The organism is Pseudomonas sp. FW305-3-2-15-E-TSA4, assembly GCF_058787295.1.
Window position 1 is genome coordinate 1 of the sequence record NZ_JBYSZP010000009.1, and the last position, 107,996, is coordinate 107,996.

The 107,996-nt window shown below is 62.2% G+C and carries 59 protein-coding genes and 2 pseudogenes; 30 read left to right on the forward strand and 31 right to left on the reverse strand.

Going from position 1 to position 107,996, the window contains the following annotated elements; all coding sequences use genetic code 11:
- Positions 1 to 92: 92 nt before the first annotated feature.
- Together ctpM and AC3WMV_RS13970 are read right to left on the reverse strand one after the other, a co-directional pair.
- On the reverse strand, positions 93 to 1,775 hold the full coding sequence (ctpM, locus tag AC3WMV_RS13965) for a methyl-accepting chemotaxis protein CtpM (protein ID WP_103369825.1): 1,683 nt from the start codon (positions 1,773 to 1,775) through the stop codon (positions 93 to 95).
- A 195-nt stretch (positions 1,776 to 1,970) separates the two neighbouring features.
- Positions 1,971 to 3,290, reverse strand: a complete 1,320-nt coding sequence (locus AC3WMV_RS13970; protein WP_103369826.1) for a Na+/H+ antiporter family protein — start codon at positions 3,288 to 3,290, stop codon at positions 1,971 to 1,973.
- 774 nt (positions 3,291 to 4,064) lie between these two features.
- On the opposite strand from AC3WMV_RS13970, the pseudogene AC3WMV_RS13975 reads away from it, so the two are divergent.
- Together AC3WMV_RS13975 and AC3WMV_RS13980 are read left to right on the forward strand one after the other, a co-directional pair.
- Positions 4,065 to 5,033: pseudogene (locus AC3WMV_RS13975) on the forward strand (cache domain-containing protein); the annotation flags it as partial.
- Between the two features lie 264 nt (positions 5,034 to 5,297).
- Positions 5,298 to 5,891, forward strand: a pseudogene (locus AC3WMV_RS13980) (methyl-accepting chemotaxis protein); the annotation flags it as partial.
- A 132-nt stretch (positions 5,892 to 6,023) separates the two neighbouring features.
- Here AC3WMV_RS13980 and AC3WMV_RS13985 read toward each other — a convergent pair.
- Genes AC3WMV_RS13985 through AC3WMV_RS14000 form a run of 4 tightly spaced genes read right to left on the reverse strand, consistent with a single transcriptional unit; the run spans position 6,024 to position 8,625 of the window.
- Positions 6,024 to 7,337 carry a sensor histidine kinase gene (locus AC3WMV_RS13985; RefSeq protein WP_103370579.1) on the reverse strand — a complete coding sequence of 438 codons (1,314 nt, stop codon included), beginning with the start codon at positions 7,335 to 7,337 and terminating at the stop codon, positions 6,024 to 6,026.
- Positions 7,334 to 8,002 carry a response regulator transcription factor gene (locus tag AC3WMV_RS13990; RefSeq protein ID WP_003223514.1) on the reverse strand — a complete coding sequence of 223 codons (669 nt, stop codon included), beginning with the start codon at positions 8,000 to 8,002 and terminating at the stop codon, positions 7,334 to 7,336. The genes AC3WMV_RS13985 and AC3WMV_RS13990 overlap by 4 nt, the downstream gene beginning before the upstream one ends.
- A 3-nt stretch (positions 8,003 to 8,005) precedes the next feature.
- Positions 8,006 to 8,317 (reverse strand): PepSY domain-containing protein, encoded by a 312-nt coding sequence (locus AC3WMV_RS13995; RefSeq protein WP_027613999.1) that lies wholly within the window; start codon positions 8,315 to 8,317, stop codon positions 8,006 to 8,008.
- Entirely contained in the window at positions 8,317 to 8,625 is a 309-nt protein-coding gene (locus AC3WMV_RS14000) for a PepSY domain-containing protein (RefSeq protein ID WP_027614000.1), read from the reverse strand. Before AC3WMV_RS14000 ends, AC3WMV_RS13995 begins: the two co-directional genes overlap by 1 nt.
- Positions 8,626 to 8,886: 261 nt before the next feature.
- Here AC3WMV_RS14000 and AC3WMV_RS14005 point away from each other — a divergent pair, with 261 nt between their 5' ends.
- From AC3WMV_RS14005 to codA, 5 genes are all read left to right on the forward strand, one after another.
- Entirely contained in the window at positions 8,887 to 9,966 is a 1,080-nt protein-coding gene (locus AC3WMV_RS14005; protein ID WP_103369073.1) for a patatin-like phospholipase family protein, read from the forward strand.
- A 95-nt stretch (positions 9,967 to 10,061) separates the two neighbouring features.
- Positions 10,062 to 10,418: a 6-carboxytetrahydropterin synthase QueD gene (gene queD, locus AC3WMV_RS14010; protein ID WP_007915588.1), complete on the forward strand. Its 357-nt coding sequence runs from the start codon at positions 10,062 to 10,064 to the stop codon at positions 10,416 to 10,418.
- A 199-nt stretch (positions 10,419 to 10,617) separates the two neighbouring features.
- On the forward strand, positions 10,618 to 11,430 hold the full coding sequence (locus AC3WMV_RS14015) for an alpha/beta fold hydrolase (RefSeq protein ID WP_103369072.1): 813 nt from the start codon (positions 10,618 to 10,620) through the stop codon (positions 11,428 to 11,430).
- Between the two features lie 243 nt (positions 11,431 to 11,673).
- The gene (codB, locus tag AC3WMV_RS14020) at positions 11,674 to 12,945 is read left to right on the forward strand and encodes a cytosine permease (protein ID WP_103369070.1); all 1,272 of its coding nucleotides are present in this window, start codon (positions 11,674 to 11,676) and stop codon (positions 12,943 to 12,945) included.
- Between the two features lie 14 nt (positions 12,946 to 12,959).
- Positions 12,960 to 14,207 carry a cytosine deaminase gene (gene codA / locus AC3WMV_RS14025; RefSeq protein ID WP_103369069.1) on the forward strand — a complete coding sequence of 416 codons (1,248 nt, stop codon included), beginning with the start codon at positions 12,960 to 12,962 and terminating at the stop codon, positions 14,205 to 14,207.
- A gap of 128 nt (positions 14,208 to 14,335) precedes the next feature.
- Here the strand turns inward: codA and AC3WMV_RS14030 are convergent, their stop codons facing one another.
- Complete coding sequence (locus AC3WMV_RS14030) at positions 14,336 to 15,316, reverse strand: diaminopimelate epimerase (RefSeq protein ID WP_103369068.1); 981 nt, start codon at positions 15,314 to 15,316, stop codon at positions 14,336 to 14,338.
- A gap of 372 nt (positions 15,317 to 15,688) precedes the next feature.
- Between AC3WMV_RS14030 and AC3WMV_RS14035 the strand changes: the two genes are divergently transcribed.
- Positions 15,689 to 16,840, forward strand: coding sequence for an MFS transporter (locus AC3WMV_RS14035; protein WP_103369067.1), 1,152 nt, complete (start codon positions 15,689 to 15,691; stop codon positions 16,838 to 16,840).
- A 93-nt stretch (positions 16,841 to 16,933) separates the two neighbouring features.
- Positions 16,934 to 18,442 (forward strand): trypsin-like serine peptidase, encoded by a 1,509-nt coding sequence (locus AC3WMV_RS14040; RefSeq protein WP_103369066.1) that lies wholly within the window; start codon positions 16,934 to 16,936, stop codon positions 18,440 to 18,442.
- A gap of 54 nt (positions 18,443 to 18,496) precedes the next feature.
- On the opposite strand, the gene AC3WMV_RS14045 is transcribed toward AC3WMV_RS14040, so the two are convergent.
- The 3 genes from AC3WMV_RS14045 to AC3WMV_RS14055 all read right to left on the reverse strand — a co-directional run bounded on the left by AC3WMV_RS14045 (position 18,497) and on the right by AC3WMV_RS14055 (position 22,543).
- Positions 18,497 to 20,920, reverse strand: a complete 2,424-nt coding sequence (locus AC3WMV_RS14045; protein WP_103369065.1) for a TonB-dependent siderophore receptor — start codon at positions 20,918 to 20,920, stop codon at positions 18,497 to 18,499.
- Positions 20,921 to 21,018: 98 nt separating this feature from the next.
- A complete protein-coding gene (locus AC3WMV_RS14050) occupies positions 21,019 to 22,002 on the reverse strand; it encodes a FecR family protein (RefSeq protein ID WP_103369064.1) in 984 nt (327 codons plus the stop codon).
- A 40-nt stretch (positions 22,003 to 22,042) separates the two neighbouring features.
- Positions 22,043 to 22,543: a sigma-70 family RNA polymerase sigma factor gene (locus AC3WMV_RS14055; protein ID WP_103369063.1), complete on the reverse strand. Its 501-nt coding sequence runs from the start codon at positions 22,541 to 22,543 to the stop codon at positions 22,043 to 22,045.
- 215 nt (positions 22,544 to 22,758) lie between these two features.
- Here AC3WMV_RS14055 and nhaA point away from each other — a divergent pair, with 215 nt between their 5' ends.
- Positions 22,759 to 23,967: a Na+/H+ antiporter NhaA gene (gene nhaA / locus AC3WMV_RS14060; RefSeq protein ID WP_103369062.1), complete on the forward strand. Its 1,209-nt coding sequence runs from the start codon at positions 22,759 to 22,761 to the stop codon at positions 23,965 to 23,967.
- Positions 23,968 to 24,141: 174 nt separating this feature from the next.
- Here the strand turns inward: nhaA and AC3WMV_RS14065 are convergent, their stop codons facing one another.
- The 3 genes from AC3WMV_RS14065 to AC3WMV_RS14075 all read right to left on the reverse strand — a co-directional run bounded on the left by AC3WMV_RS14065 (position 24,142) and on the right by AC3WMV_RS14075 (position 31,168).
- Positions 24,142 to 24,522 (reverse strand): hypothetical protein, encoded by a 381-nt coding sequence (locus AC3WMV_RS14065; RefSeq protein ID WP_103369061.1) that lies wholly within the window; start codon positions 24,520 to 24,522, stop codon positions 24,142 to 24,144.
- 335 nt (positions 24,523 to 24,857) lie between these two features.
- A complete protein-coding gene (locus AC3WMV_RS14070) occupies positions 24,858 to 29,327 on the reverse strand; it encodes a hemagglutinin repeat-containing protein (RefSeq protein WP_103369060.1) in 4,470 nt (1,489 codons plus the stop codon).
- Positions 29,328 to 29,440: 113 nt separating this feature from the next.
- The gene (locus AC3WMV_RS14075) at positions 29,441 to 31,168 is read right to left on the reverse strand and encodes a ShlB/FhaC/HecB family hemolysin secretion/activation protein (protein WP_103369059.1); all 1,728 of its coding nucleotides are present in this window, start codon (positions 31,166 to 31,168) and stop codon (positions 29,441 to 29,443) included.
- A 343-nt stretch (positions 31,169 to 31,511) separates the two neighbouring features.
- Here AC3WMV_RS14075 and AC3WMV_RS14080 point away from each other — a divergent pair, with 343 nt between their 5' ends.
- The gene (locus AC3WMV_RS14080) at positions 31,512 to 32,633 is read left to right on the forward strand and encodes an HlyD family secretion protein (protein WP_103369058.1); all 1,122 of its coding nucleotides are present in this window, start codon (positions 31,512 to 31,514) and stop codon (positions 32,631 to 32,633) included.
- Positions 32,630 to 34,222 carry a DHA2 family efflux MFS transporter permease subunit gene (locus AC3WMV_RS14085; RefSeq protein ID WP_103369057.1) on the forward strand — a complete coding sequence of 531 codons (1,593 nt, stop codon included), beginning with the start codon at positions 32,630 to 32,632 and terminating at the stop codon, positions 34,220 to 34,222. The genes AC3WMV_RS14080 and AC3WMV_RS14085 overlap by 4 nt, the downstream gene beginning before the upstream one ends.
- Positions 34,223 to 34,354: 132 nt before the next feature.
- On the opposite strand, the gene AC3WMV_RS14090 is transcribed toward AC3WMV_RS14085, so the two are convergent.
- The 3 genes from AC3WMV_RS14090 to AC3WMV_RS14100 all read right to left on the reverse strand — a co-directional run bounded on the left by AC3WMV_RS14090 (position 34,355) and on the right by AC3WMV_RS14100 (position 37,410).
- Entirely contained in the window at positions 34,355 to 34,795 is a 441-nt protein-coding gene (locus tag AC3WMV_RS14090) for a carboxymuconolactone decarboxylase family protein (protein ID WP_102355764.1), read from the reverse strand.
- Between the two features lie 97 nt (positions 34,796 to 34,892).
- Positions 34,893 to 36,335: a mechanosensitive ion channel domain-containing protein gene (locus AC3WMV_RS14095; RefSeq protein ID WP_103369056.1), complete on the reverse strand. Its 1,443-nt coding sequence runs from the start codon at positions 36,333 to 36,335 to the stop codon at positions 34,893 to 34,895.
- A 208-nt stretch (positions 36,336 to 36,543) separates the two neighbouring features.
- On the reverse strand, positions 36,544 to 37,410 hold the full coding sequence (locus AC3WMV_RS14100) for a pirin family protein (protein ID WP_103369055.1): 867 nt from the start codon (positions 37,408 to 37,410) through the stop codon (positions 36,544 to 36,546).
- Between the two features lie 291 nt (positions 37,411 to 37,701).
- Between AC3WMV_RS14100 and dkgB the strand changes: the two genes are divergently transcribed.
- The gene (gene dkgB, locus AC3WMV_RS14105; RefSeq protein WP_103369054.1) at positions 37,702 to 38,505 is read left to right on the forward strand and encodes a 2,5-didehydrogluconate reductase DkgB; all 804 of its coding nucleotides are present in this window, start codon (positions 37,702 to 37,704) and stop codon (positions 38,503 to 38,505) included.
- Between the two features lie 4 nt (positions 38,506 to 38,509).
- Here dkgB and AC3WMV_RS14110 read toward each other — a convergent pair whose 3' ends face one another.
- From AC3WMV_RS14110 to AC3WMV_RS14140, 7 genes are all read right to left on the reverse strand, one after another.
- Positions 38,510 to 41,728 carry a transporter substrate-binding domain-containing protein gene (locus AC3WMV_RS14110; RefSeq protein WP_178085264.1) on the reverse strand — a complete coding sequence of 1,073 codons (3,219 nt, stop codon included), beginning with the start codon at positions 41,726 to 41,728 and terminating at the stop codon, positions 38,510 to 38,512.
- Positions 41,729 to 41,736: 8 nt separating this feature from the next.
- Entirely contained in the window at positions 41,737 to 42,369 is a 633-nt protein-coding gene (locus AC3WMV_RS14115) for a response regulator transcription factor (RefSeq protein WP_103369053.1), read from the reverse strand.
- A 144-nt stretch (positions 42,370 to 42,513) separates the two neighbouring features.
- The gene (locus tag AC3WMV_RS14120) at positions 42,514 to 42,948 is read right to left on the reverse strand and encodes a chemotaxis protein CheY (RefSeq protein ID WP_103369052.1); all 435 of its coding nucleotides are present in this window, start codon (positions 42,946 to 42,948) and stop codon (positions 42,514 to 42,516) included.
- Positions 42,949 to 43,083: 135 nt separating this feature from the next.
- Positions 43,084 to 43,800: an MgtC/SapB family protein gene (locus AC3WMV_RS14125; protein ID WP_007968289.1), complete on the reverse strand. Its 717-nt coding sequence runs from the start codon at positions 43,798 to 43,800 to the stop codon at positions 43,084 to 43,086.
- 142 nt (positions 43,801 to 43,942) lie between these two features.
- Entirely contained in the window at positions 43,943 to 46,642 is a 2,700-nt protein-coding gene (gene mgtA / locus AC3WMV_RS14130; RefSeq protein WP_103369051.1) for a magnesium-translocating P-type ATPase, read from the reverse strand.
- Between the two features lie 587 nt (positions 46,643 to 47,229).
- Complete coding sequence (locus AC3WMV_RS14135) at positions 47,230 to 48,564, reverse strand: lysine N(6)-hydroxylase/L-ornithine N(5)-oxygenase family protein (RefSeq protein WP_103369050.1); 1,335 nt, start codon at positions 48,562 to 48,564, stop codon at positions 47,230 to 47,232.
- Positions 48,565 to 48,698: 134 nt separating this feature from the next.
- Positions 48,699 to 49,181, reverse strand: a complete 483-nt coding sequence (locus tag AC3WMV_RS14140; RefSeq protein ID WP_027614027.1) for a sigma-70 family RNA polymerase sigma factor — start codon at positions 49,179 to 49,181, stop codon at positions 48,699 to 48,701.
- Between the two features lie 320 nt (positions 49,182 to 49,501).
- On the opposite strand from AC3WMV_RS14140, the gene AC3WMV_RS14145 reads away from it, so the two are divergent.
- From AC3WMV_RS14145 to AC3WMV_RS14155, 3 genes are read left to right on the forward strand one after another with little or no spacing between them, the layout of a single operon-like run.
- Positions 49,502 to 50,674 carry an efflux RND transporter periplasmic adaptor subunit gene (locus AC3WMV_RS14145; RefSeq protein WP_103369049.1) on the forward strand — a complete coding sequence of 391 codons (1,173 nt, stop codon included), beginning with the start codon at positions 49,502 to 49,504 and terminating at the stop codon, positions 50,672 to 50,674.
- Positions 50,675 to 52,648 carry a MacB family efflux pump subunit gene (locus AC3WMV_RS14150; protein ID WP_103369048.1) on the forward strand — a complete coding sequence of 658 codons (1,974 nt, stop codon included), beginning with the start codon at positions 50,675 to 50,677 and terminating at the stop codon, positions 52,646 to 52,648.
- A gap of 7 nt (positions 52,649 to 52,655) precedes the next feature.
- Positions 52,656 to 54,047: an efflux transporter outer membrane subunit gene (locus tag AC3WMV_RS14155; RefSeq protein WP_103369047.1), complete on the forward strand. Its 1,392-nt coding sequence runs from the start codon at positions 52,656 to 52,658 to the stop codon at positions 54,045 to 54,047.
- A gap of 163 nt (positions 54,048 to 54,210) precedes the next feature.
- Here the strand turns inward: AC3WMV_RS14155 and pvdP are convergent, their stop codons facing one another.
- A complete protein-coding gene (gene pvdP / locus AC3WMV_RS14160) occupies positions 54,211 to 55,830 on the reverse strand; it encodes a pyoverdine maturation tyrosinase PvdP (protein WP_103369046.1) in 1,620 nt (539 codons plus the stop codon).
- Positions 55,831 to 56,150: 320 nt separating this feature from the next.
- Between pvdP and pvdM the strand changes: the two genes are divergently transcribed.
- The 5 genes from pvdM (at position 56,151) to AC3WMV_RS14185 (ending at position 64,130) form a co-directional block, all read left to right on the forward strand.
- Positions 56,151 to 57,521, forward strand: a complete 1,371-nt coding sequence (pvdM, locus tag AC3WMV_RS14165) for a pyoverdine-tailoring dipeptidase-like protein PvdM (protein WP_103369045.1) — start codon at positions 56,151 to 56,153, stop codon at positions 57,519 to 57,521.
- On the forward strand, positions 57,518 to 58,798 hold the full coding sequence (gene pvdN, locus AC3WMV_RS14170; RefSeq protein WP_103369044.1) for a pyoverdine-tailoring periplasmic protein PvdN: 1,281 nt from the start codon (positions 57,518 to 57,520) through the stop codon (positions 58,796 to 58,798). Before pvdM ends, pvdN begins: the two co-directional genes overlap by 4 nt.
- Positions 58,799 to 58,836: 38 nt before the next feature.
- Complete coding sequence (pvdO, locus tag AC3WMV_RS14175) at positions 58,837 to 59,754, forward strand: dihydropyoverdine dehydrogenase (RefSeq protein WP_103369043.1); 918 nt, start codon at positions 58,837 to 58,839, stop codon at positions 59,752 to 59,754.
- Positions 59,755 to 59,901: 147 nt separating this feature from the next.
- Positions 59,902 to 61,551 carry a cyclic peptide export ABC transporter gene (locus AC3WMV_RS14180; RefSeq protein WP_007968743.1) on the forward strand — a complete coding sequence of 550 codons (1,650 nt, stop codon included), beginning with the start codon at positions 59,902 to 59,904 and terminating at the stop codon, positions 61,549 to 61,551.
- A gap of 116 nt (positions 61,552 to 61,667) precedes the next feature.
- Entirely contained in the window at positions 61,668 to 64,130 is a 2,463-nt protein-coding gene (locus AC3WMV_RS14185) for a TonB-dependent siderophore receptor (protein ID WP_103369042.1), read from the forward strand.
- 1,126 nt (positions 64,131 to 65,256) lie between these two features.
- On the opposite strand, the gene AC3WMV_RS14190 is transcribed toward AC3WMV_RS14185, so the two are convergent.
- The 4 genes from AC3WMV_RS14190 to AC3WMV_RS14205 all read right to left on the reverse strand — a co-directional run bounded on the left by AC3WMV_RS14190 (position 65,257) and on the right by AC3WMV_RS14205 (position 94,564).
- The gene (locus AC3WMV_RS14190) at positions 65,257 to 66,216 is read right to left on the reverse strand and encodes an alpha/beta hydrolase (RefSeq protein WP_492561391.1); all 960 of its coding nucleotides are present in this window, start codon (positions 66,214 to 66,216) and stop codon (positions 65,257 to 65,259) included.
- A gap of 67 nt (positions 66,217 to 66,283) precedes the next feature.
- Positions 66,284 to 81,280: a non-ribosomal peptide synthetase gene (locus AC3WMV_RS14195; protein WP_103368411.1), complete on the reverse strand. Its 14,997-nt coding sequence runs from the start codon at positions 81,278 to 81,280 to the stop codon at positions 66,284 to 66,286.
- A complete protein-coding gene (locus AC3WMV_RS14200) occupies positions 81,280 to 93,600 on the reverse strand; it encodes a non-ribosomal peptide synthetase (protein ID WP_103368410.1) in 12,321 nt (4,106 codons plus the stop codon). The genes AC3WMV_RS14195 and AC3WMV_RS14200 overlap by 1 nt, the downstream gene beginning before the upstream one ends.
- Positions 93,601 to 93,829: 229 nt before the next feature.
- Positions 93,830 to 94,564 carry a thioesterase II family protein gene (locus tag AC3WMV_RS14205; RefSeq protein ID WP_096797563.1) on the reverse strand — a complete coding sequence of 245 codons (735 nt, stop codon included), beginning with the start codon at positions 94,562 to 94,564 and terminating at the stop codon, positions 93,830 to 93,832.
- A gap of 133 nt (positions 94,565 to 94,697) precedes the next feature.
- Between AC3WMV_RS14205 and AC3WMV_RS14210 the strand changes: the two genes are divergently transcribed.
- The gene (locus AC3WMV_RS14210) at positions 94,698 to 95,831 is read left to right on the forward strand and encodes a cupin-like domain-containing protein (protein ID WP_103368409.1); all 1,134 of its coding nucleotides are present in this window, start codon (positions 94,698 to 94,700) and stop codon (positions 95,829 to 95,831) included.
- A 182-nt stretch (positions 95,832 to 96,013) separates the two neighbouring features.
- Here AC3WMV_RS14210 and AC3WMV_RS14215 read toward each other — a convergent pair whose 3' ends face one another.
- Positions 96,014 to 97,195, reverse strand: coding sequence for an MFS transporter (locus tag AC3WMV_RS14215; protein WP_103368408.1), 1,182 nt, complete (start codon positions 97,193 to 97,195; stop codon positions 96,014 to 96,016).
- A 252-nt stretch (positions 97,196 to 97,447) separates the two neighbouring features.
- On the opposite strand from AC3WMV_RS14215, the gene AC3WMV_RS14220 reads away from it, so the two are divergent.
- From AC3WMV_RS14220 to AC3WMV_RS14235, 4 genes are all read left to right on the forward strand, one after another.
- Complete coding sequence (locus AC3WMV_RS14220; RefSeq protein WP_103368407.1) at positions 97,448 to 98,248, forward strand: glucose 1-dehydrogenase; 801 nt, start codon at positions 97,448 to 97,450, stop codon at positions 98,246 to 98,248.
- Positions 98,241 to 100,067 carry a glycoside hydrolase family 15 protein gene (locus AC3WMV_RS14225; protein WP_103368406.1) on the forward strand — a complete coding sequence of 609 codons (1,827 nt, stop codon included), beginning with the start codon at positions 98,241 to 98,243 and terminating at the stop codon, positions 100,065 to 100,067. Before AC3WMV_RS14220 ends, AC3WMV_RS14225 begins: the two co-directional genes overlap by 8 nt.
- A gap of 391 nt (positions 100,068 to 100,458) precedes the next feature.
- A complete protein-coding gene (locus AC3WMV_RS14230) occupies positions 100,459 to 100,848 on the forward strand; it encodes a hypothetical protein (protein ID WP_027614207.1) in 390 nt (129 codons plus the stop codon).
- A 176-nt stretch (positions 100,849 to 101,024) separates the two neighbouring features.
- Entirely contained in the window at positions 101,025 to 101,918 is an 894-nt protein-coding gene (locus AC3WMV_RS14235; protein ID WP_103368405.1) for an alpha/beta fold hydrolase, read from the forward strand.
- On the opposite strand, the gene AC3WMV_RS14240 is transcribed toward AC3WMV_RS14235, so the two are convergent.
- Positions 101,887 to 102,870: a GlxA family transcriptional regulator gene (locus AC3WMV_RS14240; RefSeq protein ID WP_103368404.1), complete on the reverse strand. Its 984-nt coding sequence runs from the start codon at positions 102,868 to 102,870 to the stop codon at positions 101,887 to 101,889. The genes AC3WMV_RS14235 and AC3WMV_RS14240 overlap by 32 nt on opposite strands.
- A gap of 89 nt (positions 102,871 to 102,959) precedes the next feature.
- Between AC3WMV_RS14240 and inhA the strand changes: the two genes are divergently transcribed.
- The 3 genes from inhA to AC3WMV_RS14255 all read left to right on the forward strand — a co-directional run bounded on the left by inhA (position 102,960) and on the right by AC3WMV_RS14255 (position 106,340).
- Positions 102,960 to 103,646, forward strand: coding sequence for an isonitrile hydratase (gene inhA / locus AC3WMV_RS14245; protein ID WP_103368403.1), 687 nt, complete (start codon positions 102,960 to 102,962; stop codon positions 103,644 to 103,646).
- Positions 103,647 to 103,880: 234 nt separating this feature from the next.
- Positions 103,881 to 104,672, forward strand: a complete 792-nt coding sequence (locus tag AC3WMV_RS14250) for a CPBP family intramembrane glutamic endopeptidase (protein WP_103368402.1) — start codon at positions 103,881 to 103,883, stop codon at positions 104,670 to 104,672.
- 102 nt (positions 104,673 to 104,774) lie between these two features.
- Positions 104,775 to 106,340, forward strand: coding sequence for a methyl-accepting chemotaxis protein (locus AC3WMV_RS14255; RefSeq protein ID WP_003223402.1), 1,566 nt, complete (start codon positions 104,775 to 104,777; stop codon positions 106,338 to 106,340).
- A 243-nt stretch (positions 106,341 to 106,583) separates the two neighbouring features.
- Here the strand turns inward: AC3WMV_RS14255 and AC3WMV_RS14260 are convergent, their stop codons facing one another.
- Positions 106,584 to 106,853 carry a DUF6124 family protein gene (locus AC3WMV_RS14260; RefSeq protein ID WP_492561392.1) on the reverse strand — a complete coding sequence of 90 codons (270 nt, stop codon included), beginning with the start codon at positions 106,851 to 106,853 and terminating at the stop codon, positions 106,584 to 106,586.
- Between the two features lie 256 nt (positions 106,854 to 107,109).
- On the opposite strand from AC3WMV_RS14260, the gene AC3WMV_RS14265 reads away from it, so the two are divergent.
- Complete coding sequence (locus tag AC3WMV_RS14265) at positions 107,110 to 107,577, forward strand: hypothetical protein (RefSeq protein WP_098967989.1); 468 nt, start codon at positions 107,110 to 107,112, stop codon at positions 107,575 to 107,577.
- Positions 107,578 to 107,996: the final 419 nt, after the last annotated feature.

Here is a 107,996-nt window from a genome sequence, read left to right on the forward strand (position 1 = left end):
CTCGCGAAGGCGGTGTGTCAGATACAAAAATACTGACTGACATGACGCCTTCGCGAGCAAGCCCGCTCCCACAATGAGGTTTTACAGACTTTTTAAATGCGGAACTGGCCCACCAGTTTGCCCAATCGCTGGCCAAGTTCCGCCAGACTGCGCGAAGTCTGCGCGCCCAACTGGGTCTCATCCGCCACGCTGTCCACCGCCACCGCGATCTGATGCACGCTGCGGTTGATCTCTTCGGCCACTGCCGTTTGTTCCTCGGCAGCACTGGCGATCTGCGCGTTCATCGAGTTGATCGTCGCAATCAGGTCAGCCATGGCATCCAGCGACGCCCCGGCCTGATTGGCCTGCGCCGAAGTGCCATCGCCCGCTTCACTGGAACGGCGCATCGCCTCGACCGCCGACTGCGTACCCGCTTGCAGGCGATCGATCATGCCCTGAATTTCCTGGGTGCTGATCTGCGTGCGGCTGGCCAGTGCCCGCACTTCGTCCGCCACCACCGCAAAACCGCGCCCGGCCTCCCCGGCACGCGCCGCTTCAATCGCCGCGTTGAGCGCCAGCAGGTTGGTCTGCTCGGCAATCGAACGGATCACCCCGAGCACGCCGACAATCGACGACACGTCCTGCTGCAGGCTGTCGAGCGACACGCCGCTGCTGCGAATGTCATCCACCAGCGCATGAATCTGTTTGATGCTGCCGGCCACCACGCGTTTGGCGCTCTGGCCTTCTTCATCGGTCTGCTGCGCGGCGACCGCAGCGTTCTGCGCGCTCTTGGCAACTTCCTGAGCAGCGGCGGACATCTGGTTGATCGCCGTGGCGACCTGATCGGTCTCGTGGCGCTGACGCTCCATGGCCTGATCGGAACGCTGGGCCTGATCCGACACCTGGGTCACCAGGCCGGTGAGTTGCGTGGTCATCTCGGTGATCTGCCGCACCAGACCGTGGATCTTGTCGACGAAGCGGTTGAACGAGCCGGCCAGTTCGCCGAGTTCGTCCTGGCTGGTGATGTTCAACCGGCGCGTGAGATCGCCCTCGCCCGCCGCGATGTCGTCGAGGTTGGCTTTCATCAGGTTCAACGGCCGCAGAATGGTGTTGGCCAGCAGCATCCCCGCGATAGCGATCACCAGCAGCACCAGCACCGCCACGCCGACGATACTGAGGATCACGCCTTGCATGCGCTCCTGAACTTGCGCCTCGACCATTGCCACTTGCGCTTCAATGCCGTCTAGGTTGACCGAGGTACCGACCGCCATGTCCCACTTCGCCAGGTACTCGGTGTAGCCGAGTTTCGGCACCAGCACGCTGGCATTGCCAGGCAGCGGTGAGCTGTATTGCAGATAGTGGGTGCCGTCCTTCGCCACTTTCACCAGGCCGAGGTTGACGTAGACGCCGTTCGGGTCGCGGTTGTCCTTGAAGCTTTTGCCCACGCCTTCGGGGTCGTTGGCCTTGAACAGGCGCACGGTCTCGGAGTCGTAGCCGAAGAAGTAGCCGTCCTTGCCGTAGCGGATACCTGACAGCAGCTTGATCGCCTGCGCCCGCGCCGCGTTGTCACCGGGGGCGGCTGCGTCGTAAAGCGGCTTGATCGTGGTCATGGCCACGGCGACGTAACTTTGCAGCGTGGCCTTGGCGTCGGCGAGCAAGCGCTCGCGGGTCTGCTCGACCTCGGTGTGCGCCTGTTGCTGGAGAATGAACAGCGTGGTCAGGCTGATGACCAGCGCAAAGAGCAGCACCGGCAGGACGGCAAGGGACAGGACTTTGGCCTTGAGACTCAAGCGCATTGGGGGGCTCACTCTTTTGGTTTTATTGGCGTGGTTAAAGGCGTTAACGGCACGCAAAAGCAAAAGTTGAGTCTGCAGACACTGTATCTCCCTGTGGGAGCGAGCCTGCTCGCGAAGGCGTCGTGTCAGCCAGCCTGTTTTTAGCTGACACACCGCTTTCGCGAGCAGGCTCGCTCCCACAGGTGATTGGCGGGTTTAGAGAACCATCGCCGCCACCCAGCCGAACGCCAGCAACGGCAGGTTGTAGTGCAGGAAGGTCGGGACCACAGTGTCCCAGATGTGGTGATGCTGGCCATCGACGTTCAGACCCGAGGTCGGGCCCAGCGTCGAGTCCGAGGCCGGCGAGCCGGTATCGCCCAATGCACCGGCAGTGCCGACGATGCACACGATCGCCATCGGGCTGAAGCCCAGTTGCACGCACAGCGGCACGAAAATCGCTGCCAGAATCGGCACCGTGGAGAACGACGAGCCGATACCGATGGTCACCATCAGGCCCACCAGCAGCATCAACAGCGCGCCGATCGCCTGACTGTGATCGATCCACGCTGCCGCGCTTTCGACCAGCGAGCGCACTTCGCCGGTAGCCTTGAGCACTTCGGCGAAACCCGAGGCGGAGATCATGATGAAGCCGATCATCGCCATCATCTTCATGCCTTCGGTGAACAGGTCGTCGGTCTCACGCCACTTGACGATGCCCGAAGCCGAGAAGATCAGGAACCCGGCCAGTGCGCCGATAATCATCGAGTCCAGCAGCAACTGAATGATGAACGCGGCGGCAATCGCCAGACCGGCAATGCCAATGGTCTTCGGGTTGTAGGCGACGCTGACTTGCTCGACTTGTTCGATCTTCCGCAGATCGTAAACGCGTTTCTTGCGATAGCTGAAAAACACCGCCAGCAACAGGCCGAAGACCATACCCAGGGCCGGAATCGCCATGGCGTGCATGACGTTGATCTGGCTGATATCGACCCCGGCCTTGCTGACGTTGGCCAGCAGGATCTGGTTGAGGAAGATGTTGCCGAAACCCACCGGGAACACCATGTACGGGGTGATCAGGCCGAAGGTCATGACGCAGGCAATCAACCGGCGATCCAGCTGCAACTTGGTCAGTACATAAAGCAGCGGCGGCACCAGCAGCGGGATGAACGCAATGTGGATCGGCAAGATGTTCTGCGAGGCAATAGCCACCACCCACAGCAGGCCGATCAGCAGCCACTTGACGCTGCCGCCGCCGGTCGAATGCTGACGATCGACCATCGCCAGGGCCTTGTCGGCCAGCGCATGGGCCAGGCCGGACTTGGCAATCGCCACGGCGAAAGCGCCGAGCAATGCGTAGGACAACGCCACCGTCGCCCCGCCACCCAGGCCGCTGTTGAACGCTTTGAGCGTGGCGTCGATGCCCAGACCACCGGTCAGGCCACCGACCAGCGCACCGACGATCAGGGCAATCACCACGTGCACGCGGGACAGGCTGAGGATCAGCATGATGCCGACCGCAGCAATCACTGCATTCATTTCACTACCTCAAAAACACAGCGATGAAATATCACCGCCAGACAGGATGAGTCCGCCAACGGTTAACCGGCGGATTTGCAAAGAGGGTCTTATTAGAAGGGCGCGCACTGTGCCGCAGAGTGGCGGCGGTGTCAAAGCGAGCGGCTGAACTGAAATGTAACTGGCAATGCAGAACCCTGCGGTAAGGAGATCAATGTAACGGGCAATGGAGAACCCTGTGGCGAGGGGATTTATCCCCGATCGGCTGCGCAGCAGTCGCCAAACCTGACTATGCAATTTCTCTGAACGATTGTGAGGGCGGCTTCGCCCCCCATCGGGGATAAATCCCCTCACCACAGGTATCTGATCGCCAGCATGCGGCAATTGGTCATATTGTGTTTGAACGATAAAGAAAGCTGAAACGCGGCCGTTACAGTGCAAAGTCTCAGATATTTATCGAATAAGGACGTCTCCATGTCGCTCAGACAACTTTCCATTCAATGGAAAATCACCCTGCTCGCCGGCCTGTGCCTGGCGGGCATCGTGACCCTGCTGGTGGGTCTTTCGCTGTATCGCATGGAGCACAGCTCCGAGCTGGTGAAGGCTTCGAGCATGGAGATGCTGACCGAGTCGGCCCAGGCGCGCATTGAGTCGCAGGGTGAGGTGCAGGCTGCCGGGATTCGCCAGCAGTTCATGGACGCCTATCAATATGGCCACGGCTTCTCGCGGCAGGTGCTGTTCCTGCGCGAACAGGCCGAGAAGCGCTTCCTCGATGCCTTCGACCTGCGCGAAGACATGACCCGTCAGGTCAAGTCCGCGCTGCAAGCCAACCCGGATCTGCTCGGTCTGTCGCTGGTGTTCGAAGCCAACGCCTTGGATGGCAAGGATGAACTGTTCGCCGGTCAGGCCGAACTGGGCAGCAACGACAAGGGCCGCTTCGCCCTGTACTGGTCGCAGCCGACTCCCGGCAAAGTCACCTCGATGGCCCTGCCGGAAAGCGACATGGCCGACACCAGCACCGGCCCCAGCGGTCAGGCGGCCAACGCCTGGTTCACCTGCCCGCGCACCACGCTCAAACCGTGCGTGATCGAACCGTACTTCTATGTGATCGACGGCCAGAACGTGCTGATGACCAGCATCGTCTTCCCGCTGATGGTCAACGGTAAAGTCATCGCCTCGCTGTCGGTGGACATCAACCTCAACAGCCTGCAAGCGATCAGCCAGGGCGCGAGCAAAAAACTCTACGACGGCCAGACCGCCGTGAGCATCATCAGCCCCACCGGCCTGCTCGCCGGTTACAGCCCGGATGCGAGCAAACTGAGCAAGCGCCTGGATGCCGTGGACACCGTCAGCGGCGCCGAACTGCTGCGTCAGCTCGCGGCCAGCAGCAGCGTCAGCAGCCTGCACAGCAACGGCCAGTTGAAAGTGCTGTCGCCGTTCCAGCCGATCCCCGGCGGCCCTTCGTGGGCCGTGTTGCTCGACGTGCCGGAAAAGGTCCTGGTCAGCCGCGCCGAAGCGCTCAAGCAGCAACTGGATGCGAGCAACAACTCCGGCACCCTGATCGAGCTGAGCCTCGGCGTGCTGGCGGCACTGGTCGGCCTGCTGCTGGTGTGGCTGATGGCGCGCAGCGTGACCAAACCGATCCTCGGCGTGGCCCACATGCTCGAAGACATTGCCAGCGGCGAAGGTGATCTGACCCGCCGTCTGGCGTATGACAAGAAAGATGAACTCGGTCAACTGGCCGGCTGGTTCAACAAGTTCCTCGACAAGTTGCAGCCGATCATCGCCGAAGTGAAACGCTCGGTGCAGGACGCGCGCAACACCGCCGACCAGTCTTCGGCGATCGCCACCCAGACCAGCGCCGGCATGGAGCAGCAATACCGTCAGGTCGATCAGGTCGCCACCGCCTCCCACGAAATGAGCGCCACCGCGCAGGACGTCGCACGCAGCGCCGCGCAAGCCGCCGAAGCGGCCAAGGACGCCGACCGCGCCACCCGCCAGGGCCTGACCGTGATCGACCGCACTACCGCGAGTATCGACACCCTCGCCGCCGACATGAGCGCGGCGATGGTTCAGGTCGAAGGCTTGGCTGCCAACAGCGAGAAGATCGGCACCGTGCTGGAAACCATCCGCGCCATCGCCGAACAGACCAACCTGTTGGCGCTCAACGCGGCGATCGAAGCAGCGCGTGCCGGTGAAGCCGGGCGTGGTTTTGCCGTGGTCGCCGACGAAGTGCGCAACCTTGCCCGCCGCACGCAGGAGTCGGTGGAAGAAACCCGTCAGGTCATCGAGCAATTGCAGACCGGTACCCAGGATGTGGTGGGGTCGATGGGCAACAGCCATCGTCAGGCGCAGGGCAGTGTCGAACAGGTCGGGCAAGCGGTGACCGCACTGCGCCAGATCGGCGATGCAGTGACGGTGATCAGCGACATGAACCTGCAGATCGCCAGCGCGGCGGAAGAACAGAGCGCAGTGGCCGAGGAGATCAACAACAACGTCGCGACCATTCGTGACGTGACCGAATCGCTGTCCGGACAGGCCAATGAGTCGGCGCGGGTGAGCCAGTCGCTGAACAGCCTGGCGAATCAACAGCAGAGTCTGATGGATCAGTTCCGGGTCTGACAGCCCATTGCCAAACCCAATGTGGGAGCGAGCCTGCTCGCGAAAGCGGTATGTCAGTCAGCGATGATGTGTCTGATCCAGCGCATTCGCGAGCAGGCTCGCTCCCACAGGGGATTGGTGGTGTTGGGGAGATCAGCGTTTAGGCAACTCGATCACCACCTTCAGCCCGCCCCACTCACTCTCGCCCAATACCAGCAACCCGCCCCACGTCTCGACAATATCGCGCACAATCCCCAGCCCCAGACCATGCCCGTCGGTCTGCTCATCGAGCCGCGTGCCACGGCTGAACACCTGAGTGCGTTGCTCTTCAGGAATTCCCGGCCCGTCATCTTCAATGCTCAGGGCGTAGCCGTCAGTACGTTCGATCACACTCAGACGCACCTCGGCGTCCGCCCATTTGCAGGCGTTGTCCAGCAGGTTGCCGAGCAGCTCCAGCAAGTCCTCGCGATCCCACGGTAATTGCAGCCCCGGCGGCGCGACATAGCTCAGCGCCAGATGCTCGCCGTGGATCATGTTCAGCGTTGCCAGCAATCCCGGCAGTTCCGCATCACAATCAAACAGCGCACCGGGCAGAGCATCACCTGACAACCGCGCGCGATTAAGCTCGCGATTGAGCCGCTGTTGCACCTGCTCCAACTGTTCCTTGAGGATCTTGCGCAGCTCCGGGTGGGCATCGAGTTTTTCGCTCGACGCCAGACTCAAAAGCACCGCCAACGGCGTTTTCAGCGCATGCCCCAGATTGCCCAGCGCATTGCGTGAACGCTTGAGGCTGTCCTCTGTGTGCGCGAGCAAATGGTTGATCTGCGCCACCAGCGGCTCCAGCTCCACCGGCACCTGATCGTCCAGTTGCGAGCGCTGGCCCTGTTGCAACTGGGCGATCTGCTCGCGAGCGCGTTCCAGCGGCTTCAACGCGCGGCGCACCGTCAGCCGTTGCAGCAGCAGAATCAGCAGCAAACCGGCCAGGCCCAGCCCGAGGCCGATCTGGCGCATGCGCTGGAAACTCTCGCGCACCGGGGTGTAATCCTGGGCGACGCTGATCGAGATCGACTGCCCCAGACGTCGATAGTCCGAGCGCAATACCAGCAACTGCTGACCGTCCGGCCCCAGTTGCAGGTTGCTGTGCAAACCCGGGTGCTCCAGCAGCGGCAGATCCTGATCCCACAGCGAACGCGAGCGCCAGTGGCTGTCGGCAAAATCGATGCGGAAGTAATGCCCGGAAAACGGTCGCTGATAGGCCGGCGACAGATGCCGCTCATCCAGTTGCAAACCTTGCGGGCCACGCACCAGCGCGACCAGCAGGCTTTCGCTGTCGTTGCGCAGACCGGCCTCGAGATAACGCTGCAACCCGACTTCGAACAACCACAGACTGGTTTGCGCCAACACCAGGCCGACGATCACCATCACGCTGATCAACCCCAGGCTCAAGCGGCGCTGGATCGACCTCACGAAGCTTGCCCGCCGAACAGGTAACCCTGGCCGCGACGGGTTTCGATCACCGCTTTACCCAGCTTGCGCCGCAGGTGGTTGACGTGAACTTCGAGGACGTTGGAATCGCGCTCGGTTTCGCCGTCGTAGAGGTGCTCGGCGAGGTGGGTTTTCGACAGGATCTGTTCCGGGTGCAGCATGAAATAACGCAGCAGACGGAATTCGGCGGCAGTCAGCTGAATCTCGCTGCCGTCGCGGATCACGCACTGGCGACCTTCATCCAGATGCAGGCCGGCCGCTTTCAGCGTCGGCTGATTGGCCTGGCCCTTGGAGCGACGCAGCAACGACTGCACCCGCAAATGCAGCTCTTCGGGATGAAACGGTTTGGTCAGGTAATCATCAGCGCCGGCCTTCAGGCCTTCGATGCGCTCGGCCCAGGAATCGCGGGCGGTGAGGATCAGCACCGGGGTCGACAGGCCACCGGCACGCCATTGCGCCAGCACCTCCAGCCCGGGAACGCCGGGCAGACCGAGGTCGAGAATGATCAGGTCATAGGGCTCGCTGCTGCCCTGATAGACCGCATCGCGTCCGTCCGCCAGCCAGTCCACCGCGTAGCCTTGGCGCTGCAGGCCGGCGATCAGTTCGTCGGCGAGCGGCACGTGGTCTTCCACCAGAAGCAAACGCATCGGTCAATCTTCCTTGTCTTTGAGTAATTGGCCGGTATCGGCTTTCAGATGCAGCTCGCGCGCCACGCCCTCGACCGTCAGCAGCTCGACTTCATAAACATAGACGTCGTGCTTTTCCTCCAGCTCGACCTCCAGCAGTTTGGCCCCCGGATAGCGATCCAGCGCCTGTTGCAGCACCTGCTCCAGCGGCAGGATCACGCCCTGCTGACGCAGCTTCAGCGCTTCGTCCTGATCGAGGTCGCGGGCCATCGCCGCCGAGCAAACAATCACAAGCGCCAACGCCGTGCGGCTGGTGGCGCGAACATTAACCTTCATTACGTATCCTGATGATCCTTGAGAACCTGCCCAGTGACCGCGTCTAATTCCAGATCCCACTCCAGCCCTTGCGGATCACGCATTTCGACCTGGTAGACGTACTTGCCGTACTCCTCTTCCAGCTCGGTTTCGGTGATGGTCGAGCCCGGGTGTCTGGCCAGCGCCGTGGCGTTGAGCTTCTCGAAGGAGACGATAGTACCAGCGTCGCGCAGGCGCAGGGCTTCATCGGGGCCAAGATCGCGGGCGTGGGCGAGGCTGGCGGTCAGGCCGATGATCGAGGCAATGGACAGGGCAGTCAGGGTTTTCATGGGTGTCTCCGTGTTTTTATGTGCAGCTACGGTCGGCACCATAGCGGTGCGAACTTAACTGAAACTGAATTGCCATCATTGCCCCTGACACCAACCACATTTGCAGATTCATGCAAAACCCTGTGGGAGCGGGCTTGCTCGCGAAGGCGGCAGGTCAGCAATAATGATGGCGACTGACACACCGCTTTCGCGAGCAAGCCCGCTCCCACAGGGTCAAGTAGTGCGCCTATAATCCAAAGCTTGCTAACGATCGAGACCGGTATGACTGCCATCCACATCAAGTTCCCTGCCCTTACCCTCAAGGCCGGCCCACGGGCCATGGCGCGCATTCGTGCCCAAGGCCTGAACGCCGCTGACGTCGGCACCCTGCCCGGTGCGGCTGGTGGGCCGAAGGCATTGGGGATTCAAGGGCTGGACCTGGCGTTGTTCGGTGAGTGGCTGCCGAGCGCGCCGCGTGAGCGCTCGCTTATCGGTGCTTCAGTCGGCTCCTGGCGCTTCGCCAGCGCCTGCCTGCCGGACGCCGCTGAAGGCATCCGCCGCCTCGGTCAGTTGTACGCCGAGCAGAATTTCAACAAAGGCGTGACCATGGCCGAGATCAGCCAGAGCTCGCAGCGCATGCTCAATGACCTGCTCGACGGCCGCGACGCCAGCATCCTCAACAACGCCGACTACCGCCTGAACATCATGGTGGTGAAAAGCCACGGACGCCTGGCCGACGATCATCGTGGCCGCCTCGGTCTGGCGCTGGGTTCGGTGATCGCCGATAACCTGCGCGGTCGCGCGCGGCTGTCGCGGCACTTCGAACGCCTGATCATTCACGACCCGCGCCTCGCCCCGCCGTTGAATGCGCTGAATGACTTTCCGTCGCGCTTCGTCGCCCTCGACGCCGGCAATCTGCGCCAGGCGCTGCTGGCCTCGGGATCGATCCCGATGGTCATGGAAGGCGTGCGCGACCTGCCGGGCGCCGGTGCCGGCACGTTCCGCGACGGCGGCCTGCTCGACTATCACCTCGACCTGCCCTACAGCGGCGACGGCATCGTGCTCTATCCGCACTTCACCGACCGGGTGATTCCGGGCTGGTTCGACAAGACCCTGCCGTGGCGCCGCGCCTCGGTGGAGCGCTTGCAGGACGTGTTGTTGCTGGCACCGTCGAAGGAATATCTGGCGCGCCTGCCCTACGGCAAACTGCCGGATCGTAACGACTTCAAGCGCTTCATGGGCGATGCGCCGAGCCGCCAAAAGTATTGGCACGCGGCGATGGACGAAAGCCGCCGTCTCGGCGACGAGTTTCTTGAACTGACCGCCAACGGTCGCCTCGCCGAACGCTTGCTGACCCTTTAGTCAGTGTTTTCCCGCATCGCCAAACACAAGCTGGTAAACTCGCCGCCTGCCCGAATCGCTGCGGCGAACGCCACCTGAACAGAGCCGAAAATACTGTGGAAATCTTCAAGGAATTTACTTTCGAATCCGCCCACCGCCTGCCGCACGTCCCGGACGGCCACAAGTGCGGACGCCTGCACGGTCACTCGTTCAAGGTGGCGCTGCACCTGAGCGGCGACCTCGATCCGCACACCGGCTGGATCCGTGATTTCTCCGAGATCAAGGCGATTTTCAAGCCGCTGTACGAGCGTCTGGATCACAACTACCTGAATGACATTCCTGGCCTGGAAAACCCGACCAGCGAAGTCCTGGCCAAATTCATCTGGAATGAAATGAAGCCGCTGCTGCCGGAACTCAGCGCGATCCGCATTCACGAGACCTGCACCAGCGGTTGCATCTATCGCGGTGAATGATCCAACACAAATCCCCCTGTAGGAGCTGCCGCAGGCTGCGATCTTTTGATCTTGTTTTTAAAGATCAAGGTCAAAAGATCGCAGCCTTCGGCAGCTCCTACACAGGGATCGGTGTTTGTCAGGAAAATAGAGAACAGCCTTCACGGCTGTTTTTTTATGCCTATGCTTTTTGGCTCAACCCCGCCAAGAGGACAGGCCGATGACAGACTGGCTGCTGGATCAGGTCTTCGATTTCAATGGGCATCCGGTGCGCCACGCCGTGCGCGGTGACGGCCCGCCGCTGGTGTTCGTGCATGGCACACCGTTTTCATCGTATGTGTGGCACCGCATCGCGCCGCATTTCTTTGCCAGTCACCGGGTGCATTATTTCGACCTGCTGGGCTACGGACGCTCCGCACAACCGGATGCCGATGTTTCCCTCGGGGTGCAGAATCAACTGCTTGCGCAGTTGCTCGATCACTGGAACATCCAGCGCCCGGACGTGGTCGCCCATGACTTCGGCGGCGCCACCGCGTTGCGCACGCATTTGCTCAATGGCAAGGACTACCGCAGCCTGACGCTGATCGATCCGGTGGCGCTGACGCCATGGGGTTCGCCATTCGTGCAGCATGTGCGCCAGCATGAAGCGGCGTTCAGCGGCCTGCCCGATTACATCCAGCGCGCGATCGTCCCGACTTACATTCGCGGGGCGATTCACCGCGACATCCCCGATGCAGAACTGGCGCCCTACGTGCAACCGTGGCTCGGCGATCCCGGGCAAGCGGCGTTCTATCGGCAGATCGCGCAGATGGACGAACGCTACACCCGCGAGGCCGAACCGCTGTACCCGAGCATCCGCTGCCCGGTACAGATTCTCTGGGGTGAAGAGGATCAATGGATTCCCATCGAACGTGGTCAAGCGTTACACAAGATGATCCCCGGTTCGCAATTTCACCCAATCGCCAACGCCGGCCACCTGGTCCAGGAGGACGCCCCGGAAGCGATCGTCGCCGCCCTGCTCAGATTCCTCTGACTCAACACCCATCCCTTGTGGGAGCGAGCCTGCTCGCGAAAGCGGAATATCAGCCATTGCAAATGTCGCCTGACACGCCGCCTTCGCGAGCAGGCTCGCTCCCACATTGGGCTCGGGTGCATTCAGTTGCACCGCTTTCGCGCCAATCCATGCGTCTCGTCTATACATAACCCGCGCCAACCGGATTTGGCACGACCACTGCAATCTGCTTCGCGTCCCCCCCTCTTCAGCAAGGAACGCCCCATGACGCAGAACGATCCCGGCAACGATTACCCCCTCAGCGAAGTCCCGATGCACGCGCGAAAAGGTCTGGCCTCGACCGCCATGGTGTTACTGGGATTCACATTTTTCACCGCAACCATGTTCGCCGGCGGCAAGCTCGGCGTGGCGTTCAGTTTTGGCGAGATGATGGCGGTGATCATCGTCGGTAACCTGCTGCTCGGTCTGTATGCGGCAGGCCTCGGTTATATCGCCTTCAAGAGCGGGCTTAATTCGGTACTGATGGGGCGCTTCTGTTTTGGTGAAGTCGGCAGCAAGCTCAGCGACCTGATCCTCGGTTTCACCCAGATCGGCTGGTACGCCTGGGGCACTGCGACCGCCGCCGTGGTGCTCGGCAAATACTTCGATCTGGAGCAAGGCGCGGTGCTCGGTTTGATGGTGCTGTTCGGCCTGGTGTTCTGCGCCACGGCGTATGTCGGGTATCGCGGTCTGGAGATTCTGTCGTACATCGCGGTGCCGGCGATGATGTTGCTGCTGATGCTGTCGATGTGGGTCGCGACAGTGAAAGTCGGCGGCCTCGAAGGTTTGCTCAGCGTGGTGCCGACGGGTTCGCTGGACTGGTCGACCGCCATCACCTTGGTGTTCGGCACCTTCGTCAGCGGTGCGACCCAGGCGACCAACTGGACCCGCTTCTCACGCTCGGCACGGGTTGCCGTGTTGGCCAGCCTGATCGGATTTTTCATCGGCAATGGCCTGATGGTGCTGATCGGCGCCTACGGTGCGATCGTCTATCAGCAGCCCGACGTGGTTGAAGTGTTGCTGCTGCAAGGTTTCGCCATGGCTGCGATGGCGATGCTGTTGCTGAATATCTGGAGCACCCAGGACAACACCATCTACAACTTTGCCGTCGCCGGCTGCAACCTGCTGCGCACTGGCCGACGCAAAACCGTGACCCTGGCCGGCGCGGTGATCGGCACCCTGCTCGCCCTGCTGGGCATGTACGACATGCTGGTGCCGTACCTGATTCTGCTGGGCACGGTGATTCCGCCGATTGGCGGGGTGATCATGGCCGACTTTTTCTTCCGCTGGCGCGGGCGCTATCCGCGTCTGGCCGACGCACGGCTACCGGCGTTCAACTGGCCGGGGCTGGGGGCTTACGCGGTCGGCACGCTCGCCGCGTTCCAATCGCCCTGGGTCGCGCCGCTGGTAGGGATTGCCGCCGCCGCGCTAACGTATGTCATCGTCACCGGCCTGCTCGGCGCCCGTCGCGCCAGTGCGCCACTACCAGACCTATAAGAAGGATTCGCCTGATGCACATCATCAACGCCCGACTGCGCAACCAGGACGGTTTGCACGAATTGCACCTGGAAGACGGCCTGATCCGCAGCATCGGCCGCCAGACCGAAGCCCCGACCCTCAACCCCGGCGACCTCGACGCCGGCGGCAATCTGGTGGTGCCGCCCTTCGTCGAGCCGCACATCCACCTCGACGCCACGCTGACCGCTGGCGAGCCGCGCTGGAACATGAGTGGCACGCTGTTCGAGGGCATCGAGTGCTGGGGCGAGCGCAAGGTCACCATCACCGAAGAAGACACCAAAACCCGCGCCAAGAAAACCATCCAGGCGCTGGCCGCCCACGGCATCCAGCACGTGCGCACCCACGTCGACGTCACCGATCCGCAACTCACCGCGCTCAAGGCGATGCTCGAAGTGCGCGAAGAAACCCGGCAGCTGATCGACCTGCAAATCGTTGCGTTCCCGCAAGAGGGCATCGAGTCGTTCCGCAACGGTCGCGAGCTGATGGAGGAAGCGATTCGCATGGGCGCCGATGTGGTCGGCGGCATTCCGCATTTCGAGTACACCCGTGATCAGGGCGTCAGTTCGGTGAAGTTTCTGATGGATCTGGCCGAGCGCACCGGCTGCCTGGTCGATGTGCATTGCGACGAGACCGACGACCCGCACTCGCGCTTTCTTGAGGTGCTCGCCGAAGAGGCGCGCAGCCGCGACATGGGTGCGCGGGTCACCGCCAGCCACACCACGGCAATGGGCTCTTACGACAACGCCTACTGCGCCAAACTGTTCCGCCTGCTCGGGCATTCCGGGATCAGTTTCGTCTCGTGCCCGACCGAAAGCATTCACCTGCAGGGGCGCTTCGACAACTTCCCGAAACGCCGTGGCGTGACGCGCGTGAATGAATTGCTTGAGGCCGGGATGAACGTGTGTTTTGGCCAGGATTCGATCGTCGATCCTTGGTATCCGCTAGGCAACGGCAACATCCTGCGGGTGCTGGAAGCCGGGTTGCACATCTGCCACATGCTCGGTTACCGCAACCTGCAGAACGCGCTGGACCTGGTCACCGACAACAGCGCCAAGGCCATGCACTTGGGCGAGCGTTATGGCCTGGAACAGGGGCGTCCGGCGAACTTGCTGATTCTGTCGGCGGACAGCGACTACGAAGTGATCCGCAGCCAGGGCCTGCCGCTGTATTCGATTCGTGGCGGCAAGGTGCTGATGCAGCGGCAGATGCCGGTGGTGGCGTTCAGCGGCGGACAAATCTGAAACTTTTGTCAGGCTGATGGCCTCATCGCTGGCAAGCCAGCTCCCACAGTATCCAGCAGTGAACGCGTGATTTGTGTTCACCACATAACTCTGTGGGAGCTGGCTTGCCAGCGAAGGCGATTGCCGCTTCAGTCGATCAATCGAGCCGTACCAAACAGCCTGACCCGCACCAATTCGCCCTGCTCTTCTTCGAGCAACACCGGCGCCGTACCGCCCGGCATGACGACGTGCACTTCGCCGCTCGCCACCCAACCCACCGCCCATGCGGCACACGCCACCGCACTGGCACTGGTGCCGGAAGACGCCGTCGGCCCTTCGCCACGCTCGAATACTCGGGCGACGATGCGCTGCGCGGACTCAAGCGCGGCCCATTGCAGATTGATGCCCGCCGGGCATGGCTGGCCGGCGCCGGTCGGCATCGCGTAGGCGATTCGGGTCAGGCCTTCAGCCCAGGGCGATTCGCGCATTTGTGAGTTGCTCGGCAACACGGCAACGTCGGTGAGCAAGGTCACGCAATGCGGATTGCCGATGCGCACGAACTGGCTGTGCTGCCACGCGGGATCGAGCTGCGCCAATGGTTTTACATGGCTCACTTCATGACCATTGAATTCGCGGTTTTCAACATTCCGGGCGGTCACCGCTGAAGGCCCGAAGCCCGGTTGACCGAGGTTCAGCCAGAAGCCGTTCATGCCTTCAACTGTGGCCGTTTTCACCGAAGTTTCCACGGCGTCGCCCTTGTCGTGATGCACTCGCAGCGACGCCCCTTCCGCCGGCATCAACCCCTGTTCCAGCAACGACTGGGAAAAGATCGTCAGACCATTGCCGCTGCGCTCGGCCAAGGTGCCGTCGGTATTGACGATCAGCACGTCGAACGGCGGCACTGCCTGGAACGGGCCAATCAGCAGACCGTCGCTGCGGTGCGATTTACTCCCCGCCGGACGCTGGCCCTCGGGCCAATCGCAGCACAGCGCTATGGCTGCCTGACTCCACGCCTGTCTCGACGCAGCACACTGCGCGGCTCCACTCGGCAGATCGATCCCCGCCTCGCGAAGCCTCTGCGGCGAAACCACCCCGTAAATATTGCCCCGCGCATCGTAGAACTGCGTCATCACCGGCCTCACTCACCTTGTCGAAGCCATCACTGTAAACCGCGATCCCTTGTAGGAGTGAGCCTGCTCGCGATAGCAGTGCATCAGCCGCCATATTGATTAGCTGATACACAGTATTCGCGAGCAGGCTCGCTCCCACATTGGATGACTGGCGCTCACAAATGTCCGTTCTGTGCAAAACCCTGTGGGAGCGAGCCTGCTCGCGAAAGCGGCGTATCAGCCACCAATCTCATCGCCTGAACCACCGCATTCGCGAGCAAGCTCGCTTCCACAGGTTAGGATGTCGGCTGCACCGCCCCCGAGACTTGCGATCGAACCTCGACGCGCTATCACTGTCATTCGGGGACGCGACGTTTTTTGCCAAGGATCGATATGACCAGCCTCAACCCCCAAGAAACCTTCGTCCCCGGACGCCTGCAACAGATGTCGACGCGCATCGCTTTTTTCATCGCTGGCCTCGGCATTGCCGCATGGGCGCCGCTGGTGCCGTACGCCAAGGCCCGCGCCGGACTCGACGAAGGCACGTTGGGCCTGTTGCTGCTGTGCCTGGGAGTCGGCTCGATTCTGGCGATGCCCTTGGCGGGGATTCTCGCCACGCGCTTCGGCTGCCGCAAAGTCGCCACCGGCGGCACCCTGCTGATTTGCGCGGCGCTGCCGTTGCTGGCGACGGTGTCGTCGATACCGGCGCTGATCGCCACGCTGTTCATGTTCGGCGCCGGGTTGGGCACGGTGGATTCGACCGTCAACCTGCAAGCGGTGATCGTCGAACGGGCCAGCGGCAAGCACATGATGTCGGGGTTTCATGGCCTGTTCAGCCTCGGCGGGATTGTCGGCGCGGCCGGTGTCAGCGCCCTGCTCGGTCTCGGGTTGACGCCGCTGGCGGCGATGCTGGTGGTGGTGGCGGTGTTGATCGGTGCGCTGGTCAAAGCGGTGCCGCACATGCTGCCGTACGGCAGTGAAAGCTCGGGCCCGGCATTCGCCATTCCCCACGGCATCGTGCTGTTCATCGGCGGGATGTGTTTCATCGTGTTCCTCACCGAAGGCGCGGCGCTCGACTGGAGCGCGGTGTTCCTCGCACAGGAACGCGGGATCGACACGGCGTATGCGGGCTTGGGTTACGCCGCATTTGCCCTGACCATGACGGCGGGACGCCTGCTGGGTGACAGGATCGTGCGCAGTGTCGGGGCTACGCGGATCATTCTGTTTGGCGGGCTGCTGGCAGCGGCAGGCCTGTTTCTGGCGACCTTCGCCCCGAGCTGGGAAGCCGCGCTGCTGGGGTATGCGCTGGTCGGCGCCGGCTGTTCGAACATCGTGCCGGTGCTGTATACGGCGGTGGGCAAGCAGACGGTGATGCCGGAAAGCATTGCGGTGCCGGCAATCACCACGCTGGGTTACGCAGGGATTCTGGCGGGGCCGGCGGTGATCGGTTTTGTCGCGCATGCCAGCAGTTTGAGTTTTGCGTTTGGCTTGATGGCGGTGTTGTTGGTGGCGGTGGCCATCGGCGGCAAGACCTTGAAAGTCTGAACATTGGCGCGGTACCTGTCAGGTTTGACAGTAGACAAGCCCTGCCCCCAATCATAGGGTTGATTTCCAGCTCAGGAGAAAAGGAAATCCGGCATGAACATTGGAACAGGATCAGTTATCGCGCTAATCACTATTCTCCAGGGATGTGCCTCCGTCAATCGATACGACTGGGGTGAAGGCACTGCCAATTTTGCGCCCGCTGAGCGCCTGGCCAATGCCGGCGGGAACTATGCGCATTGGCAAGCCATTGGCCGTGTTGAAGTTGAAGACGGCATGACCTGCTCCGGCACGCTGATTGACACTCGAGAACCCGGAGCAGTATCGCAACCCGCCTACGTGCTGACCTCCGGACACTGCACACATCCGGAGATAGGCAATAACGAGATCATCGTCAATCAACCTGCAAAGGGTCGGGTGACGTTCAATTATTTTTTCGACACGCAACCGCAAAGCCGTTCCTACACGGTCAGTCGCATTGGCTGGAGCACGCTACGCGGTCAAGACCTCTCTATCATTGAGCTTGAACAGCCTCTGGAACAGTTGATCAGAGGCGGTATCCAGCCGTTGAAACTGGCGCGGACCCCATTGGTCAGCGAAGACGATATTCTGATCACCGGCGCGCCCATGAACGGTTTCATTCAGCGCATGGCCTGCAAACAAGAACACTCGGCGGCGATTATTGAAGGCCCATGGCGTTGGGTCGGACAACTGAGCAACCGTTGTCTCGATGTTGTCAGCGGGCTGTCAGGCTCGCCACTGCTTGCGCGTTACAGCAATGAAATTGTGGGTGTGCTCGGCACCACCACTCGCGGGAGTGACCGCAATCGCTGCGACAAGGGCGCGCCCTGCGAAGTCGTGGGGGGACAGGTCGACAAACGTAGCAACACCAACTACGCCTCCACAACCGATGGGCTGGACGCCTGTTTCGCCAACGGACATTTCAATCCACGTCTGGGCGGTTGCCCGCTGGGGGAGAACTGGTCGTTTCCTGGTTCGTCGCAAAACAGCGATTACATCAAGCTCGAGCGCGACGAACATGGACAAGTCGTGCCCTGGCGATGGCTGCAAACGTTCACCACAACCGCGCCTTACCACCGCTATCGCTTTACGCGCACTCTGGACGAATGTCAGAACCTTGATGGCTATAGCCAAGTGCAAACGGCTGCACCGGACGCCGATATTCAATTGAGTCATGAACTTAAAGACGGCTCAGGCCTGTACTTTCTCTGCCTGATTGGCCAACAGCGGCCTACGGACGTGCCCAAGCAATGGGCCGGAAGAACACCCAGCGTCTACTGGCGCTGGATGATGGACGCGTCCGCACCGCTGAAGCCTGCCTATAAGGTCGAAGCGGTAGGTGGCGACGAATACGACATCAGAGTATTTCCGGTTTCACCGGATCTGGATCCCGCCCGATTTCAATACAAGTACGGCCAGCCAGGGAGCATCAATTGCAATGACGGGCAGGGATTTCAACGCGTATCACCCTCCACAGGCGTGTTCCATGTTTCCATTGCCAATGGCCGAAAGAACGTCTGCCTCAAAGGCGCAGACCTGGCCGGGAATCCCGGGCCGACCATCGAGTTTCTGATCCCTCAATAGCTTCAGGCTTTTTGTGGCTGAACCGTGTGAAACCGATTCAGCCACAACAGCGCCTTAGAAACCTACACTGGCCTGCACGAAGAACGTACGCGGCGCACCGACATACATCCCCGAATTGTTGTCGCTGGAGCGGGTGAAGTACTGCTTGTCGAAGACGTTTTTCACCCCGGCACCCAGTTTCAGATTCGACACTTGCGGCCCGAAGTCATACCCGCCGCGCACGTTCCAGGTCACGTAACCCGGGATGTCGCCGTACTGCCCGTCGGCCGTGCCTTCGGTGATGTAGTTGCCGTTGAAGCTGCCATCGGCGTTGACCCCGGTGCCCGGCGAGCGCTGTTTCGACTGGGCGAAACCGTCGATGTTGTAGGTCCAGCGATTGACGTCGTAACGCAAGCCCACGGTCGCCACCTGCCGCGAATAGAACGGCAGATCACGGCCCTTGAAGCCCGGAATCTCACCTTCGTAAGTCGCACGGGTGTAGGTGAAACCGGCGTTGGCGGTCAGACCGTCGAGACGCGGATCGAGCGCTGCCATGTCGTAGTGCACCGACGCTTCGATGCCCTGGTGCTTGGTCGCGCCGAGGTTGGTCCAGCCGACATCGTTGCTGATGTATTGCAGTTCGTCATCGAAGTCGATGTAGAACAGCGTCACTTCCCCGCCCCACACGTCATCGTTGTAGCGCGTACCGATCTCGTAGGTCTTGGCTTTTTCCGGTTCCAGGCCGTTGGCGGTCTGGTCACCCGAACCGCCCTGGCCAAGCTGGAAATACTGCAGGCTGCCGAACGAGGTTTCGTAGTTGGCGAACAGTTTCCACGCGTCCGACAGGTGATACATCACGCTCAGCGCCGGCAGCGGTTCGTTGCTTTCGATGCTGCGGTTTTTCTCCGGCACGCGTTTGCCTGCAGTGTCGAGCACGGCGCGGTCATGCCAGTCGGTGCTGATGTGTTCGAAGCGAATGCCCGGAGTGATGGTCCAGTTGCCGACGTCGATCTTGTTGTCGACGTACACCGAGTTGGCCTCGGTGCCGCCGGTGCGGTCCTGGAACACATGGCCGTCGGACGTCGGCGTGACCACCGGCTGATTGTTGACCAGCGCCAGACGGCTCGACTGTTCGTGCATCGCCTCTTTCAGGTAGCGATAACCGACGCTGACTTCCTGCGTGGTCGGGCCGACGTCAAACACCCGCGACACACGCGGTTCGACACCGAGGGTGTAGTAGGAACGCGGGTACGAGCTGAGGGTTTTCTGGTCGCGGGCGGCGATGGTGCTGCCGCGAAAGCTGTCGGTGTAATAGGTCAGGATTTCTGCCTGAGTACGCTCGTCGATCTGCCGAATCCACTTGAACGACACGTCTTTGCGCCGACCGCTGAAGTTGTCGTAATCGCGTACCGAATCATACGGTTTGTCGTCGTACTGCTTCTGCGTCAGGCCGCCGGGCATGTCGGCGCTGGCGTCGTAGTAATGAAAGTTGAGGCTGAAATCGTCCTGATCGGTCGGCGCCCAATGGGTCTTGAGCAGCACGTCGTCGATGTCGTTGTCGTTGTTGCGCTCGCGGTAACCGTTGCCGTTGACCCCGGAATACAACAGCGCCACGCCCATGCCGTTGTCGGCAGTGCCGCCGAGGAACGCCGTGTCGATGTGCTTCCAGCCGCCGTAACGGGTGGTCTCCAGGGTGGTGCCGATTTCCCCGGTGGCTTTTTCCGGAATGGCGCGGGTGACGAAGTTGATCACCCCGCCGACGTTTTGCGGGCCGTAACGCACGGAACCGGCACCGCGTACCACGTCGATACTGTCGAGGTTGCCCGAGGAGATCGGCGCCATCGACAGCTGCGGCTGGCCGTACGGCGCGAACGCGGCCGGCACGCCGTCGATCAGCACCGTGGAGCGTGGCGAGAGGCGCGAAGTCAGGCCCCGCACGCCGACGTTCAGCGCGATGTCGCTGCCGCCGGTGCCGTTGGAGTCCTGCACCTGTACGCCCGGCACACGCTTGAGCACATCACTGACGTTCATCGCGCCCTGCTCGACCATGGCTTCGCGGCGGATCACCGTGCGTGCGCCCGGGTGGTTCTGCACCACGGCGGCGTCAGCGTCACCGAGCCAGTCGCCGACCACTTTGATGTCGGTCACGCCCAGTTCCAGCGGGCCATTGCTGGCGGCAGTGGCGGCCGGGGCCAGGGTCACCGAGCCTTCGTTGATCTGATAGTCCAGGCCGCTGCCCTGCAACAATTGGCGCAACGCCTGCTCGGGAGATATGTTGCCATCGACCGCGGGTGCCTGTTTGCCGGCCACCAGTTCCGGGCTGAAAAACACTTGCAGCGAAGTTTGCTGGCCCAGTTCACTCAGGGCCTGGCCCAACGGCTGGGCGCGGATGTGAATGGCTTCAGCGGCGAAGGCCAGCGGCACGGCGGCGTTGACCGCCAACGCCAGGGCCAGCGGTAACCAGGGGGATTTTTTGTTGTTGGTTGAGGTGTTTTTCACGTCGAACGTAGTCCTGTGGAGCGCAAGAGTGTGCGTCTGTTAATGCAAACCAGTTGCAGTTAAACAGGAAGACGATGAACTCGAAAAAAACCTGAATGTTATTTTGAAATTATTTCCTGACTGCCATCGGCCAGGGTTCGGACGGCCACCGGCAGGATGTTTGGCAGGGCCTTGAGCAAGGCGTCGGTGTTGTCGGATTTGAACACGCTGGTCAGGCGCAGACTGGCCACGGCCGGGTTGCTGACCGTCAGTGGCTTGTCGCGATAACGCGAAACTTCCGCTGCCACTTCGCCGAGGCTGGCGTTGTTGAACACCAGTTTACCGCTGCGCCACGCCGTCAGTTCGGCGGGGTTGACCGCATATGCGGCGGCGACGCGACCCTCGGCATCGACGTGGGTACCGAGACCTGCCGTCAAGTTGATGAACTCGTTGTCCGGCGCATTGCGCCCCTGCACCTTTACCGTGCCCTGCTCCACCGCGACCCGGGTTTGCATGACGTCGCGGCGCACATCGAACCGCGTACCGGTCACGGTGACCTTGCCACTACCGGCCTCGACCACGAACGGGCGCGCGCTGTCGTGCTGAACGCTGAACAGCGCCTCGCCTTCACTCAATTCAATGAGCCGCCGATCCTTCTCAAAACGCACCTGCAGACGGCTGCGGCTGTTCAGGTCGATCACCGATCCGTCCGGCAGCGCCACGTGCTTGCGCTCACCCAGCGCCGTCGCGAACTCGGCGCTGTAGCCGTCGGGGAGATTCAGACCGCTGAACAGACCGAGTCCGAGCGCCACCGCCAGCACACTGGCGGCCACGGCATAGCGCAGCAGCGGGCGACGTTCGCGACGGGCCGGCGGGGTTTCGACGAGGGACTTGAGACGTGGCGCCGGCAGCAGATCGGCCGCCGTCCACAGGCCTTGCAGCAACTGGAATTCGTCACGGTGTTGCGGATGCTGGTTCAGCCAGGCATCGAAGCGCTGCTGTTCGTCGGCGCTGATCAGCGGTTCCTGCAAACGCACAAACCAGCGTGCCGCCTCATCGCGCACCGTTGTTTGCCCGCACGCGCAATCACGGGTATCCATCATGGAATGTCCTGTCGGGCTGGGGATGAAAAGCGGCGGCCGCTCATGACTGCATGCCGTCGAGGCGATCGCGCAAGTGGCGCAGGGTGCGGATCATATACTTTTCGACCATGTTCCTCGACAGCCCCAGACGTTCGGCGATTTCCGCCTGGGTCAGGCCTTCGATCTTTTGCCAGACGAAAATCTTCCGGCAGTTGAGCGGCAGTTCCTGCAGCGCCCGTTCGATGGAGTCGGCCAGCTGGATCGCCTGCATGTAATGCTCCGGGTCGCCGGTGGACGACACACTGTGATCGATCGCCTGCGACTCCATGGCTTCCCGTCGGTCCTCACGCCGATAACCGTCGACCGCAATGTTGCGTGCGGTCTGGTGCAGATACGCCCGTGGCTGCTGCACCGCCGCCGAATCGGATTCGAGCACCCGCACAAAGGTGTCGTGCGCCAGATCCTCGGCCTGCGCACGATCGCGCAGGCGCCGGGTCCAGGTGCCGATCAACTCTTCGTAATGCTCGAAAAAGCCGGGTCTGCGGGGCAGCATGGGGTTCATGACAGCGTGCTGGGGGAAAGAGACGTGAATAGTAATGCTTCCTATTAAGCCCGGCAATTCATTCCTTGGAAACGCTCGATTCAAGGGTAATCGTCAGTAAAACCGCGCCTTCCCCCACCTATTGTGTAAAATGCCGCCCGGGTGCCACCGCAACAACGCGGCAGGGCAGGTTTAATTCAGCGCAGGTCGGGCCGCCGCGCGGAGTTGCTGTGCCTATGAGCCACGATCCGTCACGCCTGCAGACTGCCCCTGCCCGCCAGGAGTCGCCTTCTGCCCTGGCCTTTCTCTCGCGTTTTTTCGCTGCCGAATCCGCCGGTGGCCTGATTCTGATGGCCGCTGCCCTGGCCGCGCTGCTGGTCGCCAACTCGCCTTGGGCGGCCACGTATTTCTCGACCTTGCACATCAAGATCGCCGGTCTGTCGATCGAGCATTGGGTGAATGATGGCCTGATGGCGATCTTCTTCATGCTGGTGGGCCTGGAGATCAAGCGCGAATTGCTCGCCGGTCAGTTGTCGACCTGGGGTCAGCGCGCGCTGCCGGGCTTCGCCGCGCTGGGCGGGATGCTGGTCCCGGCCCTGATCTACGTCGCGATCAACTGGGGCAATCCGCAGACCCTGAGCGGTTGGGCGATCCCCGCCGCCACCGACATTGCTTTCGCCCTGGGCGTGCTGTCGCTGCTGGGCAAACGGGTGCCCGTGTCGCTGAAAATCTTCCTCTCGGCGCTGGCCATCCTCGATGACCTGGGCGCAGTGGTGATCATCGCGATTTTCTACACCAGCGGCCTGTCGGTGAGCATGCTGCTGGCCTCGTTGGCAGTGATTGCACTGCTGGTGATCCTCAACCGCTGCGGTGTCAGAAAACTTTGGCCATACCTGATCGCCGGCGCCTTCCTGTGGTTCTTCATGCTGCAATCGGGGATCCACGCGACCCTCGCCGGGGTGATTCTGGCCCTGTGCATTCCGCTGGGAAATCCCGAAGACGAGCACAACTCGCCGCTGCTGTACCTCGAAGAAAAAATGCATCCGTGGGTGGCGTTCGCCGTGGTGCCGATTTTCGGCTTCGCCAACGCGGGTGTGTCGCTGACCGGCATTTCTCCGAGCAACCTGCTTGAGCCGGTACCACTGGGCGTGGCGCTGGGGCTGTTGTTCGGCAAGCAGATCGGTATCCTCGGCCTCGGCGCCCTGGCGATTCGCAGTGGTCTGGCACAACTGCCGCAAGGCGCGAGCTGGCTGCAGCTGTACGGCGTCGCCCTGCTCTGCGGGATCGGCTTCACCATGAGCCTGTTCATCGGCGCGCTGGCGTTCCCGGGCGCGCCGCATCTGGTCGACTCGGTGAAAGTTGGGGTGTTGCTGGGTTCGATCCTGTCCGCGCTGCTGGCGGTGGTCGTGCTGATGAGTGGGGGTAAGGCGAAGGCTTCGAGCTGACCCTCTGCGGCAAGCAGTCCCGGTCAACTCGCGTTGACTGGGACTGAGGCGATTGCAACCGAGCTACGCGATCCGGAACTGTTGCGCCCCGACGGTTCTGGATCCTTCAGTGACCTCAAGACGTTGCGCCCGCAACAGATCCCGCTTCACTGTGCAAATCAGCCTTTTTGCACCTCAAACTTCGTCGCATGACTGCCCTGCAGCATTTAACAATCTTACCTGGACCAGTGCATCCCCCACCTCGCCACCATTGATTGCATAGGTAGCACGGGCCGATCCATCTTTAATAGGCTTGATATGCTTTGACCAATCACCGACTGTTATTACAACACCCTCGGAGATGTCCTCCGAAGTGATAGCGTGCTTGAGCGAAGTCTCGGTATCGAAAATGGGTTGCTCGCCCGCTTGATCGGTATATCCCTGCCAGTTCAGTTTCAATACGGCCCCGATCTGCGTGTCTGGCAACAGCCTCACTTTAACCCTTACACCGCCCATTGGATTCGAACGGCAATTGATGACGCCGTTTTCTGCATCCGGAAATGTGATATCGCTCATTTTTGCAGCTCCTTGAAATGACCTGATAAAGGCCGGGATAAAACCAATCTGGTTTGAAGTACCGGAACCTGATCTTCAGTTTTCAAGGAAACTCTCACAACTGTTATAAATGACAGTTTTTTAAAACTCTTCGCTATGCCGAATATTCATTTTTGATATATATATTCGACTTGCGTATTTGCATGCGATGGTTGCGCAGCGACTATCTTCGCGGTAATGCGACAGATCAAAACGAGCGAGCTTGCTCGCGAAGGCGCTGGTAGTCAACAGCCTCGCTGACTGAACTGACGCCTTCGCGAGCAAGCCCGCTCCCACAGTTTTTACAGCGGTGCTGCTCAGCCTTTTTCGTCGATCCCGGCCTGTAGGGTCTGGCTGTCCAGATTCCCGCTCAGGGTCACCGGACCGACTTTCAGATTGCCGTTATCGAACGACACCTTCGGTGCGTTCTCCTCGGTTTTCTGCGGCAGGTCCAGTCCGGCTTTCACCCCGTAGTCACGGTTGACCAGATCGCTGCCAACGACCTTCAAAGCGCCCAGATCGACCTTGCCGTCCGTCGATGAAATCCGTGCGCCGGTCAGCTGCGTACCACCACCAACGTTCAACTTCACACCCTGATTGCCACTGATGCCGGACGCCTGCGCGACGCTGTCCTTGTGCGCGTATTCGCCCTGCGCTTTCAACGTTGGTTTGTAGTCAGTGCCGGCGAGCTTTTCCTTGTCGCTCGGTGGATTTTTCTTCGCCGTCAGGCCCAGATCAACATCGACCTTGGCCTGCGTCTTCGAGTCCTGGCGGCTTTCGACGGTCAGATCACCAGCGACCTTGCCACTGACATTTTTCGCGTCGATCCGCGCACCTGACATCTGTGCATCGCCAGCGCTGTTAAGCACCACGCTGTCAGCCTTGATCTGGCTGTTCTGCTGGGTGGTGCCTTGCAGGTAATCGACGCCGACCTTGGCCCCGGCGTTGAAGCCGTGGTCACTGCTGGCCTTTTCATCGGCTGCGGTCGGGGTCTTGCTGCTCAGGTTGCCGCCGGCATTCAGCGCGACGTTCCAGTTGTTGCGGCTCTCGGTGGACTGCGCCGATTCCTGAACCAAACCACCCTTCTGCGCATTGATGCTGACGTTCGGCGCGCTGACTTGCGTGCCTTGCAGGTGCACCGCGTCACCGCTCAAGGCGACGTTGCTCTGGCTGTTGAGCTGGCCACCGGTCAGGGTTTGCGAGTTTTCGTTGACCCGACCAATGTTGAAGTTACCGCTCAGATTACCGCCCTGATCGCGACTCTTCTCGCTGCTGGATTTGCTGCCGCCGCCCTTCAAACCGCCGCCGAGATTGCTGCCAGTCGCGGTGTGGGTATCAACGGCCGCTTGCAGATCGAGTTTGCCGTCAGCGTGCAGCTCAATGCCGCCGGCGCTGTCGATCTGCGTGCCTTGCTGGACCTGATTGCCACCGCTGCTCAGTTGTACCGGGCCGTTGCCGCTGATGCTCGCCACGTGAGCCTGAGTGTCAGAGGTCTGCTTGCCGGTGTGGTCAAGCTGGAAGCCAGCGCCGAGGTCGACGTTGGTGCCGTCGGTGCCCGGCAAGGTGCCGACGGTCAGCGAGCCGTTGCCGCGCAGGCTGGAGTCGCTGCTGCTCTGACGGTCGTTTGCCTGATTCAGCGCCAGATCGCCGTCAGTCTTGATGCTCACACCGCCCTGCCCGCCGTCGAAACGGCTGCCGGCGAACTGCGCATCACCGCCCACCTTGATGTTCACGCCTTGGCTGCCGGCAAAACCGCCGACCACTGCGGTGCTGCTGTCCTTGCTGCTGTAGCTGTTGCCACCCGCGCCGCTGCCGGCGACGTTCACGTCCTCGCCGGTCTTGGTGTAGACCCGCACGTCGACCTTGGCGTCCACCGAGTTATCGGTGCTGCTGTGAGTGTTGCTCGCGGCATCGGCAACCAGTTTGTCAGCGCTGATGTTGACCTTGCCGTTGCTCGCGCTGTACTGGGTGCCCTGGTCGTGCAGGGTGCCGGCGGTTTTTACCTCGACACTGCCACCGTCGAAACGGCTGACCACGGCGTTGCTGTTGTGCTCGGTCTTGTCGGCGCTGCCGTGACCGATCGCCACGTCGATACCGACGTTCGGCTGGCCAAGATTGCTCAGGGCTTCCTTGTCCGGCACCTTGCCGTTGAGCACATCCTTGACTGCACCGGCAATCGGGCGGGCGATGTCCTTGTACTCGACGTTGGCGCCGATGTCCGCCGACCAGTTGCTCTGATTATGGCTGCTGCTTTCGGTGTTGCTGGCGGCGCGGTTGTCGATCTGGTTGGCCGCGACGTTCACGCCGTTGCCAGCCTTGATCTGCGCGCCTTCGGTCAGCAGTTTGTCGGCATTGATGTTCAGGCTGCCGCTGCTTTGCACGTGGGTGGTTTGCGCGGTAGTTTTGCTGCTGCTGTCTTGCGTGGTGCTGTGGGCAAAGTCGACGCCACTGCCAGTGCGGTCGAGGCCGCCGGTGTAGTAGAAACCGCCGCCAGTACTGGAGGTGTCGGATGAGGTTTTGTGGCTGTCCTGTTCGGCCAGCAACGACACATTCTTGCCACTCAGCGTGGTATCGCCAGCAGTGGATTTGACTTCACCGCCCTTGATCGTCAGATCGCCGCCGGCCTTCACCTGCACGCTACCGCCGCTGAGGCTCGAACCTTGCTGATTGACGTCGTTACGGGTGACGGTCTGCTGCTTGTCTTCGTAGTGCACCCCGGCGCGGTATTGCTCCGGCGTTTGCTCTTTGGCGTAGGCATCGAAGCCACGGGTCTCGGTGGTCGAGCTGCTGTCGTGGCTGTTCTGCGTGGAATGCACGTTCACATCACCCGCTGCGTCCGCCGTCAGCACGCCACCAGCCTTGACCGTAGAGCCGGCCACTTCGATGTCCTTGGCGCTCTTGAGTTTGAGGTTGCTGTCGGAAACCAGCTCGCTGCGCACCGTGGTGCTGTCCCTGGAATTCTGCCGCGACTCGTCCTTGGTGATGCCGAAGAATTTGCTGTCCTTGTCGTGGTTGTTGCTGTGCGAAGTGTCCTGCACACCGTCGATCACCAGCGAACCCTGATCGCTGATCACGCTGGCCTCGGTGCCGCCACGGACCTGGCTGCCGCTGATGCGCACGTCGTCAGCCTTGACGATCAGTTTGCCGGCCGCATTGATTTTGCTGCCCTGATGCCGGGTCTGGCCCTTGTCGGCATCACCGGTCTTGCCGAAGAATCCGCCGCCAACCAGGTCGCCGGAGTAACTGTTGTTATTGCTGCGACTGGTGCGCGTGGCCGTGGTGACGTCCACTTGCTTGCCCGCCAGTTTCACATCGCCGGCGCTGTTCAGTTCGGCACCTTCGGCGCGCAACAACGCGGCGGTTTGCAGCGCGATATTGCCGCCCTTCAACTGGCTGCCGATGCTGCGCTGCTCTTCGCTGCTGTTGTTCCAGTCGGCCTTCCACAGATGCTTGCGATGGTTGCCCTGATCGGTCCGGGTGTGGCTTTCGGTGGCAGCTGTCAGGCGCAGATCACCGCCACTCTGCACATCGAGGTTTTTTGCCGCTTCAACTTTGGCCGCTTTGAGTTCGGTGTCTTTGCCGGAGGTCAGCCTGGCGTCGCGGCTGGCGACGATCTGGCTGCCGTGCTGGCGAGTTTCACTGTCGGTCTGGGTGCGATCGTAGGTTTCCCAGGTGATGCCGATGGTGCTGTTGCTCCAGTTTTCGCGCTGCTGCTGGAGCTTGCGGCTTTCGACGCTGCTCAGGGTCAGGTTGCGCTTGGCATTGACGCTGACGTCGCGACCACTGACGTCGGTGGCGGCCAGCGTCAGGTCGTTGCCGCTGTGCAGGCCGACATCACCCTGACTGCTGCGAATGCTGGCACGCGTCACTTCGAGGCTGTTGGGGATGGCTTCACCGCTGACGCTGAGATCGCCAGCGGAACGGATCTGCACGCCGTCACGCCCGGCCACTTGCACCGCACCCACACGCACGCCCGCGCCTTCGGCGGTGCTGACGATATTGATGCGCCCGGCCTGCATCGCGCCGAACAGGCTGGCGTCGATGCGTTGATCTTTGGTGTTGCCTGCCGGGTCCACGGCTTTGACCTGACCGCTGGCGTAATCGATCTGATTGCGTCCGACCGTGAGGTTCAACTGATCGCGGGCATCGATGCGGCCCTGGCTGTCGATACGCGGGGCGATCAGGTTGACCGAACCCTCGGCGTTACGCAGGCCGCCACTCTGAATCTGCAACTGACCGCTGGCGTCGCGGGTGTTCAAGGCTTGCAGTTTGCCGTCGTTCAACTCCGGACGACCGACCAGCAGACTGGCGTTCGGCGTGTTGATGAAGCTGCCGCCGTTCACCGAGATGCCGTTGGGGTTGGCCAGCACATAATCGGCCGCGCGGCCGAAGATTTCCTGGGCGCCGTTGATGGCCGAAGGGTTGCGGCTGATCACCTCGTTGAGGATCACGCTCGCCGCCTGGCCCTGCAGTTGCGGGTTGGCCGCCAGTTGCCCGGCTAGCTGCGATTGCCCGGCCTGCAAGGCGTTGTTCAGCACCAGGCCCTGACGGTCGACGTTGTAGTCGAGGAACTGGTTGTGCGACAGGCCCGAGCCGTTGGGCGCGACGATATTGACGATGGGCACGCCGCCCTGGGTCTGCAATTGCGCGGTGCCGCCGGGGCCGGGAGCCACCACCACACCGCCGGCGATGGCGCTGGGCAGGTGCACGGCGAAGAACAGGCTGGCGATCGCCCAGCGCAATTTACCCCGAGGAGAAAGATGGAATGCAAAGGTGTGTGCTGGCATAAAAACGTCTCCATGTAAGTACGGCATCACGGCGCGCGATTTAGTCTTGGCCGTGGCTGTCGCGCTCAGATCCGACGGCTGTTTGTTCACTGCATGATGAGTTTCGGTGGCGCTCATATCTGCAACCCCACGCGCATCAGCCAGGTCTCTGGCTCGTGCTGCAAACCTTTGGGGGTGTTGAGGGCGCGTTGGTAATCGACGTCCACTTGCAGATTCTTCCAGCCCAGATTCAGCCCGACGCTGGCACCGCTTAGGCGTTGGCCCTGGGCGCCGTGGTCAGCCTTGAGCCAGCCGTTGTCCAGGCCCACGCGCGGGGTGATCTGCACCGGCCAATCGCTGCGCAGCGGCAGACGCAAGGTGTTTCGCCAGATCGCGCCGCTGGCCCCGGATGCGCTGCTGACCCGATAGCCGCGCACCGCAGAATCGTCGGTGCCGAGCAACTGTTCGATGGCCGGTAACGGGTCAGGGCTGTATTGCAGATTGAGCTGGCTCTGCCACTGCCACGCTTGCGCGCCGAACTGGCCGTTGCGCCATTGGCTGAGGCCGGCGCGGTACTTGCGAAACTGCGCTTTGGGCAAATTGTTGACCGCATGATTGGCGTCGTCATCGGCGCCCAGCCAGCGCAAGCCTTGTGAGTAGCTGAAGTCGAGATTCCACACCGCACGGTCGAGCCAGAACAGATTGAGTCCGGCTTCGGCCACGGTCAGGGTCGGGCTTTGAATGCCCAGGCGAACGTTCTCCAGATAGCTGTCGACGTCCTTGTGTGCCAGTTGCAGGTTGGCGCTGAGCTGACGGCTCTGGTCGCGCCACAAAACGCGGTCGGCGCGCAGACTCAGTTGATCGGTGATGCCGGTGCTGTACAAGGTCGTGCCGGGCAGTTTGAACGGCGCGCGATATTCGGCATGGCTGGCGAACACGCTGTAGGTCCAGTAGCCGTAGGGAATCGCGTAATACAGGCTGGCGTTGCGACTGTAGCGGTCGCCCTGATTCAACGTGTCGCTGGCACTGAGGCTCAACAGATCGTTGAGCTGCAGCGGGCTGTCGAAGCTCAGGCTGACGGTATTGCGATCACGCCCGGTGCTGGCGCTGCCGAGGTTGTCCATGCCCAGGCCCAACGCCCAGCGCGACTGCCCGGAGGTGCGCGAGCGCAGGATGATTCGCGACGCGCCGGGCTGGCTGCCGGGGGCGATGTCGGCGGTCAGGTCGATCGAGCGCAAGCGGTTCAATTGATCCAGGCCCTGCTCCAGATCGCGCAGGTTCAGCGGCTGGCCGAGCATGTGCGGGAACGCGCCGCCCAGCGAAACGGGCAGGCTCTGATCGGCCAGTTCGATGGACTCGATGTAGCCCTCGTCGATCATGATGTCCAGCGACTGCCCCGCCGCCGGCGCGCTCAGCAAGTACGGGCGACTGGCGATGTAGCCTTGCTCGACGTAGATCGCGGTGATGGTCGCCAGCAAATGGTTGATCTGGCCGACGCCCATGCACGGCGCCAGCAGCGGTTTGATCCGGGCGTTGAGCTTGTTGCTGTCGATCAGCGTGACGCCACCAATGCGCGTGCCGCTTAGCGGCCAGCAGCGTTCATCGGGGGTGACGGTTTGCGGGATGGCCGGCGTGGCCGGTGCCGGACCGAACGCACCGCGCTCCAGTTGGCGCTTGCGTTGTTCCATTTGCAGTTGTTGCAGATCGCGTTGTTGCTGTTGCTGCTGGCGCAGCACTTCCTGGCCCGGCGCAACAGGATCAGCCGCTTGAATCGAGGAGGCACACACACTCAACACAAAGGCCGACAACAGCGGGCAAAGCGTGGAACGACGACGGAAAACAGCACGAAGCGAATACGGCACGCAACATCCTTGCAATCATAAAGTAGCGTAATGCCACCTCATCAATGCGAGTGATAGTCAGAGCCTTCCTACACAAATGCAAGACGCTTCCTACAACGCTTACATTTCTTAAACATTTGATTTTGCTGTGTTCAACGCTACGCCATCAGGGGTTCCCCGAGGGCTTTCATTGAGTTCTTGAAGATTTGGCCCGTATTACTGGCGCTGTCATTTAATCGAAACCGCTCCAAACCCCGAGGCCGGGTAAGCAACTGACGATTGGCACAAAAACATAATTGCCACAAAATATTACTTGCGTCATATTACAGCCGTAATAACAGCCCGTTTCCGCAGGTATTACGCCATGACCAGCATGCCCACCCTTGAGCCAGACCTGTCTGCCCCGGTCACCCCCGCCAAACCGCCACTGCGCAAACGCCTGCTGCTGACCGGCGCCGGCCTGATCGCGCTGGTGGTGGTCGGCATGTATGCCGCGCACTGGTGGGGCACCGGGCGATTTCTTGAAGAGACCGACGATGCCTACATCGGTGGCGACGTCACGGTGATCGGGCCGAAGGTCGCCGGTTACATCGAAGAAGTGCTGGTCAGCGACAACCAATCGGTCAAGGCCGGCGACGTGCTGATCCGCCTCGACGCGCGCGACTATCGTGCCAATCTCGCCAAAGCCGAAGGCGCGGTTGCCGCCGAAGAGGCGCTGCTGGCCAACCTCGACGCCACCGAGCAACTGCAGCAAGCGGTGATCGGCCAGGCCCGGGCCGGCATCGATGCCGCCGGTGCCGAAACCGCCCGCTCGCGGGATGACAATGCGCGTTACAAACGTCTGGTCAGCACCAATGCCGTGTCGGTGGAAAGCGCCCAACGCGCCGACGCGACGTTCAAGACCGCGCAAGCCCTGAGCGCTCGCGCCCAGGCTGAATTGCTCGCCGCCCAGCGCCAACTGGCGGTGATCGACACCCAGAAACAACAGGCCCGCGCCGCCCTGCAACAAGCCCGCGCCGAGCGTGATCTGGCGCAATTGAATCTCGGCTACACCGAACTGCGCGCGCCGGTCGATGGCGTGATCGGCAACCGTCGCGCACGGGTCGGCGCCTATGCCCAGGCCGGGTCGCAACAGTTGTCGGTGGTACCGGCCAGCGGTCTGTGGGTAGATGCCAATTTCAAAGAAGACCAACTGGCGCGGATGAAACCCGGGCAACGGGTGAGCATCCGCGCCGACGTACTCTCCGGCCAGGAATTCCATGGCCGCCTCGACAGCCTCGCCCCCGCCACCGGCTCGCAATTCAGCGTGCTGCCGCCGGAGAACGCCACCGGTAACTTCACCAAAATCGTCCAGCGAGTGCCGGTGCGAATCCTGCTCGATCCGGCCGACGGCGTGCTCGGGCATCTGCGGCCGGGGCTGTCGGTGACCGCTGAAGTCGACACCCGCGCACAAGCCGAAACCAGCGCCGTGGCCGTCGCGCCATGAGCACCGCCCTCACCGCCCCGGCGCAACCGTTCAATGCCGCCGACATGGCCACCGCGACCAAGGTCTTCGCCTTCGCCACCATGTGCATCGGCATGTTCATTGCGCTGCTGGACATCCAGATTGTCTCGGCGTCGTTGCGCGATATCGGCGGTGGGCTCTCGGCCGGCACCGATGAAACCGCGTGGGTGCAGACCAGTTATCTGATCGCCGAAATCATCGTGATCCCGCTGTCGGGCTGGCTGTCGCGGGTGTTCTCCACACGCTGGCTGTTCTGCGCCTCGGCCGTCGGTTTCACCCTGGCCAGCCTGCTCTGCGGCGTGGCCTGGAACATCCAGAGCATGATCGCCTTTCGTGCGCTGCAAGGCTTTCTCGGCGGTTCGATGATTCCGCTGGTGTTCACCACCGCGTTCTTTTTCTTCACCGGCAAACAACGGGTGATCGCCGCCGCAACCATCGGTGCGGTGGCGTCGCTGGCGCCGACCTTGGGGCCGGTGATCGGCGGCTGGATCACCGACATTTCCTCATGGCACTGGCTGTTCTACATCAACCTGGTGCCGGGAATTTTCGTTGCGGTGGCCGTGCCGATGCTGGTGAAAATCGACCAGCCGGAGCTGGCGCTGCTCAAGGGCGCGGACTACCTGAGCATGGTGTTTCTCGCGCTGTTTCTCGGCTGCCTGGAATACACCCTCGAAGAAGGCCCGCGCTGGAACTGGTTCAGCGATCAAACGATTCTGACCACGGCATGGATCAGCGGTCTGGCGGGTCTGGCCTTCATCGGGCGCACCTTGCACGTGGCCAATCCGATCGTCGATCTGCGCGCACTCAAGGATCGCAACTTTGCCTTAGGCTGTTTCTTTTCCTTTGTCACCGGGATCGGCCTGTTCGCGACGATTTACCTGACCCCGCTGTTTCTCGGACGGGTGCGTGGCTACAGCGCGCTGGACATTGGTCTGGCGGTTTTTTCCACCGGGGTGTTCCAAATCATGGCGATTCCGCTGTACGCCTTTCTCGCCAATCGCATGGATCTGCGCTGGATCATGATGATCGGCCTGGGCTTGTTTGCCGTGTCGATGTGGGAGTTCAGTCCGATCACCCACGACTGGGGTTCCGCTGAGTTGATGCTGCCGCAAGCGCTACGCGGAATTGCCCAGCAACTGGCAGTGCCGCCGGCAGTGACGCTGACTTTGGGAGGTTTGGCACCGGCGCGCTTGAAGCACGCTTCGGGGCTGTTCAACCTGATGCGTAATCTGGGCGGCGCCATCGGCATTGCCGCGTGCGCGACCATTCTCAATGACCGCACCAACCTGCACTTCACCCGCCTGGCTGAGCATCTGAACAGCAGCAACGAGGCGATGAATCAGTGGCTGGCGCAGGTCGGTGGCAACCTGGCGACACTGGGTCAGAGCGGTGACGTCGGCGTCACCGCCAGCCTGCGTCAACTGTGGCTGCTGACTTACCGCGAGGCGCAGACCCAGACCTATGGCGACACCTTTTTGATGATCATGCTGTGCTTCATCATCGCCACGGCGATGGTGCCCTTGATGCGCAAGGTACAACCACCGGCCGCGCCGAGTGCGGATGGGCATTGATCCATATCTGCAATGCATGCCCACTGTAGGAGTGAGCCTGCTCGCGATGGCGCCAGTTCATTCAACATTAATGTTGAACGGTTAATCGCTATCGCGAGCAGGCTCACTCCTACAAAAGATTGTGTCTGGGGCTTAGAGCTGCGGGGTTTTGCGGAAGCCCACGGCCAGACGGTTCCAGCTGTTGATGGTGTTGATTGCCACGCTCAGGTCGACCATTTCCTTGGGCGTGAATTGCGCCGCGACGATGTCGTAGTCTTCGTCCGGGGCGTGGGTCAGGCTCAGTTGGGTCAGCGATTCGGTCCACAGCAGCGCAGCACGTTCGCGCTCGGTAAAGAACGGCGCTTCACGCCACGCGGTGACGGCGAACAGTCGACGCGGGGTTTCGCCGCCCTTGATCGCGTCAGCGGTGTGCATGTCGATGCAGAACGCACAGCCGTTGATCTGCGAAGCGCGCAGCTTGACCAGTTCGACCAGGGTCTTTTCCAGCGGCAGTTTCGAGACCGCGGTTTCCAGGGCGATCATCGCTTTCAGGGCGTCTGGGGAGGCGGTGTAGAAATCGGTACGAGCTTTCATGATTGAGTTTCCGGGGCCAGTGAATGTGTGACTAAGGTAGTCCCGCACTTGCCCCGGACAAATAGCCAATCTCCCGGAAGACGAGTAGACCACCCTGTCACACGCGATTGCGCAACCAGTGCAGGAACCCGGTTTTCGCCACCACGGTCGGCACGTCCTGGGTCAGGCTCTGGGCCTTGTGCAGGCGATAGTCGAGCAAGGCTTTCATCGCCTCGTTGATGTCGTGGCGGGCATCCAGGCACGGCTTCAGATAGGTCTTCTCGATGCGGTACAGCGCACAGAAGGTTTTCGCCGCGAAGGTCGCCGGCACAGACGAATCGGAGAGGATGCCGGCCTCGCCGATCACCTCCCCCGGCCCCATGCGCCCGGATTCGAACGGGCTGCCATGGCGAGTCAAGGTCACGCTGACAACGCCCGATTCGATGATGAACAAATGATCGCTGACCTCCCCGGCCTCCAGGATCGCTTCCCCGGCGCGGAAGGTTTGCAGGGTCATGTTCTGGCTGAAGGTGTCTTTCTCTTCCTGGCGCAGGGTGGAGAAAATCGGCGAACTGTCGAGCAGCGCCCGTGGCCGCGACAGGCCGCTTGGCGCATTCGGTTCCACGCTCGACAACAGATTGACCCCGGACGCCTGCAAGTGCCGGTAAGCGAGATCGAACAGCTGATTGCGCACCGAGCGTTTCTGATCCATCGACGAGACAAAACCGCTGATCTCATATTCCGCGCCGGCGCTGCTGGAGCTCTTGAGCGCGACGCTTGGCGAGGGATTGTCCAGCAGCGGACGGCAGCCCTGCATCGCCCGTTCCAGCGCGTCGATCACCGTATTGGGCCGGGCATGCGGGCTGACCTGGACACTGACAGCCACCCCGAACATGTTGCTCGGACGGCTGAAGTTGATGATCTTGGCCTTGGCCGCCAGCGAGTTGGGAATCACCGCCATGCTGCCCTGACTGGTCTGTAGACGCGTGGCGCGCCAGTCGATGTCGATGACCCGGCCTTCGGTGCCATCGATCGAAATCCAGTCATCGATCTGATAGGGCTTGGTGGTGTTGAGCACGATCCCGGAAAACACATCGCTGAGGGTGCTCTGCAACGCCAGACCGACGATGATCGCCAAGGCCCCGGACGTCGCCAGCACACCTTTGACCGGCAGATCCAGCACGTAGGCCAGGGCCGCGATAATCGCGATCAGGAAAATCACCGCACCGAGCAGATCCTGCAACAGCCGCCCGGTGTGCCCGACCCGCTGCATCATCACCGCACCGATCAGCACGGTCAGGGTGCGCGCGCCAAACAGCCACCAGCCGATCTGCAAGCCGGTCGCCGCCAGGTGCAGCGGCACGTTGTCGGCCCACGGCGCCGGCTCCATCGGATTCAGGCCTTCGTTGAACAACAGCACGCTGAACAGGCTGAAAATCAGCACCCGCACCAGCAGCTTCCACTCGCTGCCACGGGAGCTGATCAGGCGCCACAGCCCGAGATCGAGGAGGATCAGGATCAACGCGCAAAACAACGGATGTTCGGTCAAAAAAGACAACATCAAAGCACTCCGACAGGGCCCGGTCGCGAGAAGATCGCACAGATTGGGCAAGTGTAGGAGTAATTGATTTCAGAGGCAGAACACCAGCACAAAAACACCGGAAAACCCCTGTGGGAGCGAGCCTGCTCGCGAAGGCGGTGGATCAGTCAGACATGCATTGACTGGCACTGCGCTTTCGCGAGCAAGCCCGCTCCCACAGGGGTGAAATTTACCCGTGCATCCGGCCAAAACGTCCCGACTGGAAGTCGGCGAATGCCTGATGAATTTCCTGCTCGGTGTTCATCACGAACGGGCCATGGCCGACAATTGGTTCGTCGATTGGCTCGCCGCTGAGCAACAACACCACCGCATCTTCACTGGCCTCAAGGGTCAACTGACGGCCGTCGCGCTCGAACAGCACCAACTGCCCGACACCTGCGGTTTCCACACCGTTGATCTGCACCGAACCTTTCAACAGCACCAGCGCGGTGTTGCGTCCCTCGTGCAGATCGAGCGTCAGCAACTTGCCGGCATTGAGCCGCAGGTCCCAGACGTCGATCGGCGTGAAAGTGTGCGACGGGCCTTTATGCCCATCGAACTCACCAGCGATCAGCCGCAGCCGGCCGGCATCGTCCTTCAGCGCGATATTGGGAATATCGCCGTCGAGAATGGTCTGGTAGCCGGGCGCAGCCATTTTGTCCTTGGCCGGCAGGTTGACCCACAGCTGCACCATTTCCAGCTTGCCGCCGGTTCTGGCGAAATCATCCGAGTGGAACTCCTCGTGGAGGATCCCGGATGCAGCGGTCATCCACTGCACGTCGCCGGGGCCGATGGTACCGCCGCTGCCGGTGGAGTCGCGGTGCTGCACTTCGCCGTCGTAGACGATGGTCACCGTTTCAAAACCACGGTGCGGGTGCTGGCCGACGCCGCGACGCTCAGTGGTCGGGGTGAATTCGGCCGGGCCTGCGTGATCGAGCAGCAGGAACGGGCTGATGTGTTTGCCCAGGTTGTCATAGGAAAACAGGGTGCGCACCGGGAAACCATCGCCGACCCAATGGCCGCGAGGGCTGGTGTAGATACCGATGATGTTTTTCATGGTTGCCTCCAGAAAAGGTGGGTGACGCAATGGATTAAGCTTAAATCCATAGCGTTTTTAGGACTAGACGGCAAAAACCGGCTTTAGCGTTCCATTTATAGAACAGTCCCACCGTTGAATCTCGATCCTTGCGGGAGCGGGCTTGCTCGCGAAGGGGCCGGTCCAGACAACACCACTATCGGGAAAGATTCATGACTTCTGCTCAACAGTGCTTTGCCCCAGCAGCGGTTTTTCCCAAGCACACAGACGCGGATACTCCTGCCCATTCCCACTGCAACCCTGGAGTCATCAATGTCTGTTCCCGCTTTTGGTCTGGGTACGTTTCGCCTGCAAGGTCAGGTGGTCATCGATTCGGTGCGCACCGGCCTTGAACTCGGTTACCGCGCCATCGACACCGCGCAGATCTACGAGAACGAAGCCGAGGTCGGCCAGGCCATCGCCGCCAGCGGCATTGCTCGCGAAGAGCTGTTCATCACCAGCAAGATCTGGATCGCCAACTTCGCCAAGGATCGTCTCATCGACAGCCTCAAGGAAAGCCTGCAGAAATTGCAGACCGACTACCTCGACCTGACGCTGATCCACTGGCCGTCGCCGGAAGATCAGGTGCCAGTCGCCGAATTCATGGGCGCGCTGCTCGAAGCCAAGCGTCTGGGCCTGACCCGGCAGATCGGGGTGTCCAACTTCACCATCGAGCTGATGCAACAGGCCATCGCCGCGGTTGGCGCGGAAAACATCGCCACCAACCAGATCGAACTGCACCCGTACCTGCAAAACCGCAAAGTGGTCGAGTTCGCCCGCAGCCAGGGCATCCAGATCACCTCCTACATGACCCTTGCCTATGGCGAAGTGCTGAAGGATCCGGTGATTCAGCAGATCGCTGATCGCCTGCAAGCGACCCCGGCGCAAGTCACCCTGGCCTGGGCGATGCAGTCGGGTTACGCGGTGATTCCATCGTCGACCAAACGCGCCAACCTGCAGAGTAACCTCGGCGCCACCACGCTGACCCTGAGCGAATCCGACATGGCGCTGATCGCCGGTCTGGAGCGCGGCCATCGCCTGACCAGCCCGAAAGGCATTGCCCCGCGGTGGGATTGATCGCTCAGTCCTGAAGCCGCTGCGCGAGGCCGAGCATGGCCCTGCGCAGCGCATCCGCCGAGCGGTGGACAGCCAGGGTTTCGGCGTCGCGGCACGCCTGTTCGAGATCGCTGCACGCCGCCGCCACCCGCGCGGCACCGACCATTTGCGCACCGCCCTTGATGTGATGCGCCAGGGTGCTTAATTCGCTCAGATCCTGTGGCTGGCGCGCAGCGTCCAGCCGTTGCAGATCGTCGTGCAGACTGCGCAACACTTGTTCGCGCAGGCGCTGCATCACTGCAGGATTGTCCCCGGCCATCTGTTCAAGCGCGCTCAGGTCGATCTCGGGCAACGGCGGTGCCGGGTCCGACAGCTGGTCACCGTCACCGCGACTGGCCGCCTTCAATGCCTGTTGCAGATCGTGCAAGCGAATCGGCTTGAACAGACAATCGTCCATGCCGGCCTCAAGACAACGGACTTTCTCCTCGACCTGCGCATTGGCAGTGAAGCCGAGGATCAGGCAGCGTGCCCGACCGCTCGCCGCCTCTTCTTCACGAAGTGTCCGAGCGAGTTCGTAACCGTTGCGCCGGGGCATGTTGCAATCGGTGATCAGCACATCGAAAGCCTGTGTTCGCCAGCGCTGCAAGCCCAGCTCACCATCCTCGACATCGACCGTAGCGTGGCCCAGTTCACTCAGTTGCCGGCACAGGAGCAAGCGGTTGACCGGATGATCGTCCACCACCAGCACGCTCAGCGAACGCGCTGGCGTGTCCGCCACTTGCGGGCCTGCCGTCTCGGGTTCGAGCGCGGTCAACAGCGGCAACTGCAGGTTTACCTCAACCCGCGTTCCATGCCCCGGCTCGCTGTCCAGGTGCAGTGTGCCACCCATCATTTCGCAGAGGTTACGGCTGATCACCAGGCCCAGTCCCGAGCCGCTACGCGCTGACTGGCCCTGGTTAGCGGCCTGGACGAACGGACTGAACAGGCGTTTGCGGTCATCGGCACTGATGCCGATTCCGCTGTCTGCGATCACCACCGCGACCGCCAGGATCCCGGACGGCATCGCAGAGCATGACAAACGCAGGCTCACCTGACCCTGCTCGGTGAACTTGATCGCGTTGCTCAACAGGTTTGACAGCACTTGCTTGAAGCGTGTCGGGTCGAGCATGACGTCGACGTCACTGTGCGCATCCAGTTCGACCTGCCACAGCAGGCGTTTCTCCCGCGCCAGCCCTTCGAATACGCGGCACACCGCGATCACTTGTTCGCGCAGATTGGCCCGCTGCGGCGCGAGGGACAAATGCCCGGACTCGATACGTGCGATATCGAGAATGTCACCGATCAACGCCAGTAATTGCTGGCCGGCACCGGACGCGACCTCGATTGCCAGCTTGTCGGTGACGCCCTCCTCGGCACGCTTGAGGGCCATTTCGAGCATGCCGATCAGGGCATTCATCGGCGTGCGGATTTCATGGCTCATGGTCGCCAGAAACGTAGTCTTGGCCCGATTGGCGTCGTCGGCGGCATCCTTGGCCTGCTGCAACTGGTGCAGCCACTGCTGACGCTGACGCAGCTGCGAGCGCTGAAAACCGATCCAGGCCAAGGCCAGCAACAGCAGCCCTGCCGCACCGGCAAACGCCAGCAGGATTTCGCGGCGATGACGCTGCCAGTAGCTCTCTTCCACGACCACGTCATGGCTCCAGCGCTCGACCAGTTCGTCCATCTGCTGCGGCGCGATGCTCAGCAACGCCTTGTTCAGAATCGTGTGCAGCGACGTATCCTGCGCTGCGGTCGCCAGCGCAATGCGTGCCGGCTGATCGCCGATCGTGTTGGTGATGCGCAGGCGTTCGCGATAATGGCGGGCGATCAGAAAACGCGCCACCAGCAGTGAGCTGACCGTCACGTCGGCCTGGCCTTTGGCGATCTGCTCCATGCCCTCGGCCGGGCTGCGCACCTCCACCAGGCGAATCCCGGGCACCTGCTGCAGAATAAAGTCGTGCAATGGATGACCGCGATAAATCGCCAGCCGCTTGCCCGGCAGATCGGCGAGGCTGCGCGGGCTGCCGGCCGTCGTCGCGCTGACCAGCACAAACGGATTGTTCAGATAGGCACGGGTGAATTGCAGCTCGGTTTCCCGTTCGCTGCTCGGGGTCACCACCGGCAACACGTCGAGTTCACCGGCCTTGAGCTGCTCGATCTGGCGGTCCAGCGAACGCCCCCGAACCACTTCGAATTGCAGCCCGCTGCGCTGACTGATCAGGTTGAGCAATTGCGCCGATAACCCGTTGAATCGCCCGTCGGCATCAAAAAATGTCAGCGGTGCGAAATCCTCGATCACCCCGACCCGCACCCGCGGATGTTGCTCCAGCCACTGCAGCTCGCTGGCACTGAGGCGCACCTGCGACTGCGCGGCCATTTGCGCGCGCCCTGCGCTCCAGCGCTGCTCGATCAGTTGACGACGCTCCATGGGAATCGCCGCCAGCGCCTTGTCGATAATGCGTTTGAGGCGCACCTCACTGCGCAGCAGGGCGAAACCGAAGGGATTGGCATCCAGGCCCGAGGGCCCGGCCAGTTGCAGGTCATTGCGGTAATTGGTGTTGATCAGGTAATTGGCACTGATCAGATCGCCGAGATAGCCGTCATCGACACCAAACGCTACCGCACCCAGCGCATCCATTGCCGAGGAGTAACGCTGCACCTTCGCGTCGGGGTAGAACGCCTGCACGCTGGTCAGCGGCAGATAGTCCTCGACCATGGCGATGCGTTTGCCTGCCAGGTCGGCCGGCAACGTTTCGTCGAGCCGGGTCACCAGCATCGGTTGGTCTTCGGCGTAGGGGCGCGACAAGATGAAATCCGCATCGGCCAGCTCGAAATTGTTCGAGGTGCCCAGCAGATCGAGTTCGCCGCGCTTGAGTGCGCTCATCACCGCGTCGCGGTTGGCGTAGCGTTGCACCTCGATCCGCACCCCGAGCAGTTGCGCCAGCAACTCGGCATAGTCGGCGGTGAGACCTTCCAGCTCCTGCCGATTCCGCGTGATCTCGAACGGTGGATAATCGGGCCCGGAAATCCCCATGCGCAACGTCGCATGGCGGCGTAGCCACTGTTGATCCTGGGGGTCGAGCGGGACTTGAATGTTCTCCAGTGCTGCCTGGCTCAACAACTCCAGAGGCTGCGGCGACTCACTGGCCCAGCAGGTGGCGGTGAAGCTCAACCAGAGCACGCACCACCAGCGTCGCAGATTCACTGTGCTACTCAGATCAAATCGTTGCGCTTGGCGAATTCGCGCAAGTACACCGCTGACTTTGAGTGCAGACCCAGCTTTTTTATCAAGCGGGTTTTGTAGGTGCTGACGGTCTTGTGGCTGAGGAACATTTCAGCGGCGATTTTCTTGTTGGGCTTGCCCAGAGCCAACTGCACGAGAATGTTCAGTTCTCGGTTGGAGAGCTCGTCGATCAGCTGTTTTTCGCTGCGGTGCGACGGGGTCGACACAGAGCCGCTATCAGGCAGTGCAGCAAAATAGGAGTAGCCCGACATCAGCGCCTGGACAGCCTTGTGCAATTGCAGCAACTGGTTGGTTTTAGCCACGTAACCCATGGCGCCACTACGCAGACAGCGATCCTGATAGTGCAGCGGATCCTGAGAAGTAAAAATCAGCACCCTGCATTCGGGGTCGTTGGCCTTGAGCCGCTCCAGCGCTTCCAGTCCACCCACCCCCGGTAACTTGAGATCAAGTATCACCAGTTCCGGTTTGTGCTCACGGCTAAGCTCCAGGGCTTCGCTGGCGTTCGATGCTTCGTGAATCACCTTGAATCTTTCGGCTTCGAGTACGAGTTTCACGGCAGCCCTTACCACCGGATGATCGTCGACGATCAGCGCTGACTTCATGACCGCTCCCAGTGCAAAAACAGGACGATGGCGCCACCGGCATCAGCTGTTACTCACCGGGTTGGCTGCGCAAAGACTGTTACACGGGAAGCAAAGCGTATCTACCTGTCAGATCTGACAGTTGCGCGAAAGGATAATCCATGCTCAGGCCCGGCGTTGCGCGGCTGGCGCCGGGTTCCAGGCATTTACTGCGCACAACGGGGCAACGTCGACCCGCGCCATCAGGTGCTTGATCGCGGCCGCATTGGGCAAGGCGACATGGCTGATCTGCAGGTTTTCCTGAGCGAAACCGGCGGGTGTCAGCGCCGGTGCCGTGGGTTCGTTATAGATCAGGACGTGGCGCACCTGCGGGTTGTTGAGGAAAAACCCCTGCAGGTCCAGCGATCCGGCCGCCAGCTCGGCGTTGATGACTACAACGTCGAACGGTGCGCAGCCGTAGTCCACCAGGGTCAGCAGCTCAAACAGACTCTGTACCGGAGCAACCCGGAAGTATTCGAGGCCATTGAACAGGCGCTCGATTTTCATCCGGTGAAAATGCTGCGAATCGGCAATCAGGATACGCAGGGCTTTATTGATCATGCTCGATCTCGTGAGGTGGATGGGTGCGCCAAGACTACGCAAGCCTCAGGAGCAGTTCTGTAGGACTTTTCCTAAAAAACCGGTCATTCATCCGCACCCATGAGCCATGCCGAATGGCTGCCCGACGTTGTGGCCTTATTCGGTGGTACTCGGACTCCAGAACGCCTGCACCACCAGCGCTGAAGTCGAGATCCGCGCCACCAGCGCATCGAGTTCATCGCCGTCGACCGAAGTGGTCGCCAGCGTGGCTTCTATCTCGATTTCGTCGGCACCGAAGGCGTGCACATCGACGTCGCTGGCCGGGTAGTTGCTGCGTTCCAGCTCGGCTTCGAGCAGGGCGAACACGGCTTTCTGCTGCGAGCGCCGGGCGATCACGTAAACGATGTTGGTGACTTCGGCCGAGACCACGTCCAGTGGCTGGCGGTTGATGTTGTTGACGATCGGCCGCAGCAAGGTGTTGGCGGCCAGAATGAACAGCGTGCCGAGCACCGCTTCGGCCAGCAGGTCGGCACCGGCGCAGGCGCCAACGGCGGCTGACGTCCACAAGGTCGCGGCGGTGTTGAGGCCGCGCACGTTGCCTTCTTCGCGCATGATCACCCCGGCACCGAGAAAGCCGATGCCGGAAACCACGTAGGCGACCACCCGCACCGCGCCTTCAGCACCGCCGAGACGGTTGGCCATGTCGACGAAAATTGCCGCGCCGACCGCCACCAGCACGTTGGTGCGCAGGCCGGCGGTGCGTTGCCGGTACTGGCGCTCGAAACCGATCAGGCCACCGAGGATGAACGCTGCGCTGAGGCTGACCAGCGTGTCGAGCAAAGAAGTCAGGTTGAGGTTGTTGATGGCTTGCATAGTCTTGTCCTTGAAAACATCCGAATCCCCTGTAGGAGTGAGCCTGCTCGCGATAGCGGTGTGTCAGTCGTTGAAATTTTGACTGACGGATTGCCATCGCGAGCAGGCTCACTCCTACAGAGGGAACAGCGTTGTCCTGTTGTTATTGCCAGCCGAACCGGCGGATGTAGAAGCCTTTCACCGCCTGGGTCAGCGCCATGTACGCCAGCAGGATCATCGGCAGGAACACGAAGTACATCGACGGCAGCGCCTGCAGTTTGAAGTAGTTGGCCAGCGGCCCCATCGGCAGGAAGATCCCGACCGCCATGATGATCCCGGTCATCACCAGCAACGGCATGGCTGCACGGCTTTGCAGGAACGGAATCTTCGGCGTGCGGATCATGTGCACGATCAGCGTCTGGGTCAGCAGCCCCACCACGAACCAGCCGGACTGGAACAGGGTCTGGTGATCCGGGGTGTTGGCATCGAACACATACCACATCAAGGCGAATGTCAGGATGTCAAAGATCGAACTGATCGGGCCGAAGAACAGCATGAAGCGCCCGACATCCGCCGGCTGCCAGCGTTGCGGCTTTTTCAGCATCTCGTCATCGACGTTGTCGAACGGAATGGCGATCTGCGAAATGTCGTAGAGCAGGTTCTGTACCAGCAGGTGCATCGGCAGCATCGGCAGGAACGGAATGAACGCACTGGCCACCAGCACCGAGAACACGTTGCCGAAGTTCGAGCTGGCGGTCATCTTGATGTACTTGAGCATGTTGGCGAAGGTCCGCCGCCCTTCGAGCACGCCCTCCTCCAGCACCATCAGGCTCTTTTCCAGCAGGATGATGTCGGCGGCTTCCTTGGCGATGTCCACCGCACTGTCCACCGAGATCCCGATGTCGGCGGTACGCAGCGCCGGCGCATCGTTGATGCCGTCGCCCATGAAACCGACCACATGACCGTTACCCTTGAGGATGCGCACGATGCGTTCCTTGTGCGATGGCGTCAGCTTGGCGAACACGTTGGTTTTTTCTACCGCCACGGCCAGCTCGGCGTCGCTCATGCGCTCGACATCGTTGCCCAGCAGCAAGCCCTGTTGCGCCAGACCGACTTCGCGGCAAATCTTCGCGGTCACCAGTTCGTTGTCACCGGTCAGCACTTTGACCGCCACGCCGTGCTCGGCCAAAGCCTTGAGTGCCGGCGCAGTGCTTTCCTTCGGTGGATCAAGAAACGCCACGTAACCGATCAGCGTCAGTTCCTGCTCATCGGCCAGGCTGTAAGTGTCGCGACCTTCCGGCATCGAGCGGGCAGCCACTGCCACCACGCGCAAGCCTTCAGCGTTGAATGCTGCGGTGACCTGACGAATCCGGGTCAGCAATTCATCGCTCAAGGCTTCCTCGACGTCACCGTGCTGCACACGGGTGCACACCGCCAGCACTTCTTCCACTGCGCCTTTGCAGATCAGCAGATGCGGCTCGCCACGCCCCTCGACCACCACCGACATGCGCCGGCGGTTGAAGTCGAACGGGATCTCATCGACCTTGCGAAATGCCGTGCCGACCTTCAGTTCACGATGGATTTCCACGTGGTCCAGCACCGCCACGTCGAGCAGGTTTTTCAGCCCGGTCTGGTAGTAGCTGTTGAGGTAGGCCTTTTCCAGCACGTCATCGGAGTCTTCACCCCAGACATCGACATTGCGCGCGAGGAAGATCTTGTCCTGGGTCAGGGTGCCGGTCTTGTCGGTGCACAGCACGTCCATGGCGCCGAAGTTCTGAATCGCGTCCAGACGCTTGACGATGACCTTTTTGCGCGACAGGAACACCGCACCTTTGGCCAGGGTCGAGGTGACGATCATCGGCAGCATTTCCGGGGTCAGGCCCACGGCAATCGACAGCGCAAACAGCAGCGCTTCGGTCCAGTCGCCCTTGGTGAAACCGTTGATGAACAGCACCAGCGGCGCCATGACGAACATGAAGCGGATCAGCAGCCAGCTGACTTTGTTCACGCCCAGCTGGAACGAGGTTACCGCGCGGTCAGTCGCGCCGACCCGCTGCGCCAGCGCGCCGAAATAGGTGCTGTTGCCGGTGGTGAGAATCACCGCCACCGCCGTACCGGACACCACGTTGGTGCCCATGAACAGAATGTTCTCCAGCTCCAGCGGATTGCGCGTGTCGCGGTCGGCCTGACGGGCGAATTTTTCCACCGGCATCGATTCACCGGTCATCGCCGCCTGGCTGACGAACAGGTCCTTGGCGCTGAGCACTCGGCAGTCGGCAGGAATCATGTCGCCGGCGGACAGCACGATCAGGTCGCCCGGCACCAGCTGCTTGATCGGCAGTTCGATGCGCAGCTCGTCGCGGCGCATCACCGTGGCGGTGTTGCTGACCATCGCCTTGAGCGCGTCGGCGGCCTGGTTGGATTTGCTTTCCTGCCAGAAGCGCAGCAGCGTCGACAGCACCACCATGGAGAAAATCACCGTGGCGGCTTTCAGGTCTTCGGTCAGCCACGAGATCACCGCCAACAGAGTCAGCAGCAGGTTGAACGGGTTTTTGTAGCAGTGCCACAGGTGGATCCACCATGGCAGCGGCTGCTCGTGCTCGACTTCGTTGAGGCCGTACTGCGCACGCAGGGCGTCGACTTCAAAGTCAGTCAAACCGTCGGTGTGAGTGCCCAGCGACGACAGCAGCTCACCGCTGTCGCGCTGGGCCGCATCGACCAGGGTGTTGGCCAGGGTGGGCGGCACTTCACGGCTGACCGTGGTGTCGGTGATCGATTCCAGCAGCGCCAGACGGCGGAAGTGCCGGGCGATGTGGCGTGTACGCAGGAAGCCTGCGAAAAATTCCTTGAGCGTAAGTTTCATGGCTGTTGCCCCTATGGTCAGCCGGGAAACCGTCGAGCAGGTACGACCGCGCCTCGTACGCCGGAAAATCCGGCACGGCAAGGCTTGGCGCGCCGATCACAAAGGACAGGCGTGTCGATAGGTTTGCGATCACGACCACACGGTCGAAACCACGCACATTCAGTGTGGATGAGAAGGACGTCGGGACATGGTCTCAACTGACCATGATCGGGATGCCGCTGCTCGCTTTACGGCGAGACAACGGCAGAGAAAGGCTGCGCGTTATCTTGCCGAGAATCTGCCGGTTACCGAGACCGGCCGACAACTGTCACTCGAACAAGTACCCACTGTGGGTCTCCGCTATTGATGAAAACGCGCGAAGCTTACGCCTCGATGATTTGAGAGTAAACCCGCAAAAGGAAGTGTGTCGGGGAATGTGGCGGGTGTTCAGGAAGGGTTCAGGATTCAGATTTTTCGCCGGCCTTCAGGGCCCTATCGCGGGCAAGCCCGCTCCCACAAGAATCTCCAGTGAATACAAGTTTTGCATCCGACACAGATCTTGTGGGAGCTGGCTTGCCAGCGATTGCGGTGTATCAGGCAAAGCAGATTCAGCTGGCAGTCGCCAACAACAGATCCGCCACCGAACGATGCCCACGGTTCTTGCCATGCTCATACAGCGAGCCGGCAATCTCGTCAGCACGCACCGGCAACACCGACAGCAACGTATCACTCAGACCATGGCTGGCCTGGCAGAAGCCCTGCATGTACAGACCGGCCTTGCAGCGTTCGTCGGTGATCAGTTTGTAGTTGCGATCGACCTCGAAATCACCGAGGTATTCTTCCAGCGGTGCCAACAGTTTGCGGTGCATCTGCCGCTCGTAACCGGTGGCCAGGACCACGGCGTCATAGAGGCGCACGGTGACTTCGCCGGTGGCGTTGTTGCGCACCGCCAGTTCGATGCCGCGCTCGGTGGCGGTGGCACTTTCCACTGTGGTCAGGGTACGGAACGCATGACGGGCGATGCCCGAGACTTTCTGCCGATAGAAGATGCCGTAGATGCGCTCGATCAGGTCGATGTCGACCACTGAGTAGTTGGTGTTGTGGTACTCGTTGACCAGCCGCTCACGCTCGGCGCTGTTTTGCTGGAACACCAGATCGGTGAACTCCGGGGAGAACACTTCGTTGACGAACGGGCTGTCATCCGCAGGCTTGAGGGCCGAACCGCGCAGGATCATGTCGACCTGCACCGACGGGAACGAATCGTTCAGATCGATAAAGGCTTCCGCCGCGCTCTGCCCGCCGCCGATGATCGCGATGCTCATCGGCTGGTTGTTCACACACGGCTGTCTGGCCATCTGCGACAGATACTGCGAGTGATGGAACACGCGGCTGTCACCCTTCAGCGCCTTGAACGCCTCCGGAATACGCGGTGTGCCGCCGGCGCTGACCACCACCGAACGCGCAGTGCGCACCAACTGCTGGCCTTCGCTGTCGCGGGAGATCACGCGCAGCGCTTCAACCTGATGGTTGTGCAGCACCGGTTCGATGGTCAGCACTTCTTCGCCATAGCGGCTCTGCTCGGTGAACTGCCCGGCGACCCAGCGCAGGTAGTCGTTGTACTCCATGCGGCACGGGTAGAAGGTGCCAAGGTTGATGAAGTCCACCAGACGGCCGTGAGCCTTCAGGTAATTGACGAACGAGTACGGGCTGGTCGGGTTGCGCAGGGTCACTAGATCCTTGAGGAAGGAAATCTGCAATTCGCTTTGGGTCGACAGGGTGTTGCCGTGCCAGCTGTAGTTGGCCTGCTTGTCGAGGAACAGCACATCCAGCTCGCCGTGGGTCGGGCCGCGCTCTTGCAGAGCGATGGCCAGCGCCAGGTTCGAAGGGCCGAAACCGACGCCGATCAGGTCGTGAACGATGGGCGATGCAATTGCCTGAGTCATTTCCAGTGTCCTCTGGATGAACCCCTCAACAAGGGGAAAGGAGAGCCTAAGTGACCCGACTGGCCTTGAGCAGGACAGCAGGTCGTCTGTTGAGTAGGAACGAGGACAGTGAAATAAAATTTAGCGATGGCGGCTCAATGGGCATCCCATTGCTTGATGCGCAGACGGCAATGCTTCATCGCATTGACGATGTGTTTTTCCACCAGTGCCTTGGAAATTCCCAGCTGTTCGGCAATCTGCGGGTGCGACAGGCCTTCGATCTTGCGCAGCAGAAAACTGTCGCGGCACAGCGGCGATAATTCCGCCAGGGCGCGCTGGAGCATCTCCAGACGCTGGCCGTGATCGAGAGTGCCATGGGGCGACGGGGTGAAATAGCGCTCTTCGCTGTCGAGCACTTCCAGTGGCTCGACCTGGCGCAAGGCGTTGCGCCGATGATCGTCGATCACCAGATTCAACGCAGTGCGATAAAGAAAGGCTCGGGGCTGCTCGATGGGCGTGTCGCTGGAGCGTTCCAGAACCCGCACATAAGCGTCATGCACCACATCTTCGGCGACCTGACGGTTGCCGAGCTTGGCGTTCAGGAAACACACCAGCTCGCGATAGTAGTTTTCCAACATGACTCCCGGCCGCATCGATGCGGATTCGATCCTTGAGCACACTGATCGACGGCCCGCGAACACGGGTAGCAAGATAGTGGCAACTGAGGTGCGTAATTTATAGTAATTCTCATATAGATTTAAAGTGGCGTTTGTCGTTGCCCGCTAAATAGTGCCGTTCCATACCTGTAACATCCTGTGTCTTCGCTTAAATTCCCCCGCGCATTCATCGTTTACAGGACAGCTCCCCGTGTCTGTCGCGCCCTGCGACAGCGTTCTGCGGCTGCGCGCTGTGGCGTGCAGCCGGACAACGGGCCGAATTCCACTGGCCGGAACCCTGCATGAAACGTCCCCGCCCCGCTCGACGCGCCCTGCTCGCAGTCCTTTGTCTGATTCCTGTTGTTGCCTACGCCGCATGGCAAATCATGCCTCCGGGACGCGACCGTTTTGCCACCGTGCAAGTCAGTCGTGGCGACATCGAAAGCAGCGTCACCGCACTGGGCACCCTGCAACCGCGCCGATATGTCGATGTCGGTGCGCAGGCCTCCGGGCAGATCCAGAAAATTCATGTCGAAGTCGGTGACGTGGTCAAGGAAGGTCAACTGCTGGTGGAGATTGATCCGTCCACGCAGAAGGCCAAACTCGACGCCGGGCGCTTCTCGATCGAAAACCTCAAGGCGCAATTGCAGGAGCAGCGCGCCCAGCATGAACTGGCGCGGCAGAAATATCAGCGCCAGCAGAATCTCGTGGCCGGCGGCGCCACCCGTGAAGAAGACGTGCAAACCGCCCGCGCCGAACTGAAAGCCACTCAGGCGCGCATCGACATGTTCCAGGCGCAGATCCGCCAGGCTGAGGCGAGCCTGCGCAGCGATCAGGCCGAACTCGGCTACACGCGGATCTACGCGCCGATGGCCGGCACCGTGGTTGCCCTCGACGCCCGCGAAGGCCAGACCCTCAACGCGCAACAGCAGACGCCGCTGATCCTGCGCATCGCCAAGCTGTCACCGATGACCGTGTGGGCCGAGGTTTCCGAGGCCGACATCGGTCACGTCAAACCGGGAATGACCGCCTACTTCACCACCCTCAGCGGTGGCCAGCGGCGCTGGAGCAGCACCGTGCGGCAGATTCTGCCGGTGCCACCCAAGCCGCTGGACCAGACCAGCCAGGGCGGCGGCAGCCCAGCCAGCAGCAGTAAAAGCGGCAGCGCCCGCGTTGTGCTGTACACGGTTTTGCTCGACGTCGATAACGCCGACAACGCCTTGATGGCCGAGATGACCACCCAGGTGTTTTTCGTCGCCAATCAGGCCAAAGGCGTGCTCACCGCGCCGGTCGCCGCGCTGCACGGCAGCACCAGCGCCAACCTGCAAACCGCTCAGGTGGTGGCGGTCAACGGCGAGATTCAGCAGCGTGAGGTGCGCACCGGTATCAGCGACCGGCTCAAGGTGCAGATCGTCGACGGCCTCAACGAAGGCGATCACCTGTTGATCGGCCCGGTCGACGGCAGCGGAGGCTGAATGCAAACGCCTCTGATCGACCTGCAGGACATTCGCAAATCCTACGGTGGTGGCGATGCACCTGAAGTGCACGTGCTGCGCGGCATCGACCTGTCGATCCACGCCGGTGAATTCGTGGCGATTGTCGGCGCTTCCGGCTCCGGCAAATCGACCCTGATGAACATCCTCGGCTGCCTCGATCGGCCGACGTCCGGCGAGTACCGCTTTGCCGGAGAAAATGTCGCCGGCCTCGACAGTGACGAGCTGGCCTGGCTGCGCCGCGAAGCCTTTGGATTTGTGTTCCAGGGCTATCACCTGATTCCGTCCGGCTCGGCCCAGGAAAACGTCGAGATGCCGGCGATCTATGCCGGTACCCCGGCCGCCGAGCGTCACGCCCGCGCCGCCGCCCTGCTCGACCGACTCGGCCTGGCCTCGCGCACCGGCAACCGCCCGCATCAGTTGTCCGGTGGCCAACAGCAACGGGTGTCGATTGCCCGGGCGTTGATGAACGGCGGCCACATCATCCTCGCCGACGAACCCACCGGCGCCCTCGACAGCCACAGCGGCAAAGAAGTGATGACGCTGCTCGATGAACTGGCGAGCCAGGGCCACGTGGTGATCCTCATCACCCACGACCGCGAAGTCGCAGCCCGGGCCAAACGCATCATCGAAATCCGCGACGGCCTGATCATCAGCGACAGCGCCCGCGACAACCCAGAAGCCCAGACCAGCGCCAACCCCGGCGCCCTGCAAGCGGTGGATCTGCGCAAGCGCCTGATCGAAGGCGCCGAAGCCACCGGCGCCTGGAAAGGCGAACTGGTGGACGCTCTGCATGCCGCGTGGCGGGTGATGTGGATCAACCGCTTTCGCACCGCACTGACCCTGCTCGGTATCATCATCGGCGTGGCGTCGGTGGTGGTCATGCTGGCGGTCGGTGAAGGCAGCAAACGCCAGGTGATGGCGCAGATGGGCGCCTTCGGTTCGAATATTATTTACCTCAGCGGCTCGGCGCCCAACCCACGCACGCCGCCGGGGATCATCACCCTCGACGATGTGCACGCGCTGGCCAGCCTGCCGCAAGTGCAGCGGATCATGCCGGTCAACGGTGCCGAGGCCGGCGTGCGGTACGGCAATGCCGACCACCTGAGTTACGTCGGCGGCAACGACACCAACTTCCCGGCGATCTTCAACTGGCCGGTGGTGCAAGGCAGTTACTTCACCGAGGCGGATGAGCAGAATGCTGCAGCCGTCGCGGTGATCGGCCACAAAGTCCGCAGCAAACTGCTCAAGGATGTGCCGAACCCGATCGGCCAGTTCATCCTGATCGAGAATGTGCCGTTCCAGGTGGTCGGCGTGCTCGCCGAAAAAGGCGCCAGTTCCGGCGACTCCGACAGCGACAATCGCATCGCCATCCCTTATTCGGCGGCCAGCGTCCGGCTGTTCGGCACACGCAATCCGGAATACGTGGCCATCGCCGCCGCCGACGCGCGCAAGGTCAAGGACACCGAGCAGGCCATCGAGCAACTGATGCTGCGCCTGCACAACGGCAAGAAGGATTTCGAACTGACCAACAACGCCGCGATGATCCAGGCCGAGGCCCGCACCCAGAACACCCTGTCGCTGATGCTCGGCTCGATTGCGGCGATTTCGCTGCTGGTCGGCGGCATCGGCGTGATGAACATCATGCTCATGACCGTGCGCGAGCGGACTCGCGAGATCGGCATTCGCATGGCCACCGGCGCCCGCCAGCGCGACATCCTCCGGCAGTTCCTCACCGAAGCGGTGATGCTCTCGGTGGTCGGCGGCATTGCCGGGATCGCCCTGGCGCTGATCGTCGGCGGCGTGCTGATCCTCAGCGAAGTGGCCGTGGCTTTTTCCTTGATGGCGGTACTCGGCGCGTTCGGCTGCGCCCTGGTCACCGGTGTTGTCTTCGGCTTCATGCCTGCCCGCAAAGCTGCCCGGCTCGACCCGGTCACGGCCCTTACCAGTGAATGATCGATCTATGAAACCGCGCCTCAGCCTGTTGACCGTGTGCCTGATCCTCAGTGCCTGCGGCAGTCCCGTTCAACGCCCGGACAGTGGCGTGCAAACGCCAGCTGCCTGGCAGTCGCCCCATGGCGCCAGCGTTGCCCGCAACAACCCGCAGTGGTGGACGCAATTTGGCAGCCCGGAACTGGATCGTCTGATCGAACAGGCTCGCGTCGGCAGTTTCGACCTCGCGGCCGCCGTTGCTCGCGTGCGTCAGGCGCAGGCGGCCACCGTCATCGCTGGCGGCTCACAGTTGCCGGAGGTCAAGGCCGGACTGAATGCCAATCGGCAGAAACTGCTGCGCGGCAATGGCTACAGCCAACTCGATGCCAACAGCAGCAACAAGGCGGTGGACTATTTCGATACCAACCTGAGCGCCACTTACGAAATCGATTTCTGGGGCGGCAAACGCGCATCGCGCGACAGTGCGCAGTTCGCTCTGCAGGCCAGCGAATTCGACCGGGCGACGGTCGAGCTGACATTGCTCAGCGGCGTTGCCAGCACGTATGCGCAAACCTTGTCGCTGCGCGAGCAGAGCCGCATCGCCGAACTCAATCTGGCCAACGCGCAAAGCGTGCTGAAACTGTTGCAGACGCGGTTTGATTCAGGCTCGGCAACTGCGTTGGAACTGGCGCAACAGAAGAGCCTGGTCGCGGCCCAGCAATGGCAACTGCCGCGCGTGCAACAGCAAGCCCAGGACGCGCTGATCAGCCTCGCCGCCCTGCTTGGTCGACCGGTGCAGCAACTGTCGGCGACAGAGTCCTTCGATCACCTGCAATGGCCAGACATCGCCGCCGGCGTGCCCAGCGAGTTGCTCACGCATCGTCCGGACATCGCACGCGCCGAAGCACAGCTGGCCGCCGCCGAGGCAGACGTCAAAGTCGCTCGCGCGGCCATGTTGCCGGCACTGACCCTGACCGCCCAACTCGGCTCGGGCGCCAATCAGTTCGACGATTTGATTCGCAGCCCTTTCTACAACCTGACCGCCGGACTGGTCGCACCGATTTTCAATAACGGTCGCCTCGGCGCTGAACGCGACAAGGCCTCTGCGCGCCAGCAAGAGCTGCTGGAAACTTACCGTGGGGCGATCATCAACGGTTTCGCCGATGTGGAAAAAGCGCTCAACAGCATTCGCCGCCTGGATGAGCAGCGGTTGTGGCAGAACGAAGAACTGAATCAGGCGCAGAACGCATTCGACATCGCCCAGAGCCGCTACCAGGCCGGCGCTGAAGACTTGCTGACCGTGTTGGAAACCCAGCGCACGCTGTACGCGGCCCAGGATCAACATGCACAACTACGGCTGTCACGAGTGCAGGCGAGCATTGCGTTGTACAAGGCGTTGGGTGGGGGTTGGCAGGCCCGGTAATTGCAGCGTTTGACAGATTGCTTTCGCGAGCAAGCCCGCTCCCACATTTGAACGCGTTCCATCAGTAAGAATGCGTTCTCATGCAGGGGTCAGCCCGGACATTATTGTCTGACACATAACCCTGTGGGAGCGGGCTTGCTCGCGAAGAACGATAACGCAGCCCTCAAGTCGGGCTGGTTTTAGGCTTCAGATTGCGCGCATACCATGGCCGTTGCGGCACGCGGCGGAACAGGCCGGCGAGTTTTTCCTCGTCGGTGATGAAGGTGATGCGCAGCGCCAGCTTCATGGTTTCCGGATCCATCTCCACCGACTTGCCCACCTGCAATCCCGGCGTGGTACTGCAACCATGGGTGATCGGCCCGAGCCACGGGTCGTCGACTTCTACCCAGCGGCCTGGGGCAAACCATGGCACGCCATTGACCTGCAGCCGCGTGACTTCACCCGGATGGAAGCGCTCATGGGCGCGGAACCAGTCCTCGATGCGATCATCGATCCAGCCATGGAAATGCCAGAACGTCGGGTTGACGTGGGAAGAAAACGGATCGCCGAGGAAATCGTTCTCGGCGTTGTACCAGCGGGCCGCGAAGTCCGCCGGATCGCGGGCAAATGGCACCGGCTGACCGTTGGACGGATCGCGTGGCACGGAGGCCCAGCGCATGTGCAGCCAGTCATGCAGGCCCAACTCGACTTCGGAGCCGAACTGGCCGAGGGTAAGCCGGGCCAGATACGCCGGATCGCGGTACTGCGACTCCCAGACCTGAAAGTTGCTTTCGTAAGTCTCGGCAGTCTTGATGTCGCTGACCCACTGGCTGAATTCGTCATCACCCGCCGCTGTCCAGGTCGGCGGCAAGGCCGTGCCGTCGTGGTTGTCGAAATAGCGGGCGAAGCCGACGCGGTCGCGGATCAGCTCCGGCTGCGGCAGCGGGAAAAACTCCCAGGATGGCAATTCCTGCATCGAGCGCGCCGTCCCGAGCATGTGCCGGTGCATGAAGAAAAAGTCCACGCCCGAGCCATTGCGATCCTTGCGCGGGCCACGGGCATCGCGCTCCTTGTCGCGCGGGCCGGGCTGCCAGCCAATGCCGCGCAAGGCTTCGCGTTTGTCCTCGGGCAGTTTGTGCCACTTGTCCCGGGTCGCATGCCACAACTGGTGAAACAGGCGATGCTCGGGAGAGATAAGCCACGCCAGCAACGTCGGGTTGAGCGGCGTGCGCTCGCGCGCTTCGGGAAACAGCCGCTTGACGGCGACGAAGCGGTTGTCCTGCTCCGGCAAGGCCAGCGCTCGATCCAGGCGCAAAGCCTTGCCGCTGAGGGTGCCACTGCCGGCATTGCCGAAGTCGGCCCAGACCTCATCGAGGATCATCTCCAGCTCATAGCTGATCTGGCCGTCGGCACCGATCAGGCGCCAACTCAACTTCGCCGCATCGGCTATCGCGAGGTCGCCCAGAATTCGATAACGCGGTGTTTCAGCGGAGCGCAGGCGCTCGGGCGTGTCGAGAAAACCGCACACGCCGCGCCCCTTCTGGCCGATGTCGAGAAACACTTGCAGACCCTTGAGCGGCAAGCCCTCGAGGCCGGCATCGGCACCTTCGAAACGGATATCCCACACCCCGCGCAACGCATTCGCCAGGCGCTGTCCGGCCATGTCGGCGACGTCGAAAGACGCTTCGCCCGGGGTGATCGTCGGGTCCGGCTTCGTCCATTCACGATGCCCGAAATACGCCGCAGGCACGGCAGCGCCGGTCAGCGCCAGGCCCGCCATGAACCATCGTCGAGAAATCTTCATTGCCCTACCTGTGTCAGCCATGAAGCAGGCTTTATCCAAGCTAGAACGTTTGTTGCCCCGACAAATTTAACGCGCCCGGCGATGATGACTTGTGGCGAGGGGATTCATCCCCGATGAGTTGCGAAGCAACTCCCATCCGACGCTGGCGGCGACACCAGAAGGGACAGCGCTGGCAGGCTTTGCGAGCGCTTCGCACTCGATCGGGGATAAATCCCCTCGCCACAGCACCAGGCTTAAATTTTGCCGCCAACCACTCGTTCTTCCCAGATAGCGAAGGCCCCCGCGCCTGCACCTCGATGGCGAACCTGACTGAGATGGCAATGACAAAACCACGTTCGAAAAAGGCTCTATTCATCGGCCTGCCGTTGGCCCTGGCGATCAGCGCCGGCGCAGGCTTTGCCGTGTGGCATCACTGGTTCAAGGACGACCTCGGCTACCCGGCCAAAGTCATGAAGCAGGCCGATGAGCTGCACGAACGCATGCTCTCTTTCGACAGCCATGTCAGCCTGACGCAAAATTTCGGCACTGACGGCCACGAAGCCGACAAGGACGGCGACGGCCAGTTCGACCTCGCCAAGGCCAACCGCGGGCGCCTGTCCGGCGCCGCGCTGACCATCTTCGGCTGGCCGGAAATGTGGAACGGCCCGAACGCTCCGCACAAGCCGACACCCGGCTTCGTCGACGAGGCGCGCAATCAGCAGGAAATCCGCTTCAAGATCATCTCCGGGATGGTTCGCGACTACCCCAATCAGGTGGCCATCGCCTACACACCCGATGACTTCCGGCGCTTGCACGGCGAAGGCAAATTCGCGATTTTCATCAGCATGCTCAACGCCTATCCGCTGGGCCACGACCTCAACCTGCTGGACCTGTGGACCGCGCGCGGCATGCGCATGTTCGGCTTCAGCTACATCGGCAACAACGACTGGGCGGATTCGTCGCGACCGTTGCCATTCCTCAATGATTCGCCGGACGCCCTCGACGGCCTCTCGGATCTGGGCAAGCAGGCGGTCAAGCGCCTCAACGATCTGGGCGTGATCATCGACGTCTCGCAAATGTCGACCAAAGCCCTCGAACAAGTTGCGCAACTGAGCCGCACGCCGCTGGTAGCCTCGCATTCGGCGCCACGTGCGATGGTCGACATTCCGCGCAACCTCAGCGACAAGGAAATGCAGCTGATCAAAAACAGCGGCGGCGTGGTGCAGATCGTCGCGTTCTCGCAGTACCTGCGTCCGCTCACCCAGCAAACCCAGGACAAGCTCAACGAGATGCGCAAGGACTTCGACCTGCCGCCGCTGCCGAACCTGGCGATGGCGCTGATGCCGGGCGACCCGATCATTGCGGCGTGGTCCGAGCAGAAGTTCGGCCAGTACGCCAGCCGCCTGTACGGCATCCTCGAAGAAGAACCGAAAGCCAGCCTCAAGGATCTGGGCGATGCCATCGATTACGCGGTGCGCAAGATCGGCATCGACCATGTCGGCATCAGCTCCGACTTCAACGAAGGTGGTGGCGTCAAAGGCTTCGAGAACGTCGGCGAAATTCGCAACGTCACCGCCGAGCTGATCTCACGAGGTTACTCCGAAGCGGACATCGCCAAGCTCTGGGGCGGCAACTTCCTGCGGGTCTGGGATCAGGTCGAGAAAGCCGCGAAACCGGCACTGGCCGCCGCGCCGGGAACTGCCAAGCCATGAGCAATCGTCGTGAGTTCTTGAAGCAGGCGGGGATTCTCGCGGCGGCGCTGCCACTGGGCGCGAGCCTGCCGAATGTCGCCGGTGCCGCGAACGCCGCGCCCGTGACCGGCAACAAGTGGACGCGGTTGCAGCAGCTGTTCGACCAGGATCCGGCGTATCTGCACTTCTCCAATTTCCTGATTACCTCGCACCCCAAACCAGTGCGCGAGGCGATTGAGCGGCACCGCGCCGCCCTCGACAAAAATCCCGGCCTGGCCATGGATTGGGACCTCGGCGTGATCGAACAGCGCGAGGAGAACGTGCGGGTCTGGGCCGGACGCTACCTGCAAGCCGACGCCAAACAGATCGCCCTGACCGGCAGCACCACCGAAGGTCTGGCGACGATCTACGGCGGCGTGCACGTGCGCCCCGATCAGGAAATCCTCACCACCGAGCACGAGCACTACGCGACCCACACCATCCTCGCCCTGCGTAGCGAACGCGACAGCACCCGGGTGCGCAAAATTCGCCTGTTCAAGGATTCGTACAGCGCCAGCAAGGCAGAAATCCTTGCTGCCATCGACGGCGCCATCCGCCCCGAAACCCGGGTGCTGGGCATGTGCTGGGTGCATTCGGGCAGCGGCATGAAACTGCCCATCGGTGAAATCGGCGCCATCGTCGACCAGCACAACCGCGGTCGCAGCGACGCTGACCGCATCGTTTACGTGGTCGACGGGGTGCATGGCTTCGGCGTGGACAACCTGAACTTCGCGCAGATGAACTGCGACTTCTTCATCGCCGGCACCCACAAGTGGATGTTCGGCCCACGTGGCACCGGCATCGTCTGCAGCCGCTTCGCCGAGGTCAGATACGTCACCCCGATCATTCCGACGTTCTCCGAAGCCACGGCGTTTTCCACCACCATGACGCCCGGCGGCTACCACTCGTTCGAGCACCGCTGGGCGCTGGACGAAGCGTTCAAATTGCATCTTGAGCTGGGCAAGGCCGAGGTCGAGGCGCGTATTCACGCGCTCAACAGTTACCTGAAACAACGCCTGCAGCAGCGTCCGCAGATCGAACTGGTCACGCCACTGAGCCCCGAACTGTCCGCCGGTTTCACCTTCTTCCGGGTCAAGGGCAAGGACAGCGACAAGATCGCCGCGCACCTGATGGCCAACCGCGTGGTGGCCGATGCCGTGCACCGTGACGTCGGCCCGGTGATCCGTACCGCACCGGGGCTGCTCAACGACGAAGCGCAAATCGACCGCTTGCTGGGCGTGCTCGATCAGGCCCTTTGACCCGGACGCTCCTTTTTTTCCTTTTAGCGAGACTCGCAATGAACAGTGAACTGCGTCGATTTTCCTTGAAGGCGCTGCCGGCGCTGATGCTCACCGCCCTCACCGCCCTCGCCGCCGGCCTGCTGCCGGGTGCCGCGCAGGCCGCCACCCCGCCTGCGCCGGGCAAGGTGTTCAAGGACTGCAAGGACTGCCCGGAAATGGTCGTGCTGCCCACTGGCACGTTCACCATGGGCACCCCGGAGGATGAGGTCGGCCGCGAGCCGGACGAAGGACCGATGCACCCGGTGACGTTTGCCAAACCGCTGGCGATCAGCCGTTTCCAGATACTGCGCGGCGAGTGGGACGCCTACCTCAAGGACAGCGGCTACAAGATGCCCGACGGCGACACGCGCCCCGGTCGCGCGTGCAAGGCCGGGATCCCGGATTATCAGGGCAGCGACCCGCGCAAGCAGTACACCGACAAGCACCCGGCGGTGTGCATGGATTTCCCGGAGGTCGAAGCGTACGTGGCCTGGCTGTCGAAGAAGACCGGCCAGCAATACCGGCTGGTCAGCGAATCGCTGCGTGAATACGCCGCCCGCGCCGGCAGCACCGGGCCGTTCCCTTTCCCGTTTGACGAAGGCAAGGAATACAGCATCGCCAAACACGCCAACACCTACGGCGCCGCCGATGGCTACAACTTCACCGCGCCGGCCGGCAGCTTCCCGGCCAACGCCTTCGGCGTCTACGACATGCACGGCAATATTTATGAGTGGACCGCCGATTGCTACAACGAGAACTACGTAGGTGCGCCAAGCGATGGCAGTGCCTGGCTGAGCGGCAAGTGCGAAGTGCGGCGCATCCGTGGCAACGACTGGGGCGAGGCACCGGTGTTCTCGCGCTCGGGCAACCGCAACGCCACCTACACCGACACCCGTGGCGACTGGATCGGCTTCCGGGTCGCCCGCGATCTGTAACGCCATCGCCCGGCTAAATTAGCCGTCCTGCCAGTCGTTCTACAGGTGGGCGCGATCCTCCATGGCGCGCCCACCGCCCTCTACGTCATCCAGGCGAACCCCACGAGCAGTGCCGGTGTTCGCCGCTCCTTCAAGCAGGGAACCTCCATGAGCAAACCAACACGCGGGGTGATCAATGAATTGTTCGCCCTGCTCAAACCCTTTCGACTGATCGTCAGCGTGTCGATCCTGCTCGGCATGGTCGGTGGCCTGAGCGTCACCGCGCTGCTGGCGACCATCAACAACGTGCTGCACGCCGAGGGCGCACTGACCAGCACGATGGTCGCGGTGTTTGCCGGCCTGTGCCTGCTGGCGCTGACCAGCTCGATCTTTTCCGACATCGGCACCAATTTCGTCGGCCAGCACATCATCGCCAAATTGCGCAAAGAGCTGGGCGAGAAAGTCCTCTCGGCGCCGATCGAGCAGATCGAGCGCTATCGCAGCCATCGGCTGATTCCGGTGCTGACCCACGACGTCGACACCATCAGCGACTTCGCTTTCGCCTTTGCGCCGCTGGCGATTTCCCTGACCGTGACCCTCGGTTGCATGGGCTACCTGGCGATGTTGTCGTGGCCGATGTTCCTGATGATGGCGGTGGCGATCCTGATCGGCACGGTCATTCAGTACATCGCACGCGGGCGCGGCATGCAGGGATTCCTCAAGGCCCGCGACTACGAAGACGAGTTGCAGAAGCACTACCACGCGGTCGCCGAGGGCGCCAAGGAACTGCGCATCCACCGCCCGCGCCGGCATCGCATGTTCGTCTCGGGCATCGAAGGCACGGCCGACAAGATCTGCGACACGCAGGTGCGTTCGGTGAACATTTTTGTGGTCGCCAAGACCTTGGGTTCGATGCTGTTCTTCGTGGTGATCGGCCTGGCGCTGGGCCTGCAATCGCTGTGGCCGAGCGCCGACAAAGCGGTGATGAGCGGCTTCGTGCTGGTGCTGCTGTACATGAAAGGGCCGCTGGAACACATCATCGGCACCCTGCCGATCGTCAGTCGTGCGCAAATCGCGTTCCGCCGGATCGCCGATCTGTCCGAGCAATTCTCCTCGCCCGAGCCGCACCTGCTGCTCAGCGACCAGGGCCATCAAAAAACCCCGGTGCACAGCCTGGAACTGACCGATGTCTCGTACAGTTTCCCGACGGTAGAAGGCGCCAAGCCGTTCCGGTTGGGACCGGTGAACCTGAAAATCGAACAGGGCGACATCATTTTCATCGTCGGCGAAAATGGCTGCGGCAAGACCACGCTGATCAAGTTGCTGCTGGGCCTGTACGCGCCACAGCAAGGCGAAATCCGCCTCAATCAGCAGCTCGTCGATGCCGCCAACCGCGACGATTACCGCCAGTTGTTCACCACGATCTTCGCCGACTATTACCTGTTCGACGACGTGGTCCAGGGTGACACCCATATCCCGGAAGACGCCAACCAATACCTGGAGCGTCTGGAAATTGCGCACAAGGTCAGCGTGCGTGACGGCTCGTTCACCACCACCGACCTGTCCACCGGCCAGCGCAAGCGTCTGGCCCTGATCAACGCCTGGCTGGAAGAGCGTCCGGTGCTGGTGTTCGACGAGTGGGCCGCCGATCAGGACCCGACTTTCCGGCGAATTTTCTACACCGAGCTGCTGCCGGACCTGAAGCGTCTGGGCAAGACCATCATCGTCATTTCCCACGACGATCGTTACTTCGATGTCGCCGACCAACTGGTGCGCATGAGCGCCGGCAAAGTGGTCACTGAGCTGCAACCCGCCTGACTGTGAAAATTTTGTAAAAAAATGGCGTTGAGCTTTCCGGTTTTCGGAAGGCTCAACGTCTTACTAACAGTTAATAGAAATAGTTCTCAGTCAACACTTTGAAGAGTAGAAGAACAATGCCCGCACCGCACGGACTCCACCCGCTCGCCAAGGCCCTGCTGATCCGCCGCTCCTTCCGTTGCACCTTGCCAGCCTTCTGCGCCATGGCCCTGACTGTGCCGATGATCGGCCAGGCCCAGGCCGCCGCCGTGGCGATCAATATTCCTGCACAGTCGCTGGGGAGCGCGTTGCAGGAATTCGGTCGCCAGACCAACCTCCAAGTGCTTTACAGCCCGGATGAAGTCAGCGGCCTGCGCAGCAGCGCCGTCAGTGGCAACCTGGAACCGACCGCCGCCATCGCGCAACTGCTGCAAGGCACCAACATCGCCTACAGCGTCGAAGGCAACAACGTCGCCTTGCGTTCGCGCAGCACCGGCGGTGCCAGCCTCGATCTGGCCCCGACCAGCATTTCCGCCACCGCCGAATCGGCCTGGGGCCCGGTAGACGGGATCGTCGCCAAGCGCAGCGCCACCGGTTCGAAGACCGATTCGTCGCTCAAGGAAATCCCGCAGACCATCAACGTCGTCACTCAAGACGAAATCAAGATGCGCGGCTCGAAGACCGTCACCGAGGCCCTGCAATACACGCCCGGCATGACCGGCGGCGGTTTCTCGGATCGGGTGAAGATCTTCGACGAACCGACCTCCCGTGGTTTCTCCCCTACTCCGCTGTACCTCGACGGCCTGCACATGCCTTACGGCGGCGGCAGCACCGGCGGTTCGCTGCAGATCGACCCGTACACCCTGGAGCGCGTCGAAGTGCTCAAGGGCCCGGCCTCGGTGCTGTACGGCCAGAACCAGCCGGGCGGCATCGTCAACATGGTCAGCAAGCGTCCGACCGCGACCCCGCTGCACGAAGTGAAGCTCGGTGGCGGCAGCTATGACCGCAAGTACGGTGCCTTCGACCTCGGCGGCCCGATCGACGATCAGGGCGAATTCCTCTATCGCCTGACCGGTGTGGTCAACGACAGCGGCTCGGCCATCGACTACGCCAGCCAGAACCGCATGCTGCTGGCGCCCAGCCTGACCTGGCTGCCCAACGACCAGACCACCATCACCGTGTTCGGTCAGTACCAGAAAGACCACGACGTACCGGAAGCCCAGGGCCTGCCCGCCAACGGCACCGTACATCGCAGCCAGGCCGGGCGCATCAGCCGCAGCCTGTTCCTCGGCGAGCCGGACGTGAACAAGTACCATCGCGAACAGTTCGTGGTCGGTTACGAGATCGCCCACGAACTCAACGACGTCTGGACCCTGAAGCAGAACGCGCGTTACGCCGACATCAACGACCAGTACGTGGCGCCGCTGCACGGTTATGCGTTCCCGACCAACCCGGTCACCGGTCTCAACGACGGCAGCTACCAGACCCGTTACGGCGTGGACTGGTCGCAGCACAACAAGGTCTACGGCATCGATAACATCGCCCAGGCCAAGTTCCACACCGCCGACGTCGAGCACACCGTGCTGCTGGGCGTGGACTACTACCACTACAATTCGAAATTCCTCGGCCTGTACGACCGCACCGCTCCAGGTCTGGATCTGTACAACCCGGTGTATGGCAGCCAGATCAATTTCCGTCAGCCGTACAAATGGGACAACACCATTACTCAGACCGGCCTGTACGCTCAGGATCAACTGCGCTGGAACCAGTGGTTCCTGACCCTCGGCGGTCGTTATGACTTCGCCGAAACCGACAACAAGCAACCGCTGAGCGGCGGCCACAGCAACCAGAAAGACGAGAAGTTCACCGGTCGTGCCGGCCTGGGCTACGAGTTCGACAACGGCATCACGCCGTACGTCAGCTACGCCGAATCGTTCCTGCCGCAGACCGGTACCGACATGAGCGGCGGCGCCTTCGAACCGACCACCGGCAAGCAGTACGAAGTCGGCGTCAAGTACGAGCCGAAGTCGATCGACGGCTTCATTCAGCTGTCGGCGTACCAGATCGACCAGGACAATATGCTCACCACCGACCTCAACAACCCGGGCTTCAGCACCCAGAGCGGCTCCGTGCGTTCGCGCGGTATCGAGCTGGAAGGCAAGGTCAACGTCACCCGCAACCTGCGCGTGCTGGCGGCAGTGTCGCGTAACCAGACCAAGTGGGAGAAGGACAACGACGGTCGCGAAGGTCGCACTCTGGCCATGCGTCCACCGCTGACCGCCTCCGCGTGGGTCAACTACGACTTCGACATTTCCACCGCCCTCGCCGGTTTCGGCATGGGCCTGGGCGCCCGCTACGTGCGCAGCAGCTACGGTTCGGATTATGAGTCGGACTCGTTCCAGATTCCGTCCTACACCGTGTATGACGCCATGGTCTCCTACGACCTGGAAAAATCGCCGTTGCATGTCAAAGGCGTGAAACTGCAAGCCAACCTGCAGAACCTCACCGACGAGAAATACGTGGCCGCGTGCAACGGTACCCTCGACTGCTATTACGGCGAAGGCCGGACCATGACTGCTGACGTGACCTATAACTGGTAATACGTTTAGCGCTCACTGAAACGCCGGCATTTGCTGGCGTTTTTTTTGGGGACTTGGCGGCCTTTGGGCCGACCAGGCTCTTGGGGTTTTGGGTGTATATCCGTTTCTGCGGGTGCTGCCGCTGGCGGTTTCGCTCTTACAGCGAGTCACCTTTTCCAGACGCCGAAAAGGTAACCCAAAAGGCTTTGCCCCGGCGTACGGCACTTCGCTGAGGCTCAGTGTTCCCTCGCTACGGTGTCCATCCGGGGGCATCGCCTCCGGTTTGCTTCGCTGCACCTCCTCTCGATGTATGCGGCTCCGCCGCATGGCGCTGCGCGCCTATCCCCCGGATGAACACCTACGCTCGGCCTGCCGAAGGGGCTGAAGATCAAAAGCCACATCAAGAGCCAAAGCCAAAGCCAAAGCCAAAGCCAAAGCAGATCAAAAGATCGCAGCCTTCGGCAGCTCCTGCGTAGGATTGGGTGTTTTCAGTTGGAGTTTGGTCGACTGGCAGGCCGCCTTCGCGAGCAAGCCCGCTCCCACAGTTGGATTGAGTGCATTCAGTTGGAGTTTGGTCGGCTGGCAGGCCGCCTTCGCGAGCAAGCCCGCTCCCACAGTTGGATTGAGTGCATTCAGTTGGAGTTTGGTCGGCTGTCAGGCCGCCTTCGCGAGCAAGCTCACTCCCACAGGGGGATGGGGTGTGGTCAGTTAGAGACTGGTCGGCTCGCAGGCCGCCATCGCCAGCGGGCTGGCTCCTACAGTTCAGATTGCGTGCCCCGCATGCGGCGAAGCCGCCCCACTCAACACAATGAGCGTTAGCTCGAGTACCGCTTTTGATCTGAGGGCCCGTCGGCAGGCTGAGTGCAGGGATTTATCCGGGGGTGGGAGCGCAGCGACCGTTTGGCGCAGCCAAACACAGCGAGAGGAGGTGCAGCGAAGCAAACCGTAGGCGCTGCCCCCCGGATGAATCCCGGAGCGAAGGAACCCGAGCCTAAGCGAGGGCCGAACGTCAGGGCATAGACCTTTTGGTTACTTTTGGCTGGGCCGGCATTCCGGGCGTTTGCCAAAAGTGACCCGCCGTAAGGGCGAAACCCTAGGCGGCCGTTACCGCAGCAACGGATATTCACCCACTCACCCGCCCACCCCATCAAGCCAAAGCAAACACCTCTACCAAGCGCCCAGCAATCAACCCCAGCGCCTCTTCAGCCTCATCAACAATCGCCCCCATCCGCATAAAGTCATGCGTCATGCCCGAGTACACCTGCAAATCCACAACAACCCCCGCCGCCTGCAAATGCCGGGCATAAGCCCCCCCCTCATCATGCAACGGATCACACTCGGCCAACACCATCAACACCGGCGCGACATTGGCCGGGACTTCGCCGAGCAACGGCGAGAAACGCGGATCGAGACGATCGCTGGCATCACGCTGATAGTGCGCGTAGAACCACTGCAGCGAAGCCTTCTCCAGCAGATAACCTTCGGCAAAACGCTCGATCGAAGGCGTAGTGCGACTGGCATCGGTAACCGGATAAATCAGCACCTGCAAACGCGGCTGCACAGCAGCATCCGTCAGTTGCGCAGCCAGCACCGTGGCCAGGCTGCCACCGACGCTGTCGCCGGCAATCGCCAGCCGCGCCGCATCGATGCCCAGATCAGCAGCACTCGCCACCAGCCAGTCCCAGGCATCGCGGACGTCGTCGGCCGCTGTCGGGAAACGATGTTCCGGCGCCAGTCGATACGCCACCGACAGCACCACACAATCGGCTAGCGCGGCCAACGCACGGCACAACGAATCATGCGAGTCGAGGCTGCCGACCACATAGCCGCCGCCATGGAAATACAACAGTGCCGGACGTCCGGCACCCGCCTGCAACGGATGATTGCTGTAGATCCGTGCGTTCAACAGTGCACCGTCACGCACCGGCAATTGCAGCTCATCCACCACGACCAGTTCTTCACCGCCGGCGTCCATCAGCATCGATGACTGATCGAATTGTTCGCGGGCCTCGCTCGGGGTCAGCTCATGCATGCCGACGCGTTTGCCACTGGCCCGGCCGTTGCCGACCAGTTGCAGAAATGCGGCGATATCAGGATTCAATGACATTCAAATCTCCAAAGCGATCGGGCGCCATCAGCGCCCGATCGGTTTTGCTTGGGTTTCACAGCAGGTTTCAGGACATGACTACTGATTCAACGATCTGGCCGAGCATTTCTTCAGCCTCGGACAGGAAGTTTTCATCGCGCGGGATCTGGAAGTGCCCGCAATCCAGCCATTCACCGCCCATGCCCGGCTGGCCGAGTTGCGCCGCCAGCTCCAGTGCCTCGGCTTCGCGACCCAAGGTCCACCAGCACGTCGGGTTGACGGTCAGCGGCGCACAGCGCTCAAGCTTGAGCGACAACTGCTTGAGCCGGCGCGCCACGCTGAACACCTGCGCCAGTTCTTCGGCACCCAGCGCCACATAAGTCGACGCCCCGCGCTCGGCGCTCATGGCACGCTGGAACAGCGCGCGCAGGTTATGCGGCGTTTCTTCACCATCGATGGGCAGGCCCGGTGTGGCATCCGGCAGCGTCACCTGCAAGAAGTCGCACAGGTCGGCTTGCCAGTCATCGACAGCCCCGGCGTCGACCGCCGCCGACGGCACGAAGCTGTCGACCAGCCCGACAAACTTGACCTGTTGCCCGGCCTGCTCCAGTTGCGCGGCGATCAACATCGCCAGCGTACCGCCCAGCGACCAGCCCAACAGGTGGTAAGGCCCCTGCGGCTGTTTCTGACGAATCTGCGCCAGGTAATCACTCGCCATCTCGTGCAACGATGTGTCGTTGAACGTCGGATCCAGCAGCATCCGCGACTGAATCGCCAACACCTGACGTTGACCGCTCAAGCGCCGCGCCAGCGGCTCGTAGTCGAACACCGTGCCGAAGCCGGCGTGGAGGCAGAACAGCGGCGCCACGCCCTTGACCTCGGCGTTCATCGCCAGCAACCCGGAGGCTTTTTCCGCCGTGCCCTGAACACTCGCTACCAGTTCGCCGATGCTCGGTTTCTGCATCAGGTCGCGCAGTTTCAGGCTCAGGCCCTGAGCCTTGAGCACGCGGCTGCGAGCCACCACTTGCAGGCTGAGGATCGAGTCGCCACCCAGTTCGAAGAAATTGTCGGTGAGCCCGACCCGTTCGATTTTCAGCACCTCCTGCCAGATCTTCGCCAGGGCTTTTTCCAGCTCGGTGCGCGGCTCGACGTAGGCCAAGCGCTGTTCGGCGTCCGGATTCGGCAGGGCCTTGCGGTCGAGTTTGCCGTTCGGCGTCAGCGGCATGCGCTCAAGCACCATCAGGTGTGCCGGCACCATGTAATCCGGCAGGCTGGCCTTGAGTTGCTCGCGCAGACGTTCGCCCAAACCGTCGGCCGGCGTCTCGGCAGCGGCCAGTACATAACCGAGCAGTTGCTTGCCGCTGACACCCTCGCGGGCCACCACGGCGGCGTCACGCACGCCCGGCTGCTGCTTGAGGCGCGCTTCGATTTCACCCAGCTCGATGCGGAAACCACGGATCTTCACCTGATGGTCGATCCGCCCGAGATAGTCGACAGTGCCGTCGGCACGCTGGCGCACCAGATCGCCGGTGCGGTACAGGCGACTGCCATCGGCACTGAACGGGTTGGCGACGAAACGTTCGGCGGTGCCACCGGCACGCCCCAGATAACCGCGCGCCAACGCGCCACCCAAGTACAACTCACCGGCAATGCCGACCGGCAGCGGGTTGAGATCGCTGTCGAGCACATAACCGCTGCGCTCGCCGACCACGCTGCCGATCGGGGCATAGGCCGCGCCGCATTGATCGTCGACCGCGGCCTTCCAGATCAGCGGCGTGACCACCGTCTCGGTAGGGCCGTAGCCGTTGATGATGAACTGCGGTTGCAGTGCGCGTTTGGCCAGTTCGAAACTCGCCACCGGCACCGCGTCCCCGCCGAAGCAGTAGATCCGTACCGGCGGCGGATTGCCGTGCTGCTCAGCGTGTTCGGCCAGTTGTTGCAGGTACACCGGCGGGAACGCGGCCACGGTCACGCCATGCTGATGCAGGGCGTCGTAGGTTTGTTCGGCCGTCCACAGGCTGTCGTCGCGAATCAGCAAACGAGCGCCGTGCGTCAGGGTGGTCAGCCAGCGCTCATGCGCGCCGTCGAAGGCGAACGACATGAAGTGCAACTCGCAATCGGCTGCGCTCATTTCGTAACGCTGACCGATCGCCTGGCAGTGCATCGCCAGCGGCCCGTGCGCCACGCCGACACCTTTCGGCTGACCGGTGGAGCCGGAGGTGTAGATCACGTAGGCCAGGTTGCCCGGCTGCACCGCGACCTGCGGCGCCGAATCCGGCTGAGCGCGCAGGTCCAGTTGATCGAGTTCCAGCACATGCAGGTTGGGCTGGGTCGGCAGCACCTGACGCAGACTCGAATCGCTGAGCAGCAAGGCGATGCCCGAATCGTGCATCAGATAACTCAAGCGCTCGCGCGGATAGGTCGCGTCCAGCGGAACATAGGCGCCACCGGCCTTGAGCACCGCCAACAGCGCGACAATCATGTTTTCGCTGCGTGGCAGGGCCACACCGACCCGCACTTCCGGACCGACACCTTCGGCGATCAGCGCATGCGCCAGACGATTGGCCCGCGCTTCGATCTGGCCGTAGCTGAAGGCTTGCTCATTGAAGATCACTGCGGTTTGTTCGGCACGCTGCGCGGCCCACCCGGCAATGCGCTGGTGCACCAGCGTGGTCTGCGCTTGCGCGACAACGTCCGGCGCGGGCGCGACTTGCCCGGTCGGCAGACCGATGCGTCCCAGCGCCTGCCCGGCGTCCTGAACCAGTGCGGTGAGCAGGCCTTCCATGTTGCTGCGGATGCCTTCCACGGTCGCCAGATCAAAATGTTCGCGCAGGAACATGTACTCGATCACCAGCCCGTCTTCGAGGGTGACCATCAGGTCCATCGGGAAGTTGGTCAGGCCCGAGTTATTGATCTCGCCAAACTTCAGCGAATCATCGCGCCACTCGCGCAGCGCCTGATCGATCGGGTGGTTTTCGAACACGATGATGCTGTCGAACAGCGACTGCCCGGCACGCCCGCCCCAACGCTGGACGTCGGTCAGCGGCGTGTATTCGCGCTCGCGCATCTCCAGGTTGAAGTCCTGCAACTCGCGCAACCAGGCGCCCACGGCCTGCTCGGCCGGCACGTCCTTGATCACCGGCAAGGTGTTGATGAACAGGCCAAGGATCGATTCCGACGCCGGCAGGCTCGCCGGACGCCCCGCCACCGTGGCGCCGAACGCCACGCAACGCTGGCCGCTGTACCGGCTCAGCAGCACCAGCCAGGCGCCCTGCACCAAGGTGTTGAGGGTGATCTGCTGCGACTGGGCAAAGGCTTTCAACTGCTCGGTGCGGGTTGCGCCCAGACGGCTGTACAGCGCCTGGTGACCGCGACCGCTGCCGGTGCGCGTCACCGCGTCCGCCAGATAGGTCGGCTCGTCGAGCCGGCTCAGGTGCTGACGCCAGAAGCCTTCGCTGGCATTCGCGTCCTGCTGCTGCAGCCAGTTGATGTAACCACGGTACGGCACCGCTTCGGCCAGTGGTCGTCCGGAATACTGGCTCAGCACTTCACCGATCAACTGCGAACTGCTCCAGCCGTCGATCAGAATGTGATGGTAGGTCCAGATCAGTTGATAGCTGTGCTCGCCGACTTGCACCAGCGTCAGCCGTTGCAGCGGTGGCTGGTCAAGGTCGAAGCCCTTGGCCCGCTCGGCATCCGCCAGGCCTTGCAAGGCTTCGGCCGAATGATCCTGCTCACGCCAGTCGAGCAGACTGAACGGCAACTGCGGATCGGCGAGCACAAATTGCAGCGGCTCGGCCATGTCCTGCCAGAGGAAACCGGTGCGCAGAATGTCGTGGCGACGGCTGACGGTTTCCCACGCGGCTTGCAGACGCAGCGGCTCAAGACCCTGCACCGGAACGCTCAACTGGTTGACGTACAGGTCCGATTCCGGCGAATTCAGGCCGAGGAACAGCATGCCCTGCTGCATCGGCGACAAGCGATAGAGCCCGTCCAGATGCCCCGCCGGCAGTGGCAGTTGCGCGACTTGCGCCTCGCTCAAGCCGTGCAGCGGCAGATCGATCAGCGCCGGCTCCGGCGCCACACGCCCTTCGGCAGCCTGCACGCACAGGGCCAATTGTTGAATGGTCGGTTGCTGGAACAGGTCTTTCGGGCTCAGCTCCAGCCCTTGCTGACGGGCGCGACTGACCACTTGAATCGAGATGATCGAGTCGCCGCCCAAGGCAAAGAAACTGTCGTGGGTGCTGACCTGCTCAAGGCCCAGCACCTCTTTCCAGATCTCCACCAACGCCTGCTCGGTGGCGTTCACCGGTTCGACATGCAACTGCGCGGCACTCAGTTCCAGTGCTGGCAGGCGCTTGCGGTCGATCTTGCCGTTGGGGGTCAGCGGCAGTTGCGCCAGCCACAGGCGATGGCTCGGCACCATGTAATCCGGCAGGGTCGCACCCAGCCAATTGCCGAGGGCTTGCTGCAGTTCGGCCTGTTGCTCGGCGCTGGCGTCGATGATCGCCGGATCGCTCGGCACCAGATAGGCAATCAGTTGCTGACTGCCCGACACTTCGCTGGCCACGACCACCGCTTCACGCACGGCGGCATGCGCCAGCAGACGCGCTTCAATTTCGCCCAGCTCGATACGCAAGCCGCGAATTTTCACCTGATGGTCGATCCGGCCCATGTACTCCAGTTCGCCCTCCTCGCGCTCACGAATCAGGTCGCCGGTGCGGTACATGCGCTCGCCGTTACCGACGAAAGGATTCGGCACGAAGCGCTCGGCGGTCATCGCCGCACGTCCCAGATAACCGCGAGTGATGCCGGCGCCGGACAGGTACAGCTCTGCCGAAACGCCTTGCGGCACCGCGTGCAGATCGGCATCCAGCAGATGACTGGCGCTGTGCTCGAGCGCGCGCCCGATCCGTGCCTGACCACCGGCACTGCGGCGGGTCCAGGTCGAATAGGTGGTGTCTTCCGATGGGCCGTACAGGTCGTAGACGTGCTCGACGGTTGACTGCTGATACAGCGCATCGACCAAGGCTTGCTTCAGCGGCTCACCCGCCAGATTGATGATGCGCACGCTTGGCGGAATCTGCCCGGCACGCTGCAGCGCGGCAATCGCCGACGGCACAGTGTTGATCAGACGCACCTGATCGCGAGCCGGCAGTTGCGCAAGCTCCAGTGCATTACGCGCGATGATCAGCGAACCACCGTTGGCGAGAGTGACAAACAGCTCCCAGACCGACAGGTCGAAACACACCGACGTCGAGGCCAGCACGCCTTGGATGTCGTCGCGGCTGTAGACCTTGGCCGACCAGTCGATCAGCGCCATGACGTTGCGATGGGCAATCGCCACGCCTTTCGGTTTGCCGGTGGAGCCGGAGGTGTAGATCACGTAGGCGAGGTTGTTCGGCTGCACTTTGGTGTGTGGTGCAACAGCCGAATAATCGCTCAACGAAAGCTGATCCATCAGCAGCACTTGCGTATCGCCCGGCACGCTCAGGGTCGCGGCAACCGCCTGTTCGGTCAGCAACACCCGCGCCCGGCTGTCCTCCAGCATGTAGGCAACGCGATCCGCCGGGTAATCCGGGTCCAGCGGCACGTACGCACCGCCAGCCTTGAGCACCGCAAGCAAGGCAATCAGCAACTGCTCGGAACGCGGCATCGCCACGCCCACGCGCACTTCCGGGCCGACACCCAGCTCAAGCAGTTTGTGCGCCAGACGATTGGCCTGGGCATCCAGTTCGGCGTAGGTCAGTTGCTTATGGGCGAAGGTTACCGCCAAGGCATCCGGGATCGCCGCTACCTGACGGGCGATGGCTTGATGGATGCACTGCTCGGTGGCGAAATCGCTGTTCACCGACGGGTTGTGTTCGATCAGGTTCAGTTCGCTGAGCGAACGCTCCCCCGACTCGCTCATCTGCCCGAGCAAACGCTGCAGATACCCGGCCAGTTGCACCACGCTGTGTGCGGCAAAGCTTTCGCACTGGTAGCTGAAGTGCATCGACAATTCGTCGCTCAAGTGCACCAGCAGCGTCAGCGGGTAGTTGGTCTGCTCATGATTGTGGATTTCACCGAAGCGCAGTTCTTGTGGTGCGCCCTGCGCCAGCGCCTCGGACACCGGGTAGTTCTCGAACACCAGAATGTTGTCGAACAGCGCCTCACCGTTGCGCTCGGCCCAGCGCTGAATGTCGAACAGCGGGGTGTGCTCATGCTCTCGCAAGGCCAGGTTCTGCGCCTGCACGCTCTGCAACCATTCGCCAACGCTCGATGGCGACTGCGGACTAGCGATGACCGGCAAGGTGTTGATGAACAGACCGATCTGCTGCTCGACGCCTTTGAGCTCGGCCGGACGCCCCGCCACCGTGGCGCCGAACGCCACACACGGCTGGCCGGTCAGGCGCTGCAACAGCAGCAGCCATGCCGCCTGAATCAGCGTGTTGAGGGTGACTTTCTGCTGGCGCGCAAACTCGCCCAGACGCCGCGTCTGCTCAGCATCGAGTACGCAGAAATGTTCACCGTGGCCGTCGCGCGGTGCATCGCCGCGCTGCGCCTGCAACGCTTGCGCCAGCAAGGTCGGCGCTTGCAGGTCAGCCAGTTGTGCGGTCCAGTAACGCTCGCTGGCCTGCACGTCTTGGCGCTGCAGCCATTCGATGTAATCGCGATAACGTCCGGCCAGTGGCGGCTGGGCAACCCCGCTGTAGCGCTGCAGGACTTCACCAAGCAATTGCGAGTTGCTCCAGCCGTCCATCAGGATGTGGTGGTTGGTGTAGATCAAGTGGCAGCGCTGCTCGTCCAGACGCACCACGACCATGCGCAACAGCGGCCCTTGGCTCAGGTCGAAACCTTGCGCCTGTTCGGCTGCGGCCAGCGCATTCAGATCGCTCTGACAATCGTCGCGATCACGCCAGTCGAGGACGCGGAACGGCATGTCCAGTTGCTTGTGCACCACTTGCACCGGACGCGCCAGTTCACCCTGCCAGACAAAGCTGCTGCGCAGGATGTCGTGGTTGTCCACCGCCGCTTGCCAGGCCTGCTGGAAGCGTTGCGGATCGAGGCCTTCGACATCGAGCCGGACCTGGTTGATGTAATCGCCGGTGGCCTGCTCGTAGAGGCTGTGGAACAACATGCCCTGCTGCATCGCCGACAGCGGATACACATCGGCGACCTGGCGCGGCGCCAGCGGAAACTGATCGAGCTGCGTCTGCGTCAGGCCAGCCAACGGGAAGTCCGACGGGGTCAGGCCTTCGACGCCCGGGGTCAGGCAATGGCCGATCAATGCCGCGAGTTCTGCGGCGTAATCTGCGGCCAGGGCTTCGATCACCGCGCTGTCGAAGCGCTCACTACTGAACGTCCAGCCCACCCGCAGCTCGCCGCCATACACCTGACCGTTGAGGGTCAACCAGTTGCCCAGCGGCGCCTCCGGGCTCTGATCGAGGCCGGCGTTGTCCGGCGACGGCACGAACAGCGCAGCCTCGTCGCCAGCGAAACTGCCGTCGAACTGCCCAAGGTAGTTGAAGGTGATGCGCGGGCTCGGCAAGGCCTGCAGGCTCTGCTGCGCGCGGGCATCACCGAGGTAACGCAAGGCGCCGAAACCGATGCCCTTGTTGGGGATCGAGCGCAGTTGTTCCTTGATCTGCTTGATCGACTCGTCAAGCGTGTCTGCCGGCGTCAGGCGCACCGGGAACAGGCTGGTGAACCAGCCCACCGTGCGGGTCAGATCGACACCGTCGAACAGTTCTTCGCGGCCATGGCCTTCGAGCTGGATCAGCGTCGACGCCTGCCCGCTCCAGCGTCCAATGACTCGCGCCAGCGCCGTCAGCAACAGGTCGTTGACCTGAGTGCGGTATGCCGCCGGGGCCTCTTGCAGCAGTTGCCGTGTCAGCTCGGCGCCGAGCCGGGTTTGTACGGTCTGGGCCAGACGGTTGTCCTGACTGGCGTCAACGCGTTTGCACGGCAGATCGGTACTTACATCGCTCAGGCAGGCCTGCCAATAATCCAGTTCGGCCTGCAACGCCGGGCTGTTGGCGTAACGCTGCAAATGCTCGCCCCAGTCCTTGAAGGCGCTGGTCCGGGACGGCAGGCTCAACGGCTGATCATTCAGCAATTGCTGATAAGCGTTTTGCAGGTCTTCCAGCAGAATCCGCCACGACACGCCGTCCACCGCCAGGTGATGAATCACCAACTGCAAACGCTGCGTGCCATCGGCCAGATTCGCCAGTACCGCACGCAGCAACGGCCCGTGTTGCAGATCGAGACTGCGCTGGGCGCGATTACCCAAGGCCTCAAGGGCGGCGGCATCGGCCACGTCCTCCTGCCAGAGCAGGTGCTGCGGCAGCGCTTCGACCGCGCGGTGCTCGGCCTGCCACACGCCATCGCGCTGGGTGAAGCTCAGGCGTAAGGCATCGTGATGAGCCACCAGTGCGCGCAACACTTGCTCGAGTTTTTCAGCGTCCAGCGCCTGCCGCGGTTGCAGCAGCACCGACTGGTTCCAGTGATGACGCTGCGGAATTTCGTCGGCGAAGAACTGCTGCTGGATCGGCAGCAGCAACGCTGCACCGCTCGCGGCTTGCTGATCAATCGTCGATTCGTCGCCACCCCACTGCGCGACCAGTGCCAGACGCTGTACGGTCTGGTGCTGGAACAGGTCTTTGGGATTGAGGCGGATGCCGGCCTGACGGGCGCGGCTGACCACCTGAATCGAGATGATCGAGTCGCCGCCCAATTCGAAGAAGTTGTCGTTGATCCCGACTTGCGGCAGCTTCAGTACGTCTTGCCAGATCGCGGCCAGACCCTGCTCCATCGCGCTTTGCGGCGCCTGATAGGCCTGCTGTGACTGGCTGGCGTCGGGTGACGGCAAGGCGCTGCGGTTGAGTTTGCCGTTGGCGGTCAACGGCAATTGCGCCAGCAGCAACAGGTGCGCCGGAACCATGTGATCCGGCAGATTGGCCTTGAGTTCGGCACGCACGCTGTCGCGCCACAGCGCCTGTTCGGCCGGGCTTGCGTCGAGCAGCGCGGCGTCGCCTGGCACCAGATATGCCACCAGTTGCTGCCCACTGAGGCCCGGCTGCGCCAGCACCACGGCCTGGCGCACGGCAGCCTGTTCCAGCAGTTGCGCTTCGATCTCGCCGAGTTCGATACGGAAACCGCGAATTTTCACCTGATGGTCGATCCGGCCGATGTATTCGATCACGCCGTCGGCGCGATAGCGCGCCAGGTCACCGGTACGGTAAAGACGCCCGCCATCGGCGGCGAACGGGTCGGGAATAAAGCGCAGGCTGGTCAGATCCGCGCGGTTCAGGTAACCGCGAGCCAGGCCGGCACGACCGACGTACAGCTCACCGATGCAACCTTTGGCGACGGGATTCAGATCTCCGTCGAGCAGATACCAGGACAGGTCCGGGATCGGTTCGCCGATCGGGCTGCTGGCGTCACGCTGCAAGTCGGCCAGCGAAATCGGCCGGTAGGTCACGTGCACGGTGGTTTCGGTGATGCCGTACATGTTGATCAGCTGCGGTGCCTGATCGCCGAAACGCTCGAACCACGGACGCAGGCTCTTGACCTCCAGCGCCTCGCCGCCGAACACCACGTAACGCAGCGCCAGTGCTTGCGTCGCGTGTTCGGGGGCACAGGCCACTTGCATCAATTGCTTGAACGCCGACGGCGTCTGGTTCAGAACGGTGACGCCTTCACGGCAGAGCAAGGCGAAGAAATCTTCCGGCGAACGGCTGACCTCGTAAGGCACCACCAGCAGTTTGCCGCCGTACAGCAGCGCCCCGAAAATCTCCCACACCGAGAAATCGAACGCGTAGGAATGGAACAGGCTCCAGACATCCGTGGCGCCGAAATCGAACCACGCATCAGTGGCCTCAAAAAGGCGCAGCACGTTGCGATGGGCCAGCAACGTGCCCTTCGGCTGACCGGTGGAGCCGGAGGTGTAGATCACGTAAGCCAGGTTGTCCGGACTCATGCGTACGTGCGGATTGCTGTCGCTGTAGCCTTCCAGACCGTCACGTTCCTGATCGAGCATCAGGCTGCGCAGCGAATCCGGCACCGGCAGACGCCCCAGCAGATGACTCTGGGTCAGCAGCAAGGCGATGCCGCTGTCGCCGATCATGTAGCTCAGGCGTTCTTCCGGGTACGTCGGGTCCAGCGGCACATAGGCGCCGCCGGCCTTGAGAATCGCCAGTAGGCCGACCAGCATGTCGAGGCTGCGCTCCACCGCCAGACCGACGCGCACGTCCGGGCCGACACCGCTGGCAATCAGCTTGTGGGCCAACTGGTTGGCGCGGCTGTTGAGTTCGCCGTAGCTCAGGGACTGCCCGGCACAGCTCACGGCAATCGCTTGCGGGGCGCGGGCGGCTTGTTGTTCGATCAATTGATGCAAGCACTGCTCGCTCGGGAAATCGCGGATGGCCGGGTTCCACTGCTGCAAGGTCGCCGCGCGTTCGGCGGCGTCATGCAGCGGCAGTTCGGCGATGCGTTGAGCGCTGTCGGCAACGATGCCTTGCAGCAGATGGGTCCAGTGTTGCGCCAGACGTTCGATGGTCTCGAGGTCGAACAGGTCGGTGGCATAGGTCAGCTCGGCCCAGACGTTGTCGCTCGATTCAAAGGTGTTCAGGGTCAGGTCGAACTGCGCTGTATTGGACGCCCAAGGCAAGCCTTCAATTGCCAGGTTCGGCAGCCGCGTGGCGCCCTGCGCCTGACGCACCTGGCTCTGGTGGTTGTGCATCACCTGGAACAATGGGCTGTGGCTGAGGCTGCGCTCCGGTTGCAGCGCGTCGACTAGTTGTTCAAACGGCAGATCCTGATGCGCCTGGGCGCCGAGCACCGTATTTTTCACTTGTTGCAGCAGGCTGCGGAACGTCTGCTGACTGTCGAACTCGGCCTTCAGAACCTGGGTGTTGACGAAGAAACCGATCAGGCCTTCGGTCTCGACCCGGTTGCGGTTGGCCACCGGCACTCCGACGCGGATATCGGCCTGACCGCTGTAGCGATGCAGCAAGGTCTGGAACGACGCCAGCAACAGCGCAAACAGCGTGACGTTTTCGCGCTGCGCCAGTTGCTTGAGCGCGGTGGCCAGTTCGAGGCTCAGCGGGATATCGCGACGGGCGCCACGATAGCTCTGCTCGGCTGGACGCGGACGGTCGGTCGGCAACTCCAGCAGCGGTTGATCACCATCGCCGAGTTGTGCGGCCCAGTAGCTCAATTGACGCTCGCGTTCACCGGCGTCCATCCACTGTTTCTGCCACACGGCGTAGTCGGCGTATTGCACCGGCAGCGCCGGCAATTGCACGTTCTGGCCCTGGCTGTAGGCGGCATACAACGCCACCAGCTCATCGACCATGACATTCATCGACCAGCCATCGGAGACGATGTGATGCAGGGTGATGACCAGTGCGTGGTCATCGGCGGCCAGACGCAGCAGTTTGACCCGCAGCAACGGGCCTTGCTGCAGATTGAACAGGTGCAGGGTTTCGGCGGCGACCAGCGCTTGCAGCGCCGCCTCGTCGAGCTCCGCTGCCACGTCCTGCACCTGCAGATCGAGCGTGCCGTGAGCCTGGATCACTTGCAGGGTCTGGCCCTGCTGTTCGACGAAGCAGGTGCGCAGGGATTCATGGCGCTCGATCAGCGCGTCGAAGCTGCGCTGCAACGCCGGCAGATCCAGTTCACCGCGCAGACGCAGCGCCGCCGGCACGTGATAAGCGGTGCTGGTCGGTTCCAGTTGCCAGAGGAACCATTGACGCTCCTGGGCATAGGACAGCGCCAGCGGTTGCTGGCGTGGCAAGGCAACAATCGGCGGCTCCCGATGCGCCTGATCGACACCCAGCGCGGCGACGAAGTCTTCCAGCGTGCTGTGTTCGAACAACGTGCGCAGCGGCACTTGAACGTTCAGCGCCTGACGCACCCGCGAAACCACTTGCGTGACCAGCAACGAGTGGCCGCCCAGTTCAAAGAAGTTATCGCTCAGGCCCACGCGATCAAGCTTGAGCACCGCTTGCCAGATCTCGGCGACGCTGTGCTGAGTGGCGGTTTGCGGGGCGATGTAAGTCGATTGCAACTGGCTGGCGTCAGGTGCCGGCAAGGCTTTGCGGTCGACTTTGCCGTTCGGCGTCAGCGGCAGTTGCGCGAGGAACAACAGGTGCGCCGGCACCATGTATTCCGGCAGCTCGGCCTTGAGGCTGGCTTTCAATGCGGCGCGCAGTTCGCCTTCATCAAAAGCGTCGGCGGTCGGCACCACATAGCCGACCAGTTGCGGGCCGGTCGGGCCATCCTGAGCGACTACCACGGTTTCGCGCACGCTATCGAGGGCGAGCAAACGCGCTTCGATCTCGCCGAGTTCAATCCGGAAACCACGGATTTTCACCTGGTGGTCGATCCGCCCGATGTACTCGATCACGCCCTCGGCGCGGTAACGGGTCAGGTCGCCGGTGCGGTACAGACGCGCGCCGGTTTTCGAAAAGGGATCGGGGACAAAACGTTCGGCGGTCAGGCTCGGGCGCTGGAAGTAACCACGAGCGAGGCCGTCGCCGCCGATCAGCAGCTCACCCGGGGCGCCGAGCGGATTGAGCTCAAGGTCGCTACCGAGGATGTACAACGCGGTGTTGTCGATCGGCGTGCCGAGGAATGGACGGCTGCTGTCCGCACTCAAGGCGTGCTGCGCCGACCAGATAGTGGTTTCGGTCGGGCCGTAGAGGTTCCACACGCTCGGCGTCAGTGCGAGCATGCGTTGCGCCAGTTCCTGCGACAGCGCTTCACCGCCACAGAGGAACGTGCGGCCTGCCAGGATCGGCGCCTGTTCATTGTCCAGCAGCATGCGCCAGGTCGAGGGCGTGGCTTGCAGCGCCGTCACGCCATGACGCTCGATCAGTTCGAGCACCGCTTGCGGGTCTTGATGTACATCCTTGCCGGTCAGCACCACACAGGCGCCGGCCAGCAATGGGCCGTAGATTTCCAGGCCGAAAATATCAAACGAAAAGGTGGTCAGCGACAGCATGCGATCGGCGGCCACGATGCCCGGCTGCTCGATCATGCTCGCGACAAAGTTGCTCAGCGCCGCGTGGCGCACCATCACGCCTTTGGGTTTGCCGGTGGAACCGGAGGTGTAGATCGTGTAGGCCAGATGCTCGCCATTGACTGCCACTTCCGGCGCGGTCTGTGGATAAGCCGCCAGCCAATCGTGCGATTGATCGAGCAACAGGCTTTGCACGCCCGGCGGGATTGGCAACTGTGCCTGCAAATGGCTTTGGGTCAGCAGCAATTGCAGGCCGCTGTCCTCAATCATGTAGGCCAGGCGATCCTGTGGATACGCCGGGTCCAGCGGCACATAAGCACCACCGGCCTTGAGGATCGCCAGCAGGCCGACGATCATTTCCACACTGCGTTCGACGGCGATACCGACCAGTTGATCCGGGCCGACACCGGCCTCGATCAGCTTGTGCGCCAGTTGACTGGAGCGGGCATCCAGCTCGCCGTAGCTCAGCACGTCTTCGCCGATGATCAGTGCAGTGGCCTGCGGCGTTTGCTGCGCACGCCGGGAGAAATCCTGCTGCACACATTCGGCTTGCGCAGTGCGGTCGGCGCTGCGCAACCAGTCCTGCAACAACACGCCGTGCTCGGCGCTTTCCAGCAACGGCAATTCGCCGACGCGCTGGCTCGGTGCGGCGACGATACCGCGCAGCAGGTTCTGCCAATGACGTGCCAGACGCTCGACGGTTTCAGCTTTGAACAGATCGGTGGCGTAGGTCAGCTCGGCGGCAAAGCCGTCGCTGGACTCGTAGGTATTCAGCGTCAGGTCGAACTGCGCGGTGCGCCCTTCCCACTGCACATCCTCGACACTCAGCTGCGGCAACTGCGCCGCGCTGCGGCCCTGATCACGGCTGGTCTGGTGGTTGAACATCACCTGGAACACCGGGCTGTGGCTCAGGCTGCGCTCCGGTTGCAGGGCTTCGATCAGTTGCTCGAACGGCAGGTCCTGATGCGCCTGCGCATCCATCGCCGCCTGCTTGACCTGAGCCAGCAACTGGTTGAACGGCAACTGCCCGCTGACCTCGGCATTCAGCACCTGCGTGTTGACGAAGAAGCCGATCAGGCCTTCGGTCTCGACCCGGTTGCGGTTGGCGGTCGGCACCCCGACGCGAATCTGCGCCTGACCGCTGTAGCGATGCAACAACGCCTGGAACGACGCCAGCAGCAGCATGAACAGGCTCGCACCTTCGCGCTGCGCCAGCTGTTTGAGGGCGTCACCGAGGTCAGCCGGCAGGTTCAGTTCCAGCCGCGCACCGCGCAGGCTTTGCACGGCCGGACGCGGGAAATCGATCGGCAGCTCCAGCACCGGCTGCTCGCCGCCCAGGGTCTTGACCCAGTAGGCCAACTGGCGCTCGCGCTCGCCCGCTTCCAGCCAGTGCCGCTGCCAGATCGCGTAGTCGGCGTATTGCACTTCCAGTTCCGGCAGGCTCAGCGGCTGCCCGGCGGTGTCGGCGGCGTAATGCTGGATCAGCTCGTTGACCAGGACTTTGATCGACCAGCCATCGGAGATGATGTGGTGCTGGATCAGCACCAGTACATGATCGTCCGGTGCCACTTCGAGCAGCGCCACCCGCAGCAGCGGGCCCTGCTGTAAATTGAACGGACGTGCGGTTTCGCTCTCGACAAAGGCCTTGATCGCGGCGTCTTCCCCGGCGGCGTCGAGGCCCTCCGGCAATGGCGTCAGGCTGATGCTCAGCGGCAGCTGCGGGTGAATCACCTGGCAAAAGCTTTCACCCTGTTCGGCGAAAGTGGTACGCAAGCTTTCGTGACGCGCCGCCACCGCGTTGAAGCTGCCCTCCAGCGCCGCCACATCCAGCCGCCCCTTGAGGCGCAGGGCGCTGGGGATGTGATACGCGGTGCTGTGCGGGTCCATTTGCCAGAGGAACAGTTGACGTTCCTGAGCGTACGACAGAGGAATCGCCGCAAACCCGGAACGTGTTTCCGGGATCGGCAGGTTGGCCGGTGAGACGCCCTCTTCGAGCATCTTTTCCAGGTACAGCTTACGTTTGTCCAGCGGCAGAGTGATAAAGCGCTTGGCTACCCTCAAAGCAACACTCTTGTCCATCAGACTTCCTCCATATCGTCAAGCAGGGCTTCCAGCTTGCTCAGTTTCTGTTCGTTGATTGCCCCGCCTCCTGTATCGAGTCGAGCGACAAAATCGCTCAGGACGGGGTGCTGGAATAACAGTTGCGGGGTCAGCGTCAGGCCCAGTTCAAGGGCCATGCGCGACACCACGTTGACCGCCAGCAGCGAGTGCCCGCCGAGTTCGAAGAAGTGATCGTTCAGACCGATGCGCTGCACTTCGAGCACTTGCTGCCAGATCGCCGCGACCTGCTGCTCAAGCTCACTGTGCGGCGCGACATACGCGGCCTGCATCTGGCTGGCATCGACCGCCGGCAGGGCCTTGCGGTCGAGTTTGCCGTTGGGGGTCAGTGGCAACTGCTCAAGGAACAGCAGGTGCGCGGGAATCATGTAGTCAGGTAACGAAGACTTGAGGCCAGTCTTTAGTCCCTCGCGCAGTTGCCGCTGCGCGTCCCCGTCGTGCATCTCCAGTGATGGGGCGACCACATACGCCACCAGTTGCGCGCCGGTGTCGCTTTCGACGGCCAGCACCGCCGCCTCGCTGACTGCCGGTTGCGTGAGCAATCGCGCCTCGATCTCCCCCAGTTCGATGCGGAATCCACGAATTTTCACCTGATGGTCGATCCGGCCCATGTACTCCAGCTCGCCCGCTTCACGCTCACGAATCAGGTCGCCGGTGCGGTACATGCGCTCGCCGTTGCCGACGAAAGGATTCGGTACGAAGCGCTCAGCGGTCATCGCCGCACGCCCCAGATAACCGCGCGTGATGCCGGCGCCGGACAGGTACAGCTCGGCCGAAACACCCTGCGGAACCGCGTGCAAATCGGCATCCAACAGATGGCTGGCGCTGTGCTCGAGCGCACGACCAATCCGCGCCTGGCCACCAGCAATGCGGCGGGTCCAGGTCGAATAGGTGGTGTCTTCCGACGGGCCGTACAGGTCGTAGACGTGCTCGACCGTCGACTGCTGATACAACGCCTCCACCAGCGCTTGTTTCAGCGGTTCACCCGCCAGATTGATGATGCGCACGCTTGGCGGAATCTGCCCGGCACGCTGTAGCGCAGCAATCGCCGACGGCACAGTGTTGATCAGGCGCACCTGATCGCGGGCCGGCAGTTGCGGCAGCTCCAAGGCATTACGGGCGATGATCAGCGAGCCGCCGTTGGCGAGAGTGACAAACAGCTCCCAGACCGACAGGTCGAAGCACACCGACGTCGAGGCCAGCACGCCTTGAATGTCATCACGGCTGTAGACCTTGGCCGACCAGTCGATCAGCGCCATGACGTTGCGATGGGCAATGGCTACGCCTTTCGGTTTGCCGGTGGAGCCGGAGGTGTAGATCACGTAGGCGAGGTTATCCGGCTGCACCGCAGTCTGTGGTGCAACAGCCGAATAGCCGCTTAGCGAAACCTGATCCATCAGCAACACTTGGGTATTGCCCGGCACGCTCAGGGTCGCGGCAACCGCCTGTTCGGTGAGCAACACCCGCGCGCGGCTGTCTTCGAGCATGTAGGCCACGCGATCCGCCGGATAGTCCGGGTCGAGCGGCACGTAAGCGCCACCCGCCTTGAGCACCGCGAGCAAGGCAATCAGCAACTGCTCGGAACGCGGCATCGCCACGCCCACGCGCACTTCCGGGCCGACGCCCAGCTCAAGCAGCTTGTGCGCCAGACGATTGGCCTGCGCGTCCAGTTCGGCGTAGGTCAACTTCGTATTGGCGAAGGTCACCGCCAAGGCATCCGGGGTCGCCGCCACCTGATTGGCGATGGCTTGATGGATGCACTGCTCGGTAACGAAATCGCTGTTCACTTGCGGGCCGTGTTCAATCAGGTTCAGTTCACTGAGCGAACGTTCCCCGCCATCCGCCATCTGGCTCAGCAGACGCTGCAGATGCGCGCCCAACTGCGCCACGCTGGCCGCAGCGAAGCTGTCGCGCTGATAACTGAAATGCACCGACAGTTGCGCGCCCATGTTCACCAGCAGGGTCAGCGGATAGTTGGTCTGCTCCTGATTGGCCACCGCGCCGAAGCGCAGACCTTGCGGCGCACCGCGTTCCAGTGCTTCGCCGATCGGGTAGTTCTCGAACACCATCAGGCTGTCGAACAGCGCGTCACCGCCCTGCCCGGCCCAGCGCTGAATATCCGCCAGTGGTGTGTGTTCGAACTCGCGCGAGGCGAGGTTCTGCGCCTGTACTGCTTGCAGCCAGGCGATCACGCTCTGCTGCGCGGACGGCGCAGCGATCACCGGCAGCGTGTTGATGAACAGGCCGATCTGCGCTTCGGCCCCCGGCAGATCCGCCGGACGCCCGGCGACGGTGGCGCCGAACGCCACGCAATCCTTGCCGGTGTAGCGCTGCAACAGCAGCAGCCACGCCGCTTGCACCACGGTGTTGACGGTGACTTTCGCGGCCCGGGCAAACTCGACCAGGCGCTGGCTCAGCTCAGCGTCCAGCACCTGGTAATGATCGCCGTAACCCACGCTCGGCAAACCGGCCTGCGGCCGCGCGATGGCATTGGCCAGGCGTGTTGGCTCCTGCAAATTGCCCAGCGTCATCCGCCAGTAGGCTTGCGCCGCCGCGCCATCCTGACGTTGCAGCCAGGCGATGTAATCACGGTAGCGACCCGCGCCACGGGCGACCGCTTCGCCGCTGTAATGCTGCAACACTTCACCGAGCAACTGCGCGCTGCTCCAGCCGTCCATCAGGATGTGATGGTTGGTGTAGATCAGGTGATAACGCTCGGCTGCAGTGCGCACCAGCACCAGGCGCATCAGCGGCGCACAGCTCAGGTCCAGACCCAGGGCGCGCTCCTCATCGGCGAGGGTTTGCAGCGCTGCTTCCAGATCAGTTCTGCCGTGCCAGTCGAGCACGCTGAACGGCACCTCGACCTGACGCTGCACCACTTGCACCGGTTGCGGCAGATCGCCTTGCCAGAAGAAGCCGCTGCGCAGGATGTCATGCGCATCCACCGCCGCCTGCCACGCTGCGCGGAAGCGTTGCGGATCGACGCCGTCGACGTCCAGGCGCATCTGGTTGATGTAGTCGCCATTGCCGTGTTCGAGCAAGGTGTGGAACAGCATGCCCTGCTGCATCGGCGACAGCGGATAGATGTCGTCAATGCCTTGCGGCTCCAGCACCAGCGCGTCCAGTTGCGCTTGCGACAGTTGCGCCAGCGGGAAGTCCGACGGCGTCACGCCACGGTTGGTACTGTCGCAGCAGTGGCCGATCAGCGCGGTCAGTTCCTGCACATAGTCGTCGGCCAGACGCTGGATGGTGGCGGTGTCGAACATCGCGCCGCTGTAGGTCCAGCTCAGGTCCAGCTCACCGCCGAACACCTTGCTGTTGAGCGCCAGCGGATTGCCCAGCGGCCCTTGCAGATTGACCTCTGCGCCGCCGGACTCGCTGGTCGGCACGAACAGGGCATCGCTGGCAGCGTCGAAGCTGCCGTCGAACTGGCCGAGGTAGTTGAAAGTCAGGCGCGGCGCCGGCAAGGCTTGCAGGGTGGCACGCGCCGGCTCATCACCAAGGTGCGCGAGTGCGCCGAAGCCGATGCCCTTGTGGGGAATCGCCCGCAGCTGCTCCTTGATCTGTTTGAGCGAGGCGCCGAGTTCGGCGGCCGGTGCCAGACGTGCCGGGAATACGCTGGTGAACCAGCCCACTGTGCGAGTCAGATCGATGTGTTCGAACAGGTCTTCGCGACCATGGCCCTCAAGCAACACCAACGCATTGTCGTCACCGGTCCAGCGCACCAGCACCCGCGCCAGCGCGGTCAGCAACAGGTCGTTGACCTGGGTGCGATAGGCCGCCGGAGCTTCCTGCAACAGCTGACGGGTCAGGGTCTGATCCAGTTTGCTGCGCAGGGTCAGTGCCTGATCGTGTTGCTGACCACCCTGCGGCCGGTCGTAAGGCAAAGCCGCCGAAGCGCCCTGCAACTGCTGCTGCCAGAAGCCCAGTTCGGCCTGCAACGCAGGCGTTGTGGCGTAGTCCTGCAACGCTGCCGCCCAAGCTTTGACTGCGCTGGTTTTCGCCGGCAATTGCACAGGCTTACCTGCGAGGAGCTGGCGATAAGCGTTTTGCAGATCTTCGAAGAGAATCCGCCACGACACGCCATCGACCACCAGGTGATGGACGATCAGCAGCAGGCGCTGACTGCCATCAGCCAGGTTCGCCAGCACCGCGCGGATCAGCGAACCGCCGCTCAGTTGCAGACTGCGCTGGGCCTTGTCGCCCAGTGCCTCAAGGGCGGCGAGATCAGCGACCTCGACTTGCCAGAGAATGGTTTCCCCCGCTTGCGTGGCGACGTCGCGGTAGTGCGCCGACCAACCCGCGGCCTGCTCGACAAAGTCCAGACGCAAACTGTCGTGCTGAACGATCAACGCATCCAGCGCTTGCTCCAGTGCCTGAGCATCCAACGCCTGCGTCGGCTTGAGCATCACCGACTGGTTCCAGTGGTGACGGTCGGGAATCGCTTCGGCGAAGAATGCCTGATGAATCGGCAACAGCGCGGTTTCACCGGTTTGCGCATGCTGATCGATAGGCTGCACCGCCTCGCCGGTCTGCGCGACTGTAGCGAGGGCCTGAATGGTCTGGTGCTGGAACAGGTCTTTGGGACTGAAGCGGATCCCGGCCTGCCGCGCCCGGCTGACCACCTGAATCGAGATGATCGAGTCGCCGCCCAGTTCGAAGAAGTTGTCGCTGACACCGACTTGCTCAAGCTTGAGCACGTCTTGCCAGATCGCCGCCAGTTGTTGCTCCAGCGCCGTCTGTGGGGCGACATAGGTCTGTTGCAGTTGGCTGACGTCCGGTTTTGGCAGGTTCTTGCGATCGAGCTTGCCGTTCGGCGTCAGCGGCATGCGCTCAAGACGCAGGACATACGCCGGCACCATGTGCGCCGGCAGGCTGGCCTTGAGCTGCGCGCGCAGGTGGTCGGTGAACTCGGCACTCGCTGAATCGCCGACCACGTAGGCCACCAGACGCTTGCCACTGCCGGCACTGCCTTCCTGCGCCACGACCACCGCTTCACGCACGCCGTCGAGGGCTTGCAGCGCCGCTTCGACTTCGCCCAGTTCGATACGGAAACCGCGAATCTTCACCTGATTGTCGATGCGATCCAGATAGTCGAACGTGCCGTCGACACGCTGGCGCACCAGGTCGCCGGTGCGATAGAGCAAGCCGCCATTTGCGCTGAACGGGTCGGCGACAAAACGCTCGGCGGTCAGCCCCGGACGGTTCAGATAACCCCGCGCCAACCCGGTACCACCGAGGTACAGCTCACCGGCCATGCCTTGTGGCAGCAGGTTCAGATCGGCGTCGAGCACGTAGGCGCTGCGGTCGCCGATCCGGCTGCCGATCGGCGCGTAAGCGGCACCGCATGGCTCTTCACGGCCAGCCTTCCAGATCAACGGCGTGACCACGGTTTCGGTCGGGCCGTAGCCGTTGATGATGTAGTCCGGATCGAGGGCGCGTTTGACCCGTTCGAAACTGGCGCTCGGCACCGCATCGCCGCCGAAGCAATAGATCCGCACCTTCGGCGGGCTGCCGACACGCTCGGCGTGTTCGGCCAGTTGTTGCAGGTACACCGGCGGGAACGCGACCACGCTCACGCCGTGTTCAATCATCGCGTTGTAGGTCTGCTCCGGCGTCCACAATGTGTCGTCACGAATCAGCAGCGAAGCCCCGTGGGTCAGGCTGGTCAGCCAGCGTTCGTGGGCACCGTCGAAGGCGAACGACATGAAGTGGAATTCGCAGTCGCTGTCGCGCATTTCGTAGCGCTGACCGATGGCCTGGCAATGCATCGCCAGTGGGCCGTGGGCAACGCTGACGCCTTTCGGATTGCCGGTGGAACCGGAGGTGTAGATCACGTACGCGAGATTGTGCGGATCGACTGCCACCTGTGGCGCCGTGATCGGCAACTGGCGCAGGTCGAGACGATCCAGCTCCAGCAATGGCACCGATTCGGCCACCGGCAATTGCGCCGATACCGACGAATCGCTGATCAGCAGCGCCAGCCCCGAATCCTCAATCAGATAGGCCAGGCGTTCACGCGGATAACTGGTGTCCAGCGGCACATAGGCACCGCCGGCCTTGAGCACCGCCAGCAGCACGACGATCACCGCCTCGCTGCGCGGCAGGGCCACGCCGACCCGAGTCTCGGCGCCGACGCCACGGGCGATCAGCGCGTGAGCCAGTTGATTGGCACGCTGCTCGATCTCGCCATAACTGAAATGCTGACCGTTGAAGATCACCGCGGTGCGCTGCGGACGCTCGGCCGCCAGCGCAGCAATGCGCTGATGCACCGCGATGTCTAGCGGGTACGGCTGCGGCTGGTTTTCGGCTTGCTGGCGGGCATGCTCTTGCGCGCTGGCCAGAGCGATTTCGCCAAGGTTGCGCTCGGCCGACAGCGCAAACTGTTCAAGCAATTGCAGCAGATGGGCACTGATGCCTTCGATCACCTCAGCGGCAAACTGGCTGCGGTCGAAGCTGTAGTGCAGCGCCAGTTGCTGACCGAGGGTGACCGCCACGCTCAGGGCGTAGTGGGTCTGCTCAAGGTTGCCGACATCACCGAACTTCAGGCCCTGCCCGGCCTGACTCAGCGCCTGGGCGACCGGGTAGTTTTCGAACACCAGAATGTTGTCGAACAGCGCTTCCCCGCCCTGCCCGGCCCAGCGCTGGATGTCCGCCAGCGGCGTGTGTTCGAAGTCGCGCAGGCTGAGGTTTTGCGCCTGCACCGCTTGCAGCCATTGGCCAACGCTTTGGTCCGGACGCGGCGCGCCGATCACCGGCAGGGTGTTGATGAACAGGCCGACTTGCTGCTCGATGCCCGGCAAATCCGCCGGACGCCCGGCCACGGTCGCACCGAACGCCACCGCCTCGTGACCGGTGTAGCGCTGCAGCAACAGCAGCCACGCAGCTTGCACGAGAGTGTTGACGGTGACTTTCTGCTGCCGGGCAAACGCTTCCAGCGCCTGAGTGCGCGGCACGTCCAGCGTCAGGTAATGGTCACCGTGGCCGCTGTCGCCTTCGCCGCCGGTAGCGGCGCGGGCCAGTCGGGTCGGCTCTTGCAGCGCGGCCAATTGACCGCTCCAGAAGTCCTGGCTCAGCTGCGCGTCCTGACGCTGCAGCCAGGCGATGTAATCGCGATACCGTCCGCCGCCATGGGCCGGGGTGCGACCGCTGTAGCGCTGCAAGACTTCGCCGAGCAACTGCGAGTTGCTCCAGCCGTCCATCAGAATGTGGTGATGGGTGTAGATCAGGTGCCATTGCTCGGCAGCGGTCTGCACCAGCACCAGACGCAGCAACGGTGCATGGCTCAGATCGAATCCTTGCTGACGCTCGGCATCGGCGAGCGCCGCGAGGGCTGCCGGCTGATCGACGCGCTGACGCCAGTCGAGGATGCTGAATGGCAACTGCACCTGCTTATGGACGATCTGTAGCGGTTGCGCCAGTTCGCCCTGCCAGACGAAACCGCTGCGCAGAATGTCCTGCGCATCGACGGTGGCCTGCCACGCGGCGCGGAAACGCTCAGGGTCAAGGCCTTGCACATCCACGCGCAACTGGTTGATGTATTCCCCCGCCGCTTGCTCGTAGAGGGTGTGGAACAGCAAACCCTGCTGCATCGGCGACAGTGGGTAGACATCATCGAGCTGACCGGCCGGCACCGGCAGCGCATCCAGTTGCGCCTGGGTCACCCGAGCCAGCGGGAAGTCCGAAGGCGTCACTTGCGCAATGGGTAGCGTGCAGCAGTGTTCGATCAGCGCCTGCAACTCGATGGCGTATTGATCGACCAGTTGCTGCACCGTGACGCTGTCGAACATCTCGCGGCTGAAGCCCCAGCTCATCGACAGTTCGCCGCCATACACCTGACCTTCCACGGTCAGCCAGTTGCCCAGAGGCGCCGACGGATCCTGCGCCACGCCGCTGGTTTCAACCGACGGCACGAACAGCGCCGTCTCGTCGAACTGGCGATCGAACTGGCCGAGGTAGTTGAAGGTGATACGCGGCTGCGGCAGCGCGGCCAGTTCGGCGCGTGCCGCCGGCGCGGCCAGATGCCGTAGCACGCCGTAACCCAGACCTTTGTCCGGCACCGCGCGCAGTTGCTCCTTGATCGCCTTGATCGAACCGTCGAGATCAGCGCCGGCGGTCAGGTTGACCGCGAACAGACTGGTGAACCAGCCCACGGTGCGGGTCAGGTCAATGTCATCGAACAGATCTTCGCGGCCATGCCCTTCCAGTTCGATCAACGTGCCCGGCTGCTGGCTCCAGCGGCTGATGGTGCGCGCCAGTGCGGTGAGCAACAGATCGTTGACCTGGGTGCGATAGGCGGCGGGCGCCTGTTGCAGCAACTGGCGGGTGCGCTCGGCGTCGAGGCGCCATTCGATTTTCTCGCCATGCAGGTTGTGCAGGCTGCCATCCGGGCGGTCGCACGGCAGATCCTTGGCACCCTGATGCTGGGCTTTCCAATAACCCAATTGCTCATCGAAACGCGACGCATCCTGCGCCAGACGCGCCGTCCAGCTCTGGAACGCGCTGGTCTTCGCCGGCAACTGAATGCCGCCACCCGCCGCCAGTTGCTCGTAAGCCTGCTGCAGATCTTCCAGCAGCACCCGCCAGGAAACGCCATCGACCGCCAGGTGATGAATGATCAGTGCCAGTCGTTGCGAGCCGTCGGCCATGGTCACCAGCAACGCCCGCAGCAACGGGCCGTTTTGCAGGTCGAGGCTGCGCTGCGCTTCGTTGCACAACACCTGCAACTGTTCGGCAGATTCGGCATCGCGTTGCCACAGCTCAGCGCTGCTCAGCAGCGGGCCGTGGCTTTGCTGCCAGCCTTCGCTGCCTTCGACAAAACGCAGGCGCAAGGCGTCGTGGTGATTGATCAGGTGGGTCAGCGCCGCATCGAGCCATTGCGCGTTCAACGCCTCACGCGGGGTCAGCAGCAACGACTGGTTCCAGTGCTCGCGCACCGGCATCGCGCGGCTGAAGAAATCCTGCTGGATCGGCCCGAGCACGGCGTCGCCGGTCACCGGGCCCTGATCCACCGAGGACAGATGATCGTGGCTCGCGACCAGCGCCAGACTGCGCACGGTCTGGTACTGGAACAGGTCACGCGGGCTGATGCGGATCCCGGCCTGTCGCGCACGGCTGACCACTTGAATCGAGATGATCGAATCGCCGCCCAGTTCGAAGAAGTTGTCTTCGAGGCCGACGCGGTCGAGGCCGAGCACAGCTTCCCAGATCGCCGCGAGGGCTTTCTGCATGGCGTCCTGTGGCGCCACGAACGCCTGTTGTGGCGCGGCATCCGGTTGCGGCAAGGCCTTGCGGTCGAGTTTGCCGTTGGCGGTGACCGGCAATTTATCGAGGGTGATCAGGTAGGTCGGCACCATGAATTCCGGCAGGCTGCCGAGCAGCCACGCCTTGACGTCTTGCTGCCACTGTTCGTCGGCCTGCGCCTGCTCCAGCACCAGATACGCCGCCAGATGCTTGCCGCCCTGCACCAGCACCACCGCCTCACGCACCAGTGAGTGCTGCATCAGGCGGGTCTCGATTTCGCCCAACTCGATGCGCAAACCGCGCAACTTGACCTGATGGTCGAGACGCCCGAGGTATTCGATCACCCCGTCGGCACGCTGCCGCACACGGTCGCCGGTGCGGTACAGGCGCGCGCCGTCATGGAACGGGCACGGCACAAAACGTTCGGCCGTCAGCGCCGGACGCCGGTGATAACTGCGCGCCAGCCCGGCGCCGCCCAGATACAGTTCACCGGCGACACCGCTCGGCACCGGCAGCAACTCGGCATCGAGGACATGGGTGCGCAGGTTGGCGATCGGCCGGCCGATCGGCACGCTGTCCGCGCCTTCATCGACACAGGTCCAGTGGGTGACGTCGATGGCCGCTTCGGTCGGGCCGTACAAGTTATAGAGGCTGGCGTTCGGCAGTTTGGCGAAGACTTGCAGCTGCGCATCCAGCGGCAACGCTTCACCGCTGCAGACAATCCGCTTGAGACCGCTGCAGCTTTCCACGCCGGTCTCGTGAATGAACGCCTGCAACATCGACGGCACAAAGTGCAGCGTGCTGATGCCATAGCGGTTGATGCTATCGATCAGTTGCAGCGGATCACGGTGCGCACCCGGCGCAGCCACCACCAGCCGCGCGCCGGTCAGCAGCGGCCAGAAGAACTCCCACACCGACACGTCGAAACTGAACGGGGTTTTCTGCAGCACCGAATCGCTGGCGTCCAGCGCATAGGCTTCCTGCATCCAGCACAAACGGTTGACCAGCGCCGCGTGGCTGTTGCCGGCGCCCTTCGGCTTGCCGGTGGAACCGGAGGTGTAAATCACGTACGCCAGGTTCAGCGGATCGACGCTGACCTCCGGACGGCTATCACTGTAACAGTCGAGCAGCCCCGGCTGATCCAGGGTGATGACGTTTACGCCGTCAGTCGGCAGCGCTGCCAGCAGCGCCTGTTGCGTCAGCAGCAAGGTGATGCCGCTGTCCTCGATCATGTAGGCCAGACGCTCCTGCGGGTACTCCGGATCCAGCGGCACGTAGGCGCCGCCGGCCTTGAGAATCGCCAGCAGCGCGACGACCATTTCCACCGAACGCAGAGCGCAAACGCCGACCAGACTGTCCGCCTGCACACCTTGTTCGCGCAGCAGATGCGCCAGGCGATTGGCCCGGGCATCCAGTTCGGCGTAACTCAGGGTCTGCTCGCCGAACACCAGTGCCGATGCCTGCGGCGTACGCGCGACCTGCGCTTCGATCAGATGATGAATCGGCGTGTCGCTCGGGTACTGCGCATGGACGTTGTTCCAGTCGTGCACCAGCATGCGCTGCTCGTCTGCCTCCAGCAGCGGCAACTCACCAATGCGCTGCGACGGATCAGCGACCATCGCCGTCAGCAAGCGCAGCCAGTGCCGCGCCATGCGTTCGATGGTCGGTGCATCGAACAGGTCGCTGGCGTAGGTCAGGGCGGCGTGCAGCTTGCCGCCCTTCTCCCAGGTGTCCAGCGTCAGGTCGAACTGGGTGGTGCGGCTCTGCCAGTCGAGGCTGTCGAGTTGCAGGCCGGATGCGGTGCTGATGGTGGCGATATCGGCGACGTGCGGCTGATGGTTGTACATCACCTGGAACAGCGGTGTGTGGCTGAGGCTGCGTTCCAGCTTCAGCGCTTCGACCAGTTGCTCGAACGGCAGATCCTGATGCGCCTGGGCACCGAGCGCGGTTTCCTTGACCGCCCGCAGCAGTTCATCGACCCGGGTCTGGCCGTGCAGCTGCGTGCGCAGCACTTGGGTGTTGACGAAGAAGCCGATCAGGCCCTCAATCTCGCCGCGATTGCGGTTGGCGATCGGCACGCCGACACGCAGGTCGGTCTGCCCGGTGTAACGGTGCAGCAGCGCATTGAAAGCGCCGAGCAGGAACATGAACACGGTGACCTGATGTTGTTGCGCGGTGCTACGCAGTTGCTCGGCGAGTTGGCCGTCGACCGCAAACTCGTAACGAGTGCCGCGATAGCTCGGCATCGCCGGGCGCGAATGATCCAGTGGCAGCTCCAGCACCGGGTGTTCGTCGCCCAGTTGCGCTTGCCAATAGTCGAGCTGGCGCGCCTGCTCACCGGCCTCCAGCCAGCGGCGTTGCCACAGCGCATAGTCGCTGTACTGGATCGGCAGTGGCGGCAATTGCGGCGCCTGCCCGGCGTCGAACGCGTCGTAGCAACGGATGAATTCGTCGATCAACACGTTCATCGACCAGCCATCGGAGACGATGTGATGCAGGGTCAGCAGCAGCACGTGTTCCTGCTCGGCGAGCTTGAGCAAGGTCACTCGCAGCAACGGGCCGACCGCCAGATCAAATGGCAGCACCGACTGCTGTTCGGCGGCGCGGATCACCGCCTGCTCGCGCTCGCTGGCCGGCAATGCGCTGAAGTCTTCCCGGTTAATCAGCAGCGGCGCGGTGGCTGGCACTTGCAGCAGGCTGTCATCGGCCTGGCGCTGGAACACCGTACGCAGGGTTTCGTGACGCTCCACGAGACTGGTGAAGGCTTGCTCCAGCGCCGCCAGGTTCAGCCGCCCGTTGAGCCGCACCGCACCGGGCAGGTTGTAGGCGCCGCTCTGCGGGTCGAGTTGCCACAGGAACCACATGCGGCGCTGCGCGTAAGACAGCGCCTGACGATCCTCGGCTGCGATGCCGGCCGGTATCGGGAACCGCGCGAAATCCACGCCCTCCTTGTGCAGGGCCGCGAGGAACATCTGGCGCTTTTCCAGGGGCAACCCGATAAACCGGCGAGCAAGTTTCAAGGAGTCTTCAGCATTCATTTCTCAGCATCCGGATCAGTAGGCAGGAAGCACAAAGGCACGTCGTCCCTATAAAACGAATGCAGACCGGAAAAATTAGCGAATGAGAACAACTGTCAGACAGACAAAACCCTGTGGGAGCGAGCCTGCTCGCGATAGCGATAGATCAGTCACTGCAACATTGACTGACAGGTCGCTATCGCGAGCAGGCTCGCTCCCACAGGGTCTCGGATGAATCCGCAGAATCGGTTTACACGACGGCCATCAGGCTGTGCCGACGATGATGGCCCTCCAGCTGATCCTTGATCACCTTGAGCACTTTGGCCTCATGCTCATGAATGAAGAAGTGCCCGCCGGCGAGCATGTCCACCGAAAAGCTGCCGCGGGTTTCCTTGCTCCAGCCGATCAGTTGTTCGGTGGTCGCGCGATCCGCCTTGCCGCCCAGCACGTGCACCGGGCAGTTGAGCAACGGCCGCTGCAACGGCTCGAATTTGCCGCAGAGCAGAAAATCCGCGCGCAGGATCGGCAGGGTCAGGCTCATCAGCTCGGCATTGGCCAGCACTTCTTCGCTGGTGCCGTTGAGCGTGCGCAATTGATCGATCAGCTCGGCGTCGGTTTTCGGCTCGGCAAAACCGCGATCGTAATCGGCGCGCATCGTCGGCGCCGCCGTGCCCGAGGCAAACAGCGCCACCGGTTCCGGACAGCCCAATGCGCGCAGCGCGTGAGCGATTTCGCAGGCCAGCAGCGCGCCCAGGCTATGGCCGAACAACGCATACGGCGCTTTGAGATTCGGCCGCAATTCCTTGGCCAGTTGCATCGCCAGCGCACGCATATCCGTGTGCAGCAGCTCGTCGAAACGTGCACCGCGCCCCGGCAGTTCCACCGGTTGCAGTTGCAGCCATTGCGGCAGTTTTGGCCGCCAGCGGCTGTAGACCATGGCGCTGGCGCCGGAGTACGGCAGGCACAGCAGGGTCAGCTTGTTCACCCAGCTTTTCCTCGAAAAATTTGTCTGTAGAGAGAAACGGATTACGCCCCCGGCAAATTAGTCGCGCGCCGGTAAATTGCGCCAACAGGCGCTCGTTAACTGTTCAGGCCAAAACCAATAACGAGGATTCACCGTGGACCTGCAGAGCATCCTGGGCAAGTTGTTCGCCAACGCCGGTGCCGTCGGCATCGAAGGCGTTTTCCAATTCGTGTTTGGCCCGCAGCAGGCCTACTGGTCGGAGGTCAAGGCCAGCAGTCGCACCGCGCCCGGACGCCATCCCAGCCCCGACGTGACCATTGAAGTCGCCGAGAGCGATTTTCTCGGGATCATGGGCGGCCAAGTCAATGTCGAAGAACTGTTCGCCAGCGGACGCCTGAAAATCGGCGGCAACATGGGCCTGGCGACGCTGCTGCCGCAGATAATCGAGCATGCGATGCACGGTGGCGCAGTGGCGCAAAAGGTCGACATGAACAAGCGCTACCCGACCCCGCCACGCTTCAGCGAACAACTCACCGCAGGGCTGCCGGTGCAGACCCGCATCGAGCGCCATGCGCGCGATGAATTGTCGGTCAGCGAATTCAAAAGCAGATACTTGCCCAACGGCATCCCGGTGGTGATCAGCAATGCCTTGCAGGACTGGCCGCTGTTCAAGCTCAGTCGCGAGGAATCACTGGTGCATTTCGCCGAACTGCAGGGCATCACCCGCCACGGCGATTACGTGAAGAAAACCTTTTCCACCGAACGTGATTTCCGCTCGACGTCGATGGCCGAGTTCATTGCCTCGCTGGACCAACCGGCAGTCAAACGGGCTGACGGCGAACCACCGGCCTACATGGGCAACAACATCCTGCCGGCGCAATTGCTGCAGCAGATCAAGTACCCGCCCTACTTCGATGCCTCGCTGTTCATCCCGCCACGCATCTGGATCGGCCCCAAAGGCACGCTGACGCCGCTGCACCGCGACGACACCGACAACCTGTTCGCGCAGGTCTGGGGCCAGAAGCAGTTCACCCTCGCCGCCCCGCATCACCGCGAGGCGCTGGGCACCTGGTCGACAGCGCCAAAGGGTGGCCTGGATGGCTGCGACTTCAACCCCGACGCGCCGGACTACGAGCGCTTTCCCGCAGCACGCGATGTGACGTTCCTGCGCGTGACGCTGGAGGCCGGGGATCTGCTGTTTCTGCCGGAGGGCTGGTTCCATCAGGTGGAATCGGTGTCGACGTCACTGTCGGTGAATTTCTGGGTGAATTCGGGACGTGGTTGGTAACCCATTCGCTGCTTGTGTGGATAACTCTGTGGCGAGGGGATTTATCCCCGATCGACTGCGCAGCAGTCGCAAACTCACCCGGCACGCTTCTTCTGAAGGAAAGGGCTGGCTGGATTTGGGGCTGCTTCGCGGCCCATCGGGGATAAATCCCCTCACCACAACAGCTCATCAATGCCGGGTGGTTATTTCAGGTGCCGATAACTCTGAAACGCCGACGCCAACACCACCGCCCCCGCCACAATCGCCAGCCAGAATCCGCTGCGGGCGCCAAACGCATCCACCAACGCGCCCGAGCCGGCGGCGCCGATCGCCACGCCGATACTCAGCCCCGTCACCAGCCAGGTCAGGCCTTCAGTCAGTTTGGCCGGCGGCACAATGCGCTCGATCAACGCCATGGCAACAATCAGCGTCGGCGAGAAGAACAATCCCGCGACAAACACCGCCAGCGACAAACCGAAAATATTGCTCGCCAGCAACAATGGCAGCGTGGTCACCGCCGTCGCCACGCCGCCGTACAGAAACAGGCGCGGCAACGGCAGTTTCGAACGCATCGCGCCAAACGCAATCCCGGCCAGACACGAGCCGATGGCGTACACCGACAACACGATGCTCGCCGCCGCCGGCTGGCCCTGCTGCTGGGCGAAGGCGACGCTGACCACATCGACCACATCGACCACACCGACGATGACGCCCATGGCAAGCATCAACGCCAGCAGCCATTGCACGTCGGTCGAGCGAATGATCGAACCCTGATGCTGTGATTCCTGCGGGTGCACCGCCGGCTCGGTGCTGCGCTGGGCGACAAACGCCGTCACCCCGATCGCCAGCGCCAACAGCGCGGCCAACGGCCCGGCCTCGGGAAACGCCACTACGCACAAACCCACCGACAGCGGCGGGCCGACGATGAAACAGACTTCATCGAGCACCGATTCCAGCGCATAGGCAGTCTGCAATTGCGGCTGGCCGCGATAGATCTCGGTCCAGCGCGCACGCACCATCGCCGACATGCTCGGCATGCACCCGGCCAGCGCGGCGAAAATGAACAGCGTCCAGGTCGGCGCCTGCAAACGCGTACACAGCAGCAACATCAACAGCGCCCCGCCACCGATCAATGCCGACAACGGCAGCACTTTGCCCTGGCCGAAACGATCCACCAGCCGCGACACCTGCGGCGCACAAAACGCCGTGGCCAGGGCAAACGTCGCCGCCACCGCACCGGCCAGCGCGTACCCGCCCTTGAGCTGCGAGAGCATGGTGATCACGCCGATACCGGTCATGGAAATCGGCATGCGCGCGATCATCCCGGCCAGTACAAAAGCCCGGGCGCCGGGGGCGGTGAATAATTCGCGGTAGGGGTTTGCCATGGGGACAGCCTCATCAGGGGCCGCCAAGTTGCCATAAAGGTTGATGAGCGTGGAAGCGCACAATTGTTGGTGGAATGTGAAGGCCCCTTCGCGAGCAAGCCCGCTCCCACGGGGGGCAGCGCATTCTAACCGTGGGAGCGAGCCTGCTCGCGAAGAGGCCGGCATATTCACCACAACACCGCACCGTCGAATGAACTCTCATGGCTTGCGACCAGTCAGCTAAATAGGCCCTCACTCAAGGCACGACTTCGCATGCAAATATCCCTCGCCCGCCAAGTGGCACTGGTCACCGGCGCCAGCTCCGGCATCGGCCACGCTGCCGCCAAAGCGCTGGCTGCTGCCGGCGCAGCCGTCGTGATCAATTACAACCGTCAGGCCGAACCTGCCGAGGCGCTGGCGCAGCAAATCATCGCCGACGGCGGTCAGGCACTGGCCATCGGCGCCGATGTGTCGAAGGAAGACGAGGTTGAACGGCTGTTCGCCGAGACCCTCGAGGCCTTTGGCTCGCTGGATATTCTGGTGGCCAACTCCGGCCTGCAAAAGGATGCCGCTGCGGTCGACATGACCCTCGAAGACTGGAACACGGTGATCGGCGTCAACCTCACCGGCCAGTTCCTCTGCGCCCGCGCCGCGCTACGGATTTTCAATCGCCAGGGTGTGCGTGAAGGCGTGTCCCGCGCGGCCGGCAAGATCATTCACATGAGCTCCGTACACCAGCGCATTCCGTGGGCCGGGCATGTCAACTATGCGGCGTCCAAGGGCGGCGTCGATCAGTTGATGCAGACCCTCGCCCAGGAAGTCAGCCAGCAGCGCATCCGTATCAACGGCATCGCGCCGGGGGCGATTCGCACGGCAATCAATCAAGAAGCCACAGAAGGCGCGGCCGGTGAGAAGCTGCTGGATCTGATCCCTTACGGTCGCATCGGCGATGTCGAGGACATCGCCAACGCGGTGGTGTTTCTCGCTTCCGACGCCGCCGACTACATCGTCGGCACCACCCTGTTCATCGACGGCGGCATGAGTCTTTATCCGGAGTTTCGTGGCAATGGCTGAGCATCATCCTGAACGACAAAGCCCGATCGACGCCCACGGCATCATCGGTGATCTGCGCAGTGCCGCACTGGTCAACGACAAGGGCAGCGTGGATTTTTTCTGCTGGCCGGAATTCGACAGCCCGTCGATCTTCTGTTCACTGCTCGACACGCCCGAGGCAGGAATTTTCCAGCTCGCCCCGGACTTGCCCGATGCCCGACGCGAACAGATCTACCTGCCGGACACCAACGTTCTGCAAACGCGCTGGCTCAGCGAACAGGCCGTGGTGGAAATCACCGATCTGCTGCCGATCGGCGACAGTGTCGATGACCTGCCGTTGCTGATGCGCCGGGTGCGGGTGGTCAGCGGTGAAGCGACGTTTCACATGCGCTGCGCGGTGCGCCATGACTATGCCCGCGCCAACACTCGGGCGCAGATGGACGAACAATCGGTGGTTTTCAGCGCCGAAGGTCAGCCGTCGTTGCGGCTGGTGACGGATCAGGCGTTGCACATCGATGGCGAAGCGGCCGTTGCTTCCTTCAGCTTGAAACAGGATCAGCACGCCGAATTCGTCCTCGGTGGCGCCGACGATCCGCGCTTCAAGGATGACGGCGCAAAAATGTGCCTGGAGCGCACGCTGAAGTTCTGGCGCGACTGGATCGGCCAGTCCAACTACCGCGGGCGCTGGCGGGAGATGGTCAATCGTTCGGCCCTCGCGTTGAAGCTGCTGACCTCGCGCAAGCACGGCGCGATCCTCGCCGCCGCCACCTTCGGCCTGCCGGAAACCCCCGGCGGCGAGCGCAACTGGGACTATCGCTACACCTGGATCCGCGACGCTTCATTCACCGTCTACGCGTTCATGCGCCTGGGTTTTGTCGACGAGGCCAACGCCTACATGGGCTGGCTGCGTGGGCGGGTCAGCGATTGTCAGGGAAATTCGACCAAACTCAACATCCTCTATGCGATCGACGGTCGCCAGGAGCTGCCGGAAACCGAACTCACGCACCTTTCCGGTCATGGTGGCGCGCAACCGGTGCGCATCGGCAATGGCGCGTACGATCAGATTCAGCTCGATATCTTTGGCGAACTGATGGACGCGGTGTACCTGGTCAACAAGTACGGCGACGCGATTTCCCACCAGGGCTGGAAACACGTGCGCGAAGTGGTCGATCAGGTGTGTGAGACCTGGCAGACAACCGATGTAGGCATTTGGGAAATGCGCGGTGAGCAACATCACTTCTTGCACTCGCGGTTGATGTGTTGGGTGGCGCTTGACCGGGCCATCCGCCTGGCCTCGAAACGCTCGCTGCCGGCGCCGTTCGTCCAGTGGGATCAGACCCGGCAGGCGATCTACGCCGACATCTGGGACAACTTCTGGGATGAGGAGCGCGGGCATTTCGTCCAGTACAAGGGCGGCACCGCGCTCGACGGCTCGATGCTGCTGATGCCGCTGGTGCGTTTCGTCAGCGCCAAGGACCCACGCTGGTTATCGACTCTGGAAGCGATCGAAAAGTCTCTGGTGCGCGACGGCATGGTCTACCGCTACCGTAACGATGACGCCAATATCGACGGTTTGGCCGGCACCGAAGGCGCCTTCGCCGCTTGCTCGTTCTGGTACGTCGAATGCCTGGCCCGGGCCGGTCAGGTGGAAAAGGCGCATCTTGAGTTTGAACAACTGCTGCGCTACGCAAACCCGCTGGGGCTGTACGCCGAAGAGTTCGACAGCAAGGGCCGCCATCTGGGCAATACCCCGCAGGCACTGACGCACTTGGCGCTGATCAGTGCGGCGAGTTTTCTTGATCGGCGTTTGAGTGGGGAGAAGAGTGTTTGGCAGCCGTAATTTCGTCAGTGTCTGTAGGAAATATGCCGCATCAGCGCGCTTCGCCGGGCTAACCCCTACACAGAAATAAACAGAATCAGATCTCCTGTGGTGAGGGGATTTATCCCCGACGGGCTGCGCAGCGGCCCCGCTCTTTGCCTGCTTATTTGTTCGGCAGTACCGCATTGCATGGCTTTGCGACTGCTGCGCAGCCGATCGGGGATGAATCCCCTCGCCACAGTTTGCGTGGTTTGTTCCTGCTTCTTCTAAACAACACCCAGGCAAATCCCTCCCCCGCAACCTGCACTTACACCCTGAAATACCCTGTTGCCAGCTGTTACATCCCCCCCTACCATCCACCGCAACGGGCACAGCGGAGCTGTCCAATAAAACCCGAATTCAAGGAACCAGAATGACCCAGCACGTCCACCGCCCCATCGCCACGCCCCTGCGCACCGGCCTGACCCGCACCCAACTGTGGGAAGCCGCCGACAAAGGCCTGATCAAGTGCTGGGAAATCGGCCGCCAGCGCGCCACCCGCTTCCCCGACCTTGCGCAACAATGCCTCGCCGGCGAACTGCCGGTGCTCGGCTGGAAAGGTGGCGTGAGCCGCAGCCTGAAGAAAAACGAGAAATACGGCTCGCTGAAATACCTCGCCCAGTGGCAGGGCTTGCGGGGCGAGGATCTGGATATTGATCTGGGTGAGGAACGTTCGCTGACCTGCTCGCGGACGAAGATGCGGGTAACGTTTACCCCGGATCGGACGAAGTATTTCAATCAGGTGGCGGAAGCTGAGGCTTAAGGAGAAGCAACCCCGGCAAGTGACGCTTCACCTGTGGCGAGGGAGCTTGCTCCCGGCGGGTTGCGAAGCGACCCCATACTTCAATGGACCTGCTGCGCAGGCCTGCGGGAGCAAGCTCCCTCGCCACAAAGGAATGGTCTAGTGTTGCCTGACGCCCAATTGCTGTGGAGTCTGCCGTGTCTGACATTCAACGCGTACCGACACCCAACTTGAGCGTTGCCTTTGAACAGCACGGCCCGTCCAGCGGCGACGCGGTCATATTGCTGCATGGCTTCCCCTACTCGCCTCGGGCGTACGACGAAATCGCCCCGGTCCTCGCCGCCCACGGTTATCGGGTGATCGTCCCGTACCTGCGCGGTTACGGGCCGACTCGCTTCAACCACCCCGAAACACTGCGCTCCGGCCAGCAAGCAGCCCTCGCTCAGGACTTGCTGGAGTTGATGGATGCATTGGGTATCGAACAGGCCACGCTTTGCGGTTACGACTGGGGCGGTCGGGCAGCGTGCATCGTTGCGGCGCTGTTTCCCGAGCGGGTGCGCGGGTTGGTGACGGGGGATGGCTATAACGTGCAGGACATCGCCAATTCGACCCGACCACTGGATCCCGAGACCGAGCACCGTTATTGGTACCAGTACTATTTCCACACGCCACGCGGCGTCGCGGGCCTGACGCAAAATCGGCGGGCGTTCTGTGAGCTGCTGTGGAAATTGTGGTCACCGACCTGGGCACGCAACGCCGAACGTTATCCGCTGAGCGCTACGGCCTTCGACAACCCGGATTTTGTTGACGTGGTGATCCATTCCTACCGTCATCGCTTCATGTATGCCGCAGGCGATCCGGCGCTGCAATGGATCGAAGACGCGTTGATCAAACAACCGCCGATCAGTGTGCCGACTATTTCTCTGTGCGGTGCCGATGACGGGGTCGGCCCGGCGCCGGAAATAGATGACGACATTGCGCACTTCACCGGCCCGTACGAAAGGCGCGTCCTGCCCGGTATCGGCCACAACATTCCCGAAGAAGCACCGCAGCAAACCCTCAAGGCATTACTGGATCTGCTCCAGCACTGACCGAAAACCGCTCCCGATACGCCTGCGGCGTCACCCCGATCGCCCGCAGAAAACTGCGGCGCAATGTTTCTTCACTGCCAAACCCGCAATTGGCCGCAATCCGTTTCACCGGCAGCCCGGTGTCACTGAGCAGACGCCGGGCGGTTTCGACGCGGATCAGTTCGATGGCGCGGGCCGGGGTCTGGCCGGTGTCGGCGCGGTAGTGGCGGACGAAACTGCGTTCGCTCATGCCGGCCTGTTCGGCCAGGGTCGGCACGCCGAGGTCGCAGGTGAGGTTTTCGGCGATCCAGGCGTGCAGCTCATCAAAGCGATTGCCCTGATTCTGCAGGGCCAGGGTCACGCTGAACTGCGACTGCCCGCCGGGGCGTTTGAGGAACACCACCAGATGCCGGGCGACGTCGAGGGCGATATCGCGGCCCAGATCTTCCTCGACCATCGCCAGCGCCAGATCGATGCCGGCGGTGACGCCGGCCGAGGTCCAGACCGGGCCGTCGTTGATGAAGATCGGGTTGGCTTCGACCTGCAGCTTCGGGTGCTGCTGGGCCAGTTGTTCGCAGCGGGTCCAATGGGTGACCACGCGACGTCCGTCGAGCCAGCCGCTCGCCGCCAGTAGAAATGCCCCCGTACACACCGAGGCGACGCGTCGGCATTTCGCCGCATGCTCCCGCACCCAGTCCACCAGTGCCAAATCCTCCGCCGCCGGGTAAATGCCCCAGCCACCGGCGATGATCAAGGTATCGCTGTCCTGCTGCGGCAACGGTTCGGCCAACACCGCCAGCCCCGCCGAGGACATCACCGCCCCACCCTCACTGGCGATCACCGACGGCGCATACGGCACCGGCAAGCCGCGCTGGCGAGCGATGTCGTTGGCCGAGGCGAACACTTGCAGCGGGCCGGTGACGTCGAGGATCTGCATGTTGGCGAACGCGAGCACGTGAATGGCTTTGGGCATTTGGCGTAATTCGTGGGGTTATTGGCGTATACGCCAGAACCTACGCGCCTACAGTGAAGCCGTCCACCCCTCAAATGGAGAAATCCCCCATGACGTTGCAGATCGGTTTTCTGTTGTTTCCGCAGGTGCAGCAACTCGACCTGACCGGTCCCTATGACGTGCTGGCCTCGCTGTCGGATGTGCAGGTGCATCTGATCTGGAAAGATCTGGTGCCGGTCACCGCCAGCACCGGCCTGCTGTTGAAACCGACCACCACCTTCGAGGACTGCCCGAATCTGGATGTGATCTGCATTCCCGGCGGCGCCGGGGTCGGGCCGCTGATGGAAGATGAGCAGACGCTGGGGTTCATCAAGCGTCAGGCGGCGCAGGCCAGGTATGTGACGTCGGTGTGCACCGGTTCGCTGGTGCTGGGCGCGGCGGGACTGCTGAAAGGCAAACGTGCGACCACCCACTGGGCCTATCACGAACTGCTGCCGAAACTCGGCGCGATTGCGGTGCAGGACCGGGTGGTGCGCGACGGCAATCTGTTTACCGGTGGCGGGATTACCGCAGGCATCGACTTTGCGCTGGTGCTGGCCGCCGAACTGGTGGGGGCCGAGGCGGCGCAGTTGATTCAACTGCAGCTGGAATATGCGCCGGCACCGCCGTTTGAATCGGGCAGCCCGCAGACGGCGCCGAGTGCTGTCGTCGATGAGGCTCGGCACCGTGCAGCGCCTTCGTTGAAACTGCGCACGGAAATCACCGAGCGCGCGGCGGCGAAACTCGATCTGCGCTGATTCCTCAGCCACACAGATCTACTGTGAGAGCGGGCTTGCTCGCGAATGCGGTGTATCCGTCGAGATTTTTATCGCCTGACACACCGCATTCGCGAGCAAGCCCGCTCCCACAATGGGTTTTGTGGATGGCCTCAGGTTTGGAGCCTGTCCCCGCATCCCGCCTCACCTTTACTTGTCCCCACGCCCTCACCCGTGTAGAAAGCCCTTCCACAAAATTCTGCACAAGGACTTTCGATGAAGGCGTTGCCATGGCTCTATCTGGCACTTCTCAGCCTCGGTTATGGATTGGCGTTGAGCTTTGGCCAACTCGGCTGGCTCGCGCTGATCTCCGTGGGACTATTGCTGGTGACCGGTTTCGCCGTGCGCCAACAGCAGGTGCCGGTGGCGCGCCTGTTGGGGCATGCCGTGTTCATCTTCCTCGCCCTGTCGCTGGCGCTGCACTGGTTGCCGGGATTCGCCAACGGCCGGGCCATTGCCCCGCTGCGTTTCACCGACGACGCTGTGCCGTTTGCGATGTACCTGAATCTGGATAAACCCTTGATCGGCTTCTGGCTGTTGCTCGCCTGCCCGTGGATTGTCGCGGCACGCTCGCTGCGTCCGACGGTGTACGCCAGCGTCCTCGCCCTGACGTTGAGCGCCGTCCTGGCACTGGGCGGCGCACTGTTGTTCGGCATGATTGCCTGGGCGCCGAAGTGGCCTGATCAGGCATGGCTGTGGCTGCTGAACAATTTGCTGTTGGTGACGCTGGTCGAGGAAGCGCTGTTTCGCGGCTATATACAGGGCGGTTTGAGCCGCCTGTTCAAGCACCTGCCCCACGGCGACAACCTCGCTCTGCTGCTGGCGTCGCTGATCTTTGCCCTGGCGCATCTGGGCGCGGGATGGCACTGGGTGTTGCTGGCGGGTCTGGCGGGTGTCGGCTATGGTCTGGCCTACCGTTTCGGTGGCCTTGCTGCGGCGATCGCCACGCATTTCGGGCTGAACCTGCTGCATTTTGCGCTGTTTACCTATCCGATGCTGGCCGGTTGAAGCAAGAGCGGTTTTGCGACGCCGTACTTATATCTGAAAAAAAACTTCAATAATTTCCTGACAGCGCCGACAACCTTTCAAAGCCTTGCGGATTGAAAAACCATGCGTAATAACCAGCCCATTACACAACGCGAACGGACTTTCCCGGCTCAGCAGCGGTTGATTTCCACAACCGACGCTAAAGGCGTGATCACCTACTGCAACGACGCTTTCGTCGAAATCAGCGGGTTTTCGCGTGAAGAGCTGATCCGTGCGCCGCACAACCTGGTTCGTCACCCCGACGTCCCGGCTGCGGTGTTTTCGCACATGTGGGGCACACTGAAACAAGGCTTGCCATGGATGGGCATTGTCAAGAATCGCTGCAAATCCGGTGACCACTACTGGGTGAACGCCTACGTGACACCGGTGTTCGACGGCAATCAGGTGGTCGGTTACGAGTCGGTGCGGATCAAACCCACCGCCGAACAGATCCGCCGTGCCGAAGCGCTCTACCAACGCATCAACCAGGGCAAGTCGGCAATCCCTTCCAGCGACAAATGGCTGCCGGTGCTGCAGGACTGGCTGCCATTCATTCTGGTCAGCCAGTTGAGCTTCGTGATCGGCGCGACCCTTAACTCGCACTGGGGCTTTGCCCTCGCTGCCGGCTTGTCGGTGCCGCTGGGCCTGATGGGCCTGCAATGGCAGCAACGCGGGCTCAAGCGCCTGCTGCGTCTGGCCGAGCAGACCACCTCCGACCCGCTGATCGCGCAGATGTACACCGACAGCCGTGGCGCGCAGGCGCGTCTGGAAATGTCGATCCTCAGCCAGGAAGCGCGCCTGAAAACCTGCCTGACCCGTCTGCAGGACACCGCCGAGCACCTGACCGATCAAGCGAAACAGTCCGACGCCCTGGCGCACAACAGCTCCAGCGGTCTGGAACGCCAGCGCGTGGAAACCGAACAGGTCGCCACCGCCGTCAACCAGATGGCCGCCACCACGCAGGAAGTGGCCAGCCACGTACAGCGCACAGCCGACGCCACCCAGGAAGCCAACCGCCTGACCGGTCGCGGCCGCGACATCGCCGGCGAAACCCGCGAAGCCATCCAGCGCCTGTCGGTGGTGGTCGGCGAAACCGGCCTGACCGTCACCCAACTGGCCAAGGACAGCGACGAAATCGGCGGCGTGGTCGACGTGATCAAAGGCATCGCCGACCAGACCAACCTGCTCGCCCTCAACGCCGCCATCGAAGCGGCACGTGCCGGCGAAATGGGCCGTGGCTTCGCCGTGGTGGCTGATGAAGTCCGTCAACTGGCGCAACGCACCAGCGAATCCACCGGGCAGATCCATGCCCTGATCGCCAAGCTGCAGCAGACTGCCTCCAGCGCCGTGCAAACCATGGAAGCCGGGCATCGCCAGGCCGAAGAAGGTGTGGCGCGGGTACTGGAAGCGGATCAGGCATTGGTCGGCATCAGCGAAGCGGTGGCCAACATCACGGACATGACCACCCAGATCGCTGCAGCGACGGAAGAGCAAAGTGCCGTGGCTGAAGAAATCAGCCGCAACATCAGCAACATTTCGGAACTGGCGGACCAGACCTCGGAACAGGCGCATAACTCGGCGTTGCTGAGTGAAGAGCTGACCAAGACTGCGAATACTCAGTATTCGTTGGTGGAGCGGTTTAACCGCTAAAAGCAAAAGATCGCAGCCTGCGGCAGCTCCTACACCGATCACCTGTAGAGCTGCCGAAGGCTGCGATCTTTTGACCTGGAAGCCCGGGCAGCGAAAGCGTCCGGGCTTTTTGTTGCCGGTCTGAAACTGATGGTGTCTGGCAGACCGCATTCGCGAGCAAGCTCGCTCCCACATTCAGTCCTGTGTACGCAGAACCAATGTGGGAGCGAGCTTGCTCGCGTAGAGGCCATAACGGCCAGCGAATTATTGAGGCAACCGCAGTTTGTCCAGCAGTCGATTGACCAACAGCTCGTTCAACATGATCAGCTGTTGCAGCGCCAGCAGCGGTTTGCGCTCCGGGCCGCCGATTGAGTTGGCGATATTGCCAGCCATGACTTTGGCCGACGACAACGATTCGCAAGCCTCGGCGATCAAGAGGAGGTGCAGCGAAGCAAACCGTAGGCGCTGCCCCCCGGATCGATCCCGGAGCGAAGGAACCCCGAGCTCCAGCGAGCGGGCCGAACGTTGGAACAAGCGTTTTTTTGCTTACTTTTGAGGTATTTGTCAAAAAAGTGAGTCGTCGTAAGGGCGAAACCTTAAGTGGCCGTTACCGCGGCAATGGATATTCACGCAGTCTCGGCAACGTTATTAGCTGACCAGCACATATAAGTCTGGTTGCCTAGCTGTCAGATCTGACAGTAGACGCACACCTGTTCAAGCGCATATCAAGAAAAACCGTAATTGCAGTCGGTTGTAACACCTCCTCTCAATCTAAAAGGCAGGTTTAACAATGACCACGCACGTTATGTTTCTCCCGAAAAAACCGCTCGTCAGTGATGACAGGTTTCAATGGAGATTGGGCGGTAAACGGAAAACAGCGAAATTCAGATCTTTCTATCAGGACGAGTTCTTGGGCGAGCGGTATTGGTCCATCAGTGGAGGAACAGGAAATTTCGACGATGAAAGCTATTTTTCATTCTCCATGACTCTGCCCTACCAATCCGATGAGTCACTCACAGGCGTCTATAACTTCGACAACGGGCTGACATTTGTTCACAGCCATTGGATCCCTGCGCCGCCGGGATTTATCGGAATGGCTTCGGTGGACGCCGACTCGGCGATCCTCAGCGTTAAATATGATGCTGAAACGGATATCGCTACGGGATCATTCGAGGCCGTATTCAAAAGTCATCGCTATCGCCTGAATCCCAAGGGGACTTTCACCATGACGAGACTGAGACCGTCGGATGCTGGCTAGATCTGGCAGGGGTGCTCGCTGCAACTCCGGAGGAGTACCCCTTCAATGTAATTTGAAAGAATGACTCCTTGGAGCTGCCGCAGGCTGCGATCTTTTGATCGTGAAAAACCGGTTAGCGAAAGCCTCCGGGGTTTTATTGCCTGTTAGAAATGGATGGCGCGCGGAAGACAGCTTTCGCGAGCAGGCTCGCTCCCACAGTAGGGCCGGGTACTTCAGTAAGGAATTGGTCGGCTGCCAGGCCGCCATCGCTGGCAAGCCAGCTCCCACAGGAATTGCGTGCAGTCAGTAAGAGAATAGTCGGCTGTCAGGCCGCCTTCGCGAGCAAGCCCGCTCCCACAGGGATTGCGTGCAGTCAGTAAGAGAATAGTCGGCTGTCAGGCCGCCTTCGCGAGCAAGCCCGCTCCCACAGGGATTGCGTG

Coding starts and splice junctions, on each gene's coding strand:
- mgtA (WP_103369051.1), bottom strand. CDS start 46,642: ATGAAACTTACGCTCAAGGAATTTTTCGCAGGCTTCCTGCGTACACGC.
- AC3WMV_RS14200 (WP_103368410.1), bottom strand. CDS start 93,600: ATGAATGCTGAAGACTCCTTGAAACTTGCTCGCCGGTTTATCGGGTTG.
- pvdN (WP_103369044.1), top strand. CDS start 57,518: ATGAGCAATCGTCGTGAGTTCTTGAAGCAGGCGGGGATTCTCGCGGCG.
- AC3WMV_RS14265 (WP_098967989.1), top strand. CDS start 107,110: ATGACCACGCACGTTATGTTTCTCCCGAAAAAACCGCTCGTCAGTGAT.
- AC3WMV_RS14085 (WP_103369057.1), top strand. CDS start 32,630: ATGAGCACCGCCCTCACCGCCCCGGCGCAACCGTTCAATGCCGCCGAC.
- AC3WMV_RS13990 (WP_003223514.1), bottom strand. CDS start 8,002: ATGCGTTTGCTTCTGGTGGAAGACCACGTGCCGCTCGCCGACGAACTG.
- AC3WMV_RS14150 (WP_103369048.1), top strand. CDS start 50,675: ATGCAAACGCCTCTGATCGACCTGCAGGACATTCGCAAATCCTACGGT.
- AC3WMV_RS14185 (WP_103369042.1), top strand. CDS start 61,668: ATGCCCGCACCGCACGGACTCCACCCGCTCGCCAAGGCCCTGCTGATC.
- AC3WMV_RS14140 (WP_027614027.1), bottom strand. CDS start 49,181: ATGTTGGAAAACTACTATCGCGAGCTGGTGTGTTTCCTGAACGCCAAG.
- AC3WMV_RS14220 (WP_103368407.1), top strand. CDS start 97,448: ATGCAAATATCCCTCGCCCGCCAAGTGGCACTGGTCACCGGCGCCAGC.
- AC3WMV_RS14000 (WP_027614000.1), bottom strand. CDS start 8,625: ATGAAAACCCTGACTGCCCTGTCCATTGCCTCGATCATCGGCCTGACC.
- AC3WMV_RS14135 (WP_103369050.1), bottom strand. CDS start 48,564: ATGACTCAGGCAATTGCATCGCCCATCGTTCACGACCTGATCGGCGTC.
- AC3WMV_RS14050 (WP_103369064.1), bottom strand. CDS start 22,002: ATGATGGATACCCGTGATTGCGCGTGCGGGCAAACAACGGTGCGCGAT.
- AC3WMV_RS14180 (WP_007968743.1), top strand. CDS start 59,902: ATGAGCAAACCAACACGCGGGGTGATCAATGAATTGTTCGCCCTGCTC.
- dkgB (WP_103369054.1), top strand. CDS start 37,702: ATGTCTGTTCCCGCTTTTGGTCTGGGTACGTTTCGCCTGCAAGGTCAG.
- AC3WMV_RS13970 (WP_103369826.1), bottom strand. CDS start 3,290: ATGAATGCAGTGATTGCTGCGGTCGGCATCATGCTGATCCTCAGCCTG.
- AC3WMV_RS14030 (WP_103369068.1), bottom strand. CDS start 15,316: ATGACGCAGTTCTACGATGCGCGGGGCAATATTTACGGGGTGGTTTCG.
- ctpM (WP_103369825.1), bottom strand. CDS start 1,775: ATGCGCTTGAGTCTCAAGGCCAAAGTCCTGTCCCTTGCCGTCCTGCCG.
- AC3WMV_RS14095 (WP_103369056.1), bottom strand. CDS start 36,335: ATGTTGTCTTTTTTGACCGAACATCCGTTGTTTTGCGCGTTGATCCTG.
- AC3WMV_RS14145 (WP_103369049.1), top strand. CDS start 49,502: ATGAAACGTCCCCGCCCCGCTCGACGCGCCCTGCTCGCAGTCCTTTGT.
- AC3WMV_RS14070 (WP_103369060.1), bottom strand. CDS start 29,327: ATGCCAGCACACACCTTTGCATTCCATCTTTCTCCTCGGGGTAAATTG.
- AC3WMV_RS14230 (WP_027614207.1), top strand. CDS start 100,459: ATGACCCAGCACGTCCACCGCCCCATCGCCACGCCCCTGCGCACCGGC.
- AC3WMV_RS14100 (WP_103369055.1), bottom strand. CDS start 37,410: ATGAAAAACATCATCGGTATCTACACCAGCCCTCGCGGCCATTGGGTC.
- AC3WMV_RS14015 (WP_103369072.1), top strand. CDS start 10,618: ATGACAGACTGGCTGCTGGATCAGGTCTTCGATTTCAATGGGCATCCG.
- AC3WMV_RS14190 (WP_492561391.1), bottom strand. CDS start 66,216: ATGTCATTGAATCCTGATATCGCCGCATTTCTGCAACTGGTCGGCAAC.
- pvdO (WP_103369043.1), top strand. CDS start 58,837: ATGAACAGTGAACTGCGTCGATTTTCCTTGAAGGCGCTGCCGGCGCTG.
- nhaA (WP_103369062.1), top strand. CDS start 22,759: ATGAGCCACGATCCGTCACGCCTGCAGACTGCCCCTGCCCGCCAGGAG.
- AC3WMV_RS14005 (WP_103369073.1), top strand. CDS start 8,887: ATGACTGCCATCCACATCAAGTTCCCTGCCCTTACCCTCAAGGCCGGC.
- AC3WMV_RS13995 (WP_027613999.1), bottom strand. CDS start 8,317: ATGAAGGTTAATGTTCGCGCCACCAGCCGCACGGCGTTGGCGCTTGTG.
- AC3WMV_RS14040 (WP_103369066.1), top strand. CDS start 16,934: ATGAACATTGGAACAGGATCAGTTATCGCGCTAATCACTATTCTCCAG.
- pvdM (WP_103369045.1), top strand. CDS start 56,151: ATGACAAAACCACGTTCGAAAAAGGCTCTATTCATCGGCCTGCCGTTG.
- AC3WMV_RS14035 (WP_103369067.1), top strand. CDS start 15,689: ATGACCAGCCTCAACCCCCAAGAAACCTTCGTCCCCGGACGCCTGCAA.
- AC3WMV_RS14080 (WP_103369058.1), top strand. CDS start 31,512: ATGACCAGCATGCCCACCCTTGAGCCAGACCTGTCTGCCCCGGTCACC.
- pvdP (WP_103369046.1), bottom strand. CDS start 55,830: ATGAAGATTTCTCGACGATGGTTCATGGCGGGCCTGGCGCTGACCGGC.
- AC3WMV_RS14090 (WP_102355764.1), bottom strand. CDS start 34,795: ATGAAAGCTCGTACCGATTTCTACACCGCCTCCCCAGACGCCCTGAAA.
- AC3WMV_RS14120 (WP_103369052.1), bottom strand. CDS start 42,948: ATGATCAATAAAGCCCTGCGTATCCTGATTGCCGATTCGCAGCATTTT.
- AC3WMV_RS14195 (WP_103368411.1), bottom strand. CDS start 81,280: ATGGACAAGAGTGTTGCTTTGAGGGTAGCCAAGCGCTTTATCACTCTG.
- AC3WMV_RS14155 (WP_103369047.1), top strand. CDS start 52,656: ATGAAACCGCGCCTCAGCCTGTTGACCGTGTGCCTGATCCTCAGTGCC.
- AC3WMV_RS14240 (WP_103368404.1), bottom strand. CDS start 102,870: ATGCCCAAAGCCATTCACGTGCTCGCGTTCGCCAACATGCAGATCCTC.
- AC3WMV_RS14215 (WP_103368408.1), bottom strand. CDS start 97,195: ATGGCAAACCCCTACCGCGAATTATTCACCGCCCCCGGCGCCCGGGCT.
- codB (WP_103369070.1), top strand. CDS start 11,674: ATGACGCAGAACGATCCCGGCAACGATTACCCCCTCAGCGAAGTCCCG.
- AC3WMV_RS14250 (WP_103368402.1), top strand. CDS start 103,881: ATGAAGGCGTTGCCATGGCTCTATCTGGCACTTCTCAGCCTCGGTTAT.
- inhA (WP_103368403.1), top strand. CDS start 102,960: ATGACGTTGCAGATCGGTTTTCTGTTGTTTCCGCAGGTGCAGCAACTC.
- AC3WMV_RS14065 (WP_103369061.1), bottom strand. CDS start 24,522: ATGAGCGATATCACATTTCCGGATGCAGAAAACGGCGTCATCAATTGC.
- AC3WMV_RS14125 (WP_007968289.1), bottom strand. CDS start 43,800: ATGCAAGCCATCAACAACCTCAACCTGACTTCTTTGCTCGACACGCTG.
- AC3WMV_RS14115 (WP_103369053.1), bottom strand. CDS start 42,369: ATGAAGTCAGCGCTGATCGTCGACGATCATCCGGTGGTAAGGGCTGCC.
- AC3WMV_RS14055 (WP_103369063.1), bottom strand. CDS start 22,543: ATGAACCCCATGCTGCCCCGCAGACCCGGCTTTTTCGAGCATTACGAA.
- AC3WMV_RS14255 (WP_003223402.1), top strand. CDS start 104,775: ATGCGTAATAACCAGCCCATTACACAACGCGAACGGACTTTCCCGGCT.
- codA (WP_103369069.1), top strand. CDS start 12,960: ATGCACATCATCAACGCCCGACTGCGCAACCAGGACGGTTTGCACGAA.
- AC3WMV_RS14225 (WP_103368406.1), top strand. CDS start 98,241: ATGGCTGAGCATCATCCTGAACGACAAAGCCCGATCGACGCCCACGGC.